Genomic DNA, 83023 nt, shown 5'->3' with positions numbered 1-83023 from the left:
CACCCACGTGTTACTCACCCGTTCGCCGCTCGTGTACCCCGAAAGGCCTTACCGCTCGACTTGCATGTGTTAAGCACGCCGCCAGCGTTCGTCCTGAGCCAGGATCAAACTCTCCGTAAAAGACTCTAGAAACAACAACCCTCCACAAAGAAGGATCGCGAATCAGTTCAAAAACCAAAGAGCCAAATCACTAGCAAAAAACTCAACTAGCAAAACAAAATGTCCCCTCACCCCAGACGGGAAGAATGAAGCAAGAAGACGTCACACCCACACCCCGCAAGGCATGAGCGCCAAAAACATTCGGCACTGACATTCATCGACACACTGTTGAGTTCTCAAAGAACACGCGCACACCATCCACCCACAGACTCACGCCTGCCAGCATCAAGGGCAACTGTTCCAGCCTATCCCAGCTTGGTCTCGGAAGCAAACTTCCGACTCTTGGGGGACACACCATGCCAGGCACTCCGTACAACCTCGTTGTCTCCGGCCTCTCGGCTCGGAGTCGGTGTCCGTGTCGCTCTGACTCGACAAAAGTTACGCGACGAGTCGCAGAACTCCAAATCGCCTGGTCAGAGGCTGTATGTCGCGAGGAGAAGCCGTCGGGCACGGTCGAGACGCCCCGAAACTACCGACCCCGCCCTACCGCGTCGACGACCTGAGCGCGTCGCGCGCGAACCTACGAGCCCACTGCGGCGCGTCCACGTCCGTTCGCCCCAAGTAGTACATCGGTCCGTGCGCGCCGATCAGGTCGAGGAACGCGACCGTTCTCTGTCCGGCGATACGTGCGTCCATCGCCCATCCCAGCGCAGCCATCGCATGGGTGGCCAGCTCGTCCCGATGCTGCGCCGACGCCGACGATGCGAGGGCTATCAGGAACAGCGTGCCTGCGTCCTTCTCCTGCGCCTCCCTGCCGATCGGCAACCGAGCTACGCAGTGCTGCCAGAGCCCGACATGGTCGTCGGCCAGGTGGGTGCCGGCTTTCGTTCTCACCAACGTGCCTTTCAGGACGCGTACCAGCCCCAGACTCCTCGCTGCGTCGCGAAGGTCCGTCACCTGGTGATGATCGACCTCTCGCAAGCTCGTTCCATGCCAGCCGATTCCCCAGTCCAGCTCGTCGCGAATGGCCTCGACCAGCGACGGAGGCAGATAGCCTGCCCCGGTGAGTTCGACGCCTCGCTCGCCGACGCGGTGGAGGAACCAGGCGAGTTTCGACATCGCGATCTCCGCGAGTGGGATGTCGACGGAACTCTCGATGGTCAACTCACAGCGAGGCAGCAACGCGGCCAGCTGCGGAACGTCGGTCGATCGCAACCTGCGCAGCAGTCTCGCAACCAGGGGCGACTCGGCCGCGCTCTCCGTGTCGACGGACCGCGACATGCTGAGCGCGCGCATGCGGAGGTCGACGGCACCGCGGTCGAAGGCAGCGACATCGACGCTGTCGTCGCGATCCTCGGGCAGGCACACGTTCCGACCGTCGAGACAACGGGATCGAGGGTCGTCGACGTGAAAGACGATGTCCTCGAGTTCGACGGTGTGGACCTGTCCGCCACGCGCGTCGTAGGTGTAGTCGAGCGACGCCCCGACCTCAGCCAGCAGCGCGTCGATACGCAGGTGCCCGTGTGCGGCGTCGTCGTCGACCATGGGGTGTCCGGAGAAGCAGTGTGTACGACGGCCGGACCACCCCATCGCCGTCTGCAGAACCGTGTGCAGTTCCGGCAGCAGCAGGTCCGACCGCACGCGAATTCGGCGCCACACGGCAGGCTCGCCGTCGCGCAGAGTCACCCGCAGGACGAACTGCGCGTCCCGCAGCGGCCGGCCGGTTCTGGCAGCGGGGCCTGCCAACTCGGCCACCGTCGAACGACTCGATGAGTCGTCGGGAAGGTCCGGCACCACCCACAGGTGCCGCGCTCGTCCGCTGCGATTCGGCATGCACCCGACACTAGCGGCGTCGGGCGACAAGCCACGGCGTCACGAGATGTCGGTGAAGAGCCCGCTGTTGATCGCGTCGATGTCGAATGCCAGCTTGTCGATCTGGTCGGCCAGAACCGTCACCGTCAACTGCACGAGAAACTGCTCCTCGACGCCGACGACGGCGTATCTCGTCGTCACGACCAGTTCCAGTTGCTCGGCAGCGAACGACCCGCGGATGAAGCGTGCAGGCCACGGTCCGAGGTTATCGGCCTGCGCCTCCAACTCGACCCACCCCGGCATCACGCGAGCGTCGGTGAAACTGCACTCCAACAGCGCCTGAGCATCGACCGGTTCGGAGAGCTTGCCGACGAGGAGGACGGCATTCGGCGCGAAACCGTTCTCGACCAAGCCTGGTTCGACGAGCACCTCGGTCGCTCCCGGGAACTGGCCCACCGGTGCTGCCTGCCACCCCGCGGGAGCCGACGCGGCTATTCCCAGCGTCGCCGCGAGCACGCTGTCCGACGGGGTGACGGCGATCCCGTTCACCGACAGATATTGCGCGACGGTCATGCCGCCGGATCCGTTGCCGTCTACCTCGGTCATGCGGTGGTCTCCTCGCCGTTCCACGAATTTGGTTGCAACACAGGGTTTCACGCGCGCAAACGCACGAGTTCCTCGAGATAGAGTGCGACGCCGTCGTCGTCGTTCGATTCCAGCACACGATGCGCCACGTTCTTGATCTCGGGCATGGCATTGGCCGTCGTGAGTGGAGTTCCCGCCCATTCGAGCATCGGGAGGTCGTTGAAGGCGTCGCCGACGGCGGCGACGGACTCACGGTCGATACCCAGTTCGGTGCACAATCGCGAGAGCGCACTCGCCTTGGACACACCCGCCGCCGACATCTCGATGTACGGCGCGCCCGAATGAGTCAGCTCGACGCCGCCTACCTCGGCACTCAGGACCGTGCGATACAGGTCGACGCTCGACAGTTCGGGGTGACGCGCGACGATCTTGACCGTCGGTTCCTCCTCCAGAACCGTTGCGGAGACCATCATTTCGTGCGGGTGCCGATGATGGTCGGCGAACACGCACAATGCTGCGTACCCGTGTTCGGCCACGAACGCCGTCGGCCCGACCGTCGCGAACACGACGCCGGGCACGAGCTCGCGAACTCGGGTCATCGCGGCTTCGACGGCCGAGGCGTCGATGGCCGTCGTACCGGAAATGACCGGGGTGCCGTCGGACAGATCGAGAACGACCGCACCGTTGGCGCCGATCGCTTTCCCGGTGAAGCCGCACGCCCCGGCGAGTTCGTGGATGGAGTGCCTCGCGCGGGCCGTCGCCCACACGATCTCGATTCCCGACGCCCTGGCCGCGGCCATCGCATCGGCGGTACGCGTCGACACCGTCCGTTCGGAGGTGAGAAGTGTGCCGTCGAGATCGGTGGCCACGAGTTGCACAGTCACACCGACGATGATGCCAAAGACGCTCTAGCCTGGGTGAGGTGAGCACTCCGAATCTGACACTGAACTCCGGAACCACGATCCCGCAGCTCGGCCTCGGCGTATGGCAGGCCGCCGACGCCGAAACCGAGCATGCCGTTCGGTACGCGCTGGACGAGGCCGGGTATCGCCACATCGACACCGCGGCCGCGTACGGCAACGAGGAAGCGGTCGGCCGCGGAATCAGCACCTCGTCCGTGCCGCGCGAGGACATCTTCGTCACCACCAAACTGTGGAATGCGGACCAGGGATACGAGCCTGCCTTGGCGGCGTTCGACGTCAGCCTCGGAAAGCTGGGCCTGGACTACGTCGACCTGTATCTCATCCACTGGCCCCTGCAGAACGACGACCGACTTCTCCGCACGTGGGATGCGCTGGAGAAGATCGCCGACTCCGGTCGAGCGAAGGCCATCGGCGTGTGCAACTTCGAGCCACGCCATCTGCAGATGCTCATCGATCGCGGCGGACAGCTCCCGGCCGTCGACCAAGTCGAGTTGCATCCGCACCTCACCCAGCAGGCCATCCGCGATCTGGCAGGGCAGCACGACATCGCCGTCGAATCCTGGAGCCCACTCGGCGGCACCAGCAACTCGGGGTGGGGAAACGCGTCGAAGCCCAACACGCTTCTGACCGACGACGTGATCACGCGCATCGGTGAGCGACACGGAAAATCGGCCGCGCAGGTGTTGATTCGCTGGCACCTGCAGAACGGCTTGATCGTGATCCCGAAATCCGTTCACGACGAACGTATTTCGCAGAACATCGACGTCTTCGACTTCGAACTGACCGACGAGGATCTGAGCGAGATCGCGACGCTCGACGACGGAGTACGCGTCGGCGCGCATCCTGACGAGTTGAATCTCGGCGCGCCGGACTAACGATCGACCACGACGACGCGGGCGCCGTTCGCCAGTAACGATGCCGCAGACAATCCGAACATCGTCCGGAACGAGTCGCTGAAATGCGACGGCGACGCGAATCCTGCTTCGGCAGAGGCCGTCGTCAGGTCATTGCCGTCGGCCACCGCCGCGCCGACGTGCAACATCCGAGCCCAGAGCCGGTACCGGCGAAAGCTGGTACCGGTCTCGGCCGAGAACAGATGCAGGAAACGCGACGTCGACAGATTGACGGCGGCAGCGAGGTCGGGCGCGGCGATCATCGCTCCCGGCTTGTCCCGGAGCCGGGCCATCGCGTCGACGATTCGTTCGTCTACACATCGTGATTCGGCCCCGCTCACGCACGACAGGATCTCGCGGGGATCGGGGTCTTCGATGTTCGCGAGCCGTAGGAGGTCCGATTCTGCGTCGTGCGTCAGTCCGATGCCGTCGTGCCGAACCGTCATTCGGCCGATGATTGTCGTGGCACGCGAGGCCCCAGGATCGAAGTACCCGAACAACATTCGCCTACCGTGTGACTCGATTTTGTGCGTCGTTCTAGGCCCGACGGTTGCGCTGCGCACCGTCCAGTCACCGGATCGCCCGTCGCGCAACGTGAACGGCGCGTCGACACCGACGGCGAAGCACAGCACCGAGCCCGCGTGGAAATCCAAAGTCAGCGACGGCCCGAGATACACGGCCTGCCCTGCCCACAGCCACAGCGTCGCTGCGGAATGAACCTCGGAACAGCACGTTTCCGGAAGCGCGTCGGCATGCATGCCCGCAATGCTTGCACCAAGCCCCTGACGGGGGAAGAGCATTGGGGAGGGAAATCATGGATGTCTCCGAACTAGGCACGCCGAGAACAGTAGAAGTCGACGGCGGGGCAGTGCGCGTGTACGAGCGGGGAAGCGGCAAGCCCATCGTCTTCGTGCACGGGCTGTTCACCAACGCCGGCGTATGGCGGAAAGTGGTGCCTGCGCTCGCCGACGACTATCGCTGCATCAGCGCCGACTGGCCGTTCGGCAGCCACGACGTCACGATGGGTGCGGATGCCGATCTGTCGGCAAAGGGTCTGGCAGCGATCGTCGCCGAGGTCATCGAGCGCCTCGATCTGCACGACGTCACGATCGTCGGCAACGACGGTGGCGGCATGCTGACGCAGTTGGTGATCACTCGCCACCCGGATCGCATCAGCCGAGTCGTCCTGACCCCGTGCGACGCGTACGAGAATTACCCGCCGCGCATGTTTGCCTACCTCTGCTGGCTGGCCCGGGTGCCTGCGACGTTCGAGGTACTCGCCGTCATGATGCGCGCTCCTGCCCTCCGGCGTCTCCTGGGTCGGTCGCCGATCGGGTACGGCTGGCTGACGCGTCGGCGAATGGCCGACGAGGTGGTCGATCATTACTTCACGCCGGTGCTGAGCCGCACCACTCGACGGGACGTGGTGAAGTTCCTGCGCACGGTGGACAAGCAGGACACACTCGACGCCGCCGAGAAATTCAGCGACGTCCTCCAGCCCGTCCTGGTGGCGTGGGCGTCGGACGACAAGTTCTTCCCGGTGCAGCACGCGGAACGATTCGCCGACGACTTCCCGGACAGCCGTCTCGAGATCATCGACAACTCGCGCACGCTACTGGGCGAGGACCAGCCGGAGAAGTTGGCGTCGGCGATCCGTCGGTTCGTTCAGGCGACGCCCAGTGACGCGAGTCACGTGCAACCCGCTGCAACTCTCGACGGCTCCTGATTCGAGGAGTGTGCTGGATCACAGCACACGGACACGAACGAGGGAGTCTTCCATGACCCAGACCATCGAACCGCCGGTTCTCGCCTTGACCCCACAGGAACGCGTCGACGCCTGGTTGGCGGATTTCGAAGCTGCGCTGGCTGCCCGCGACATCGAGCGGGCGGCCGGCAAGTTCGCTGTCGACAGCTTCTGGCGTGATCTGGTCGCGTTCACCTGGAACATCAAGACGGTCGAAGGCCGAGACGAAATCGCCGACATGCTCGGCGAGCGTCTGCACGACACGGACCCCACCGGCTTCCGGACGACGGAAACTCCGGAGGAAGCCGACGGCGTCACATCGGCGTGGATCGAGTTCGAGACCGCCACGAGCCGCGGAAAGGGTCACCTGCGCCTGAAGGGCGACGAAGGCTGGACTCTCCTGACGACCATGCAGGAGTTGAAAGGCCACGAGGAGCGTCAGGGCAGGACGCGCATCAAGGGCGCGGTGCACGGATCGAACGCCGACACCCAGAACTGGGCGGAGAAGAAGGAGATCGAGGAGAAGGAACTGGGCTACACCGTCCAGCCGTACGCGCTGATCGTCGGCGGCGGTCAGGGCGGCATCGCTCTCGGTGCGAGGTTCCGTCAGCTCGGGGTGCCCGCCATCGTCGTCGACCGCGGCAACCGGCCGGGAGATCAGTGGCGCGGACGCTACAAGTCGCTCTGCCTGCACGACCCGGTGTGGTACGACCACCTGCCCTACCTGCCGTTCCCGTCGAACTGGCCGGTGTTCGCGCCGAAGGACAAGATCGGCGACTGGCTCGAGATGTACACGAAGGTCATGGAGGTTCCGTACTGGAGCCGAACCACGGCCAAGTCCGCGACGTACGACGAGAAGGCGAAGGAGTGGACCGTCGTCGTCGATCGTGACGGCGAGGAAGTCGTCCTGAAGCCGAAGCAGCTCGTGATGGCGACGGGAATGTCCGGCAAGAAGAACGTCCCGAACTTCCCGGGTATGGACATCTTCGAAGGGGAACAACACCATTCGAGCGAACACCCGGGTCCCGACGCGTATGTCGGCAAGAAGGTCGTCGTGGTCGGCTCGAACAATTCCGCGCACGACATCTGCAAAGCCCTGTACGAGACGGGCGTCGACGTGACGATGCTGCAGCGGTCGTCGACGCACATCGTCAAGTCCGATTCGCTGTGCGAAATCGCCTTGGGCGACCTGTATTCCGAGCGCGCCGTCGAATCCGGAATGACGACCGGCAAAGCGGATCTGACGTTCGCGTCGCTGCCGTACCGGATCATGCACGAATTCCAGATCCCCGTGTACCAGAAGATCGCCGAGCAGGACAAGGACTTCTACGATCGGCTCGAGAAGGCAGGGTTCCAACACGACTTCGGCGACGACGGATCCGGACTGTTCATGAAGTATCTGCGTCGCGGATCGGGCTACTACATCGACGTCGGCGCATCGGAACTCGTCGCGGACGGGAAGATCAAACTGGTTGCCGGACAGGTCGATCACCTCACGAAGAACGCGGTCGTTCTCTCCGACGGCACCGAGCTCGAGGCGGACGTCGTCGTCTACGCGACCGGCTACGGCTCGATGAACGGATGGGTTGCGGATCTGATCGACCAGGAGACCGCGGACAAGGTCGGCAAGTGCTGGGGCCTCGGCTCCGACACCACCAAGGACCCGGGTCCGTGGGAGGGCGAGCAGCGCAACATGTGGAAGCCGACCCAGCAGGAGAACCTATGGTTCCACGGCGGCAATCTGCACCAGTCGCGGCACTACTCGCTGTACCTGGCGTTGCAGATCAAGGCGCGGTACGAGGGAATCGACACCCCGGTCTACGGGCTGCAGGAAGTACATCACCTTCGGTAGGCGGCTTCGCCGCTCGTGAGTGGGAATGCGCAGCGGGCTACGCATTCCCACTCACGACCCTTGTGCTTTCGCGATCAACGCATCCTCCGACCGCACCTGATCCAGATTGACGACACGCGTCGGCAGGATCGACGCATACAGCCAATCCGTCGCAACCCGTACGCGTGCAGCTGCCGTGGGCAAGGCGTAGAGGTGATAGCCACGCGCCACGAACTTCGCGACCGGCCCCTTCAGCTGCACCCCCAAAGGCTTTGCGACGCCGTCGAAACCACCGAGATCGGCGACGAGACCGAGATCCTTGTGGACGTACGGCTTCGCCTGTCCGACTCCGAGGCTCGCCGCGACATTGCGCGCCGCTCTGACGCCTTGGCGTTGCGCATGCTGGGCCGTCGGCGGCGTGGGTGCCGACGGGTCGGCGGCCAGGTTGGGCACCGCGGCCGCGTCGCCGAGCGCCCAGACACCCGGGTGGCCGGGCACGGACAGGTCGGGTTCGACGACGAGGCGACCCTTCTCGGTCGGCAACCCGAGCTTCGCGATCAGCGGACTCGGCGCGACACCGGCACCCCATACGAGCGTGCGCGACGGAACGACGGTCCCGTCGGTGAGCGTGACAGTGGTCTCCGTCGCCGACTCGACGGATACTTCCAACCGGACCTCGACGCCGCGCTCGGCCAGTACGTCCATCGCCTCCTTGCCGAGTTGCTCGCCCAGTTCGGGAAGGACGGCGGGCGCGACGTCGACAAGCAGCCAGCGCACGTCGTCGGGATCGATACTCGCCCACCGCGTTGCGATGCCTTTGATCCAATTCTGCATCTGCGCAACGAATTCCGTGCCGGTGTAGCCGGCTCCGACGGCGACGACGGTGAGTCGTTCCACGCGCTCGGCGCGACCGGCGGGCGTGTCCGGGAGTGTGTCGGCCGCGTCGAGCTGCGCCAGAACGTGGTTGCGGATGAACGTGGCTTCACTGAGAGTCTTGAGCCCGTGCGCGTTCTCGGCGACGCCGGGGATGTCGAACTGCCGCGTCACCGATCCTGGCGCGAGAATCAGCTTGTCCCACTCCAATTCAGTCTCGGACTCGCGGCCCTTCACGCTGAGCCGTCGGCCGTCGAAGTCCACGGAACCGACGTGCCCCAGCACGGTTTTCGTGCGGCGAAGCGTCTGTCTCAGGGAGACGGCGATGTCGCGGGGGTCGAGCACACCCGTCGCCACCTCGGGCAGGAGTGGGCTGTAGAGCAGATAGTCGTTGGGCGCGACGAGGGTCAGCGTCGCCCGTTCGGGTTCGAGGAGTTTCTGCAGAGTTCGGAGAGCATAGAAGCCTCCGAACCCGCCTCCCACCACGACGATCTTCGCCGGCGAGGCCGGAAGCGGTGCTGACGTGCGGTAACGCTGTCGCCATGTGCGCATGAGGGCCACAGTAACGCGCCTTCGGCGCACGTGCGCGCGAATGTATGGAGGCCGGGAGTGAAGCCTGCGGAACGACCCGAAGGCACAGTACATTCGCGCGCACGTGCGGCGTCATCCACCTACCGCCTCCAACTGCGGACGAATCCTGTCGAGCGAATACTCGATCGACGCCTTGGACGGCAGATTGAACCCGACGACCGTCGCGTAGTCCTGCACCGCTAGACCGCCACCGGCCACCGCAGGCAGAGTGTCGAACCCGGGGAGCGCTTCGAGATCCGCCGCGGTGCCGCCGTTGGGCAGCATGACGACGAGGTCGGCGGTCAGCTCGTTGATCCGTTCGGGACTGAAGACGATGCGACCACCCGTGACATCGGGCGATGCAGCGAGATCGGCGGGAACGCTCATCCCGATGCTGGAGAAGACCTTCGCAGCACCGTCGTCGGGGTTCACGACCGCGACGGCCTGCTGCGTGGCGACGATGTACTGAGCCAGGACGGCGGTCTTGCCGTCGAGCCCCGGGTACTGCTCGGCGATGCCGTTCGTGAAGTCCTGTCCCTCGGCGACGATTGCCGCCGCGTCGTCCTCGCGATCGAGAATCCTGCCCAAAGTTTCGATCTGCCACTGCCAGCTGTCGACCGTTGCAGCCTCGGGGAATACCGTCGGCGCGAGCTGATTCAAACCCTCGAACGGATCCGGGGACGCGATGCCGGACACCAGAATCAGGTCCGGTGCCAGTGCGGCGATCTCCTCGGTCGGTGGGGTGGCGTCGAGCGTGTCCACCGTCGACGAGTCGAGCATCGTCGCATCCTCGGCGAGGCCGGTCTGCCACGGAAACAGCTTGCGGTCGTCGCCCTGGGAACCTGCCGAGACGTAGCCGACGGGTGTGACGTCGAATTCGGCCAACGCGTCGACCCATTGCTGCCCGAGCGCCACGATGCGTTCGGGCGTGCCCTCGATGGTCGTCGACCCCGCGACGTGCTCGACGGTGACCGTCCTCGTGTCGGTCGACGCCTCGTCCTGACTCGCGCTACTGCAGGCCACCAGGCCCGCGACGACAACACCGGCAAGCACGATCCGCGAAAGGATGCGTTTCATGCCGAGGAAGTTAGCACAGCCTAGCCTTGCATGTACTTCTTCAGCTCCATCTTCGCGATCGCGCGCTTGTGCACCTCGTCCGGCCCGTCGGCAAGCCGGAGCGTACGCACGTGGGCGTACATCATGGCCAGCGGGAAATCGTTCGAGACGCCGCCGCCGCCGTGCACCTGGATGGCCCGATCGATGATGGTGAGCGCCATTTCCGGCGCTGCGACCTTTATGGCCGCGATCTCCGTGCGCGCTTCCTTGTTGCCGACGGTGTCCATGAGATGCGCGGCCTTCAGCGTCAGCAACCGCGTCTTCTCGATGTCGATGCGCGCCTCGGCGATCCAGTCCTGAATGTTGGCGCGCGCCGCGACGGGCTTGCCGAACGTGACGCGCGACGACGCCCTTCGGCACATCAGCTCCAGCGCACGCTCGGCGACACCGATGGTGCGCATCGCGTGGTGGATGCGGCCTGGTCCGAGCCGAGCCTGGCTGATCGCGAACCCCTCGCCCGGGCCTTTCAAGACGTCTTTCGACGGCACCCGCACGTCCTCGAACAGGATTTCGGCGTGACCCTCGCGGTCCACGTAGCCGAAGACGGGGAGATTGCGGACGACGGTCACGCCCGGCGCGTCGATGGGAACCACGAGCATCGACTGTTGCCGGTGCGTCGCGGCGTCGGGGTCGGTCTTGCCCATGACGATGAGGACGCGACAATTCTTGTGCATCGCGTTGGACGCGAACCACTTTCGACCGTTGAGAATGTAGTCGTCACCGTCGAGCACCATGCTCATCTCGATGTTGGTGGCGTCGGAACTGGCGACGTCGGGTTCCGTCATCGCGAACGCGGACCGAATAGTGCCGTCCAGCAACGGCTTCAGGTACTTCTCCTTGTGCTCGTCGCTGCCGAACAAGGTGAAGACTTCCATGTTGCCGGTGTCGGGAGCGTTGCAGTTGCACGCTTCGGGCGCCAACAGACTGCGTCCCATGATCTCGGCGAGCGGCGCGTATTCGAGGTTGGTCAGACCGGGCCCCCACTCGGGGTGTGGATGGAAGAGGTTCCACAGACCACGGCGTCGCGCTTCGACCTTCAGGTCCTCGAGAATCTGCGGCTGCGCGTGCGGGTCACCCGCCTCACGCATCTGTTCCTCGTAGACCGCCTCGGCCGGATAGATGTGCGAGTCCATGAACTCGAGCAGATCGGATTCGTATTTCTTTGCGCGATCGGTTCTTTCGAAGAACGACACGTGAGATCCCCTCAGTTGGTCCGGCCCATCAATGTCTTCTGGTATCGCCGCATACCGTGCAGCCACCTGTCGTAGTCGGCTCCCTTACGGCGGTACATCTCGAGCACGTCGGTGTGCGGCAGGATCAAGAACTGTTCGGCGCCCATCGCAGCGAGCACGATCTCGGCGACGTCGGACGGCTCGAGCACTTCGCCGGCGGACAACACAGCATTGGTCGCGGCGACGCCCAGAGCGTCGCCCGAATCCTTGCCCTCGTACAGCAGCTTCGTGTTGACGCCCATCGGGCACAGGCAGCTGACGCGAATACCCTGATCGCCGTACGTGACATTCAGCCATTCGGAGAATCCCACCGCGGCGTGTTTCGTCGTCGAGTATGTGGCAGAACCGATTTGAGTCAGAAGCCCGGCTGCCGACGCGGTGCTGACGAAGTAACCCTCACCACGTTCCAACCATTTCGGCACGAGCAACTGCGCGGCCCTGATATGAGCGCGCACGTTGACGTCGAAGGACAGATCCCACTCGGCTTCGCTCGCGTCGAGGCCGGGCGCGCCGCTGATCCCGGCGTTGGCGAAATAGAGGTCGACGGGCCCGTAGGTGTCCTCGGCCAGCGCGATGAGCGCGGTGATGTCCTCGGTCTTCGACGCGTCGCCACCCAGGGAGACCGCGACGCCGGGGGTCGTCTCGTCGATGCGCGCGACGACGTTCGACGCGGCAGTCGGATCGATATCGGACACGATGACACGGGCGCCTTCTGCGGCCAGCCGTTCGGCGAGGGCTCCCCCGATTCCACCGCCTCCACCCGTGACGACGGCAACCTTGCCTGTAACCTTCATCACCCAGGTATATCACCCCGATCTCCGCGGTGCCTTCGCCCCACGTGGGCGCGAGCCCGCGGAGTGACCCGAGCACTACGCATTCGCGCCCACGTGGCGCGTGAACGCCCGGACCGCGACACTCGGATTCGGCGACCAGACCAGTGCGAGAACAGCATCCACGACCGCGTCCGAGATGGGAACCGACACCAGCCGGTCCGTGAAATCCGTGCTCATCGACCGACTGAGAACCGCGACGCCCATACCCCGCGCGGCCAGATCCGCCACCGCCGCCGGGGCGCTGGCGGCGAACGCGACGTTCGGATTCGCGCTTGTGCGCGAACAGGATTCGTCGAACACCGACCGGATTCCCGTTCCCGGCGGCAGGCAGACGACGGGATATGCGCAGAGCTCCCGAACCGTGACGTCCGATCGTCCGGCCAGCGGGTGCTCCGGCGGCACGCACGCCGCAAGCCCCTCCCGGATCAGGACGAGCGATTCGAGCTCGTCGGGCGGATCGGCGGCGGTACCCACCAAGGCGACGTCCAGTGAACCGGCGAGCACACGCTCGATCAGCACATCCGAATTGTCCTCGGACAGAGACACTTCGACGCCTGGATGTTCTCGATGGAACGACGCCAACGCGTCGAACAGCGGGGTCACGGTGCACGCGGTGACCATGCCGACATCGATGCGTCCGCGCACCAACAGGTTCACCTCGTCGACGCTGCGCTGCAACGACTCCGCCGACGCCAGAGCTGCCTTCGCGTGATGCACTGCTGCTTTTCCTGCGACGGTGAGCGCGGCGACCCGGCTGCGGCGGTCGATCAACTCGGCGCCGACCTCGCGTTCGAGCGCTTTGATCTGAGCACTGATGCCCGACTGGCTGATGTTGACCCGCTCCGCTGCACGCGTGAAATTGGCTTCCTCCGCGACGGCGACGAAGTACTCGAGCTGACGGAGTTCCATAAGCTCTGATTCTAGTTTCCATCGGAACAATGCGTTGGACTTCTGAAAGACGCCCTTGCAGGCTGAAGAACATGACACAGAACAAAGCAATGACCCCGGAAGACATCACGCGACTGTTCGTCGAGCGCTCGAACGCAGGCGATGCGGACGGCGTCGCCGCCCTCTACGACGAGAACGCTGTCATGGCCTACCCCGCTGGTCGGACGACGGTAGGACGGGCAGCGATTCGCGACCTGTGGGCGTCCGTGTTGGCCCACGGCCCGCATTTCGAGTACGAGGAGGGACTCCCGACGCTCGTCCACGGCGACATCGCCCTGACATCGACAGCCCCGAAGGACGGGGCGGGCGCCCGAGCGCAGGTCGTCAAGCGTCAGGCAGACGGCTCCTGGGTGCGCATCATCGATCAGCCGGAGTTCACCCCGACCTCGTAGGGCCATTCCGTCGGCGCTCTGACAGTATTCCTCTCCGTGATACCGCAGCGGCTGACCCGGACCATCGATGCGGTCGCGCGACGGCTGGGCCGCAGCAGCGCCGCGCTGCACGATCAGGTCCAGGACTTCGGAAGCGACACGCACCCGTGGTTCCTCGGCGCCGAGGAACGCGGTAACCCCGACACCCGCATCGCGGCATGGACCGTCGGCAACCGCGTCACGACGCTCGTCCACGGCAAGCCGTACTTCGCGGCCCTCGCCGACGCGCTGGCCGTGGCCGGAGACGGCGATCTGGTGATGTTCACCGATTGGCGCGGCGACCCCGAGCAATTCCTCACCGACGACGGCGTCACCGTGGAGGACGCGTTGGCCGACGTGGCCGGGCGCGGCGGCGTCGTCAAGGGAATGGTGTGGCGGTCGCACATCGAGACGCTCGGTTTCACGGGCCCGAAGAACCGCAAGCTCGCCCTGAAGCTCGAAGAGGCGGGCGGCGAGGTGATTCTCGATCAGCGCGTGCTGGCGTTGGGCAGTCATCACCAGAAGTTCGTCGTGATCCGCTACCGGGACGCCGACCGCTCCGACCTCGCGTTCGTCGGGGGCATCGATCTAGCCCGTGCCCGACGCGACGACGCGGATCATTTCGGTGACCCCGTCAGTCGGCCGTTTCCGCCCGAGTACGGGGAGATCCCGGCGTGGCACGACATCCAGGTGCAGATCGAGGGCCCGGCGGTACGCGACGTCGAGGACGTCTTCCGCGAGCGATGGGAAGACCCGGCCGCGCTGTCGCGACTGCCCTGGCATGCGATTCCCGACGCCATCCGCGGTGCGACGCGTGAGCCGTCGGACCTTCCCGAGCAGCTGCCCGCGTCGGATCCGGCGGGTTCGTGCGCGATCCAGCTGTTGCGCACGTACCCGCGTCGACGCCCGGCGTATCCGTTCGCGACGAAGGGTGAGCGCAGCACGGCCCGCGCCTACGCGAAGGCGCTGCGCCGGGCGCGACGTCTGATCTACGTCGAGGACCAGTATCTGTGGTCGGTCGACGTCGCCGAGGTGTTCGCGGCCGCGTTGCGTCGGGCGCCCGAACTGCGGTTGATCATCGTCGTGCCGAAGCATCTCGACGACGACAGCGCGATCACCATTCCGTCTGCCCTGCTGGGGCATTCGGCCGCGCTTGACGTCATTCGCGACGCCGGCGCCGACCGCGTTCTCGTGCTCGATCTCGAAAACGACCGCGGCATACCGGTATACGTGCATTCGAAGGTGTGCATCGTCGACGACGTCTGGGCTGCGGTGGGTTCCGACAACTTCAATCGTCGATCGTGGACCCACGATTCGGAACTGACCGCGGCGATCGTCGACGACGAGAAGGATCCGCGCGAGCCCACCGACCCATCCGGTCTCGGTGACGGCGCCCGGGTGTTTGCACGGGACTTCCGCCTCGAACTACTGCGTGAGCATCTTGGCCGCGACGTCGGGGACGACGACGATCTCGTCGACCCCGCGTCGTGCTTCGACACCGTCGCGGCGCACGCGGATCGTCTGGACGCGTGGCACAAGAACCCGTCCGGCGGGCCGCGTCCTGCCGGGCGGCTGCGGCGTCACGACATCGACGTGCCGCCCGTGTGGCAGCAGCGTCTCGCGTCGGTGGCGTACCGGTTGTTCGTCGACCCCGACGGCCGCCCTATCGGCATGCGGTTTCGCAAGAAGTTCTAGGGCGCCTGCGGCACCCGTGCGCGCTTAGTTGGTCTGGACTCCAACTATTCACGCACGGGTGCGTAGCGCCTCCACCACCCTGTCGGCCAGCGGCTTGGTCGACGCAGGGTTCTGCCCGGTGTAGAGATTCCTGTCGACGACGATGTGCGGCTCCCACGCGTCACCGGACGAGAAGCGGGCACCCGACTCGCGGAGTCTGCTTTCCAGCAGCCAGGGAGCCTTGTCGGCCAGACCTGCCTGTGTTTCCTCTTCGTCGGTGAAGCTGGTGAGCTCGTAGCCGTCGAACACCCAGGTACCGTCCTGGCGCGTGGCCGGCAGGAACGCGGCAGGTGCGTGACATACCGCGGATACAAGCTTTCCTGCGTCGAGAAGGTCAGTGATGATGGCACCGACCTGCGGCGACACCGCGAGATCCTCCATCGGTCCGTGTCCGCCCGGGACGAAGATGGCGTCGTAGTCGCCCGCCTTCTGGTCTTCGAGCACCGCGGGGCTGCGCAGCACGGAATCGACGGACTCCAGGTACTTCTTCAGCTCGTCGACCTTGGCTTCGTCACCGCCGTTGGCGTCGACAGCGAGAGATCCCTCGTCGACGACGGTCGGCTTTCCACCCGGCGACGCGACCGTCACGTTCCAGCCTGCGTCGACGAACGTGCGGTGAGATGCGACGAGTTCTTCGGCCCAGAAGCCCGTCGGATGTTTCGTGCCGTCCTTCAGAGTCCACTGATCGGCGGACGTGACTGCAAAAAGTAGATTCGTCATACCCCGTCGCATGCCCGATGACGGCATCGCCCAATCGTGCCTGGGCGACCGCGGACGGAACGGACGTCAGCGCTCCCGCGGCACCGCGGTCGTCCGGCGTCGGACCAACGTGGGCGCCAGCACGACATCCTCGGCCTGTTCACCTGCCAACCGAGCGAGCCCGCTGTCGACGGCCGCGTCGGCCACGGCGGCGACATCGTGCGAGATCGACGTCAACTGAATGTGCGCGATCCGCGACAGACGCGAATCGTCGTATCCCACAACGGAAATATCGTCCGGCACGTCGATGCCCCGTCGTAGAAGGTGATCGAGAACGCCGGTCGCCGAGTTGTCGTTGAACGCCACGACCGCCGTCGGTACCTCACCCGACGCCAACAGCTGCCGCATTCCCTCCGCGCCTTCGGTTTCCGTCATTCCGCCTGCGACGACGCGAGCGTGCTCGTCGAGGCCGTGACGTCGAATGGCCGCGAGAAATCCCTGTCGTCTGTCCTCGGCTCCCGGCGCTCCAGCTCCGTCGATGTGCGCGATGCGCCTGTGCCCCAACTGAACGAGATGGTCGACGGCCGTGCCGATGCCGGCCACGTCGTCGCCGCGGACCGATCCGATGGCGTCGACGCCGCTCGACCGCAGCAGCGCGACGACGGGGATACGCGCGTCGATCTCGGTGAGTTCCCTTGTCCCCAAGCCGGATCCGAGTAGAAGCGCCACGTCGCATCGTTCGCGCACGAGTGCTTGCACCGCACTCTCTTCGTCACGGGTCGGGGCCACCGCACTGAGCATGACGTCGTAACCATGTCGTTCCGCGGCCGCATAGACGTGTTCGACGAGGTCGCCGTGGAACGGTTGCTGCAGATCGAAGGTCACCCCGAGTAGTCGCGACTGGGTCTGCCGCAGCTTCTGTGCCCGACGGTCCGGCACGTACCCGATTCGGTCGGCGATCGCCTTGACTCGGTGCCGAGTCTCATCGCTCGCCCCGGGGACACCACGCATGACGATGGACACCAACGCGGGAGAAACGCCGGCGATGCGTGCGACGTCGGCCATCGTGGGTCTGACGCCGTCGATCTCCTCGGCCACTCGTCGTTCCTTCCTGCTCGCTCCTGGGAAACGCTAGTGGACCGAGCCGTCCCGGACATCATCCGACGCATTCGAACATATGCACTAACAGGGTGTGGATAGATCTGTGGAAATCTCGAGGACCGTCGGCCGGAAGCTGTGGATGGGCTGGGGATGAAACCGGGGTCGTCGAGCATTCCCCCAGCACAGGGCATGTGTACAAGAATTACACCCCTGTGAGTAAAGCCGTCGGCAGGGATGTGGACAACCGTTCAACTACGAGGCGGGCCGCTGCTGCGGATTGCCGGAGAACAACTGACTGAGCGCGACACCCCGTCATCCCATCCCGGGTGGCGGGGTGTCGCCACGCCAGGTGACCGCCTCGACAGACAGCGATCGTTCACCACGCACGATCGCGATGGCGTCGTCGAGGTCGAGCACGATGTCCGCGTCGGCGGAATCGATTTCGTTGTCGTGATGCTCGATGTCACCGTCGGCAACCAGGACGTGGAACGTCGACTCGCTTCCGATCCGCACGTTGACCGTCGCCTTTCCGACGCGTTCCGCGATCGCACGACCGATCGGGAACGCCATCCAATGCGCGCGGACGGCATCCTTGTCGCCGCGCTCGCCCAGACGGCCCGCACCCCATTCCGAGAGTGCCCTCAGCGCCGGCCGTAGACCCTCCCCGTCCTCGGTCAGTTCGTACACCGAGGCGTTGGTGGGCGGCCCGATCAGACGCTTCGCGACCACGCCGTCCGCTTCGAGGTCACGCAGACGAGCCGCGAGAACGTCCGTGCTGATTCCTGGCAGGTCGGCGAACAGGTCGCTGTAGCGACGGGGACCGCCGCAGAGCTCGCGCACGACGAGCAAACTCCACCGATCACCGACGATGTCGAGGGTTCGGCCTATGGCGCAGTACTGCTGATAGCTCCGACGTGGCATGCTTGCCATCGTAGACGGTCACTTGGAAAATCCAAGCGCAAACTTGGGCGAACCAAGTAGGTTGGGTGACTCCACCACGGAAAGGAACCTTCATGCAGGTCAGGCAGTCGAGCAAGCTCTCCGGTGTCTCGTACGAGATTCGCGGACCCGTTGCCGAACACGCGGCTCGCCTCGAGGCCGAGGGACACCACGTGGTGAAGCTGAACACGGGCAATCCCCTCGAGTTCGGGCTGGACGCACCGCAGGAGATTCTGTCCGACATCGTGCGTATGCTCCCGACGTCGTCGGGATACTCGACGTCCAAGGGGCTGCTGCACGCGCGCCGCGCCGTCGCGCAGTACTACGAGACCCGCGGAGTCCAGGACGTCGACGTCGAGAACGTCTTCCTCGGCAACGGCGTCTCCGAGCTGGTGATGATGTCGATGACGGCGCTGCTCGAAACGGGCGACGAGGTGCTCATACCTGCGCCCGACTTTCCGCTCTGGACCGCGGCCACGACCCTCAACGGCGGGCGCGCCGTGCACTACGTGTGCGACGAGGCGTCCGACTGGTTCCCCGACGTCGACGACATCGCGTCGAAGATCACCGACCGCACGCGCGCGATCGTGCTGATCAACCCCAACAACCCGACCGGCGCCGTCTACCCCGACGAGGTCCTGCTGCAGATACTCGAACTGGCGCGCCGGCATCAGCTCGTCGTGTTCTCCGACGAGATCTACGACAAGATTCTGTACGACGGCGCCACCCACACCAGTACTGCAGCATTGGCGTCGGCCGTTCTGTGCGTGACGTTCTCGGGTCTGTCCAAGGTGTATCGCAGCGCGGGTCTGCGGGCCGGATGGATGGTGCTCACCGGTGCATCCGTCGACGCGTCGAGCTACATCGAGGGACTCACGATGCTGGCCGGCCTACGTCTGTGCCCCAATGTGCCGGGACAGCAAGCCATTTCGGTCGCCATCGGCGGACGTCAGAGCATCTACGAGTTGACTGCACCCGGCGGCCGCCTCTACGAGCAGAGCACCCAGGCGTGGAAGTCGCTCAACGACATTCCCGGTATCTCCTGCGTCAAGCCCAAGGGCGCGCTGTACGTGTTCCCGCGCATCGACCTCGACTACTACCAGATCCACGACGACGAGAAGTTCGTCCTCGATCTGTTGCTGCAGGAGAAACTGCACATCGTGCAAGGAACGGGATTCAACTGGCCGCGGCCGGATCACTTCCGCATCGTGACGCTCCCGCACGCGGACGACCTCGAAGCCATCATCGGGCGCATCGGGAAGTTCTTGGCGAACTACAAACAGTGAGCTCGGCCCGGGGGCACACCAGAATGCAAGAACCCCGGCGCGCTGGTGCGCGTCGGGGTTCTTGTCGGAGCCGCCTAAGAGAATCGAACTCTTGACCTTTTCATTACGAGTGAAATGCTCTACCGACTGAGCTAAGGCGGCGTGCCTTTCGGCGTTCGTGAGTCTAACGGAGCAACCCGCGGAAAATGAAATCGGCACGTCAGCGGGGGTTCAGCGGCCTCCGTGGCGCATCGATGGACCGCGGCATCCGATAGACAGGTGCCACGGTCCATCGATGCCGGACTGGGCGAACGTCAGCGCAGCGCCGCACCCAACTGCGCGACCATCGCGTACACCGCGAACTTGGGCTTGGAGTTGAGTGCCAGCGCTTCGCGGCAGTCGAGGATCGCCTCGATGCTCTTCAGGAGAGCCTCGGGCGACGCTCCCCTGGCCATTCGCTCGATCTGATCGGCCATGTCGGGATGATTGAGCGTGGCCGTCGACCCGTACGACCGCGCCAACGCGTCGCGATACAGGCCGGCGAGGTCGATCAGCGCGCGGTCGAAGGAGTCACGCAGATTGCGGGTGCGCCTCGATTTCTGACGCGCCTCCAACTCCTTGATGACACCCGCCGACCCGCGTAGCGCTCCCGCCGCGCCCTTGCCGGTGCCGCCCGCACCGAGCGCCGTCCGCAGTTCTTCCATTTCGACGCCGTCGAGCGCGTCGCTGATCTCGGCGGCCTCGAGTTCGGCGGCTTTCACCATCTCCTCGGCCGCGAGGTACGCCTGATTGGGTCGCGCAGCCGCGGACGCCAAGCCCAACGCGCGCTTGCGTCGCGCACGTGCGTCTTCGTCATTCGCGAGCCTGCGGGCCCGTCCGACGTGACCACCGCTGATCGACGCCGCCCATCGGGCCGTCTCCTCGTCGAGCTGATCGCGCGTCTGCAGCACCTGCGCAATGGCCGACGACGTCGGCGTGACGAGATGAACGTGCCTGCACCGGGACCGCAACGTGACCGACATGTCCTCCGGATCGGTCGACGGCGCACACAGCAGAATGACCGTCCGCTCCGGCGGCTCCTCGACGACCTTCAGCAGCGCATTCGCGGCGGCCTCACTGAGACGATCGGCATCCTCGACGACGACGATTTGCCACCGCCCCGTGCTCGGGCGACGCGCGGCGATCTGCACGATGTCGCGCATCTCCTTGACGCTGATGCTCAAGCCCTGCGGGATGATGCGTCGGACATCGCCGTGGGTGCCTGCCATCGTCGTCGTACATGCGTGGCACTCGCCGCAGCCGGGCGTCCCCTCGCTGGTGCATTGCAGGGCTGCAGCGAAACACAGGGCGGCGATCGAGCGGCCGGACCCGGGAGGGCCGGTGAACAGCCAGGCGTGTGTCATCGCCGACCCGCCGTCGCCGAGGCGAGCGCCGACGGCTGCACCCGTCAATTCGGCTTCGACGTCCTCTTGGCCGATCAATCGATCGAATACTCCCGCCATGGAAGGCAGCCTAGTCGGCGAGTCCGACGTCTCTTCTCCACGTCCTCGAGGAGCAGCGCGGCGGGTGGCGCGGATGTTCTGCCGCAGTCACCTCGGCATCGATGGACCGCAGCAACCGTTGGACAGCTTGAATGGTCCATTCATGTTGACGGACAACATGAATGGACCATTCATGCGAATAGCCATCGCGGCGGCGAGCGACCGAAGGAGCTCGCTACTCCTCGGACGCCGGCGGTGCCTTCTTCGCTGCAGCCTTCTTGGCGGGTGCCTTCTTAGCAGGCGCTTTCTTGGCCGCCGTCTTCTTTGCTGCAGCCTTCTTCGCGGGCGTCTTCTTGGCAGCCGTCTTCGTGGCAGTCTTGGTCGCGGTTGCCTTCTTGGTGGCAGCCTTCTTCGTGGCCTTCTTCTTCACCGGGCCACGAGCACGCCTATCCGCCAACAGCTCCGACGCGCGATCGTCGGTGATGGACGCGACGTCGTCGTCCTTGCGCAGGCTGGCGTTGGTCTCGCCGTCGGTGACGTACGGACCGAAACGACCGTCCTTGATGACCATCGGCTTCTCGCTGACCGGATCGACGCCCATCTCACGCAGCGGCGGCTTGGCCTCACCCTGACGGCCGCGACGCTTCGGCTCGGCGTAGATCTTGAGCGCCTCGTCGAGGGTCACGGAGAACAGCTGGTCTTCGTCGGCCAGCGAACGAGAGTCCGTGCCCTTCTTCAGATACGGACCGTAGCGGCCGTTCTGCGCGGTGATCTCTTCCTTCGACTCGGGGTCGACGCCGACGACACGCGGCAACGACAGCAACTTGAGTGCGTCGTCGAGCGTGATGGTCGCGAGATCCATCGATTTGAACAGCGAACCGGTACGAGGCTTCGGTCCGGCGACCTTCTTGGCGGCCTTCTTCACAGGCGCCTTCTTGGCCGCAGCCTTCTTCACCGCGGTCTTCGTCGAACCGCCACTGTCGTCACCTGTGGGAATCGGAACGATGTCGGGTTCCGGGGCAGCAGGTTCCGGCTCCGGCTCGGGAAGGATCTCGGTGACGTACGGGCCGAATCGTCCTTCCTTGGCGACGATTTCGTGTCCGGTCAACGGATCGACACCGAGACGGCGGCCCTCCTGCGGCGTCGAGAACAGTTTCTCGGCGACGTCGATGGTCAGCTCGTCCGGCGGAAGGTCGTCGGGCAGGTTGGCGCGCTGCGAGATCGGATCCCCGTCGGGATCGTCGTCGTTTGCGATCATCCGCTCGAGGTACGGACCGTAACGGCCGACGCGAACGTGGATCTCGCGCCCCTCGGCGTCGTCGAACAGCCGGATCGAGTTGATCTCACGCGCGTCGATGTCTTCGAGGTTGGTGCCGACCATCTTCTTCAGACCACCGGATCGGGCGACCGACCCTTCGGCTCCGGTGTCGCCACCGAAATAGAAGCTCGTCAACCAGTTACCGCGACGTTCGCGGCCACCGGCGATGGCGTCGAGATCGTCCTCCATGCCTGCCGTGAAGTCGAAGTCCACGAGCCGGCCGAAGTGCGCTTCCAACAGACCGATCACCGAGAACGCGACCCACGACGGCACCAGCGCACTACCGCGCTTGTAGACGTAGCCGCGGTCGAGGATGGTCTTGATGATCGACGAATAGGTCGACGGACGGCCGATGCCCAGCTCTTCGAGCGTCTTGATGAGCGACGCCTCGGTGTACCGAGCGGGCGGGTTGGTCGTGTGGCCGTCGGGGTCGAGCTTGGTAGCCGTGACGGCGTGGCCCGCCTTCAACGCAGGCAGGCGCGACTCCGCGTCGTCGGACTGGCCACCGGCCTCGTCGTCGACGCTCTCGACGTACGCCTTGAGGAAGCCGGCGAACGTGATGGTGCGGCCCGACGCGGAGAAGGTGCACTCCTCGCCGGTTCCTGCGGTGCCGGTGATGCGCAGCGTCAGCGTCGTACCGCGGACATCGGCCATCTGCGACGCCACCGTGCGCTGCCAGATGAGCTCGTAGAGGCGGTACTCGTCGGTCTGCAGTGCCGAGTGCAGCTGGCCGGGAGTCTGGAAGACGTCACCGGCAGGCCTGATCGCCTCGTGAGCTTCCTGGGCGTTCTTTACCTTGCGCGTGTACTGCCTGGGCGACGGGTGGACGTATTCCGCGCCGTACAGCTCGGTTGCCTGCGCACGTGCCGCGGAGATGGCCGACTCGGACAACGTGGTCGAGTCGGTACGCATGTAGGTGATGTAGCCGTTCTCGTACAGACGCTGCGCGACGCGCATGGTCCGCTCCGAGCTGAACCGCAGCTTGCGGCCTGCCTCCTGCTGGAGGGTCGACGTCATGAACGGCGGGTACGGCTTGCGGGTGTACGGCTTGTCCTCGGCCGACGCCACCGTCAGATCGACGCCCTCCAGCGCTTCGGCCAGGCGACGTGCCCGCGACTCGTCGAGCACGGTGACGGCGTCCGACTTCAGCTTGCCGTCGGCACCGAAATCACGACCTGCGGCGACGCGTGCACCGTCGACGTTGACCAGACGCGCCCCGAAACTGCGCGGCGACTGATCGGCACCGGCATCGAGCGTTGCCGAGATGTCCCAGTACTCCGCGGTGCGGAACGCCATGCGATCACGCTCGCGCTGGACGATGATCCTGGTCGCGACGGACTGCACGCGGCCCGCCGACAGCTTCGGCATGACCTTCTTCCACAGCACCGGGCTGACCTCGTAGCCGTACAGGCGGTCGAGGATGCGACGGGTTTCCTGTGCGTCGACCAGGTCTTGGTCGAGCTCACGCGTGTCGGCAGCGGCCGCGAGGATCGCCGGCTTGGTGATCTCGTGGAAGACCATGCGTCGAACAGGGATCTTGGGGTTCAGGGTCTCGAGGAGATGCCACGCGATGGCCTCGCCCTCGCGGTCGGGGTCGGTGGCGAGAAAGAGCTCGTCGGCATCCTTGAGCAGGCCCTTGAGCTCGGCGACCTTCCCCTTCTTCTCCGGAGAGACGACATAGAGCGCCTCGAAGTCGTGGTCGACGTCGACGCCGAGCCGCGCCCAGGGCTCTCCCTTGTACTTGGCCGGCACGTCGGCCGCTCCGCGCGGCAGATCTCTGATGTGACCGACCGACGCCTCGACGACATAGTTCTTGCCCAGGTAAGGAGCGATCTTCTTCGCCTTGGTCGGGGACTCGACGATGACAAGGCGGCGCGGCTCCGCAGAGCCGGTGGTGGTGCCCCCCGAGCCGTTATTCCGTGCTGCCACCTTGCTGCCGAACCTTCCTTCGTCGCGTTCCCGACAGTCGATCTGCGGGAATTGTCTACCTCATCAATCCGACAATTTTGCCGGTGCGTCTGGTAACAGAGTGGCATACGCCGTCAAAACACTGTCAGATCAGCTGCGGAATCGCCTACTCGGCACGCGGCCAGCCGGCGCGTGCGGCGTCGTTCCGGGGCGGCATTCCGACGTTCTCCACCAGCCTCGACAGACGCCGACGCCCCGTGACGCGTAGCCCCGGCATGGAACCACGAGTACCGATCAGCGTCGGAGCGATACCGGCACGCATCAGAGCCTGAGCGAGAGGCGCATGCGTGTCCGGCGCGTGCGGATCGAGGCCGAGCACGTAACGCTCGCCGTCGGCCTCGGGACGGCCGGCAGCCAGAACCCATGCGCGGAGCTCGCGGGCGCCCGGCACCCAACCAGGAGGCATGGACTTCACCGCGCCTTTGGTCCACTGGGACGCCAGCGCGGACAACTCGGCCACGGACGCTGTCCGCACGAGGGGACGATCCTCCTCCGAGCGACCGATCTCGGCGACGAGTCCACACTCGGCGATCAGATCCGAGATGGCGTCCGCGCGCCATTCGTCGTCGACGACCACGGAGATCCGAGCACCCGCGCCCGACAGAACGACGTGGCCGGTCGACGCCAGCAACCCGCTCAAGTCCGTCACCGACGGCGGCAACGACTCGGCCGAGAAGAACGACAACTGGTTCACAGTGTGGACAGTAGGACATCGGGTCGAGTCACGACGCCCGATGCGCACGTGTCCGCACACCGAAACCGAAAGACCCTGAGGTACCCACGAAACGACTCATCCCCCTCACCGCTCGGCAGAGCCGACACGTGTGAGGGGGATGAGTTTCGTCGATTCGACTCGCCGTGCGGCGAGCGGATTCGAAATCAGACCGCGCGAACGCCGGTCGCCTGGGGCCCCTTGGTTCCCTGGCCGACCTCGAACTCGACGCGCTGGTTCTCCTCGAGGGTGCGGAAGCCGCTGCCCTGGATCTCGGAGTAGTGAACGAAAACGTCAGCGGAGCCGTCTTCTGGTGCGATGAATCCAAAGCCCTTTTCGGCGTTGAACCACTTCACAGTTCCCTGTGCCATGCTTTTCCTTCTCTTTCTAACACCGGATGCGATGGACAGCACTTACAGTCCACCGGGCCGGTTCCGACCGTTGTACTTCCTGATTTTCCCCCTCAGCAGAACCCCTGCAAGAACAGAGACCCCCTCAGGAAACGCTCCAAAAGCACAGCGCTCGCAACATCGATCCTGCGAGCGTGAAAACGAACACAGAAGCTGCGACCACGTCAAGTCAACCACGACTTGCGGTTTTCCAACAGTCGAAAATGGCAGTTTTCGCCAATTTTGTTGATCTTGAGGACCGTGACAACGCCCGTTGCATCGTTCACCACCTCCCACCTGGGCCGACGCTCGGCCGCCACACGCCTCGAATCGGGCTGGCGATAGCATGAAAACCGCAGGTCGCGGGCCTGGCCGACGCGGCACGCAAGTTTCGAGTGAGCATGGAGAGCATCAGTGACCCAACCGGATCCGTCGAACAGGGGTCATTCGAACGAATGCACCCCGAGCACGCCGGTCGATGACGGGCAGCCCACTCCCGCTGCCGGTTACGGCCGCGCGCTTCTCGATCGTGTTCTCGCCGGCACTCCTTCGGGCGAGCAGCCCCTGACGCACGTCGCCGAACTCCCCGGGCGAGAAGCCCAAACAGTCGACTGGCCAACATGGTTGAAGTCCGAAGTACAAGCGACGCTGCGTGATCGTGGGATCCCACGCCCCTGGAGTCATCAGGTCCGCGCCGCAACCCTTGCCAGCGAAGGTCATCACGTTGTCCTGTCAACAGGCACAGCGTCGGGAAAGTCTCTGGCATACCAGATGCCGATTCTGACGACCCTTCTCGACGACGCGCGGGCGACCGCGTTGTACCTGGCTCCGACGAAGGCTCTCGGCGCAGATCAACTTCGCAACACCATTTCGATCACGGACGAGTTACGCGCTGATGCACCGGAACTGGCCGATGTCTTCCCCAGCGCATACGACGGCGACACCCCGATCGAAATCCGGCAGTGGGCCCGAGCCAACGCGCGGTGGATTTTCACCAACCCCGACATGGTCCACATCGGAATCCTCGGCGCTCACGAACGCTGGTCCCGGTTCCTGCGGAACCTGCGCTACGTCGTCGTCGACGAATGCCACTACTACCGTGGCGTCTTCGGCTCCAACGTCGCTCTGATCCTGCGGCGTCTTCGACGCGTGTGTGCGCGTTACGGCGCGTCCCCCGTCTTCGTGCTCGCCAGCGCCACCACGTCCGATCCCGGCGCCGCGGCGTCGCGACTCGTCGGCGCCCCATGTGAGGAGGTGACCGAGGACGGGTCGCCGCACGGGCCACGGACGGTCGCACTGTGGGAACCGCCGCTACTGAAGGAGATCACCGGCGAGAACGGTGCCCCCGTACGAAGATCGGCGGGTGCGGAAGCATCGCGCATCATGGCGGATCTCGTCGTGGAGGGCGCTCGCACACTGACTTTCGTCCGATCACGGCGCGGAGCGGAGGTCACCGCGTTGGGCACGCAGCGGTTCCTGGCCGACGTCGATCGCGACCTGCCCGCCCGCGTCGCCGCGTACCGCGCCGGCTATCTCGCGGAGGACCGTCGCAAGCTGGAATCCGATCTGTCCGACGGCACTCTTCTCGGTGTCGCGACGACCAACGCACTCGAATTGGGTGTCGACATAGCGGGTCTCGACGCCGTGGTCGTCGCAGGCTTCCCCGGCACGGTTGCGTCGTTCTGGCAGCAGGCGGGCCGCTCGGGCCGACGCGGTGAAGGATCGCTCGTCGCGCTCGTCGCACGAGACGACCCACTCGACACGTATCTCGTGCACAATCCCGGCGCCTTGCTCGACAAACCGATCGAGGCAACGGTCACCGACCCGACGAACCCCTACCTCCTCGGACCTCAGATACTTTGCGCTGCAGCCGAACTGCCGATCACCGCCGCGGAAGCCGACGAGTTCCACGCCGAGGCAGTACTCGCCGAACTCGTCGCAGACGGGCTGCTGCGCAAACGACCGCACGGGTGGTTCATCACACCGGAAGGCGAGAAGTACGCACCGCACGCGTCGGTGAACATCCGGGGCGGGAGCGGCACCGAGGTCGCGATCGTCGACGGCGAAACCGGACGCATGCTCGGCACCGTCGATGCCGGAAGGGCCCCTGCCACAGTCCATCCCGGCGCTGTGCACATTCACCAGGGCGAATCCTTCGTCGTCGACGATCTGAATCTCGAAGACGGTCTCGCACTGGTACATCCGGAGCAGCCCGACTGGAACACCTCGGCGCGAGAGACGACGGACATCTCGGTGACGGCCGTGCATTCGCAAGCCATGCTGGGTGAGGTGACGCTCGCGCTGGTTCAGGTGAACGTCACGCATCAGGTGATCGGGTATCTGCGTCGACTGCACTCGGGTGAGGTGCTCGATTCCGTCGAACTCGACATGCCCGAGCAGACCTTGGACACGCGCGCGGTCATGTACACGATCACGCCGGAACTGCTGATCGAGCGTGGAGTGTCGCCCGAACGCTTCCCGGGGTCGTTGCACGCGGCCGAGCATGCCGCGATCGGTCTGTTACCGCTCGTCGCGACGTGTGACCGGTGGGACATCGGCGGTGTGTCGACGGCGCTGCACCCCGACACCGGATTGCCGACGGTGTTCGTCTACGACGGGTACGACGGCGGCGCCGGATTCGCCGAGCGAGGCCACCGCGCATTCCGCGACTGGCTGGAGGCGACGAGAGACGCGATCGAGTCCTGCGAATGCCGAACGGGATGCCCCTCGTGCGTGCAATCTCCGAAGTGCGGCAACGGCAACGACCCGCTCGACAAAGCAGGCGCCATCGTGGTTCTGCAGGCGGTACTCGACGCACTTCCCACCCGGTGACGAACCCGACCCTGTGATGACGAACCACACGAGAACTGGGCCTTCCGTTGGGACCCAGCAAAGACTTTCTCCACTGCCCCACCAAATTGGTTCGAGGCTGCTGGACTAGTAGAATCGCAGAGTCGAAAGGTTCAGCACATGTCGACGGTATCGATAAGCCCCTCAGCCACCGGCCACACCATTCGAGACAGGGTCGGAGCGCATCATGTCGTGAGCTTCACCTACGAGATCGGTAGGGAGAAAATCAAGGAATTCGCCCGTGCCGTGCAGGACGATCACCTGACGCATTTCGACGACGGCGCAGGTCGCGAACTCGGTCACGACGGCGTCATCGCACCCGTCACGTTCGTCAGCGTCATCGGCACTGCCGTACTTCCCGAGCTGTTCGAGAACCTGCTCATCGGGTACGGCATCGGCGACATCCTGCACACCGATCAGCAGATCAAGCTGCACCGTCCGCTCCGAGCAGGCGACGTACTGTCCAGCGACCTCAGTCTCGAATCGTTCCGGCAGTCGGGCGGCAGCGACATCATGGTCACCGCCAACGACATCACGGACGCGTCCGGTGAGCTCGTCGCCACGACGAAAACCACCTTCGTCGCGCGCACCGGCGGTAACCCGGAGAGCGAGAATTTCCAAGGTGTACTCGACGGGGTTCTGCGCCAGGGAGGGTAAGTCACGCCGGCCCCGCCCGCGCCGCGGCGGTGGCGTCGCGCACCCCGAAACGCCCGAGCGGCAACGTGATCGACACTTCCACCACGACATCCCACCCGTCGACGGTGCAGTCGACCAACGTGGCCTCCGCACGCTCGACGACGTCTCGTGCCGCGGCACACGCGTCGGCGATTCCGAGATCGAGAGCCGATGCCGCCGCGAGCGCGGACAGGTCCGCCGCCGACTGGGCCCGGTGTCGCCCGCTGATCGCGGATCCGACGTGGACGATCGCGATCACGACGATCAGTAACGCCGCCACCGCCAGAGCCGCGAGGACTGTCACGCCCCCGTCGTCACGATCCATCGTCATCCGCCGATTCGATCGCCGCGACAGCCTGCGCGCTGACCGTCAGCCCGGGTAGAGCCGTGTCCGCCTCGACACGCACCGTCACGAACCCGCCCGTCGAGGTGACGGTCACGCGCGCCTCGTCCGGCGCCAGATCCACCGTCGACACCGTGTCGCCACGAGCGACGAGCCGTGCCGTCTCGCGTGCCGCATCCACACATCGAACATGCAGCGAGACAGCAAGAATCGCGCCGATGCACATCACGACGACAGCGACGATGGACGCGACCGCGATCGCCGCCTCCACCGTCGCGCCGCCGTCATCGGCTACACGGACGTGTTGAGCGCCTTGTCGATGATTCCCGTCAGTGTGCCCACGATGGAATCGCCCGTCACGACGGTGTACAGAATTGCTCCGAACGCAGCGGCGGCGATGGTACCGATCGCGTATTCGGCCGTGGACATTCCGTCGTCTGCGACGGCTGCAACGACGATGCGTGCCCTCGCCTCTCGAATGATGTTCCCCAACATGGTGTTCCCCCTCCTCGTTCTCCGAGACGGCGGCCCCGTCCCGGAAGTCTGTTACCCCGGCCTTCACAGAAGACCCCCACCCAGCACGGTGCGCGCGAGTCCCAGGACGACCGGAACGATGCCCAGGCACACGAACGCGGGCAGAAAACACAGCCCGAGCGGGCCGCTGATCAGCACCCCGGCGCGTTCGGTCGCGGCTGCAGCCGCATCCTCGGCCTGCGCACGCCGCTCGTCGGCGAGTTCCGCGATGCCGTCGGCCAGCGACGCACCCGACCGCGCCGATCGTCGGGCCATCCGCGCCAACGACTCGATGTCCGGCTCGGCCTCCACCGGGGCCCAGGCCGCGTCGGCGTCGGCGCCCAGGACCAGGAGATCAGCAGTGGTGCGCAAGGCCGTCCCGAGAGGCTCCGGGGCGGTGTCGCCCACTGCCGCCGCAGCGGTTCCGACCGGCAGCCCGCCACGAAGACACGCCGCAAACAAGTCGAAAGTCGCTGCTACAGAGTGCGAATCGGCGACGACCACCGGTTCGGTATCGCCCGGTGCCGGGCCGTCCTTCCCGAGGCGCCCGATAGGTGAGGTGGACGCGGGCAGGACGAGCAGCGCCGACGCGGCGCACACCGCAGCCGTCCACATCACCGGACGACCCTGCCGGTGATGGCGTCGGACCACAGCAGTCCAGCGCAGACCAGAGCCGAGCCCACGACCAGCAGCACTCCCCCGAGCCCACCGCCCAGGAGCACGCCGAGCGGTTCGGCTCCCATCATCTGCCCGAGGAGAACCCCGACGACAGGCAGACAGGCGAGCACGGTGGCCGTGGCTCGCGCGCCGGCGAGCCCGGACGTCACTCGATCGCGAAAGCGTCGGCGCGCGGATATGTCCGACCGCGCGGCGGCGAGCAAACCGGCAAGTCCGAGGCCGTATTCGTCGGCGACCCTCCACACGATGGACAATCGTGAAAGCTCCTTCGTCAGAACCGAATCCGTGACCGCGAGCCCTGCATGTGCATGCCCGCCGAGTCTCGCACGCCCCGCGGCCCGGCCGAACGCGACCGCGGCGTCGCCACTACCCTCGTCGGCAGCGGCCGCGCAGGCGAGTGCCGGATGGGATCCGACGCTCAACTCGCCGATGACGACATCGAGACCTGCTGCGAGCGAATCGATCTCGGCGCGTCGAACGCGGTCTCGTAGGGCGCGTCGACGACGCACGACGAGAGTGCTCGCGACGACAGCGGTCGCGCAGACTGCGCTGACACCGCCGACGAGATAGGTCGACACCAGGAGCGCCACCGCCCCCGATCCCACCGCGACCGTGCGCGAGATGCCGCCCGCCTTCGCTACCTCAGCCGGTCTGCGCGGGAACAGCACTCGGCGTCGCGGTCCTGGCAGAACGACGACGGCCGCTGCGCAGACAGCGAACGCAAGGGCGCTCATGTCGTTCTCCGTTCGACCATGGCGTCGAACAGTTCTCGGCCTCGGTCGACGTGACCATGAGCGCTCCATGCGGGAACGATGGTCACCGCGCCGTCCGCATCCGGCACGACGACGGCGATCTCGCGCAATCGGCGTGCACCGTCGTGCGCGCGATGCACGTGCAGGACGACCTGAACGGCCGCCGCGAGTTGACTGTGCAGCGCGCCGCGGTCCATACCACCCAGTGCAGCAAGGGCTTCCAGCCGCGGTGGTACCTCGGCAGGCGAATTGGCGTGAATGGTTCCGGCACCACCGTCGTGACCGGTGTTGAGTGCCGTCAACAGGTCGACGACCTCGGCACCGCGGACCTCACCGACGACGAGTCGATCGGGCCGCATGCGCAGCGCCTGTCGGACGAGTTGGCGGACCGTCACCTCTCCGATGCCCTCGACGTTCGGTGCGCGCGCCACCAGACGCACCACGTGTGGATGTGCAGGCGCCAGTTCCGCGGCATCCTCGACGCAGACGATGCGCTCGGTGGGTGCCACCTCGCCGAGGAGGGCCGCGAGCATCGTCGTCTTTCCTGCACCTGTGCCCCCGACGACGAGGAACGCCAGACGCGCGACGATCATGCGTCGCAACAGCACCAGCGCATCGGGCGTGATCGCTCCGCGTGCCGCCAACGCGTCCAGACCCTGCGTCGTCGGACGTAAGACGCGCAGCGACAAGCATGTGCCTCCCCGGGCGATCGGCGCGAGAACGGCGTGCAGACGAACACCGAACGTCCCGTCGCCCACTCCGGGCAACTGGCCGTCGACCCATGGCTGGGCGTCGTCCAATCGGCGCCCCGCCGACAGGGCCAAACGCTGCGCGAGGCGCCGGACGGCAGCGTCGTCCGCGAATCGAACTGCACTGCGCTCCAGACCTTCTCCTCGATCCACCCACACCTCGTGCGGTGATGTGACCAGGACGTCCGCGACACGAGGATCGACCAGCAGCGTTTCGAGTGGACCCGCGCCGGTCAGTTCGGTCTGAAGCACCCGGAGAGCGTCGAGCAGATCGGTGTCTCCGATGACCCCGCCCGCTTCGATGCGCACCGCACTCGCGACGAGCGCAGGAGTGGGATCCTCCGCCGAGCTCGCCAATCGCTCACGGACGCGATCGAGCAGTTCGGCAGTGACGACGGTCGTCATGCTGCCCACCGGCCACGTCGAGGCCGCCGGCCGAATGTCGCAAGGATGTCCTCGGCAGCCACTCGCAACGCCGATCGCCGTCCGAGCACGAGGCCTCCGCGCTCGACACGCTGGGCCAGGCCTACGTCGGGCCGCATCGTCGCCAGCAACGGCAGCTCGAGATTGTCGGCCACATCCACGCCGCGGATGCCACCCGGCGACGGGCCGCGCACGACGAGGCCGACGTTCGTGTTGCGCGAGCTCACATACGCCGCGACAGTCTGGGCGCTCGCGACCGCCCCGATGTCGGCCGTCACCACGAGAACTACCAGGTCGGCCGCGTCGAGAAGCGCGTCGCTGTGCACTCCTGGATGTCGAGGAACGTCGCACACGACGAGATCGCCTGCCGTCCGACCCGCGTCGACGACGGCTTCGCACGCACGCGCGTCGATGTGGCCCGTCGCGTGACCGGCCGCCAACACCGACAGCCCGTTCGCCGACGGGAGCGCACCGTGCAAGGCATCCGCGGTGACGCGCCCGCCCTCGACGGCGAGCCCCGGCCACCGCAACCCCTGCACGTCCTCCCAGCCGAGCAGCAGATCGAGACCACCGCCGAAGGCGTCGCCGTCGACGAGCAGCGTTCGAGTGCCGTGCGCTGCGGAGATCGACGCGAGAGCCGCAGCGAGCGTCGACGCACCGGCTCCTCCGCGGCCACCGATGACGGCGATAGCGCCGCCGTCCCCGTCGCGGTCACGTGCGTGTGCGGTGAGGACACGAATCAGAGCGTGTTCGTCGTCCGGGAGGCCGAACACGCTGGTCGCACCGACCGACGTCGCGGCGCGCCAATGTTCGACGTCGGGCTCTCCCCGGGACAGGACGACGACGCCGTCACGCCGCGGGAGCCTGCTCGAGAGCACCTCGGCCGTGTGCGCCGGGTCGAGCAACACGACGTGCGCCCGGTCCCAGTCGAGGCGCGCAGGAGGGGTCGGCCCCTCCGTCGAATCGTGCTCGTGGACAGTGCACTCCGCGGCCGCGGCGACACGAAGCGCATCCGCCCGCAGGACTGCGTCCGCGGTCAGCAGCAGGACCATCCGCGGACGCACAGTCGGTTCTCGTTCCATGAGCCAAGAGACTGCGTGATCTGCGGGCCGTCGCCAAGACTGTTTCCGAAATTGTGGATGAACTCGGGGGCTGTGGATGAATTACTGGACGGTGGTACCACTATCGGCACGAGCGCACTACCGACTGGTAAGTCCGGTTATCGCACAACAGAACTCGCACACCAGGAGGAGATGACTGGGCGACACAGGGCCCGAAACAGAGGACGACCCTCGCCAGGGGGGGGAGGAGGCGAGGGTCGTCGTCTAGTTCAGCCCCGGGGGTCGGGCTGAACTAGACGACGAACCGAATCGGACTGTTTCAATACTACACCCGGCCAAGGCGCTGTTTGCAAGTTCAAGTTTCATGTTTTCCACCGGTAGTTTCGCTCGAGACATCGGCGAGACACGTCAGCCCTCTATTGTGAGGACCGTGACCACCAGCGCCGGCGCCGACGACGCCGAATCACCTCGCCCTGCCGGAAGAATTGCCGCATTCTTCGACTTGGACAAGACAATTATCGCCAAGTCGAGCACGCTTGCATTCAGCAAGCCGTTCTTCGACCAAGGTCTCATCAACCGACGTGCAGTACTCAAGAGTAGCTACGCGCAGTTTCTGTTCCTCCTCTCCGGAGCAGATCACGATCAGATGGAACGGATGCGCGCCCATATCGCCGCCATGAGCGCCGGCTGGGACGTCGAGCAGATCCGGTCGATCGTCGCGGAAACGTTGCACGACATAGTCGATCCGCTGGTGTTCGCCGAGGCGACGGAACTCATCGCCGATCACAAACTGCGGGGTCACGACGTGGTCGTGGTGTCCGCGTCCGGGGAGGAGATCGTCGCCCCGATCGCGGAGGTGCTGGGAGCGGACATCAGCACCGCGACCCGTATGGAAGTCGTCGACGGCCGATACAACGGGACGGTCGAGTTCTACTGCTACGGCGAAGGCAAGGTCGAAGCGATGAAGGAACTCGCCGTGGCCCGAAACTACGATTTGGCACAGTGTTTCGCGTACTCGGACTCGATGACGGATCTACCGATGCTGCACGCCGTCGGACATCCGACCGCGGTCAACCCGGACCGCGCTCTGCGCAAGGAAGCGGCGACGCAGGGCTGGCCCATCCTCACTTTCTCGAATCCCGTATCCTTGCGCGCCCGGATTCAGGCACCGTCGGGCACAGCCGTTGCGGCAAGTGCCGCAGTGGGTTTCGGCGCTGTGATAGCCGGTGCGGTCACCTACGGATTGCTCCGAAGAAAAGGCTGACAACCCCTTGATGTGAGCCGCACCACAGGGTAGAAAAGAAGCACGGAGAAACGGAAGGCCAAGATCGATCCGGAAGAGAAGGTTCGCTCTCCCGACCCGGACTCCCAGCACGGACATCAGGTACCCACGCGGAGCGCGCCGCTGACATGGCAGAAGCGCTGTGGGCCTGCGAGATTCGGTAGGCGGCAGCAAGAACCCTGCACCGGTTGCAGGGATGACCTCCCTCCTCACCGAACCGGCGCCGAGGCCTCGCGATCGAAAGATCGCCACAGCCCACCTATGCACGCTTGGTAACCGGATAGTCCGTGCTGACGGGCGGCGACGCCGACTTTCACAGTCGGCATCGCCGCCTTTCACGTGAGCGGGTGGCCCGCGGCGCGCGACGAGATCAGCTCGCCGACGCGTCGGCGATCGACGTCGCTTCCGCAGCTCCGGCTTCGAGTGCGCCGCAGCACAACATGATCCAACTTCCGACGCCCGTCGCGGTGCCTGCCGAGAAACCGACTGCCCCGTCGCGGTACGCCTGGGATCGACGCATCCAGCTGACCTCGGGCACACCGAGATTGTGGGGATCGAGTCCAGACGCCGTCGCGACCAACCGCGACGCTGCACGGGCCACGATGCCGTCGGCTGTGCCGAAAGGCTTCAGCGTCAACAACTCCCCGTGCACGATCGCCGCGATGACGGGTGCGGGTGCGGACGTTCCGCCGGTGACCAGCTGGGCGAGGAGGTCGAGTCGTTCACCGATGCCGTCGCCCTCACGCGGTCGACCCAGCAGGGAGTCGTCGGTGACGAGATCAGCGGCCGCGAGTAGATGAAGTCGGGCGAGTGCTTGCAGCGGTGCTCGCTTCCACACCGAAAGCAAGTTCTGCAACGCGTCGCCGTCGAGTGCCGACGCCACACGCAGCGAGCCGGCGAGGACGGGGTCGCCTTCCTCCCCTTCACGTGGGAAGTCCATGGAACCGCCCTCGAGCGCGGACGACGACCGCGCGGCGCGGACCGCGGCTTCCGCGGCGGTCGCAGGCCATCCGCGTCGATTCGTCTTGTGCCGATGCACGGCGCCCAGCGCGTCGCGGGCACGCTCGGCCGCGTCGGCGATGCCGGGGAGTTCCAGAAGCGGGGCCAGGGGGTCCGTCACGACACACGACGCTACCTGGGCAGGAGCGGGGCCTGCGGAGTGACCCGGTTGGGCAGGAGCGGAGCCTGCGGAGTGACCCGCAGGCTCCGTCCGTCACGCCCCGAGGGGAATGGATCCGCCTGGGATGGCAGCGAGTAGACGCTGCGTGTATTCCTGCTTCGGGTTGTCGAAGACCTCGTCGGTCTTGGCCGCCTCGACGATCTCACCCGACCGCATGACGAGGACGTCGTCGGCGATCTGGCGTACGACGGCCAGGTCGTGGGTGATGAAGAGGTACGTCAGCCCCAACTCGGACTGCAGGTCGTTGAGCAGTTCCAGGATCTGGGCCTGCACCAGCACGTCGAGTGCGGATACCGCCTCGTCGCACACGACCATCTCCGGCTGGAGAGCCAACGCACGCGCGATTGCGACACGTTGACGCTGACCACCGGACAGCTCGTTCGGGAACCGCCGCATCACGGATGCGGGCAGCGAGACCTTGTCGAGCAGATCCCGTACGCGCGCTTCGCGTTCCTTCTTGGTTCCGACCCGGTGGGTACGAAGCGGTTCCTCGATGGTCCGGTAGATCGAGTACATCGGATCGAGCGACCCGTACGGGTTCTGGAAGATCGGCTGCACGCGGCGACGGAAGGCGAAGGCCTCCTTGTTGCCGAGGCCTGCGACGTCGCGGCCGTCGAACTTCACGGAGCCCTCGGTCGGTTCGAGCAGGCCCAGAACCATCTGTGCGACAGTCGATTTGCCCGATCCGGACTCGCCGACGATGGCCGTCGTCGTGCCGCGCTGGACCGTGAACGACACATCCTTGACGGCTGTGAACAGCGACGACTTGAACGGACTGCCACCACGTAGCTTGAACTGCTTGGTCAGCTTGTCGACGACGAGGACCGTGCTCTTCTCCGGCTCGAACGCAGTTCCCGCTGCCGTCTCCTCGGCGGCGACCTCCTCGGCCACCTCCTTGGCGTGCTCGACGATGTCCTTGCGGGCGACCGACGACGTCAGCCGCTGCGACGCCAGGGACGGTGCCGCGGAGACCAGCTTCTTCGTGTACGGGTGCTGCGGATTCTGCAGAATCTCCAGTGCCGGACCGGATTCCACGATCCGCCCCTTGCTCATCACGACGAGGTGCTCGGCGCGCTCGGCCGCGAGGCCGAGATCGTGCGTGATGAGCAGCACGGCGGTGCCGAGGTCCTTGGTCAAGCCCTCGAGGTGATCGAGGATCTGCCGTTGGACCGTCACGTCGAGTGCGGACGTCGGCTCGTCGGCGATCAGCAGTTTCGGACGCGCCGACAAGCCGATCGCGATGAGCGCACGCTGACGCATACCTCCGGAGAACTCGTGCGGGTATTGGTTGACGCGCTTCTCCGACTCGGAGAGGCCCGCCTCGTCCAGCAGTTCGATCGCCCGCGCCTTCGCGGCCTTGCCCTTCGCGATGTTGTTGGCGGCCAACGCCTCCTCGATCTGGAAACCGATCTTCCACACCGGGTTGAGGTTGGACATCGGATCCTGCGGGACGAGACCGATCTGGCTTCCACGGACCTCGACGAAGTCTTTCTCCTTCGCCTGAGCGAGGTCCTTCCCGTCGAACCAGATCTCGCCTGCCGTCACCTTTCCGGTACCGGGCAGCAAGTTGATGATGGAGTGCGCCGTCGTCGACTTGCCCGACCCGGACTCGCCGACGATCGCGACCGTCTGCCCCGGGTACACCGTCAGGCTGACGCCCCGAACTGCCGGCACCGGGCCGGAATTCGACTGGAACGACACCTCGAGATTCTTGATGTCCAGCAGCGGCTGCTCGATGTTCTCGGTTTCGATGCTCATCGCTTACGTGCCTTCGGGTCGAGAGCGTCGCGCAAGGCGTCGCCCATCATGATGAATCCCAGCACCGTGATCGCCAGTGCGGCAGCGGGATAGAACAGAATGGTCGATCCCTGACGGAGGGTCACCTGCGCGGCACTGATGTCACCGCCCCAGGACACCTCAGTCGGAGGGAGGCCGATACCGAGGAACGACAGCGTCGCCTCGGCGACGATGAACGTACCGAGCGAGATCGTCGTGATGACGATGATCGGCGCCATCGAATTCGGCAGCACGTGCCGAATCAGGGTGCGCACCTTCGATACTCCGAGAGCGCGCGACGCCATCACGTAGTCGTTGTTCTTCGCTGCGAGGACGGCACCGCGGGTGATACGGGCCATCTGCGGCCAACCGAACAGCGCGAGGACCAGAATCACCGTCCAGATGGTGCGGTCGGTGAACAGCTGCATCAGCACGATGGCCGCGAGGATCAGCGGCACACCGAAGAAGATGTCCGTCAGACGCGACAGCAGCGAATCGGCCCAGCCGCCGTAGAACCCTGCGAACGAACCGAACAGGACGCCGATGACGAGCACGAGGAACGTCACGCCGACGCCGGTGAGCACCGACGCGCGGGCGCCGAAGATGGTGCGGGCGTAGATGTCACAGCCCTGACGGTCGAATCCGAAGATGTGACCGGACTGCGGTCCCTGCATGCTGAAGTCGAGATTGCAGTAACGCGGGTCCGTGCTGGTGAACAGACTCGGGAACGCGGCGACGACGATCACCGCGAGAATGATGACCGCCGACACGATGAAGATCGGGCGCTTGCGCAGACTGCGCCACGCGTCGCGCCAGATGCTCGACGGCGTCTCGTCGATGCTGACGGCATCGGTCTGGCTGACGTCGACGACGTCGTCCTTCTCGACGAAACGTGCTTGGCGGACTGCGCGTCCCGCCTGCGGTGTAGTTGACTCAGGCATAGCGGATCCTTGGGTCGAGCGCTGCATAGAGGAGATCGACGACGAGGTTCGCGAGGAGATACACGACGATCAGAACGGTCACGAACGAGACCACCGTCGGCGCTTCGCCCCGGATGACGGCCTGATAGATCGTGCCGCCGACACCGTTGATGTTGAAGATTCCCTCGGTGATGATCGCGCCACCCATCAATGCGGCGAGGTCGGCGCCGAGGAACGTGACGACCGGGATGAGCGAGTTGCGGAGCACGTGCACGTTGACGACGCGGCTGCGCGACAAGCCTTTTGCCGTCGACGTGCGGACGAAGTCGGCGTTCAGGTTCTCAGCCACCGACGTGCGCGTCAGACGCACCACGTAGGCGAACGACACCGCACCGAGCACGAAGGCGGGTAGCAACAGGTTCTTGAAACTCGTGTTGCCACCGACGGTGGGCGGGACGATGCCCCATTTGATGCCGATGAAGAACTGCGCGAGGAAGCCGATGACGAAGATCGGCACGGCGATGATGACGAGGCTGACGACGAGGACCGTCGAGTCGAACAACTTGCCCTTGCGCAGGCCTGCGATCAGACCGAAGCCGATGCCGAACACACCCTCGATGACGAGAGCCATCGCCGCGAGCTTGGCGGTGATCGGAAATGCTTGTACGAGAACTTCACTGACCGGGCGGCCCGAGAACGACATTCCGAAGTCGAACGTGAAAATGCCCTTCAGATACAGCAGATACTGCACGATGAACGGCTGGTCGAGGTTGTAGCGGGCACGAAGCTGGTCGGCGACGGCCGGGCTGATGGCTTTGTCTCCCGCGAGCGCTGCAATGGGGTCGCCGGGAAGCAGAAAGACCATGGCATAGATCAGAAATGTTGCCCCGATGAAGACGGGGATCATCTGAAGTAATCGGCGTCCGATGTACCAAAGCATCGGATCACCTCCTTCGAGAAAAGGCGGACGTCACCGAGACGACGTGAATTCGGGGGAAGCACACGAGCAGGGCGGTAGGTGAAGACCTACCGCCCTGCTCGGTCTCATGAGGATGGAGCTACTTCGATCAGTTCTTCTCGATCGCGTAGTAGATCGGGATACCGTCCCAACCGATCTGAACGTTGCTCACGTTCTCGGACCAACCGCTGGCCGCGTTGCGGTACCAGTTGGGGACCGCGGGCAGGTCGTTCAGAAGAATCGACTGAGCCTGGTTGATCAGGTCCTGCGCCTTGTCCTTGTCGGTCTCGCTGGCCGACTCGCGGAGCAGACGGTCGAACTCGGGGTTCGAGTAGTCACCGTCGTTGGAGCTGCCGCCGGTCTGGTAGTTCTGCGCCAGGAAGCCGTACTGCTGCGGGTAGTCACCCTGCCAGCCCGAACGGAATGCCGTCGGGATGGTGCGGTTGGTGGCTTCGGTACGCAGCTGCGCGAACGTCGGGTACGGGGCGCCCTGCGCCTCGATGCCGAGGGTGTTGCGGATGCTGTTGGTGACAGCGTCGACCCATTCCTGGTGTCCACCATCGGAGTTGTACGCAATAGCGAACGTGCCGGACCACGGTGCGATCGCGTCGGCCCGTGCCCAGAGTTCCTTGGCGCCTTCGGGGTCGTACTCGACGTTTCCTTCGTTCTCGAGCGAGTCCGTGTATCCCTCGATGGCCGGGCTGGTGAAGTCCTTGGCCGGGGTACGGGTGTTGTTGAAGATCTGCTCGGTGATCTGGTCGCGGTTGATCGCCTTGGAGATCGCCTGACGACGCAGAACACCCTCTTCACCGCCGAAGTGCGCGAGGCGGCCCGGGATGGTGAACGTCTCGATGCTGGCCGACGGCTGGTTCACCGTGCGGTCCGGCAGGTCGGTCTCGAACGTCGTCACAGCAGAGGACGGGACGTTGTCGAGAACGTCGACGTTGTTCGACAGCAGATCCGTGTACGCGGTGTCGAGGTTGCTGTACAGGATGAAGTTGATGCCGCCGTTCACGGGCTTGCGGTTGCCGTCGTAGTCCGGGTTGGTGACCAGGTCGATGCGGACGTTGTGCTGCCACGCACCTTCCTGCGCGAACTTGTACGGGCCGTTGCCGATCGGGTTCTCGCCGAACGCAGCCATATCGGCGTAGGCGACCTCGGGCAGCGGGTAGTACGCGGCGAAACCGAGACGATCCGGGAACGCAGCTTCGGGCTGCTTCAGCTGAATCGTGAACGTCTTGTCGTCGACGACCTGGAGACCGGACATCGTCTGAACCGTCGGGTTCTCGGCCGCGACCTCGTCGTAGCCCTGGATGGGATCGAAGAACGAACCCTGAAGCTGCGCGTTGGTGGACAGCGCGCCGTAGTTCCACGCGTCGACGAAGGACTTCGCCGTGACCGGGGAGCCGTCGGTGAACGTCCAGCCGTCCTTCAGCGTGACGGTGTAGTTCTGGCCGTCGGTCGTGTCGATGGACTCGGCGACTTCGTTCTCGACGCCGCCTTCCGGCGTGTACGAGACGAGACCGGCGAAGATGGAGTCGACGACGCGTCCGCCGGTGTTCTCGCTGGTGTTGGTGGGAACGAGCGGGTTCTGCGGCTCGCCGCTCCATGCGTTGACGATCGCGGAACCATCACCGGATCCACCGCCGCTGGACGAGTCACTCGACGAGCACGCTGTCACCAGCGCGGCTCCTACGACGACCGCAACCGCGGCAGTCGCGATGCGCGTTCTACGCAAAGCAAATCCTCTCTTCGGTTCGATCGCGGGTTCGCCGCGATCGACCCCATGGGCGTCACGCCCACGGAGTATGTGGGGGCGACCGCCTACCCCGCGTCGTACGCGGGGGCAACGATCTGAATACACAGGACTCTAGACACATCCTGAGATGACGATGTGAGCTCCCCCGCAAATTGCTGACTCACGAGTAACCACGCAACATGATCGAAACGTTTCGGCAACTCGTTTTCGACGCCGCACGGGCCCCTACGTTCGGACCTGCCCGACGGGACGGCCCTGAATACCGCCTACCGCGCCAAACCGACCGATCGCCGCAGATCACAGGGTTGCACGGCGCTGCAACGATGCGACCGCGCTCACATGTGACTACGCTCACTAGCGCCTGCAAGCCCGTGTTCGGTGATGTGCTGAGCGGCGAAATCGACGGACGAAAGAGAGCTATTCGAGATGACGACCAGTACCTCCGGAGCCCATGAGACCGCGTCGGATTCGTATCCGCCCTCCGCGGATTTCGCGGCCCAGGCGAACGCGACCGCGGACCTGTATGCCGAGGCCGAGAAGGACCGTCTGGCGTTCTGGGCCGAGCAGGCACGCAGGCTGCACTGGCACACCCCGTTCACCGAGGTGCTCGACTGGTCCGACGCGCCCGTCGCGAAGTGGTTCGGCGACGGCGAACTCAACGTCGCCTACAACTGCGTCGACCGCCACGTCATCGACGGGCACGGCGACCAGGTCGCGATCCACTGGGAAGGCGAGCCGGGCGATTCTCGCGACGTCACCTACTCCGACCTGCTCGTTGAGGTGTCCCAGGCCGCGAACACGCTGACCGACCTCGGACTCGTCGCCGGCGACCGCGTCGCGATCTACATGCCGATGATCCCCGAAGCGATCGTCTCCATCCTCGCGTGCGCCCGCCTCGGACTGACCCACTCGGTCGTCTTCGCCGGCTTCTCCGCCACCGCCCTGCGCTCCCGCGTCGACGACGCCGAAGCCAAACTCGTCATCACCACCGACGGCCAGTGGCGACGCGGCAAGCCCGCCCCGATCAAAGCCACCGTCGACGAAGCAGTCGACGGCGCCGCCTCCATCGAGCATGTTCTCGTCGTCAAGCGCACCGACTCCGAGGTTTCCTGGACCGACGGGCGCGACCTGTGGTGGCACGACACCGTCGCCAAGGCGTCCACCGAGCACGAGGCGCAGCCGTTCCCGGCCGAGCACCCACTGTTCATCCTCTACACCTCGGGGACGACGGGTAAGCCCAAGGGCATCATCCACACCTCAGGCGGCTACCTGACGCAGACCTCGTACACCCACCACAACGTCTTCGACCACAAGGCCGGCAAGGACGTCTACTGGTGCACCGCCGACATCGGTTGGGTCACAGGGCATTCCTACATCGTGTACGGCCCGCTCTCGAACCGTGCAACTCAGGTGGTCTACGAAGGAACCCCCAATTCGCCTGACGAGCACCGGCATTGGAACGTCATCGAGAAGTACAAGGTGTCGATCTACTACACCTCCCCCACCCTCGTGCGCACATTCATGAAGTGGGGCAAGGAGATTCCCGAAGCACACGACCTGTCGACGGTCCGCTTGCTGGGTTCGGTCGGTGAACCCATCAACCCCGAAGCGTGGCGCTGGTTCCGCGACGTCGTCGGCGGCGGCACCGCACCCATCGTCGACACCTGGTGGCAGACCGAGACCGGATCGATCATGGTTTCCCCGCTCCCCGGCGTCACCTCGACCAAACCCGGCTCCGCACAGACACCGCTACCGGGCATCTCGGCGAAGATCGTCGACGACGACGCCCAGCCTCTCGGCCCCGGCGGCAACGGCTACCTCGTTCTCGACCAGCCCTGGCCGTCGATGCTCCGCGGCATCTGGGGCGACATGGATCGCTACAAGGAAACCTACTGGTCCCGCTACCCCGAGCAGGGCTGGTACTTCGCCGGTGACGGCGCCCGCTTCGACGACGACGGCGACCTGTGGGTCCTCGGCCGCGTCGACGACGTCATGAACGTCTCCGGCCACCGCATCTCCACCAGCGAGGTCGAATCCGCCCTCGTCGGGCATCACGGTGTTGCCGAAGCAGCCGTCGTCGGCGCCGCGGACGAGACCACCGGTCAGGGCATCGTGGCGTTCGTGATCCTGCGCTCCGGAGTGGAGAACACCGGCGACGACCTCATCGCCGAGCTGAAAGCCGAAGTGGCCAAGGAGATCTCACCGATCGCAAAGCCACGGGAGATTTCGATCGTCCCCGAACTGCCGAAGACCCGCTCCGGCAAGATCATGCGACGCCTCCTGCGCGACGTCGCCGAAGGCCGCGACCTCGGCGACACCTCCACGCTCGTCGACCCCGCTGTCTTCGAGGCGATCAAGAAAGGCCGCTGACGCGGCTCGTGCGTGCGAATGTATAGCCCGCTATACATTCGCACGCACGTGTGTTTACACGTTCTCGAGCTGCTGATCCCTGGTCTCCCGCATGACGATCAGCGAGATCAACGTCAGTGCGGCGACGATGGCCAGGTAGACACCGACCCAGCCGACGCCGTAGGACGACACCAGCCACGTCGCGATGAACGGCGCCACCGCGGCACCGAGGATCGACGACGTGTTGTACGCGATTCCGGATCCGGTGTAGCGCACGTTCGTCGAGAAGAGCTCGGGCAGAACAGCACTCATCGGGCCGAACGTCAGACCCATCAGCGCGAGTCCGATGCACATGAACACCAGCATCCGACCCGCGGTCGCCTCCGACGGAGCGGCGAGCCAGTTGAACGACAGACCGAACACGATGATCGCCGCCGTGATGACGATCAGCGTGGGGCGACGACCGAAGCGGTCCGCGAGCCAGCCCGCGACCGGGATGAGTGCGGCGAAGAACAGCACGGCGATCAGCTGCAGTTCGAGGAAGTCGGTGTACGGAATGGTGATCTTCGGCCCGTTGACGTCGGACACCTTGCCGGTGCCGTAGCTGACCACCCACGTCGTCATGATGTAGAAGAGCGTGTACGTCGCGAGCATGACGAACGTGCCGATGATGAGCTGACGCCAGCTGGTCTTGAAGACCTCTGCGAGCGGCGTTTTGACCTTCTGTCCACGCTGGACGGCGAGCTTGAACACCGGTGTCTCCTCGAGCTTCAGACGCACGTAGAGACCGATGATCACCATGACGGCGCTGAGCAGGAACGGGATTCGCCAGCCCCACGTGAGGAACGCGTGGTCGGTCCCGGAATTGGCCGCGTCGTAACCCGTCATCATGACGATGAGCAGGAAGATGCCGTTGGCGAAGAAGAAGCCGATCGGCGCACCGAGCTGCGGGTACATCGCAGCCCAGGCGCGCTTGCCCGGCTTCGCGGTTTCCGTCGCGAGCAGTGCTGCGCCACTCCACTCGCCGCCGAGGCCGACGCCCTGCGCGAAGCGCATCAACGCCAGCAATGCGGGCGCGAGAATGCCTGCGGCTGCGTACGTCGGTAACAGTCCGATCGCGAACGTGGCGATACCCATCGTCAGCAGCGAGCCGACGAGAGTGGCCTTGCGTCCGATTCGGTCACCGAAGTGGCCGAACAGGATCGAGCCGACGGGACGAGCGACGAAAGCGAGGCCGAACGTGGCGAACGACGCCAGCAGAGCCGTCGTGTCGTTGCCTGCCGGGAAGAACAGCTTGGGGAAGACCAGAACGGCCGCGGTGGCGTAGATGTAGAAGTCGAAGAACTCGATCGACGTCCCGACCATGGAAGCAACGACGATACGAGACCGTGGTACCTCCGGTGCCGGTGCCGTGGTGCCGTCGCCGGGAACGGCGGAGGTAGTGCTCACGGTTGTGCTCCTGAAGAGAGGGTATGTACGAGTGTGCAAATTACCTGATCACAACCTGAGAAAATCAGCGGATCCCGAATATCGGGGACATGGACGGCAGCCGCCTGAGCGCTTCCGACCTGTTCGGCACTAGTGTTACGGCAGACCGGCCGAGACCAGAATCATCAGCACCAGCAAGTGGAGGGGTCGAGAAGTTGAGCGAGACCAATCGCGGCAATGGCACTGCATACCCGGAGGGCGTACCGAACACGATCTCGTCGATCCCTCTGTCGGACCCCGACTACCGCGCCCCGGGAACCGGCAGCATCGGCAGCCTGGTCAAGGACGCGACGACGCAGGTCTCCACTCTGGTTCGTGCCGAGGTCGAGCTCGCCAAGGCGGAGGTGACCGGTGAGATCAAGAAGGGCCTGCAGGGAAGCCTGTTCTTCATCCTCGCTCTCGCGGTCCTCATCTTCAGCGCCTTCTTCTTCTTTTTCTTCGCCGCCGAGACTCTCGACATCTGGTTGCCCCGGTGGGCTGCGTTCCTGATCGTCTTCGCCTTCATGGTTCTCGTGGCCGCGGTCCTCGCCTTCCTCGGATACCGGCGTGTGAAGAAACTGCGCAAGCCCGAGAGGACCATCGACTCGCTGAAGCAGGCGTCGACGGTTCTGCCGAACCAGCACGAGACCACGCCCGGCATCCCCGGCTACAAGAAGTAGCGACGCACGTCGCCGGGCTCGCCGATGATCCAGCCTGATCCGTCCACCGTTCGCTTCGGTGGACCGTGGATCCACCGCGACGTTCATGCCAACGGCATCCGATTTCACGTCGTCGAGACCGCCGATGCGCCGTCGGACGCCCCGCTCGTCGTTCTTCTGCACGGCTTCGCCGATTTCTGGTGGTCGTGGCGGCATCAACTGACGGCGCTGTCGAGCGCCGGTTTTCGGGCGGTGGCCGTCGACCTACGCGGTTACGGTGACACCGACAAACCGCCTCGCGGCTACGACGGTTGGACCCTGGCCGGTGACGTCGTCGGGCTCATTCGCGCTCTCGGCTACACCAACGCGACGCTCGTGGGACACGCCGACGGCGGTCTCGTCTGTTGGGCGACTGCCGCGCTGCATCCGCGCATGACACGCGCGATCGGCCTGGTCGGGTCGCCCCACCCCAACGCGCTGCGGCACGGTGTCCTGCGTGACAAGGGTCAGCGACGCGCACTGCTGCCGTTCTTCCTGCGCTATCAGGTCCCGATCGCGCCCGAGCGCGCCCTGACCAAAGACGACGGGGCTGCCGTCGAGCGTATTCTGCGAGCGCGGACCTCCCCTTCGTGGCAGAACAGCGACGAGTTCGACGACGTCGCGACGCAGATGCGATCCGCAATTCGCATCGCCGGTGCCGCGCACTGCGCGTTGGAATATCAGCGGTGGGCGTTCCGCAGCCAGTTCCGGTCCGACGGGCGACGATTCATGCAGGCGATGGACACGACACTCGACATTCCCGTCCTGCAGATCCACGGTGAACACGATCCGTACGTGCTGCGGAAGACCGTCGCGGCCGACGCGAAGTGGGCACCCCAACGGCGTCTGCACACCGTCGTCGGCGCAGGTCACTACACGCATCAGGAAGCGCCCGACGAGGTGACGGCGGAGCTTCTGGCGCTGTGCCGCGATCAGCCCTGACGCCCGCGGGAGCTGGGCGCGTGCGAAAACACTAGGACATACAAGTATTGTGCGTCTCACCGACGACCACGGGAGACGCACATGACACAGACCGTACTGATTGCGGGCGCACGCACGCCGATCGGAAAGCTTGCCGGCGCACTGGCATCGCTCAGCGCAGCGGATCTCGGCGCGCACGCGATCCGCGGCGCACTCGAGAAGGCCGGGGTCGACGCCGGATCCGTCGACGCGGTCATCATGGGCAATGTCGTACAGGCAGGTGTCGGGCCGAACCCGGCCCGCCAGGCCGCAGCAGCCGCGTCGATCCCGCTGACGACGCCTGCGATCACGATCAACAACCTGTGCCTGTCCGGACTGCAGGCCATCATCGACGGCGACCGGCTGATCAAGTCCGGTGACGCCGACATCGTCGTCGCAGGCGGCATGGAATCGATGACCAACGCGCCCTATCTCGCGCGCGGTGCACGAACCGGATTCCGTTACGGCTCGGCGTCACTCGACGATTCCCTCGACCGCGATGCCCTCATCTGCGCGTTCGACGACGTGTCCATGGGCGAAGCCACCGACCGCTACGTGAAGGGCACCGACATCGATCGCGCCGGCCAGGACGCGTTCGCCGCTCGCTCACACGAACTCGCTGCTGCGGCGACCGAGGACGGCCGGTTCGGCGACGAGATCGTGCCCGTCGAGATCAAGAGCCGCCGCGGATCGACGACGGTCTCCGACGACGAGGGCATCCGGGCCGGCACGACCGCCGAAAGTCTCGGCAAGCTGCGTCCCGCGTTCCTCGAAGACGGCACGATCACGGCCGGGTCCGCGTCGCAGCTGTCCGACGGCGCCGCCGCCGTGGTGTTGATGAGCAAGACGAAGGCCGAGGAGCTCGGCCTGGAATGGATCGCCGAGCTGGGCACGTCGGCGTTCGTCGCCGGCCCGGACACCTCGCTGCTGCACCAGCCCGCCAACGCGATCGCGAAGGCGCTCGAAAAGGATGGCGAACTGAAGGTCGGCGACCTCGACGTCGTCGAGATCAACGAGGCGTTCGCCGGTGTCGCACTCGCGTCGGTCGGTCAGCTCGGCCTGGACGCCGACAAGGTGAACATTCACGGCGGCGCGATCGCTCTCGGCCATCCCGTCGGCATGTCGGGTGCGCGCCTCGCGCTCTCGCTGGCGCATTCGCTGAAGCGCCGCGGCGGTGGCGTCGGCGCTGCGGCCCTGTGCGGCGGTGGCGGTCAGGGCAATGCGCTGATTCTCCGGGCCTGACGCCGTCGTGCGTGCGAATGTACAGCGGGCTGTACATTCGCGCGCACGTGCGGCGTAGCCGCTACACGATGCAGGCGCCCGTGCCGACAACGCTCGAGCTGTTGACACCACTGGCCAGCTCGTCGCCGATCTCGTCGGCCGTCAGCACGAATCCGGTGTCGGGGTCGTCGACGGCCGCACCGAACACGAGTCCGAGCACCTGGCCGTCCTCGGCGACGAGCGGTCCGCCGGAGTTGCCCTGACGCACCGATCCGCGGACCGTGTACACCTGACGTTCGACGGTCCCGGTTCGATAGATGTCCGGCCCTTCAAGGTTCAGGGTTTCGCGAATACGTGCCGGACTCGCCGTGTACGGGCCACCTCCTGGGTAGCCGAGCACGATCGCGCTCTCCCCCGACACCGCAGGCTCCGGCGAGAAGTTCATGACGGGCACGTCCAGCCCGGGGACTCGCAGGATCGCGACGTCTTCTTCGGGATCGAACAGCACGACCTCGGCGTCGTAGACCGTGCCGAGCGAATCGACGGTGACGCCTTCGGTTCCGGCCACGACGTGCGCGTTGGTCATGACGACCTGCGGCGCGACGACGAATCCGGATCCTTCGAGCGCCTTCTGGCAACTCGGTGCGACGCCGGAAACCTTCAGCACGCTCTGCTGCAGCTGCGCGACGAGCGGGCTCGCGGCCAGCGCGGGATCCGGCTGTTCGACGTTCGCGACCGGCGTACGCCCGAACGGCCCGATGACGTCGGGTAGCCCGGACGTGTCGAGCAGCGCCGAGAATTCCTTGGGGATCCCGCGGAGCCACTGGGGTGCGACCTCGTCGACCTTGCCGAGCACCTGCGAACTGCGCACGGCAGTGGCGACCTCGGGTTGCGACGACGACGTCAGCGGTATCGCCAGTAGCCACGCCGCGGCGAGCACGGCCGCAGCCTGCAGGACCGCGCCGACGCCGCTGTCCACGGACCTGGCACCGCGCGAATGCATTCCGCTCCGGAGCGCCCGCCCGAGAACCATCCCGGACACCTCGCCGATGATGACGAGAACCACGATGAGCGCGATGCCGACGAACACGCGCAGCCTCGTCCCGTCGACGTGCTCGAGAACGTGCGGTGCGATCAGGATGCCCGCGACAGCTCCGAGAATGACGCCCAGAAAAGCCATCGCCGACGCCACCGCGCCCTGCCGCCATCCCGAACCCGCTGCGAGCAACGCGATACCGACGACGACGATGTCGACCCAGGTCCCGCCCGTCATCGTTCCAACCCTGCGCCAACGGCAGCCAAGCTCGCCTCCAGATCGCGAATGTCGGATGTGTCCCACTCGGTTTCCCAGCCCGAGACGGCCAGAAGACCCGCAAGAATACCGCCGGTGAAGCCCCAGACGAGCATCCCGTCCACGGCGAAAGCAGGGCCCTGATACCCGGCGGGGTGCCGGACCTGAAACCGATTGTCCGGGTCGAGCAGTTCGCGCAACGGCACACGGACGACGCGTTCTGCCTCGTTGGTGTCGACGACTCCGACGCGGCTCGGCGTTCTCCAGTACGCGAGCACGGGAACGACGTCGAATCGTGACGGCGGCACGTAGATTCCGGGCATCGTCGCGAGCGGTTGCACGCCGGACGGATCGAGTCCCGTCTCTTCCTGTGCTTCGCGTAATGCGGTGGCTATCGGAGACTCGTCGCCGGGATCGGTTGCACCACCGGGGAAGGCGACCTGGCCGCTGTGTTGCCGAAGCGTCGCAGCTCGTTGAGTCAACAGGACGTCGGCGTCGGCAGGCAGTCCCCCACGAGCGGTTGGATCGGCGTCGAACGCTCCACCGAAGAGCACGAGGACAGAGGCGGGACGCGTCGGCTCGGGGCCGACGGCTTTACGTTGCAGCACGGGATTGATGCCGTCGGTGTCGGTGAGGCCGCGTTCTCCCCCGGCTGCGTCGACGACGGCTTTCAACCACTGCGGCGCGGTCACCGGGCGATTCCGAGATCGGTGCGAACGGCCTCGTCGATCTCGTCGACGCTTCGGAAAGGTTGTGGCAACACTCTGGCGACATTGCCATCCGCGTCGACGAGAATCGACACCGGTAGCACGCTCGGCGCGCCGACCGCGGCTGCTATACGGCCTGCACCGTCCTGTACACCCGGAAGGCGAACGCCGTAGTCGGCGAGCTTCGTCAACCCGTTGGCCTCGTTGCGATCCTGGTGCACGGTCAGCACGGTCAGCTCGTCCGCAACCGAGTCGGCGTACTCCTGCAGGTGCGGAAGTTCTTCCTTGCACGGTCCACACCAGTACGCCCACAGGTTGATAAGAGCCGGCTTGCCCGCGAGCGCTGCACCCAGGTCGACGCGGCTGCCGTCGCCGATGCATTCGAGTTCGACACCGGCAAGCGGGCCGGACGAGACGGCCCCGGCAGGAGGCGTCGGACATGCATCCAGGGCGGCTCGTTCCCGCAGCGGCGCAAGTGCCTGCGCAGTATCGGCGTCGCGTCGTTCCTCGGAGATCGGGGCGCCCTGCCCCGGACCGGTCGTCGTGGTCGGTTCGTCGTTTCCCCGAGGCCAGATCGCGAACACGAGCGCGGCGACGACGACCAACGCCGCGAGGGACCACCGGCCGGCAGACGCGTTCATGACCCGCTTCCGGAAGCGGGCGTCACGCCTGACCCCGAGGGTCGTTCCGCAGGCTCCACTCCTGCCAACTCGAGAAGGTGGTCCGTCTCGGGACCCTTCACCAACGCCGCCGCAGCCACCTTGTCGACGGGTCCCAGCCCGTAGGACGGGCAGTCCTTGGCCAGAACACAGACTCCGCACGCGGGCTTGCGGGCGTGGCAGACGCGTCGGCCGTGGAAGATCACGCGGTGCGACAGATCCGTCCATTCCTTGCGCTCGATGAGCGCGCCGACTGCATGCTCGACCTTGACCGGGTCTTCTTCCTCGGTCCACTGCCACCGTCGGACGAGCCTGCCGAAATGCGTGTCGACGGTGATGCCGGGGACGTCGAAGGCATTACCGAGCACGACGTTGGCCGTCTTGCGACCGATACCGGGAAGCGTCACGAGGTCCTGCAGGTTCCCGGGCACTTCGCCGTCGAACTTCTCCAGCAGCGCCGCGCCGAGACCGATCAACGAGTTCGCTTTGTTGCGGTAGAAGCCCGTCGTGCGGATGTACTCCTCCAGCTCGGTTCGGTCTGCTTCCGCGTAATCGCGGGCAGTGCGATATCTCACGAACAGAGCAGGTGTCACCATGTTGACGCGTTTGTCGGTGCACTGTGCCGAGAGGATGGTCGCCACGGCGAGTTCGAGCGGAGTGGTGAAGTCGAGTTCGCAGTAGACGTGCGGAAAAGCCCGGGCCAGCTCACGATTCATGCGGCGAGCGCGTCGCACGAGCCCCAGTCGGGTCTCCTCGCGTTTGCGCACGTCGGGGCCCGAGGCGGCAGTCGATTTCACTCCACAACTGTACGGACAAGAATCGGCAACGAATCTGCCCTGTGTTCTTATCGAGACCTTTCGGGTGTTTACTGCTCGGTATGCAAGGACTCGCCGTGGTGCTCTTTCCAGTGCTCCTGATGATGTTCGCGCTCGCCATGGAGCGTGTGGAGTTCAGGTTGAGCAAGCTGGGGGTTCACGAGCAGGAAGTCCAGGAGTTCCTCGACCAGGCCAGTTCGTCCGAGGTCGCGACGCTCGCGAACGAGGGCATGCCGCACGCGCTCGACCGTTTCAACAACCGCAAGCGCCGCGCACCCGTCGTCGACGACTCCGAGGACCTGGCCGACCAACGCGCAAGCTGACCCCCGAAAACGCGTCGAACACCCTCGTTCGACGGTGAATTCTCGGTGAATGGTCCATTACGTGCGATTTCTTCACGACGTTTCGGTGGCGCCTGCCACTCACTTCCGATCTCGGCGACGTAGACTTCACCGAGATAAATGTCATGTTTGATTACGGACATGAGTCCGAGCGTCGTGAGAGGCGCGGACTCGTGTCGCGAGAAACGCCATCGTCGGCGCGGGTGACTGGGTCGGCGACATCCCAAAAGGAGCGCAAGTGGACGACGTCCTGGCACGGGCCGGCATCTTCCAAGGAGTCGAACCCTCCGCAGTAGCGGCGCTGACCAAGCAGCTGCAGCCGGTCGACTTCCCCCGAGGACATGTGGTCTTCAACGAGGGCGAGCCCGGTGACCGGCTGTACATCATCGTCTCCGGCAAGATCAAGCTCGGACGCCGCTCCCCGGACGGACGCGAAAACCTGCTGACGATCATGGGCCCGTCGGACATGTTCGGTGAGCTGTCGATCTTCGACCCCGGCCCCCGCACGTCGACCGCGACGACGGTCACCGAGGTGCGCGCGGTCAGCATGGATCGTGACGCACTCAAGGCGTGGATCGATCAGCGTCCCGAGATCGCCGAGCAGCTGCTGCGCGTGTTGGCCCGTCGCCTGCGTCGTACCAACAACAACCTCGCCGACCTGATCTTCACGGACGTTCCCGGACGCGTCGCCAAGGCTCTGCTGCAGCTCGCTCAGCGCTTCGGCACGCAGGAAGCCGGCTCGCTGCGCGTCACGCACGACCTGACGCAGGAAGAGATCGCCCAGCTCGTCGGCGCATCGCGCGAGACCGTCAACAAGGCTCTCGCCGACTTCGCGCACCGCGGATGGCTGCGCCTCGAAGGCAAGAGCGTGCTGATCTCGGATTCCGAGCGTCTCGCTCGTCGCGCTCGCTAGTTCTCCCGTAAGTAGGTCAGCTGCGCCTTCACCGACATGCGCGCAGCTGGCCACAGCTTCTTGTCGACGTCCGCGTAGACGTGCTTGACCACCTGCATCGGCTTGGCATCGTGACCGAGCTCGTCGAGCGCCGCCTTGATCTGATCGAGCCGTTCCAGCCGGTGCTTGCGGTAGAACCGGGCCACCTCGGAAGTGTTCGCAACCTCGGCGCCGTGCCCGGGTAGCGCGATCTTGCCGTCACCCGCGGCTTCGAGACGGTCCAGCGACGACAGGTAATCGGCGAGCGTGCCGTCCTTCGGGTCGAGCACCGTCGTGCCGCGACCGAGGATCGTGTCGCCGGTCAGGACCGCGTCGTCGAGGACGAAGCTGAGCGAATCCGCGGTGTGCCCGGGTGTCGCCAACACGGTGATGCGAACGCCCGCAGCGTCGATCACTTCCCCGTCGGTCAGCGTCGTGCTGCCGTGTACGTACTTCTCCGACAACGCGCGAATCGGCGCACCCGTCATCTTGTGGAACTTCTTCAGTCCGCCCGTGTGGTCCTTGTGGCGGTGGGTCACCAACACGAGCACGACGTTGCCCGTCGACGCCACCGCGTCGAGATGGTCGGTGTCCTTCGGTCCCGGATCGACGACGACGCAGTCGCCGCTCCCCGGTGCACGAAGAATCCACGTGTTGGTGCCGTCGAGCGTCATCTTGCCTGGATTGTCGGCGAGCAGAACCGCCGCGGTGTCGGTCACCTGCCGGAGCTGACCGTAGGCCGGGTGCGCGAGAGTCATAGCCGTACTTTAAGAGTATGAGAATCGGACTGGTAGGTGCAGGCCCCTGGGCGCGGTCGACGCATGGTCCCGCGCTCGCCGCACATCCGGGCGTCGAGTTCGCCGGAGTGTGGGCGCGACGTCCCGACGCGGCGGCGGCCGTCGGAGCGCCCGTGTACGACAGTTACGACGCGTTGCTCGCCGATGTCGACGCCGTCTCGTTCGCGGTGCCGCCGGAGGTGCAGGCACCGATGGCCGTCGCGGCAGCCGAGGCGGGCAAGCACATGCTGTTGGACAAGCCGATCGCCGCGACGCTCGACGAGGCGCGCCGGCTGGCCGACGCCGTCGGACACGCGTCGGTGCGGTCGATCGTGGCGCTGACGCGTCGGTTCGCGCCGGAGACGCGGGCGTTTCTCGCGGAGACCGACGGACGGACGTTCAGTGCCGGGTCGGGGACGTGGCTCTCGGGGGCCGTGCTGGGCGGCGAGTACTCGCTGTCCGAATGGCGCCATCGCGACGGAGCTCTGTTCGATGTGGGACCACACGTCTTCGATCTGCTGGATGTCGCGCTCGGTCCCATCGCCGGGGTCGCTCTGGCGCGACTCGATGCGGCGTCGGATACGTGGACCGTCGTGCTCGAGCACGACGGCGGCGCGATCAGCACCTCGTCGCTGTCGCTGCGGACGCCGGTGCAGCCGTCGCTGTTTCGCGTGGAACTGAGCGGCGGCGACGGTGTCGTGTCGTTGGCGGACAGGTCGACACCCGCGACGGATTGCTTCGCGGTGCTGCTCGGCGAGTTCCTGGAGTCGATCGAGTCCGGAATCGACCATCCCTGCTCGGTGCAGCGGGGTCTGCATTTACAGAAGGTGCTCGCACACGTGAGCGCGAATACATAGAGGGCTATACATTCGCGCTCACGTGGGCCGAAGGCCCCTACACCTCGACGATCAGCTCGACCTCGACGGGTGCGTTCAGCGGCAGTTCCGCGACGCCCACCGCAGACCGGGCGTGCTTGCCCGCGTCGCCGAAGATCTCGCCGATGACGTTCGACGACCCGTTGACGACACCGGGCTGCCCGGTGAATCCAGGTGCCGACGCGACGAAGCCGACGACCTTGACGACCCGCTTGATGGCGTCGACCCCGACGAGGGCATCGATGGCAGCCAGCGCGTTGAGGGCACAGACGCGGGCTGCCTCGGCGGCATCCTCGGCGGACACGTCGGCGCCGACCTTGCCCGTCGCGGTCAGTTCGCCTGCGACCATCGGTAGCTGTCCGGACGTGTAGACCAGCGAACCCGTCTGCACGGCCGGAATGTACGCAGCCAGAGGGGGTACGACGGACGGCAGCTCGATGCCGAGCTCGTCCAGGCGCGTCGACCAGTCAGCCATGCGTCAGACCTTCGGACGCTTGAAGTAGGCCACCAACGTGTCGCCCCCGTTGGGTCCGGACATGATGGTGACGAGTTCCCAGCCCTCGGCTCCGTAGTTGTCGAGGATCTGTTTGGTCGCGTGGATCAGAACCGGCGCGGTGAAGTATTCCCAGGTGATTCGTTCGCTCATGCGGGTGAGCCTAGTCGCATTGGCGCGGACCGCTGAGTGCACCTTACAGTCCACTCACCATGGCAAAACTGGACATCAAGGACGCGGCGTTCCACTTCCTGCGCGCGGTGAGCGGACCGACGGACATGTACGGCATCTACGTGTTCGACGCCGAGGACGCCCTCCCTCCCACGTTCGAGGCGATCGAAGCGCACGTCGTAGCGCGGCGGCCGGTGGTGCCGGCCCTGAACATCGTGCTGCGTGAAGCGCCACTCGGCCTCGACTTCCCGTCGTGGGTTCCCAGTGCCGGCGACACCGCCGGTCACCTGTCCGACCACGACCTCACGGGCGCGTCGTGGCCCGAGTGCCAGACGCGCATCTCGTCCATTCTCGAGGTCGGTCTCGACGCGCGGGTCCGGGCCTGGCATCTGCACGTTCTCCGAGGCGTCCGCGACGTGCCGACGGTCGACGGCGCGGCGACGGTCGTCGTCCTGCAGGTCAGTCATGCGATGACCGACGGTCTCGGTCTCACCCGCATCGCGAGTGCACTGTTCGCACCTCCCGGGACACCCCACGACGTCGTCGGCGCAGCGTTACCCGGACACGCCCCTGTCCGACGGCCACGAGCACCGATACTGGCCGCGACCGCGTCGATACTCGCGACGCCGATACGACTGGCCCGTTACGGGATTCGCATTCGTTCCGCGCGAAAACGCTACGCGGCCAGTCGTTCTCAGCTCGCGCCGCCGGTACGGCCCGGACCGTCGACGCGGCTCACGGTCGATCCCACCGGCAGCCGTGCCGTCCACATCGTCCCGTTGCCCGCGTCGGCGCTGCGGGGACGCGGGGTTCCCGTCACGGCCGTGGCCCTGGCCGCCGTCGCGTCGGCGACCGAGAAGTACCTGCGCGCACACGGCGACGACATCCCCGACGTCCTCAACGCGAGTGTCCCGGTCTCCCTGGGTCCCGACATCGAATGGTCGTCGGCCAACCGGGCTCTGTCGTGCATGGTCGATCTACACCTCGGTGAATCGGATCCGAGCAAGCGGGCTCGACTGATCGCGGAATTGGTTGTCGCCGAACGCCGACGCGTCACGTCACCCGAACTGCTCGACATCGCTCGCGCGGAGGAACTCCTGCCTGCACCCGTCGTACTTGCCGCGCAGCGCCTTCGGCAACGCCGAAAGACCGTGCGTCCGACGAAATTCTGGACTCACACGAACGTCGTCAGCGTGGACCGCGGCCGCACTCGACCGATGCTCGAATTGTGCGGCAGCCGTGTGACGTTCACGTCGGGTACGCCGATGCTGGCCGAGAACCGCCCACTGGTGCACGGCTTCTTCGGTGGCGGCGACATCATTACCGTCGTCGTGCTCGCCTGCCCCGATGTCGTTCCCGACCACGAGAAGTACGTCGAATCGTTGATCGATTCGATCCGCGAACTGTGAGAGGCTGCCACACGTGAGCCGCCTCGACATCATCGACGCCGCATTCCACTACTCCGGTGATGCGTCGCGCGACCAATACGTCCTGCTCGCGTTCGCTCCGGCCGGGCCGACGCCCACGTTTCGGCAGATCTGCGAGTTCGTCGAAGACCGAGCGCAGCGCATTCCCGAACTGGCGCAACGCATCGTCGAAGTGCCGGGCAATCTCGATTTCCCGCGCTGGGTGTTCGACGACGCACCGGCGCAGTCGCACGTTCACGAAATCTCGGACGCGCCGACGTGGCCAGAGTTCCGACGAGTCGTCGACCGCCTTCTCACCGACCCGGTCGACGCGACACGCGCGGCATGGCATATCCACGTCGCCCGCGAGGTGTCCGGGGTTCCGCAGACCCCCGGCAATGCCGTGGTCGTCGTGTTCCAGGTCAGTCACGCGTTGACGGACGGCCGGGGTGCATCACGGCTCGCGCGACTGTTGTTCGCACCGAAGCCGACCGAGACATCCGCAGGACACGAGCCCGCTCGGACGTCGCCGTCGCTTCTTCCCATCGCGATCGCCTCGGCGCTTGCTCTCCCGTTTCGGACGGCGACTGCCCGCGTCGCGGCATGGCGGGCACGTCGCGACTACGAGCGCGTGCACGGTTCGACACCAGCGCAACGCGATTCACCGCGCCCCGCGATAGCGAGCAATGCAGACCCGACTCCCGCACGCGTATCGCACGTACACGTATGTCCGCCACACCTTTTCGCGAATAAGTCCGTGTCGGTGACGACGCTCGGGCTGGCCGCGGTGAGCCTGGCCACGGAACGGTACCTTGCCGAAATAGGCGACGAGGCGCCCGAGAGCCTGAATTCTCTTGTGCCGATGGCCGTTCCCGAGGATGCGCGGTGGACCGCCGTCAACCGCATCGTCAACGGAACCGTCGATCTGCACGTCAGCATCCCCGATCTGCGGCAGCGGGCCCGCGCGATTCGCGAGTCGTTGTCGCGCGCCCGCGCCGAGATCGCAGACCCCGCTCTGCTGCGATGGATCACCGCAGAGAACCGGATCCCCGCGCCGGTTTTCCTGGCCATGAAGAAGCTGAACGCCCGTCGCACACCGCCGAACCATCGCGTTCCCGAATCGGTGCTGACGAACGTCACCGTGGTCAGCGTCGACCGAGGCGATGCAAATCTCGAGCTGTGCGGTCGACCGGCCACCTTCACGGCCGGGTTTCCGATGCTCGGGCCTGCTCGGTCGCTCACCCACGGTTTCTACGGCCTCGGCGACGCTGTTTCGGTATGCGTCGTCGCGTGCCCCGACACGTTCCCGGACCACGAGCGCTACGCCGAAATTCTGTCGGCGGCAGTGGCGGACGTTGCACAAGCGACAGCCGATCGTTCCTGAGGGGAACGCGCATGACACTGTTGTTCCTGTGAGTCGTCTCGATCTGCTCGATGCCGCTTTTCATTTCGCCGCCGCTCGGAACGGGTCGCGTGACCACTACACGATGTACGTGTTCGATTCGCCGCCTGACGGGGCACCCGAGACCGGCGCCATCGTCGACTACGTTCGCGTTCGGGCCCGCGACATTCCCGAGCTGAACAGACGAATAGCTCACGTTCCTCTGAATCTGGACCTCCCACACTGGGTTCACGACGATCGCCCCGTCGAGTCGCGGGTCGTCCTGCACGACTTGACAGGCGGCACCTGGACCGACTTCGAGAATCTGCTGGGCCGACTGAAGGAGACTCCTCTCGACGCTGCGACGCAGGCGTGGCGCCTACACATCGTGCACGGACTCACGGAAGCGCCGAGAACCGTGGGTTCACCGACTGTCGTCGTCCTCCAGATCACGCACGCGTTGACCGCCGGAGTGGGCGCAGGGCAGCTGGGTCGCGCCCTCTTCGGACCCACCGGGCAGGCACTCTCCCTGCCAGGCCACGGTAGGCCGACCGACATCGGCACGCTCGCCCTTCGTGCCGTCGGGGCCGCGTTCGCACTGCCGGCGCGAACAGCGTCCTACCTTGTGCGAGCGAGCAAGACGCGCCGGGCATACCGCGACAGCAACCCTGACACCAGCGCAGATCGCGCGCGACCGGTCGTGCGGGGCAACGACGATCCCACGCACCGCCGCGCCGTTCACGTCCTCACGTTCGACGCCGACTCCTTCCGGCGGCGCGGTCTGTCGCTCACGACGCTGGGTCTGACGGCCCTCGGTCTCGCTTCGGAGCGATTCCTCGCCGAATTCGGCGAGACGATTCCGTCGACATTCAATGCACGGGTTCCGATTGCGATGCCCGACGACGTGGACTGGTCGGCCGCGAACCGTGTCGTGACGGCCGGAGTCGAGCTGTTCGTCGACGAACCGGATCTACGCCGCCGGGCCGAGGCCATCCGTGGGTCACTCGCCCTCGCCCGAGAGCGGGCGAACGACGCGGCTCTGCTGCGCTGGGCCCGCGCCGAGAATTGCGTCCCCGCACCGCTGTTCCTTGCCGCGCAACGACGCCGGCAAGCCCGCCTACGCCCGACGGGCACGACCGTCCGCGCCAACACCATCATGGTCAGCGTCAACCACGGACCGCGTGATCTCGAACTGTGTGGCGCACGCGCGGTGTTCTCCGGCGATTTCCCGATGCTCAGCGACGGGCACTCCGTCACCCACGGTTTCTACGGGCTCGGCGACGCGGTTTCGGTATGCGTCGTCGCGTGCCCCGACACGTTCCCGGACCACGAGCGCTACGCCGAGATCCTGGCCGACGCCGTCGCCGATGTTGCCGACGCAACGAGCTGAAGTGCGTTTCTGACGAGGCAGTTCACGATTCGTCTATATGGTCGTGGTGTGGCTACATCGAGTTTCGACGGCTGGCCGGACAAGGCTGCCGCCGCGCGACTTCATTTCGTCTCGGGCAAGGGCGGCACCGGGAAGTCGACGGTCGCTGCCGCGCTGGCGTTGGCGCTCGCCGCCGACGGGCGCCGCGTCCTGCTGGTCGAGGTCGAAGGACGGCAGGGCATAGCCCAGCTGTTCGACGTTCCGCCGTTGCCGCCGACGGAGACGCGCGTGGCGTCGGCCGAGGGCGGAGGCGAGGTCTACGCGCTCGCTATCGACATCGAGACGGCGTTCCTCGAATACCTCGACATGTTCTACAACCTCGGCTTCGCCGGGCGCGCGATGCGGAAGATCGGCGCCATCGAGTTCGCGACGACCATCGCCCCCGGCCTGCGCGACGTGCTGTTGACCGGCAAGGTCAAGGAGTGCGTCATCCGCACGGACAAGGCGGGCCAGCGGGTCTACGACGAGGTCGTCGTCGACTCCCCGCCCACGGGTCGGATCGGGAACTTCCTCGACGTCACCAAGGCGATGGCAGACCTCGCGAAGGGCGGTCCGGTGCGCTCGCAGAGCGAAGGCGTCGTGCGGCTGCTGCACTCGGCCGACACCGTCGTACACCTCGTCACGCTGCTCGAGGCGCTGCCGGTGCAGGAAACCGCCGACGCAGTGCGCGAGCTCGAAGCAGCGGACCTGCGCCTGGGCACGGTCGTCGTCAATCGCACCGAGCCTGCCTATCTTCCGGCGGACGCGCTGTCCGACGCGGCACACGGAACCGTCGACGCGGCAGCCATTCGGACCGGGCTGGAGAAGACCGGGATTTCGCTGTCCGACGACGACTTCGCGGGCCTGCTGACCGAAACCATCGAACATGCGTCGACGCTGTCCGCGCAGGTCGAGAGTGCCGCCCAGCTCGACGAGTTGGACACGGCACGCCTGCACCTTCCCATGCTCGCCGACGGCGTCGACCTCGGTGGGTTGTACGAACTGGCGGCGGAACTCAGAGAGCAGGGTGTGAAGTGACCCTTCCAGGCAAAACGACAGTTCTCGACATCGACAGGATTCTGCGCGACGCGTCGTCGCGCATCGTCGTGGTGTGCGGGGCAGGCGGCGTCGGCAAGACGACGACGGCCGCCTCGATGGCGTTGCGGGCCGCCGAGGAGGGACGCAAGGTCGTCGTGCTGACGATCGATCCGGCGCGGCGTCTCGCGCAGGCACTCGGGGTCGGTGAGCTCGACAACTCACCCCAGCCGGTGAAGCTGCCCGCCGGGGCGAAGGGCGAGCTGCACGCGATGATGCTGAACATGCGTCGCACGTTCGACGAGATGGTCATCGAGCATTCGACGCCCGAGAAGGCCGAGCAGGTGCTGGCCAACCCGTTCTATCAGACGGTCGCGTCGTCGTTCTCCGGCACGCAGGAGTACATGGCGATGGAGAAGTTGGGCCAGCTCGCCGCGGATCGGACGTGGGATCTGATCGTCGTGGACACGCCGCCGTCGCGTAACGCGCTCGACTTCCTCGACGCCCCGCAACGTCTCGGATCCTTCCTCGACGGCCGGTTCATCCGGTTGCTGATGGCCCCCGGCCGCGGCCTGACACGCATGGTGACGGGCGCGATGAGCCTGGCACTACGCGGAGTGTCGACGGTGATCGGCAGCCAGATGCTGACGGATGCGTCGGCGTTCGTGCAGTCGCTGGATTCGATGTTCGGCGGCTTCCGGGAACGTGCGACGCGCACCTACCAGCTCCTGCGGGCACCGGGCACCAGTTTCATCGTGGTCGCGGCGGCGGAGCCCGACGCGTTGCGTGAGGCGGCGTTCTTCGTGGACAGGCTCAGCGGTGAGGGGATGCCGCTGGCCGGCCTCGTGCTCAATCGGACCCACCCGACGCTGTCGGCGTTGCCGGCCGATCACGCGGTCACGGCCGCGGACCAGTTGACGGACGTCGACGACGACGCAGCCGCGTTGACCGCGGCGGTTCTGCGAATCCACGCTGCCCGTTCGGTGACCGCGACTCGCGAACTGCGTCTGCTTCGACGGTTCACGTCGGCGCACCCGCGAGTTCCGATCGTCGGCGTGCCGTCGTTACCGTTCGAGGTGTCGGATCTGCACGCCCTGCGTGCGGTGGCCGATCAGCTGACGCAGTCGGCCTGACCGCCGTCAGATCGCAGCTTGCTGCTGGCGCTGCGACTCGAAGAAGTCCGCCCATGATTCGACTTCGGGGTGCTGCTTGAGAAGTGCACGCCGTTGCCGTTCGGTCATCCCACCCCAGACGCCGAATTCCACCCTGTTGTCCAGTGCGTCGGCTCCGCACTGCATCAGTACAGGACAGTGCCTGCAGATCGTTGCGGCCTTACGCTGTGCCGCCCCCCTGACGAAAAGCTGGTCAGGATCCGTGCCCGAGCATCTGGCCTGGGACACCCAGGCAATTCGAGCTTCTGCTTCTTCGACATCGAGCCGCGCCGGTGCTGCTGTCGTGTGCATTTGCGGATACCCCTTTGCAATTCGAACGCCCTCGTTGGACATTCCACAAGCCCCGTACCGACGACTGCTTCACCGCTCGAAGCACACCGACTTAGGAGCTGCCCCACATTCATATGCAAGTGTTATGTGAATCACACCGTGCTCACAATTTAGGTAAAGACAGCGTCGAACGCAAGATGACAACGGCACTTTTCTGGTACGCGCGTCCCGACCAGGGCTTACTCGCATAACCCTCCGACGGCACCTGGGACAGGGGGCGCGACACACGTACTCTGTCAGTCGTGTCAGTTGGAAAAACCGTGGCGAAGCTCGCCGGATGTTCCGCACTTGCAGGTGCTCTGTTGGCCGGCGTCATGTTCCCGTTGGCGGGAGGGTTCGGCTACGCGTCCAATCGTGCGGCCGACACCGTCGACAACGTGTCCGCCGAACTGGTCGAGGGTGCTGTTCCCGCGGTGTCGACGATGGTCGACGCCGCAGGCAACCCCATCGCCTGGTTGTACGAGCAGCGGCGATTCGAGGTGCCGAGCGACAAGATCTCCAACGAGATGAAGCTCGCCATCGTCTCCATCGAGGACAAACGCTTCGCCGAGCACCAGGGCGTGGACTGGCAGGGCACGCTGCGCGCGTTCTTGACCAACACGACGAGCGGCCAGGTCGAGCAGGGCGCGTCGACGCTCGATCAGCAGTACGTGAAGAACTACCAGCTGCTGGTCGTCGCCAAGACCGACGCCGAGCGCCGCGCGGCGATCGAGACGACGCCTGCCCGCAAGATCCGTGAGATCCGGATGGCACTGACACTCGACAAGGAACTGACCAAGGACGAGATCCTGACGCGGTACCTGAATCTCGTGCCGTTCGGCAACGCGTCGTTCGGCATCCAGGACGCCGCACAGACGTACTTCGGTGTCGACGCGAGCCAGCTCGACGCCAAGCAGTCCGCGATGCTCGCAGGCATGGTGCAGTCCAGCTCCGCGCTGAATCCGTACACCAACGAGCAGGGCGTCACCGAACGACGAAACATCGTTCTGGACACGATGATCCAGAACATCCCGGACCGGGCCGACGAGTTCCGCGCCGCCAAGTCCGAGCCTCTCGGCGTCCTCCCGACGCCCAACTCGCTACCTCGGGGCTGCATCGCCGCGGGTGACCGCGGATTCTTCTGCGATTACGCACTGCAGTACCTGGCCAACGCAGGTATCAGTCGCGAGCAGATCGACAAGGGCGGATACCTCATCCGTACGACGCTCGATCCGGAGGTCCAGAACTCGACCAAAGCCGCGTTGGTGTCCAACACGAGCCCGACGGTCGACGACGTCGCGACGGTCATGAACGTCGTCGCACCGGGTCAGGATTCTCATCGCATCCTCGCGATGGGCAGTAGCCGCACGTACGGCCTCGACGCCGACGCGGACGAGACCGTGCAGGCCCAGCCGTACTCTCTCGTCGGTCACGGCGCGGGATCGATCTTCAAGGTGTTCACGACGGCAGCGGCGATGGAACGCGGCCTGGGAACGAGCGCTGTGTTGCAGGTGCCGAGACGTGCCGAGGTCAAGGGAATGGGTGACGGAGGTGCCCGCGGCTGCCCGGCTGCCACGTACTGCGTCGAGAACGCGGGTAACTATCCGGCTCAGCTGTCCGTGACCGACGCGTTGGCGCAGTCGCCGAACACCGCGTTCGTGAAGCTGATCGAGTCCGTCGGCGTCACACCGACGGTCGACATGGCGGTGCGTCTCGGGCTGCGGTCGTACGCCGACCCCAACACGTCCGGGTTCGGCGAGCAGAGCATGGCCGACATGCAGAAGTCCCAGAACCTCGGTTCGTTCACCCTCGGACCGACGTGGGTCAATCCGCTCGAGCTCTCGAACGTGGCCGCGACGCTCGCGTCCGGGGGCAAGTGGTGCCCGCCCACGCCGATCGACTCCGTGTTCGACCGTGAGGGCAAGCAGGTTCCGGTCACGCAGCAGGCCTGCGAGCAGGTCGTCGAGCCGGGTCTGGCCAACACGCTCGCGAACGCGATGAGCAAGGACGATCAGCCGGGTGGAACGTCGGCGTCGGCTGCAGGTTCGGTCGGCTGGACGCTTCCGATGGCAGGCAAGACCGGTACCACCGAGTCGCACATGTCGTCCGGATTCCTCGGGTTCACCAACCGCTACGCCGCTGCTGTGCTCACCTACGGTGACTCGCCGACGCCCGGTGAGATCTGCTCGTTCCCGCTGCGCCCGTGCGGCGACGGCAACTTGTTCGGCGGTAACGAGCCGGCCCGCACCTGGTACAACGCGATGAGTCCGGTGGCGACGAAGTTCGGTCCGGTGGAACTGCCGCCGGTGGATCAGAAGTACGTGCGAGGCTCGGCCAACGGACAGGTTCCCGACGTCACGGGTCAGTCGCAGAGTTCGGCGACGTCGACGCTGCAGGGCGCAGGCTTCCAGGTGTCGGTCGCGACCAGCGAGAGCTCCGCCTCCCGCGGGACGGTGACGTCGCAGTCACCGTCGGGTTCGGCCATTCCCGGATCGACCATCACGATCTACGTCAGTGACGGGTCGGTGCGTCAGGCTCCTGCCGCGCCTACGGTCCCGTCCTTGCCGAACATCGAGATCCCGACCATTCCGCCGAACATTCAGATTCCGGCGATACCGGGGCTCACCGCTCCGCGCTGACCGTGCGTGGGAATGTGTAGCGGGCTATACATTCCCACGCACGTGCGCGGCTCGCTAGAGCCGATCCTTGACCGCTTTCGAGATGCGCGAGCCGTCGGCCTTGCCTGCGGCGAGCGCTGTGGCCGCCTTCATGACCTGACCCATCTGCTTCATCGCCGGACGCTCACCGATCTCCTCGGCGATCTGGGCGATCGCGGTGTCCGCGACGTCGGCGAGCTCGGCGTCGGTCAGCGGTGTCGGTAGGTATTCGTCGATGATCTGCGCCTCGGCGCGCTCGTTGGCCGCGAGCTCTCCGCGGCCGTTCTCGGTGTAGATCTCGGCGGATTCGCCGCGCTTCTTCGACTCCTTCGCGAGCACCTTGAGCACCTGCTCGTCGGTCAGCTCGGTGGCTTCCTTGCCCGAGACTTCCTCGGTCTGAATCGCGGAGAGAAGCATCCGGATCGTTGCGGTGCGGAGTTTGTCCTTCGCCTTCATGGAGGCGGTGAGATCGGATCGGAGCTGGGACTTGAGTTCGGACATGTCACAGAACGCTACGCGGGCTCTCCCCGACACCGCACGTCGATTCCCAGGCCTGACGTATCGTTGGCTGTGTGTTCGTGAACAACAGTGCTACCAACTCCAGCATTCTCGATGCCGCAGCACGTGCTCGTCGGAGCGCGGCCGAGGCACCCGTCCGGAGCGCAGCCCTCGCGACCGCGGGAGCCGCAGCACTCGGGATCGGGTATGCAACGCTCATCGAACGCAACGCATTCACGCTGCGCGAGACGTCGATGGCCGTCCTCGAACCAGGCGCTTCTCCGCTGCGCGTGCTGCACATCAGCGACCTGCACATGATGCCGGGCCAGCGCATGAAACAGAACTGGCTGCGCGAATTGGACCGACTCGAACCGGATCTCGTCGTCAACACCGGTGACAATCTGTCGCACATGCGGTCGGTGCCTGCCGTCGTTCAGGCCCTCGGCCCGCTTCTCGCGCGTCCCGGCCTGTTCGTGTTCGGTAGCAACGACTACTTCGCGCCGAAGCCGAAGAACCCGCTGCTGTACTTCAAGAAGGAACACAAGCGCGTCCTGGGCGAGTCGCTGCCGTGGCGCGACCTGCGTGCCGCGTTCACCGAGCGCGGATGGCACGACGTGACGCACGTCCGTCGGGAGCTCGAGGTGGCCGGTGTCCGGATCGCGTCGGCGGGCGTCGACGATCCGCATCTGAAGCGCGATCGCTACGACACCATCGCCGGTCAGCCCAACCCGCTGGCCGATCTTCGCCTGGGCATCACGCACTCCCCCGAGCCGCGTGTCCTCGACCGTTTCGCCGAGGACGGCTACGACCTGGTTCTCGCGGGCCACACGCACGGCGGTCAGCTGTGCCTGCCGTTCTACGGCGCGCTCGTCACCAACTGCCAGCTCGACCGCTCACGGGTCAAGGGTCCGTCGAAGTGGGGCGCACACACCCAGCTTCACGTCTCGGCCGGCATCGGCACGTCCCCGTGGGCTCCCGCGCGGTTCTGCTGCAGGCCCGAAGCGACGCTGTTGACGCTCACTCCGGCCCCGAGAAAGGGCGGAAAAACCGGGTCCGACGAGGGCGTTTCGCGTTCCGAGGCAGTCGTACGCTAGACTTCTGCACGCGGTACACGGGGTGTGGCGCAGCTTGGTAGCGCGCTTCGTTCGGGACGAAGAGGTCGTGGGTTCGAATCCCGCCACCCCGACAGCGAAACCCCCGGCTCTCATCGAGAGCCGGGGGTTTTCTGCTTCTCGGGAACGCCGTCAGAGCCCCCTGTCGATGAGGTCGAGAATTTCGTCGCTCGTCGCGGCGTGGATTCGGTCGACGGTCGCGTCCGGAGTCGGACCGAGATCGGCGAGCAGAGCCGAAAGCCGTTCCGCGATCTGCGCCCGAGAGTCGTCGCTCACCTCGGAGACCGCGGCGCGCAGGCGTTCGACGTCGGCGAGCGCGGCCGTCACGGGATCGGGCATCAGTTCGCTTCGGAGGAATTCGGCGACAGCGCGTGAGCTGGGATGGTCGAACACCACTGTGGGAGGCAGCCTGAGGCCTGTCGTAGCGCCGAGTTGGTTGCGCAGCGCGACCGCGGCGAGCGAATCGAATCCGAGTTCCTTGAACGCCTGATCCGGATCCACCGAATCCGCTGTCTCGTACCCGAGGACGGCCGCGGCGGCGGCGCGGACGAGATCGAGCATCAGATGCCGTTGTTCCGGGACGGTCCGCTCGGCCAGCGTCTCCGCCCACGCGTCGGGCCCGCTGCCGTGGACGTCCGACGCCACCTGCGGTGCGCGCGCCTGGCGCACGAGGCCGCGGAACAGCGGTGGAACCTCGAGCACGGACCGGTCGAGACGCACCGCAGCCACAACCGGTTCTTCCGACGCCACCGCACTGTCGAACAGCGCGAGCCCCTCGGATTCTCGCAGCGCGATCATCCCGGTTCGCGACGCCCTGGCGCGGTCGATCGGACCGAGCTCGGCCGTCATCGCACTCGGTGGCTCCCACATGCCCCATTGGATCGACGTCGCAGGCAGGCCGTCCCGGTGCCGACGCTGGGCGAGCGCGTCCAGAAACATGTTGGCGGCGGCATAGTTTCCCTGACCGGGAGCGCCGAGAACGCCTGCGAGCGAGGAGAACAGCACGAAGGCCTGCATGTTCATGCCCTCGGTCAGCCGGTGCAGATTCCACGCCGCGTCAGCTTTCGGCCGCAGCACGGCGTCGAGCTTCTCCGCGGTCAGGGAGGACAGGGTCGCGTCGTCGACGACGCCTGCTGCGTGGACGACGGCCGTCAGCGGATGGTCGGCACGGACTGCATCGAGCAGTGCCGCTGCGGCCCCGTAGTCCGCGACGTCGCACGCGAGGATGTCGACATCGGCACCCGCGGACGTCAGTTCGCGGCGCAGGTCCTCGGCGTTGTCGGCTTTCGGCCCGCGTCTGCTGGTCAGGATCAGATGACGGACGCCGTATTGCTCCACGAGGTGGCGGGCGACGAGCGTTCCCAAAGTACCTGTCCCACCGGTGATCAGAACCGTCCCGTCCCGGTCCAACACGGTGTCCGATGACTGTTCTTCGGCGTCCAGTCGCCGCACCCGAGGTGCGAACAACGCGCCTTCTCGCACAGCCATCTGGGGCTCGCCGGTCGCGACGGCGACGTCGACCACCGCATCCAGGTCGGAGACGTCGTCGACGTCGAGCAGCACAGTGCGGCCGGGGTTTTCGTTCTGCGCTGACCCGACGAGACCCCATACCGCGGCCGCGGCGGGATCCACCCGATCGTCGGGTCCCACGGCCATGGCGCCACGAGTGACGACGACCAGTGGTCCATCCGTATTCGTCATGTCGTCCTGGAGTTCCGTCAGCACGTGCGCGCACTGTGTGTGCGCAGATTCGACGTCGGCCGTGCTCGCGATCATCAGACGCCGCGAACAGCGTTCGTGCACAACTGCAGTCGACTCCACCGGGATCCACACCGTGTGATGCAGTCGCCGCGCAGCGCCGACGCGACCACTCTCGGGTGCGATGCGGACAGCGTCGACGGTGAGGACCGGCTCTCCGTCGTCGGCGTGCAGACGAACTCCTTCGGCGGTGCGCGAGACGGTCACGGTACCGACGCCTGCCTTACCGAGAGCAATTTCGGTCAGCTCCGTCGGCGACTCACCGACCGCATCGAGCGCGCCCTGCAGAAGCAACGGATGAACGCCGTAGCCGTATGCGTCGATCCCGTCGTCGAGCGTCACGGCGAACGCATCCGCCGAGTCGGTGTCGTGCTGAAGCACGTTCACGACATCCACGAGAGTGCTTGTGGCGTGCAAGGTCTCGGCCGTCGACAGCGTGACCGTGCGGGAGCCGTCGTCGTCCGCGGGCACGACGACGACGCGGATGCTCACGGTTCCGGACGCCGGGAACTCGACTGGCTCGTGAAGGGCGAGTGTGCGAATGCTGTCGAATCCGACGGTTTCGGCTGCATGCAGCATCAGTTCGACGATCACCGCGGGCAGAAGGGTCCCGTCGTCGACGAGCCACGGATCTCGTTGCAGCGACAGCTGTCCGGTGAACACCATCGTGCCGTCGTCCAGTTCGAGCTGAGTTCCGAGCAGCGGGTGGCCTGCGTCGTTCAGACCCAGATCGGCGGGTTCACCGGCGAACCCGCGCGCCGGGGTCGGCCAGAACGATCGCCGCTGAAACGCGTACGTGGGCAGTTCGACTCGGGTACACCCCGGGAGCACGGCATCCCAGTCGATCGACGCACCCCACACGAACGACGACGCCAACGCCCGCATCACGTCGTGTGGTTCGTCGTCCGTCGGGAGGGTTGCGATCGCGTTCGGCACGACCTCCGCCGCGAGGGCTGTCAGCACCGATCCGGGCCCGACCTCGATCACCGTCGTGACGCCGAGTTCGTCGAGAGCACGCATGCCGTCGTGGAAGCGAACGGGTTCTCGGACGTGCCGCGCCCAGTAGTTCGGCCCCGCGACATCCCCGACTCGGCCGGTCACGTTGGACACCAACGGAATCGACGGCACGCGCCAGGAAAGTCCGGCCGCCGTCCGGGCGAAGTCGTCCAGGATCGGATCCATCAGCGAAGAATGAAACGCGCGTTCGACGCGTAAGCGCGTGACAGTGACGTCCTTCTCTTTCAATTCCTCCGCCACCGAATCGATCTCGTGTACCGGTCCTGCCAGCACGATCGACTGGACCCCGTTGATCCCCGCGACGTCGATGCGGCCGTCCACGATCGCGTCGACGTCCTCAGCCCGCGCCCGCACGGCGATCATCGCACCCGGCTCGGTCGACTGCATCGCCTTGCCTCGGGCGGTGACCAGCGCGGCCGCGTCGGACAGGTCGAGCATGCCGCTCGCATAGGCCGCCGTGATCTCACCGATCGAATGACCGATCAGACAGTCCGGCGCGAGTCCCCACGATCGCAGCAGCGCGTACAACGCGGATTCGACCGCGAACAAAGCAGGTTGGGTGAATTCGGTCCGGTCCAACAGGTCCGCGTCCGATCCCCACATGACCTCCCGCACCGGCATGTCGAGATGCTCGTCGAGCGCGTCGCAGACGTCGTCCATCGCGGCTGCGAACACCGGGAACATCTCGTACGACCGCGCGCCCATACCGAGTCGTTGCGCGCCCTGGCCGGTGAACATCATCGCCGACTTGCCGCGTATCCGACTGCCCTCCAGCACATTCGGCGCGGCGGTGCCCGCGGCGACGCTCGCGAGACCCGAGCGCAGGTCCGCGAGGTCGTCACCGACGATCGCCGCCCGATGGGCGAACGCAGGTCGCCCGGTGGCGAGCGTGTACGCGATGTCTGCAGGCGACGGAGAATCCTCGGTCTCGAGGAACTGCATCAGATTCGCCGCCTGGGCTCGCATCGCGTCGACCGTCTTCCCGGACAGAACCCACACGAGCGGGGCCGCCGTCGACGTCTCGGCAGGCGAGAAGTTCGGTGGCTGTTCGAGAATCATGTGCGCGTTCGTGCCGCTGATACCGAACGACGACACTCCCGCGCGCCTCGGCCTACCGTTCGACGGCCAGGGCACCTCTTCACCGAGCAACCGCACGTCTCCGGCGGTCCAGTCGACGACGCGAGTCGGTGTGTCACCGTACAGACTCCGCGGTAGCGTGCCGTGACGCATCGCCATCACCATCTTGATCACTCCGGCGATGCCGGCGGCCGCCTGGGTGTGTCCGATGTTCGACTTGATCGAACCGAGCCACAACGGGTCGTCGTGTCGGTCCTGGCCGTACGTGGCGATCAACGCCTGCGCCTCGATCGGGTCGCCGAGCGTCGTTCCGGTTCCGTGCGCTTCGACCGCGTCGATATCAGCGGGTGTCAGCCGCGCGTCGGCCAGTGCCTGTCGGATGACGCGTTCCTGCGACGGCCCGTTCGGTGCCGTCAGCCCGTTCGATGCCCCGTCCTGGTTGACGGCCGATCCCCGGACGACGGCAAGCACCGGATGGCCGTTGCGACGGGCGTCGTCGAGACGCTCGAGCACCACCATTGCCGAGCCCTCGCTCAGCCCGGTCCCATCTGCTCTGTCGGAGAACGGTTTACAGTGACCGTCCGCAGCGAGACCACGTTGTCTGCTGAACTCGACCAGCACACCCGGCGTCGCCATCACGGTCGCACCGCCCGCGAGCGCGAGGGAGCATTCGCCGTCGCGCAGCGCCCGTGACGCCAGGTGCATCGCGACGAGCGACGACGAACAGGCGGTGTCGACGGTGACCGCCGGTCCGGTGAAACCGAGTGTGTACGAAATTCGACCGGACGCGACGCTGTTACTGGTGCCGGTCATCAGATAACCCTCGGCATCGACGTTGCGCTGGCTCATCAGGTGAAAGCCGTAGTCGCTGCCCATCATTCCGACGAACACGCCGGTGTCCTCGAGACCGGGCGCATCCGGCGGGATGCCTGCACTCTCCAACGCTTCCCACGCTCGTTCGAGCAGTTGACGGTGCTGCGGGTCCATCGCGACGGCCTCGCGCGGACTGATCCCGAAGAAGGCGGCATCGAATTCGTCTGCGTCGTACAGGAACCCGCCTTCCTTCATGTACGTCGTGCCTGGTTTCGCCGGGTCGGGGTCGTAGACGTCGCCCAGAATCCACCCTCGGTTGTTCGGGTACGGGCCGGCGACGTTCCGGCCGTCGCGGACGAGCCTCCACAGGTCCTCCGGTTCGGTCACTCCTCCCGGGTAGCGACATGCCATACCGACGATCGCGATCGGGATGTCGTCGCGTCGCGAACGTGTTTCCTGCGGAACGGCTGTGGAGATGCCGAGCACCTGCGCCTCGAGCTCGCGGGCGAGCGCGTCGGCGGTCGGGTGGTCGAACACCACTGTCGCCGCAAGCGTGACGCCGGTGGCCGACGCCAGGTCGTTGCGCAGCTGCACGGCCGTCAGCGAGTCGAACCCGAGGTTCTTGAACGCACGTTCGGGATCGATGTCCCCTTTGCCCTCGTGCCCCAGCACTGCGGCGACGTGCGTCGTGACGAGGTCGAGCACCCGTAGATGGCGGGCGTCGGCATCGAGCGAGGCGAGCTCCTCGGCCAATCCGGTCGGAGACTCCGACGCCGCGGTGCGACGGCGCAGTCCGAGCACCCGGCGCAGGATCGGCGGCGCAGCTCCCGACGCGGCGGTGCGCTTGGACAGGCGTAGCGGGGCGATCAGCGGGCGGTCCACCGCGAGTGCGGCGTCGAACAGCGCGAGCCCGGACGCCCGGTCGATGGTGTCCATACCCACGCGGTGCAGACGGCTCAGATCCGTCTCGCTCAGATGCGACGTCATCGCGCTCGGTGTGTCCCACAGTCCCCACGCCATCGCGACGGCGGGCAGACCCCGGGCTCGGCGGTGCTGGGCCAGACCGTCGAGGAACACATTGGCTGCCGCATAATTGGCCTGTCCTGCTGCGCCGAGAACGCCTGCGGCAGAGGAGAACAACACGAATGCCTGCAGATCCCTGCCCTTCGTCAGATCGTGCAGATTCCACGCGCCGTCGACCTTGGGACGCATCACGCGATCGAGCTGCTCGCCGGTCAGGGCCTGGGCGGTGGCGTCGTCGAGCACGCCCGCCGCATGGATCACCCCGACCAGGTCGTCGATGCCGTCGAGCATCGCGGCGACGGCATCTCGATCGGCGACATCACAGGCGACGACGCGCACCTCGGCGTCGGGAATGTCCGGTGCGAGACGGTGCTCGTGCCGGCCGACCAGCACCAGCTTCCTGATTCCGTATTTCTCGACGAGATGCCGGGCGACGAGGGTGCCGATCGTTCCCGTTCCGCCGGTGATCAACACCGTTCCGTCCGGCCCGAAAGCAGTGGGTACGGCGTCGTCGACGACGGACTGCGATGCCAGCATCGGAGCCAGCAGGACGCCGCCGCGCACTGCCAGCTGAGTTTCGTTGCAGGACAACGCTGCCGACAGAACCGATTCGTCCGGATCGTTGTCCAGGTCCACCATCGTGATCCGATCGGGATGCTCGTGCTGCACGGCACTGATCAGCCCCCAGACAGGCGCCACCGCCAGGTCGTCGATCGAGTCGGTGTCCCGGGCGCACACCGCCTGCAGTGTCGTGATCAGAAGTTCGGTCCCGGCCAGTCCGTCGTCGCGGAGCCACTCCTGTATCGCCGACAGTGCGGCGTGGACGCTGTCGTGCGCTCTGGTGGGGGTGTCGTCACCGTCGACCGCGCGCAGGTCCAGTCGCAGAACGCGGCCGCTTGGATCTTCCCCGGCCAACGCGTCGAACAGGTCGATGGACTGTCGCACAGTCGCATTCGTCATCCCGACCGGTAGCCACTCCACGCGGTAAAGGCTGCCCGTCGTGCCGAGTGTCGGTGCGGTGTCGGTGATGGGTCGTAGCGTCAGGCTGCCGACGGTCAGAACCGGTTGCCCGGTGACGTCGTACACCGCCACCCGGTACCGTTCCGGCCCGATCGGCATGACGTGAACCCTGGCCGCGGTGGCACCCTCGGCGTGCAACCGTACGTCGTTCCACGCGAACGGCAATCGGACGCCGGGGGCCGGAGTGGTGCCTGTCGTCGCCTCGGCAAGCGCGATGACGTGCAACGTCGCGTCGAGCAGTGCAGGGTGGATTCCGTACCCGGCGACCGCGTCGGCGGCGTCGTCCGCGTTCAGCACCACCTCCCCGAACAACTCGTCGCCGCGTCGCCACGCACGACGCAGCCCTCGGAACAGCGGGCCGTACTCGTAGCCTGTCGTGTCGAGGGCGTCGTACATGCCGTCGATGTCGACCGGGTCGGCGTCGGGTGGCCAGGGCTGTTCGTTCCCGTCGTCGAACGTCGTTCCAGCGCTCATCGTTCCGGTCGCATGCATCGTCCACGGATGGTCCGACGACGCGGTGACGGGCCGCGAATGCACCGCAACGGTCGACGACCCGCTACCCGGGTCACCCTGCACGGATACCTGCACCGCGACCTCGCCGTCGGCCGGTACGACGAGGGGCACCGCAACGACCAGGTCGTCGATCCGGTCGCACCCGACGCGTTGGCCCACATGCAGCGCCAGTTCGACGAACGCCGTGCCGGGAAGCAGAAGTGTGCCGTTCACACCATGGTCGGCGAGCCACGGAAGTCGGTGCGACGACAGCACTCCGGTCGCGACGACGCCACTCCCGTCACCGAGAACCATCGAGGCAGCCAGCATCGGATGTCCACCCGGATCCACACCGGCCGACGTCACGTCCCCGTCGGGCACGACGGCATCGAGCCAGAAGCGGCGGTGCTGAAAGGCGTAGGTGGGGAGATCGATCCATTCGTGCGACCCGAGACGCGCCCAGTCGATCTTGTCGAAGTCGATGTCGATGCCGTTCACATGCGCTTCGGCGAGTGCGGATGTGAACCGACGCAGACCTGCGCGGTCGCGTCGCAGTGTGCCGGTCGCTTTACCGGAGACACCTGCCGAGTCCAGGGTCTCCTGCAGCGCCGCGGTCAGGATCGGGTGCGGCGCGACTTCGACGAACTGGCGGTATCCCTGTGCTGCAAGGGTTCTCACCGCATCCTCGAATCGGACGGTGTGACGGAGGTTGCGATACCAGTACTGCCCGCCCAACTCGGCGCCGTCGACGACCCCGCCTGTCACGGACGAGACGAACGGGATGGCGCTCCGCACGGGCATCACCGATGCCAACGCGGCCTGGATCGGCTCGCGCAGAATCGACACGTCCGCGTGGTGCGACGCGTAGTCGACCGCGAGTCTTTTGGCCTGGATGCCTCGGCTCTGCCACTCCGCGACAAGTGTGTCGAGGTCGTCGCCGTGCCCGGACACCACCGTGGCCGTCGGTCCGTTGACGGCAGCGACTTCCAGACTGGACGAACGTCTTTCGAGATCGGCCCGCACGTCGGCGGCCGACAGCGCCACCGAGGCCATTCCTCCACGCCGGTCTGCGGACGAGAAGATCACCGCGCTGCGTGCGGCGACCACCAGGGCCGCGTCGGGAAGGGTGAGGGCGCCCGCCACGTGGGCCGCAGCGATCTCTCCTTGCGAATGCCCCACCACCGCAGCAGGTTCGACGCCGTAGGACTGCCACATCCGAGCCAACGACACCATGACGGCGAAGAGAGCTGGCTGGACGACGTCGACGCGATCGAGCAATTCTGCGTCGTTCAACGCGTCGAGAACCGAGACGGTCATGTAGGGCTGTAGCGCTTCTGCACAGTCGTGCATCGCGGCGGCGAACACCGCGGACGATTCGATCAATTCGGTTGCCATTCCCACCCATTGGGCGCCTTGACCGGGGAAGACGAACACGGGCCGGTCACCTGCGTCGTGCGCAGCGCCGAGGACGAGGCTCGGGTGCGGGTCACCGCGCGCCAACGCGTCGAGGCCACCGAGTAGCTCGTCGGTCGTGGTGCCCACCAGCGCAGCTCGCCGATCGAAGCGGGCGCGGCCGTGTATCAGCGATGCCGCCACAGCCGCTGGGTCGTGATCGGACCCGACTGCTGCGCGCAACCGGGCAGCTTGATCGCGCAGTGCCGGGTCGGTGTGTCCGGACAGTACCCAGGCGACAGGGTCGTCGGACGTCTCGCCGGACGCGGCATCGACAGCGGGAGGTTCTTCGAGGACCACGTGCGCATTGGTGCCGCTGATGCCGAACGACGACACCGCTGCCCGACGCGGCCTGCCGGTCTCGGGCCAAGGCATTGATTCTTCGAGAAGCCTCACTCCACCGGACGACCAGTCGACGTGCGGCGTGGGCGCATCGACGTGCAGCGTCCGGGGCAGCACACCGTGCCGCATCGCCATGATCATCTTGATGACGCCCGCGGCGCCCGCTGCGGCCTGTGTGTGTCCGAGGTTCGATTTGACCGACCCGAGCCACAACGGGCTCTCGCGGCGGGTGCGGCCGTAGGTGGCGAGGAGGGCCTGCGCTTCGATCGGATCGCCCAGCGTCGTTCCGGTGCCGTGTGCTTCGACGACGTCGACGTCCTCCGGTCGAAGCTCGGCGCCCGCGAGCGCCTGCGCGATGACGCGTTGTTGCGCTTGCCCGTTCGGTGCGGTCAGTCCGTTGCTCGCGCCGTCCTGGTTCACCGAACTACCGCGCACGACGGCGAGTATCCGACGACCGTGGCGCTTCGCGTCGGACAGCCGCTCGAGAGCGATCATCGCCGCACCCTCGCCCCACGCGGTGCCGTCGGCAGCTGCGGAGAACGCCTTGCATCTGCCGTCACGCGCGAGGCCGCGCTGGCGGCTGAACTCGACGAACACGGCAGGCGTCGCCATGATCGTCGCGCCGCCCGCGAGCGCGAGTGCGCAGTCACCGCTGCGTAACGCCTGTGCCGCCAGATGCAGGGACACGAGCGACGACGAGCACGCCGTGTCGACGGTGACGGCGGGCCCGGTGAGTCCGAGGCTGTACGCGATGCGGCCCGACGCGACGCTCATCGCGTTGCCGGTGATGAAATAGCCCTGTAGTTCCTCGGGTGGCATTCCGCCGACGCGCGCGGCGTAGTCGATGCCGGACAATCCGGTGAACACGCCGACCTGTCGCCCGTGCACCGATCTGGGGTCGATGCCCGCATGTTCGAGGGTCTCCCAGCTGGTCTCGAGCAGCGCGCGTTGTTGCGGATCCATCGCGAGGGCTTCGCGTGGCGAGATGCCGAACACCTCGGGGTCGAAGCCGGCGGGATCGTCGAGGAAGCTGCCGCGCACGGTGTACGTCGTGCCACCGTGCTCGCCTGTCGGGTCGTACAGCGCCGACGACGGCCATCCGCGGTCGTCGGGGAAGTCGGAGACGGTGTCGCGACCCGATTCGACAAGGCGCCACAGGTCGTCGGGTGATCGAACTCCGCCGGGGAATCGGCATCCGAGGCCGATGACGGCGATCGGTTCGCGGGTCGCGTCCTCGGCGTCGCGCAGCTTTTCCCGGGCTTGGTACAGCTCGGCGGTGACCTTCTTCAGATAGTCCAGCAGCGTCGTTCGATCGGCCACGTCGCCCTCCCACACCGACAGCCGTGGACCTCCCCCGATAGTCCCCGAATTCTCGAAGAATCGAGTCTATCCGCGGGAGTCGGCGACGACGGCCGGAACGGGAAAAGCCGCGAGCGACCCGTGCGTGCGAATGTATAGAGGGCTATACATTCGCACGCACGGGGGCTACTCCGCTGCACGCACGTGCAGCTATGCCGACGCGTTACGCAGCTTCTCGAGCAGCGGCCCTGCCGCCTCGGCCAGGAACCGCTCCTGCGTCTCCCCGCCGACCTGTACGAGCGCGATGTCGGTGAACCCCGCCTCCCAGTACGGCTTGACCGCGTCGACGATGGCGTCCAGATCCGGACCACACGGGATGGTCTCGGCCACGTCTTCCTTGCGGACGAACTGCGTCGCCCCTGCAAATCCTGCGGTCGTTGGCAGGTCGGCGTTGACGGCCCATCCACCGGCGAACCAGCGGAACTTGTCGTGCGCCCGTTCGATGGCCGCGTCCTTGTCCGGGTCCCACGAGATCGGAATCTGACCGATCGTGCGCGACGGCCCGTCGTGGTGATCGGCCCAACCCTTGACCAGATCGGGGTTCGGCTCGACGGCGATGAGGTGGTCGGCGTAGGCCGCGAACCGCTCGATCGACTTCTCACCGGACACCGCGATGCCGATGGGAACGCCGTTCTCCGGCAGGTCCCAGATCCGGGCGGAGTCGACGCGGAAGTGCTTTCCCTCGTAGGTGACGAGGCCGCCGGCGTGAAGCTTTTCGATGATCTCCAGCGCCTCGACGAACATGTCCTGACGCTTGTCGATGGACGGCCATCCCTCACCGACGACGTGCTCGTTGAGGTTCTCACCCGTGCCGAGGCCGAGCGTGAAGCGGCCGTCGGCGAGGATCTGCAGTGTCGCAGCCTTCTGGGCGACGACGGCTGGGTGATAGCGGATGATCGGGCACGTCACGTACGTCATCAGTTCGACGCGTTCGGTGGCCTGCGCGACGGCTCCCAGCGTGGTCCAGACATAGGGCGCGTGCCCCATCGAGGACAGCCACGGCGAGTAGTGGTCGCTGGCGACCTCGAAGTCGAAACCGACGTTCTCGGCTTCGACGGCGTACTTCACCAGATCTTTGGGCCCGGCCTGCTCGGTCATCAGTGTGTAGCCGAAATTGGTCATGACACGTCTCTCCTAAATCGTTGCTACGGAACCGGAGTCGACCCGGTAGTTCGAACCGTTGACGAAACTCGCGCGATCGGAACACAGGAACACGACGACGGATGCCACTTCGTCGGGCTCGCCGCGTCGGCCCAATTCCATGAACGGGCGTTCTTCGGCGAGGAAGCCCTCGATGGCGCCCTTCCGGTCGGTGCCTTCTTCCTCGGCCCGCTTGTCCATCATCGCGTCGGTCATCGGCGTGTGAATGAACGCCGGTGACACGGCGTTGACGAGCAATCCTTCCGACGCGTAACTGCGCGAGAGTCCCTTCGACAGCGCAAGTACGCCGGCTTTGGCTGCGCAGTAGGGCAATTCGTCGTCGTACGGCTGCACGGCGTCCTCGGACGTGAGCAGCACGATGCGGCCCCAGCCGCCGCGTCGCAACGCGGGAAGGAACGCGCGCAGCAACCTCACCGGCCCCATGAGGTCGATGTCGATGGTGCTGGCCCACCCCTCTTCGTCGATTTCGTGGAACAGTCCTTGTGCGCCGGTGACTCCCGACGATTGCACCAGAATGTCGATGTCGCCGACGGCTTTCTGCACGTTCGCCGCCAGGTCCTCGACCTCGGCGGTCTTGGTCACGTCTGCCGGGAAGGCGAACAAGCGACCTTCGGGCGCGTCGAGTTCGTTCTTCGCTTCCTCCAGTTTGTTCGGATCACGATCGCTCATGACGACGGTGGCGCCTTCTTCGAGAAGTAATTTCGCAGTGTGCCAACCGATTCCGGAATCGGCGCCGGTGACGAGCGCGGTCCGTCCTTCGATACCCAGGTCCATCAGATTCTCTGCTCCGATCGAAAAGTAGCTAGTTCGAACTTGCGTCGTGCTCGTGCGCGATGGTCAGCGCTGCGTTCACGAGTGCGAGGTGGCTGAGCCCTTGCGGGAAGTTACCCAGGAACGACCCATCCGAAGCATCGATCATCTCGCTGTACAGACCGACGTCGTTGGACAGCTCGACCAGCTGATCCATCAATGCCTTCGCCTCGTCGTCGCGGCCGACGCACGACAACGCGGACACTCGCCAGAACGCGCACGCGACGAAGGTGGCCTCTTCCTTGTCGACGCCGCTGTAGCGATAGAGCAGCGGGCCGACCCCGAGTTCGTCGCCGAGCGCGTCGATGGTCGACGACAGGCGTTCGCCGCGGTCGTAATTCATCTCTGCCGCAAGGAGGACGGATGCGTCGAGACTGTTCGAGCCCGGGTAGGCCATGTACGCCTGCCGCTCGTCCGACCAACACTCGTTCTCGATGAAATCTCGGATGCGTTCCTTCTCCGCCCGCCACCGGTCCGGCACGCCGGGGATCTGACCCAGCTCGGCGAGGTGCACAGCGCAGTCGAGCGCCTGCCAGCATCCGAGCTTGGAGTTGGTGTAGTGGTGTTCCTCCTCGAGCTCCCAGATTCCCGCGTCTCGACGCTGCCACGAGTCGCACGCCTCGTCGGCGATGGTCGCCAACAGGCGTCCGGTGTCGGCGTCGAGAATGTTGCCGCCGTCGACGTAGAGGCGAACGATGGAGAACAGATCACCGAAAATGCCCAGCTGCAACTGGCCGGCAGCTCGGTTGCCGTTCACGACGGGTCCGATTCCGCGCCATCCGGGGATGTCCGGCATCTCCGTTCCGCCAGGGGCGTCTCCGCCGAGGGTGTAGAACACGCCGACGAGGGGGTCGTTGGCACGTATCACCTTGAGCAGCCACGCGACCGCACCGTGCACTTCTTCGCGCATCCCGAATCTCAACATCGCGCGGATCGTGTACGCGGTGTCGCGCACCCAGGCATAGCGGTAGTCCCAGTTCTTGCCTCCGGTCCTGTTCTCCGGGAGCGACGTCGTCGCCGCAGCTGCGATAGCCCCGGACGGCGCGTGCAGCAACAGTTTCAGGGCGAGAGCACTTCGTTCGACGTGTTCGGTCCACGGCCCGTCGTAAGAGAATTCCTCGGACCAGACGCGCCAGTTGCCGATGGTCCGATCCACGCGCTCGGCGACCTTGACCGGTTCGGGCAGGTGCAGCGGCTCGTTCTCGGTTGCGACGAGCCCGACGAGATGCCGTGAGTCCGGCGAGGTGGTGAAAGTGCCTCCGACGCTCTGCGATTCGATGGTCACGTCGTCGGCGTTCAGTGTTCGCATCGCCATCGTCACGCCGTCCGCGCGGAGTACCGTCCCGTAGGCGGTGTCGTACGCCCACGGCGACGTCATTCCCATCATCGTGCCCGGAGCCGCGCGCCACCGCATCTCGACCGCTCCGTCGATCCCGTCGATCCGACGAGCCAGCTCGACCCACGGAAGACGTCCTGCCACACCGGTATTGAGCGAATCGAGGACGCGCACCGATCCGCTGCGAGTCGTGTAGATTGTCGACAACACGTTGGTGCCGTCGACGAAATCACGTTCGACGGTGAAGTCCTCCGCCGGCGCCAACGCGAAACAGCCGCCGTGCTCGGCATCGAGCAGGGCCGCGAACGGGGGAGGCGAATCGAGGTTGGGAAGTGGAAGCCAGTCGATTCGGCCGTCGTCGGCGATCATCGCGACGGTGCGCCCGTCCCCGATTGCCGCGTAGTTCTCGATGCCTGTGTAGCCCTGCTGACGACTCATGCGTCGATCAGTCTCCCGATGGGGCTGTCGCTCAACTTCTCGATCAGATCGGCGGGGTCGTCGTACACGTCTTCTGCTCCGGCAGCGCGCAATTCGGCGTCGGGGACACCACCGCACCGGACCGCGAGACATGTGACACCCGCCGCGCGAGACGCTTTCATGTCCCACACGCTGTCGCCGACCAGGATTGCGTTCTCGGCCGAAACCCCCGCGCGCTGCAACGCAACGTCGACGAGTTCCGGGCTCGGCTTCGCGTCCTCGGCATCCTCGGACGACGTCACCACGGACACGATGTCCTCGACATCGAGAAGGTCACGCAGTGTCGCGAGCTCCGATTCGGGTGCCGACGTCGCGAGCACGACGGTCAGTCCCTCGTCCTCGATCCGCTGCAGCAGTTCGCGCGCACCGGGAAGAATCTGCAGACGGCCGCTGGCCTCGCTGTAGTAGTCGCTGTGCAGGTCCTTCGCCTCGAGCGCCACGGCGCTGTCGGACGCCCCGACCAACGCTTCGAGCAGCTTGTCTCCGTCCATACCGATGCATCGGTGGATCCTCCAGGACGGTACGGCCATACCCGCGTCCGCGAACGCCCTCGACCACGTGTCGACGTGCACGTAGTTGGAGTCCACGAGTGTGCCGTCGATGTCGAACAGAACTGCGCCGGGACGTGAAGTCATGGCACCGAACTACCCACCGGTTTGTTCCACGAAACAAATCAGCGAAGGGGACCCCTCGAACGAGGAGTCCCCTTCTACCGTGAAACGACAGGTCAGACCTGCGCCTGCCACATCCAGTGCAGCTGCTCGAGGCGAGCGGTGATGGCGATGAGCAGGTCCTGCGTCACCGGATCCGCGGCCTCGGTGTCGGCGATGCGTCCACGCAGCCGATCGACGACGGCAGCGAGGTTGTCGACGACGGCGGCGGTTACCTCGTCGTCCTTCGTCCATCCGGTGCCGAAGCCCTTGGTGCCTGCGGTTGCCGACACCGTCTCGGAGCGGCCGTCCGGACTGACACCGATCGCGGTGGCGCGCTCGGCTGCCTCGTCGGTGAAATCACGTGCCGCAGTGACCAACTCGTCGAGCGCGAGGTGCACGGATCGGAAGTTCTTTCCGATCACGTTCCAGTGCGCCTGCTTGGCGATGAGCGAGAGATCGATCAGGTCGACGACGGTGCCCTGCAAGGCATCTCCGGCAATTTTCTGCTGTCCGGCGTCGAGGGTGCTGGTGATGGGGTTGGTCATCTCTTACCTCCTGTTGGTGAGAGGATCATACTTTTTCGGCTTCGTCACCGGGGGTGGTAGGCGACTGGCTCGTGGTGGGGGCCGCGTCGGACTGCCCTGCGCGGACACCCTCCTCGACCTTCTTGCCGAGATCGGCGTCGACGTTCCGCCAGTATTCGAAGACCCGCTGCAGAACCGGCTCGGTCACTCCGTTGAGTGCGTGTCCGATGATGTTCGACGCCAGGCGTTCTCGTTGCGCGTCGTCCATGACCTCGCGAACGAGGATGCCCGCCTGGACGAAATCGCCGTCCTCGGGGTGTTCGACGTACCCGGTGCGCACGAACCGCGGTTCGAAGTCCCAGGATCCGTCGTTGCCGTACTTCGCGCTGTCGGCGTGAGGCCCGCCGTACGAGTTCGGCGCGTAGACCGGCGTCTCGGGAGAGTTGAACGCGTATCGCATCGACCCCTCCTTCGAGTAGGTGTTCACCGGCGACTTCGGCGCGTTGACCGGCAGCTGCGCGTAGTTGGTTCCGATGCGGTATCGGTGCGCGTCGGCGTAGGAGAAGATCCGGCCGAGCAGCATCTTGTCGGGGCTGGCAGCGATGCCTGGCACGAGGTTCGACGGCTCGAACGAGCTCTGCTCGATCTGCGCGTGGAAGTTCTCCGGGTTGCGGTTCAGCGTCAGCTTGCCGACCTTGATCTTCGGGTAGTCCTTCTGCGACCAGACCTTCGTCAGATCGAAGGGGTTGTACCGGTAGTTCTCCGCGTCGTCGTACGGCATGACCTGGATGTAGAAGTCCCAGCTCGGGAAGTTGCCTTCCTTGATGGCGCCGAACAGATCCTGACGGTGGTTGTCGGGCGACGTACCCGCCAGCTCGTCGGCCTTCTCCTGCGTCAGGTAGTCGATGCCCTGGTTGGTCTTGAAGTGGAACTTGACCCAGAAACGCTCGTCGGATGCGTTGATGAACTGGTATGTGTGCGAACCGAATCCGTCCATGTGACGGTAGCTGCGCGGGATACCGCGATCACCCATCAGCCACGTCACCTGGTGCGCCGATTCGGGAGAGAGCGTCCAGAAGTCCCACTGCATGTTGTGGTCGCGCAGACCGGAGTCGGGCATGCGCTTCTGGCTCCGGATGAAGTCCTGGAACTTGATGGGGTCCTTGACGAAGAACACCGGCGTGTTGTTGCCGACGAGGTCCCAGTTGCCCTCGGTGGTGTAGAACTTGAGCGCGAAACCCCTTGGGTCACGCCAGGTGTCGGGGCTACCCTGCTCGCCTGCCACCGTCGAGAACCGTGCCAGCGCCTCGGTCGTCACACCCTTCTGCAGGGCCGCGGCCTTCGTGTACTGCGAGATGTCCTCGGTGATCTCGAGAACGCCGAACGCGCCCGAACCCTTGGCGTGCACCACTCGCTCGGGCACACGCTCACGGTTGAACTGCGCCATCTTCTCGATCAGGTAGTGATCGTGGAGCAGAATCGGCCCCTGCGTGCCTGCGGTCAGCGACTGGTCGTCGCTGGGAACCGGAATGCCGGAGTTGGTGGTCGTGGGGTTGGTCATGTCTGCATGCCTCCTGGTCGGT

The 83023-nt window shown here is 65.8% G+C and carries 68 protein-coding genes, 2 tRNA genes and 1 rRNA gene; 24 read left to right on the top strand and 47 right to left on the bottom strand.

Annotated elements, in window-relative coordinates; genetic code table 11:
• The 4 genes from DK926_RS11460 to DK926_RS11445 all read right to left on the bottom strand — a co-directional run.
• A 16S ribosomal RNA gene (locus tag DK926_RS11460) occupies positions 1–120 on the bottom strand; the annotation flags it as partial.
• Positions 121–642: 522 nt separating this feature from the next.
• Positions 643–1932, bottom strand: a complete 1290-nt coding sequence (locus tag DK926_RS11455) for a plasmid pRiA4b ORF-3 family protein (RefSeq protein WP_114330492.1) — start codon at positions 1930–1932, stop codon at positions 643–645.
• Between the two features lie 39 nt (positions 1933–1971).
• Positions 1972–2517, bottom strand: coding sequence for an LpqN/LpqT family lipoprotein (locus tag DK926_RS11450; RefSeq protein ID WP_114330491.1), 546 nt, complete (start codon positions 2515–2517; stop codon positions 1972–1974).
• Between the two features lie 47 nt (positions 2518–2564).
• Positions 2565–3380: an HAD family hydrolase gene (locus DK926_RS11445; protein WP_243636752.1), complete on the bottom strand. Its 816-nt coding sequence runs from the start codon at positions 3378–3380 to the stop codon at positions 2565–2567.
• A 38-nt stretch (positions 3381–3418) separates the two neighbouring features.
• Between DK926_RS11445 and DK926_RS11440 the strand changes: the two genes are divergently transcribed.
• Positions 3419–4294 carry an aldo/keto reductase gene (locus tag DK926_RS11440; protein ID WP_114330489.1) on the top strand — a complete coding sequence of 292 codons (876 nt, stop codon included), beginning with the start codon at positions 3419–3421 and terminating at the stop codon, positions 4292–4294.
• Here the strand turns inward: DK926_RS11440 and DK926_RS11435 are convergent.
• Positions 4291–5070 (bottom strand): AraC family transcriptional regulator, encoded by a 780-nt coding sequence (locus tag DK926_RS11435; RefSeq protein WP_243636751.1) that lies wholly within the window; start codon positions 5068–5070, stop codon positions 4291–4293. The genes DK926_RS11440 and DK926_RS11435 overlap by 4 nt on opposite strands.
• A gap of 56 nt (positions 5071–5126) precedes the next feature.
• On the opposite strand from DK926_RS11435, the gene DK926_RS11430 reads away from it, so the two are divergent.
• Positions 5127–6038, top strand: coding sequence for an alpha/beta hydrolase (locus DK926_RS11430; RefSeq protein ID WP_114330487.1), 912 nt, complete (start codon positions 5127–5129; stop codon positions 6036–6038).
• A gap of 52 nt (positions 6039–6090) precedes the next feature.
• A complete protein-coding gene (locus tag DK926_RS11425) occupies positions 6091–7908 on the top strand; it encodes an NAD(P)/FAD-dependent oxidoreductase (protein ID WP_114330486.1) in 1818 nt (605 codons plus the stop codon).
• Positions 7909–7959: 51 nt separating this feature from the next.
• On the opposite strand, the gene DK926_RS11420 is transcribed toward DK926_RS11425, so the two are convergent.
• The 5 genes from DK926_RS11420 to DK926_RS11400 form a co-directional block, all read right to left on the bottom strand.
• Positions 7960–9312, bottom strand: coding sequence for an NAD(P)/FAD-dependent oxidoreductase (locus tag DK926_RS11420; protein ID WP_114330485.1), 1353 nt, complete (start codon positions 9310–9312; stop codon positions 7960–7962).
• Between the two features lie 111 nt (positions 9313–9423).
• The gene (locus DK926_RS11415) at positions 9424–10407 is read right to left on the bottom strand and encodes an ABC transporter substrate-binding protein (protein WP_114330484.1); all 984 of its coding nucleotides are present in this window, start codon (positions 10405–10407) and stop codon (positions 9424–9426) included.
• Between the two features lie 20 nt (positions 10408–10427).
• Positions 10428–11639, bottom strand: coding sequence for an acyl-CoA dehydrogenase family protein (locus DK926_RS11410; protein WP_068426528.1), 1212 nt, complete (start codon positions 11637–11639; stop codon positions 10428–10430).
• An 11-nt stretch (positions 11640–11650) separates the two neighbouring features.
• Entirely contained in the window at positions 11651–12472 is an 822-nt protein-coding gene (locus DK926_RS11405; protein ID WP_114330483.1) for an SDR family NAD(P)-dependent oxidoreductase, read from the bottom strand.
• A gap of 75 nt (positions 12473–12547) precedes the next feature.
• Positions 12548–13420: a LysR family transcriptional regulator gene (locus tag DK926_RS11400; protein ID WP_114330482.1), complete on the bottom strand. Its 873-nt coding sequence runs from the start codon at positions 13418–13420 to the stop codon at positions 12548–12550.
• Between the two features lie 71 nt (positions 13421–13491).
• Between DK926_RS11400 and DK926_RS11395 the strand changes: the two genes are divergently transcribed.
• A complete protein-coding gene (locus DK926_RS11395) occupies positions 13492–13851 on the top strand; it encodes a nuclear transport factor 2 family protein (protein WP_068426537.1) in 360 nt (119 codons plus the stop codon).
• Between the two features lie 36 nt (positions 13852–13887).
• Entirely contained in the window at positions 13888–15564 is a 1677-nt protein-coding gene (locus DK926_RS11390; RefSeq protein ID WP_114330481.1) for a phospholipase D-like domain-containing protein, read from the top strand.
• Between the two features lie 48 nt (positions 15565–15612).
• Here DK926_RS11390 and DK926_RS11385 read toward each other — a convergent pair whose 3' ends face one another.
• The 3 genes from DK926_RS11385 to DK926_RS11375 all read right to left on the bottom strand — a co-directional run bounded on the left by DK926_RS11385 (position 15613) and on the right by DK926_RS11375 (position 18324).
• A complete protein-coding gene (locus DK926_RS11385; RefSeq protein WP_114330480.1) occupies positions 15613–16323 on the bottom strand; it encodes a type 1 glutamine amidotransferase domain-containing protein in 711 nt (236 codons plus the stop codon).
• Between the two features lie 66 nt (positions 16324–16389).
• Positions 16390–17367 (bottom strand): LacI family DNA-binding transcriptional regulator, encoded by a 978-nt coding sequence (locus DK926_RS11380; protein WP_114330515.1) that lies wholly within the window; start codon positions 17365–17367, stop codon positions 16390–16392.
• A gap of 348 nt (positions 17368–17715) precedes the next feature.
• Complete coding sequence (locus DK926_RS11375) at positions 17716–18324, bottom strand: helix-turn-helix domain-containing protein (protein ID WP_114330479.1); 609 nt, start codon at positions 18322–18324, stop codon at positions 17716–17718.
• 92 nt (positions 18325–18416) lie between these two features.
• Between DK926_RS11375 and DK926_RS11370 the strand changes: the two genes are divergently transcribed.
• Positions 18417–19628, top strand: coding sequence for a pyridoxal phosphate-dependent aminotransferase (locus tag DK926_RS11370; RefSeq protein ID WP_114330478.1), 1212 nt, complete (start codon positions 18417–18419; stop codon positions 19626–19628).
• A 68-nt stretch (positions 19629–19696) separates the two neighbouring features.
• On the opposite strand, the gene DK926_RS11365 is transcribed toward DK926_RS11370, so the two are convergent.
• From DK926_RS11365 to DK926_RS11345, 5 genes are all read right to left on the bottom strand, one after another.
• Positions 19697–19769 (bottom strand) — tRNA-Thr (locus DK926_RS11365).
• A 152-nt stretch (positions 19770–19921) separates the two neighbouring features.
• Complete coding sequence (locus DK926_RS11360; RefSeq protein WP_114330477.1) at positions 19922–21109, bottom strand: DNA polymerase III subunit delta'; 1188 nt, start codon at positions 21107–21109, stop codon at positions 19922–19924.
• A gap of 214 nt (positions 21110–21323) precedes the next feature.
• A complete protein-coding gene (gene topA, locus DK926_RS11355; RefSeq protein ID WP_114330476.1) occupies positions 21324–24335 on the bottom strand; it encodes a type I DNA topoisomerase in 3012 nt (1003 codons plus the stop codon).
• A gap of 145 nt (positions 24336–24480) precedes the next feature.
• Positions 24481–25068, bottom strand: coding sequence for a hypothetical protein (locus tag DK926_RS11350; protein ID WP_114330475.1), 588 nt, complete (start codon positions 25066–25068; stop codon positions 24481–24483).
• Positions 25069–25253: 185 nt separating this feature from the next.
• Positions 25254–25457, bottom strand: a complete 204-nt coding sequence (locus DK926_RS11345) for a cold-shock protein (RefSeq protein WP_005248460.1) — start codon at positions 25455–25457, stop codon at positions 25254–25256.
• A gap of 582 nt (positions 25458–26039) precedes the next feature.
• Between DK926_RS11345 and DK926_RS11340 the strand changes: the two genes are divergently transcribed.
• Together DK926_RS11340 and DK926_RS11335 are read left to right on the top strand one after the other, a co-directional pair.
• Positions 26040–28307, top strand: coding sequence for a DEAD/DEAH box helicase (locus DK926_RS11340; RefSeq protein ID WP_243636757.1), 2268 nt, complete (start codon positions 26040–26042; stop codon positions 28305–28307).
• A 210-nt stretch (positions 28308–28517) separates the two neighbouring features.
• Positions 28518–28982 carry a MaoC family dehydratase N-terminal domain-containing protein gene (locus DK926_RS11335; RefSeq protein ID WP_347812640.1) on the top strand — a complete coding sequence of 155 codons (465 nt, stop codon included), beginning with the start codon at positions 28518–28520 and terminating at the stop codon, positions 28980–28982.
• Position 28983: 1 nt separating this feature from the next.
• On the opposite strand, the gene DK926_RS11330 is transcribed toward DK926_RS11335, so the two are convergent.
• The 7 genes from DK926_RS11330 to ssd form a co-directional block, all read right to left on the bottom strand.
• A complete protein-coding gene (locus tag DK926_RS11330; protein WP_114330472.1) occupies positions 28984–29331 on the bottom strand; it encodes an Rv3654c family TadE-like protein in 348 nt (115 codons plus the stop codon).
• On the bottom strand, positions 29315–29614 hold the full coding sequence (locus DK926_RS11325) for a TadE family type IV pilus minor pilin (protein WP_068426559.1): 300 nt from the start codon (positions 29612–29614) through the stop codon (positions 29315–29317). Before DK926_RS11325 ends, DK926_RS11330 begins: the two co-directional genes overlap by 17 nt.
• Positions 29615–29634: 20 nt before the next feature.
• On the bottom strand, positions 29635–29838 hold the full coding sequence (locus tag DK926_RS11320) for a DUF4244 domain-containing protein (RefSeq protein WP_068426563.1): 204 nt from the start codon (positions 29836–29838) through the stop codon (positions 29635–29637).
• Between the two features lie 63 nt (positions 29839–29901).
• A complete protein-coding gene (locus DK926_RS11315) occupies positions 29902–30471 on the bottom strand; it encodes a type II secretion system F family protein (protein WP_114330471.1) in 570 nt (189 codons plus the stop codon).
• Complete coding sequence (locus DK926_RS11310; RefSeq protein WP_114330470.1) at positions 30471–31268, bottom strand: type II secretion system F family protein; 798 nt, start codon at positions 31266–31268, stop codon at positions 30471–30473. Before DK926_RS11310 ends, DK926_RS11315 begins: the two co-directional genes overlap by 1 nt.
• The gene (locus tag DK926_RS11305; protein WP_114330469.1) at positions 31265–32440 is read right to left on the bottom strand and encodes a TadA family conjugal transfer-associated ATPase; all 1176 of its coding nucleotides are present in this window, start codon (positions 32438–32440) and stop codon (positions 31265–31267) included. The genes DK926_RS11310 and DK926_RS11305 overlap by 4 nt, the downstream gene beginning before the upstream one ends.
• Positions 32437–33540 carry a septum site-determining protein Ssd gene (gene ssd / locus DK926_RS11300; protein WP_114330468.1) on the bottom strand — a complete coding sequence of 368 codons (1104 nt, stop codon included), beginning with the start codon at positions 33538–33540 and terminating at the stop codon, positions 32437–32439. The genes DK926_RS11305 and ssd overlap by 4 nt, the downstream gene beginning before the upstream one ends.
• Positions 33541–33949: 409 nt before the next feature.
• Between ssd and DK926_RS11295 the strand changes: the two genes are divergently transcribed.
• Positions 33950–34783, top strand: coding sequence for an HAD-IB family hydrolase (locus DK926_RS11295; RefSeq protein ID WP_114330467.1), 834 nt, complete (start codon positions 33950–33952; stop codon positions 34781–34783).
• Between the two features lie 388 nt (positions 34784–35171).
• On the opposite strand, the gene DK926_RS11290 is transcribed toward DK926_RS11295, so the two are convergent.
• The 5 genes from DK926_RS11290 to DK926_RS11270 all read right to left on the bottom strand — a co-directional run bounded on the left by DK926_RS11290 (position 35172) and on the right by DK926_RS11270 (position 41373).
• A complete protein-coding gene (locus tag DK926_RS11290; RefSeq protein ID WP_114330466.1) occupies positions 35172–35921 on the bottom strand; it encodes an oxidoreductase in 750 nt (249 codons plus the stop codon).
• A 93-nt stretch (positions 35922–36014) separates the two neighbouring features.
• Entirely contained in the window at positions 36015–37739 is a 1725-nt protein-coding gene (locus DK926_RS11285) for an ABC transporter ATP-binding protein (protein ID WP_068426576.1), read from the bottom strand.
• Positions 37736–38698, bottom strand: a complete 963-nt coding sequence (locus DK926_RS11280; RefSeq protein ID WP_068426578.1) for an ABC transporter permease — start codon at positions 38696–38698, stop codon at positions 37736–37738. The genes DK926_RS11285 and DK926_RS11280 overlap by 4 nt, the downstream gene beginning before the upstream one ends.
• The gene (locus tag DK926_RS11275; RefSeq protein ID WP_114330465.1) at positions 38691–39617 is read right to left on the bottom strand and encodes an ABC transporter permease; all 927 of its coding nucleotides are present in this window, start codon (positions 39615–39617) and stop codon (positions 38691–38693) included. The genes DK926_RS11280 and DK926_RS11275 overlap by 8 nt, the downstream gene beginning before the upstream one ends.
• A 127-nt stretch (positions 39618–39744) precedes the next feature.
• Positions 39745–41373: an ABC transporter substrate-binding protein gene (locus DK926_RS11270; protein WP_114330464.1), complete on the bottom strand. Its 1629-nt coding sequence runs from the start codon at positions 41371–41373 to the stop codon at positions 39745–39747.
• A gap of 447 nt (positions 41374–41820) precedes the next feature.
• Here DK926_RS11270 and acs point away from each other — a divergent pair, with 447 nt between their 5' ends.
• Positions 41821–43764, top strand: coding sequence for an acetate--CoA ligase (acs, locus tag DK926_RS11265; protein WP_114330463.1), 1944 nt, complete (start codon positions 41821–41823; stop codon positions 43762–43764).
• 54 nt (positions 43765–43818) lie between these two features.
• Here the strand turns inward: acs and DK926_RS11260 are convergent, their stop codons facing one another.
• Positions 43819–45192 carry an MFS transporter gene (locus DK926_RS11260; protein WP_243636750.1) on the bottom strand — a complete coding sequence of 458 codons (1374 nt, stop codon included), beginning with the start codon at positions 45190–45192 and terminating at the stop codon, positions 43819–43821.
• A gap of 194 nt (positions 45193–45386) precedes the next feature.
• Here DK926_RS11260 and DK926_RS11255 point away from each other — a divergent pair, with 194 nt between their 5' ends.
• The 3 genes from DK926_RS11255 (at position 45387) to DK926_RS11245 (ending at position 48110) form a co-directional block, all read left to right on the top strand.
• Entirely contained in the window at positions 45387–45890 is a 504-nt protein-coding gene (locus DK926_RS11255; RefSeq protein WP_114330461.1) for a phage holin family protein, read from the top strand.
• 24 nt (positions 45891–45914) lie between these two features.
• Positions 45915–46850 (top strand): alpha/beta hydrolase, encoded by a 936-nt coding sequence (locus tag DK926_RS11250; protein WP_114330460.1) that lies wholly within the window; start codon positions 45915–45917, stop codon positions 46848–46850.
• An 81-nt stretch (positions 46851–46931) separates the two neighbouring features.
• Entirely contained in the window at positions 46932–48110 is a 1179-nt protein-coding gene (locus DK926_RS11245) for an acetyl-CoA C-acyltransferase (RefSeq protein WP_114330459.1), read from the top strand.
• Positions 48111–48171: 61 nt separating this feature from the next.
• Here the strand turns inward: DK926_RS11245 and DK926_RS11240 are convergent, their stop codons facing one another.
• Genes DK926_RS11240 through nth form a run of 4 tightly spaced genes read right to left on the bottom strand, consistent with a single transcriptional unit; the run spans position 48172 to position 51462 of the window.
• Complete coding sequence (locus DK926_RS11240) at positions 48172–49362, bottom strand: MarP family serine protease (protein WP_068426599.1); 1191 nt, start codon at positions 49360–49362, stop codon at positions 48172–48174.
• Entirely contained in the window at positions 49359–50054 is a 696-nt protein-coding gene (locus DK926_RS11235) for a CoA pyrophosphatase (protein WP_068426694.1), read from the bottom strand. The genes DK926_RS11240 and DK926_RS11235 overlap by 4 nt, the downstream gene beginning before the upstream one ends.
• 14 nt (positions 50055–50068) lie before the next feature.
• A complete protein-coding gene (locus DK926_RS11230; RefSeq protein WP_114330458.1) occupies positions 50069–50728 on the bottom strand; it encodes a TlpA disulfide reductase family protein in 660 nt (219 codons plus the stop codon).
• Positions 50725–51462, bottom strand: coding sequence for an endonuclease III (gene nth / locus DK926_RS11225; protein WP_243636756.1), 738 nt, complete (start codon positions 51460–51462; stop codon positions 50725–50727). Before nth ends, DK926_RS11230 begins: the two co-directional genes overlap by 4 nt.
• A 161-nt stretch (positions 51463–51623) precedes the next feature.
• Here nth and DK926_RS11220 point away from each other — a divergent pair, with 161 nt between their 5' ends.
• Entirely contained in the window at positions 51624–51884 is a 261-nt protein-coding gene (locus DK926_RS11220) for a hypothetical protein (protein ID WP_068426612.1), read from the top strand.
• Between the two features lie 256 nt (positions 51885–52140).
• Positions 52141–52815 (top strand): Crp/Fnr family transcriptional regulator, encoded by a 675-nt coding sequence (locus DK926_RS11215; RefSeq protein WP_019662947.1) that lies wholly within the window; start codon positions 52141–52143, stop codon positions 52813–52815.
• Here the strand turns inward: DK926_RS11215 and DK926_RS11210 are convergent.
• The gene (locus DK926_RS11210; protein ID WP_114330456.1) at positions 52812–53591 is read right to left on the bottom strand and encodes an MBL fold metallo-hydrolase; all 780 of its coding nucleotides are present in this window, start codon (positions 53589–53591) and stop codon (positions 52812–52814) included. The two genes, DK926_RS11215 and DK926_RS11210, sit on opposite strands and share 4 nt — an antisense overlap.
• 17 nt (positions 53592–53608) lie before the next feature.
• On the opposite strand from DK926_RS11210, the gene DK926_RS11205 reads away from it, so the two are divergent.
• Positions 53609–54466, top strand: coding sequence for a Gfo/Idh/MocA family oxidoreductase (locus DK926_RS11205; protein ID WP_114330455.1), 858 nt, complete (start codon positions 53609–53611; stop codon positions 54464–54466).
• 37 nt (positions 54467–54503) lie between these two features.
• Here DK926_RS11205 and DK926_RS11200 read toward each other — a convergent pair whose 3' ends face one another.
• Both DK926_RS11200 and DK926_RS11195 read right to left on the bottom strand, forming a co-directional pair.
• Positions 54504–54959, bottom strand: a complete 456-nt coding sequence (locus DK926_RS11200) for a RidA family protein (RefSeq protein WP_114330454.1) — start codon at positions 54957–54959, stop codon at positions 54504–54506.
• Between the two features lie 3 nt (positions 54960–54962).
• Positions 54963–55130: a DUF4177 domain-containing protein gene (locus tag DK926_RS11195; protein WP_114330453.1), complete on the bottom strand. Its 168-nt coding sequence runs from the start codon at positions 55128–55130 to the stop codon at positions 54963–54965.
• 59 nt (positions 55131–55189) lie between these two features.
• Between DK926_RS11195 and DK926_RS11190 the strand changes: the two genes are divergently transcribed.
• The 5 genes from DK926_RS11190 to DK926_RS11170 are packed head-to-tail and all read left to right on the top strand — an operon-like array spanning position 55190 to position 61511.
• Positions 55190–56557 (top strand): wax ester/triacylglycerol synthase domain-containing protein, encoded by a 1368-nt coding sequence (locus tag DK926_RS11190; RefSeq protein WP_114330452.1) that lies wholly within the window; start codon positions 55190–55192, stop codon positions 56555–56557.
• A gap of 13 nt (positions 56558–56570) precedes the next feature.
• Complete coding sequence (locus tag DK926_RS11185) at positions 56571–57938, top strand: wax ester/triacylglycerol synthase domain-containing protein (protein ID WP_114330451.1); 1368 nt, start codon at positions 56571–56573, stop codon at positions 57936–57938.
• Positions 57939–57966: 28 nt separating this feature from the next.
• Entirely contained in the window at positions 57967–59325 is a 1359-nt protein-coding gene (locus DK926_RS11180; RefSeq protein ID WP_165839557.1) for a wax ester/triacylglycerol synthase domain-containing protein, read from the top strand.
• Between the two features lie 48 nt (positions 59326–59373).
• Positions 59374–60381, top strand: a complete 1008-nt coding sequence (locus DK926_RS11175; protein WP_114330449.1) for an ArsA-related P-loop ATPase — start codon at positions 59374–59376, stop codon at positions 60379–60381.
• Positions 60378–61511, top strand: coding sequence for an ArsA family ATPase (locus DK926_RS11170; protein ID WP_114330448.1), 1134 nt, complete (start codon positions 60378–60380; stop codon positions 61509–61511). The genes DK926_RS11175 and DK926_RS11170 overlap by 4 nt, the downstream gene beginning before the upstream one ends.
• A gap of 6 nt (positions 61512–61517) precedes the next feature.
• Here DK926_RS11170 and DK926_RS11165 read toward each other — a convergent pair whose 3' ends face one another.
• On the bottom strand, positions 61518–61841 hold the full coding sequence (locus DK926_RS11165) for a WhiB family transcriptional regulator (protein WP_068426636.1): 324 nt from the start codon (positions 61839–61841) through the stop codon (positions 61518–61520).
• Between the two features lie 299 nt (positions 61842–62140).
• Here DK926_RS11165 and DK926_RS11160 point away from each other — a divergent pair, with 299 nt between their 5' ends.
• Entirely contained in the window at positions 62141–64498 is a 2358-nt protein-coding gene (locus tag DK926_RS11160; protein WP_114330447.1) for a penicillin-binding protein, read from the top strand.
• Between the two features lie 54 nt (positions 64499–64552).
• Here DK926_RS11160 and DK926_RS11155 read toward each other — a convergent pair whose 3' ends face one another.
• Positions 64553–65017 (bottom strand): GatB/YqeY domain-containing protein, encoded by a 465-nt coding sequence (locus tag DK926_RS11155; RefSeq protein WP_068426643.1) that lies wholly within the window; start codon positions 65015–65017, stop codon positions 64553–64555.
• Positions 65018–65121: 104 nt separating this feature from the next.
• On the opposite strand from DK926_RS11155, the gene DK926_RS11150 reads away from it, so the two are divergent.
• Positions 65122–66108: a metallophosphoesterase gene (locus DK926_RS11150; RefSeq protein WP_114330514.1), complete on the top strand. Its 987-nt coding sequence runs from the start codon at positions 65122–65124 to the stop codon at positions 66106–66108.
• An 18-nt stretch (positions 66109–66126) separates the two neighbouring features.
• A tRNA-Pro gene (locus DK926_RS11145) sits at positions 66127–66200 on the top strand.
• 58 nt (positions 66201–66258) lie between these two features.
• Here the strand turns inward: DK926_RS11145 and DK926_RS11140 are convergent.
• The 7 genes from DK926_RS11140 to DK926_RS11110 form a co-directional block, all read right to left on the bottom strand.
• Positions 66259–76440 carry a type I polyketide synthase gene (locus tag DK926_RS11140; protein ID WP_114330513.1) on the bottom strand — a complete coding sequence of 3394 codons (10182 nt, stop codon included), beginning with the start codon at positions 76438–76440 and terminating at the stop codon, positions 66259–66261.
• 189 nt (positions 76441–76629) lie between these two features.
• Positions 76630–77601, bottom strand: coding sequence for an LLM class F420-dependent oxidoreductase (locus DK926_RS11135; RefSeq protein ID WP_114330446.1), 972 nt, complete (start codon positions 77599–77601; stop codon positions 76630–76632).
• A gap of 12 nt (positions 77602–77613) precedes the next feature.
• Positions 77614–78414 carry an SDR family oxidoreductase gene (locus DK926_RS11130; protein WP_114330445.1) on the bottom strand — a complete coding sequence of 267 codons (801 nt, stop codon included), beginning with the start codon at positions 78412–78414 and terminating at the stop codon, positions 77614–77616.
• 28 nt (positions 78415–78442) lie between these two features.
• Positions 78443–80224: a glycoside hydrolase family 15 protein gene (locus tag DK926_RS11125; protein ID WP_114330444.1), complete on the bottom strand. Its 1782-nt coding sequence runs from the start codon at positions 80222–80224 to the stop codon at positions 78443–78445.
• Entirely contained in the window at positions 80221–80898 is a 678-nt protein-coding gene (locus tag DK926_RS11120; RefSeq protein WP_068426652.1) for an HAD family hydrolase, read from the bottom strand. The genes DK926_RS11125 and DK926_RS11120 overlap by 4 nt, the downstream gene beginning before the upstream one ends.
• A gap of 92 nt (positions 80899–80990) precedes the next feature.
• Complete coding sequence (locus DK926_RS11115) at positions 80991–81461, bottom strand: DNA starvation/stationary phase protection protein (protein ID WP_068426653.1); 471 nt, start codon at positions 81459–81461, stop codon at positions 80991–80993.
• Between the two features lie 25 nt (positions 81462–81486).
• Complete coding sequence (locus tag DK926_RS11110; RefSeq protein ID WP_114330443.1) at positions 81487–83001, bottom strand: catalase; 1515 nt, start codon at positions 82999–83001, stop codon at positions 81487–81489.
• Between the last annotated feature and the right edge of the window lie 22 nt (positions 83002–83023).

The sequence above is a fragment of the Rhodococcus sp. Eu-32 genome, from assembly GCF_003336925.1.
GTDB lineage: Bacteria > Actinomycetota > Actinomycetes > Mycobacteriales > Mycobacteriaceae > Rhodococcoides > Rhodococcoides kyotonensis_B.
The sequence above is the reverse complement of the archived record's forward strand: the minus strand, read 5'-3'. Positions and strand labels throughout refer to the sequence as shown.

Coding starts and splice junctions, on each gene's coding strand:
- DK926_RS11455 (WP_114330492.1), bottom strand. CDS start 1,932: ATGCCGAATCGCAGCGGACGAGCGCGGCACCTGTGGGTGGTGCCGGAC.
- DK926_RS11450 (WP_114330491.1), bottom strand. CDS start 2,517: ATGACCGAGGTAGACGGCAACGGATCCGGCGGCATGACCGTCGCGCAA.
- DK926_RS11435 (WP_243636751.1), bottom strand. CDS start 5,070: ATGCATGCCGACGCGCTTCCGGAAACGTGCTGTTCCGAGGTTCATTCC.
- DK926_RS11430 (WP_114330487.1), top strand. CDS start 5,127: ATGGATGTCTCCGAACTAGGCACGCCGAGAACAGTAGAAGTCGACGGC.
- DK926_RS11425 (WP_114330486.1), top strand. CDS start 6,091: ATGACCCAGACCATCGAACCGCCGGTTCTCGCCTTGACCCCACAGGAA.
- DK926_RS11420 (WP_114330485.1), bottom strand. CDS start 9,312: ATGCGCACATGGCGACAGCGTTACCGCACGTCAGCACCGCTTCCGGCC.
- DK926_RS11415 (WP_114330484.1), bottom strand. CDS start 10,407: ATGAAACGCATCCTTTCGCGGATCGTGCTTGCCGGTGTTGTCGTCGCG.
- DK926_RS11405 (WP_114330483.1), bottom strand. CDS start 12,472: ATGAAGGTTACAGGCAAGGTTGCCGTCGTCACGGGTGGAGGCGGTGGA.
- DK926_RS11400 (WP_114330482.1), bottom strand. CDS start 13,420: ATGGAACTCCGTCAGCTCGAGTACTTCGTCGCCGTCGCGGAGGAAGCC.
- DK926_RS11395 (WP_068426537.1), top strand. CDS start 13,492: ATGACACAGAACAAAGCAATGACCCCGGAAGACATCACGCGACTGTTC.
- DK926_RS11385 (WP_114330480.1), bottom strand. CDS start 16,323: ATGACGAATCTACTTTTTGCAGTCACGTCCGCCGATCAGTGGACTCTG.
- DK926_RS11380 (WP_114330515.1), bottom strand. CDS start 17,367: ATGGCCGACGTCGCACGCATCGCCGGCGTTTCTCCCGCGTTGGTGTCC.
- DK926_RS11375 (WP_114330479.1), bottom strand. CDS start 18,324: ATGCCACGTCGGAGCTATCAGCAGTACTGCGCCATAGGCCGAACCCTC.
- DK926_RS11370 (WP_114330478.1), top strand. CDS start 18,417: ATGCAGGTCAGGCAGTCGAGCAAGCTCTCCGGTGTCTCGTACGAGATT.
- DK926_RS11360 (WP_114330477.1), bottom strand. CDS start 21,109: ATGGCGGGAGTATTCGATCGATTGATCGGCCAAGAGGACGTCGAAGCC.
- DK926_RS11345 (WP_005248460.1), bottom strand. CDS start 25,457: ATGGCACAGGGAACTGTGAAGTGGTTCAACGCCGAAAAGGGCTTTGGA.
- DK926_RS11330 (WP_114330472.1), bottom strand. CDS start 29,331: ATGACGATGGATCGTGACGACGGGGGCGTGACAGTCCTCGCGGCTCTG.
- DK926_RS11320 (WP_068426563.1), bottom strand. CDS start 29,838: ATGTTGGGGAACATCATTCGAGAGGCGAGGGCACGCATCGTCGTTGCA.
- DK926_RS11315 (WP_114330471.1), bottom strand. CDS start 30,471: ATGTGGACGGCTGCGGTGTGCGCCGCGTCGGCGCTGCTCGTCCTGCCC.
- DK926_RS11310 (WP_114330470.1), bottom strand. CDS start 31,268: ATGAGCGCCCTTGCGTTCGCTGTCTGCGCAGCGGCCGTCGTCGTTCTG.
- DK926_RS11305 (WP_114330469.1), bottom strand. CDS start 32,440: ATGACGACCGTCGTCACTGCCGAACTGCTCGATCGCGTCCGTGAGCGA.
- ssd (WP_114330468.1), bottom strand. CDS start 33,540: ATGGAACGAGAACCGACTGTGCGTCCGCGGATGGTCCTGCTGCTGACC.
- DK926_RS11285 (WP_068426576.1), bottom strand. CDS start 37,739: ATGAGCATCGAAACCGAGAACATCGAGCAGCCGCTGCTGGACATCAAG.
- DK926_RS11280 (WP_068426578.1), bottom strand. CDS start 38,698: ATGCCTGAGTCAACTACACCGCAGGCGGGACGCGCAGTCCGCCAAGCA.
- DK926_RS11275 (WP_114330465.1), bottom strand. CDS start 39,617: ATGCTTTGGTACATCGGACGCCGATTACTTCAGATGATCCCCGTCTTC.
- acs (WP_114330463.1), top strand. CDS start 41,821: ATGACGACCAGTACCTCCGGAGCCCATGAGACCGCGTCGGATTCGTAT.
- DK926_RS11250 (WP_114330460.1), top strand. CDS start 45,915: ATGATCCAGCCTGATCCGTCCACCGTTCGCTTCGGTGGACCGTGGATC.
- DK926_RS11245 (WP_114330459.1), top strand. CDS start 46,932: ATGACACAGACCGTACTGATTGCGGGCGCACGCACGCCGATCGGAAAG.
- DK926_RS11240 (WP_068426599.1), bottom strand. CDS start 49,362: ATGACGGGCGGGACCTGGGTCGACATCGTCGTCGTCGGTATCGCGTTG.
- DK926_RS11230 (WP_114330458.1), bottom strand. CDS start 50,728: ATGAACGCGTCTGCCGGCCGGTGGTCCCTCGCGGCGTTGGTCGTCGTC.
- nth (WP_243636756.1), bottom strand. CDS start 51,462: ATGAATCGTGAGCTGGCCCGGGCTTTTCCGCACGTCTACTGCGAACTC.
- DK926_RS11220 (WP_068426612.1), top strand. CDS start 51,624: ATGCAAGGACTCGCCGTGGTGCTCTTTCCAGTGCTCCTGATGATGTTC.
- DK926_RS11210 (WP_114330456.1), bottom strand. CDS start 53,591: ATGACTCTCGCGCACCCGGCCTACGGTCAGCTCCGGCAGGTGACCGAC.
- DK926_RS11205 (WP_114330455.1), top strand. CDS start 53,609: ATGAGAATCGGACTGGTAGGTGCAGGCCCCTGGGCGCGGTCGACGCAT.
- DK926_RS11200 (WP_114330454.1), bottom strand. CDS start 54,959: ATGGCTGACTGGTCGACGCGCCTGGACGAGCTCGGCATCGAGCTGCCG.
- DK926_RS11195 (WP_114330453.1), bottom strand. CDS start 55,130: ATGAGCGAACGAATCACCTGGGAATACTTCACCGCGCCGGTTCTGATC.
- DK926_RS11190 (WP_114330452.1), top strand. CDS start 55,190: ATGGCAAAACTGGACATCAAGGACGCGGCGTTCCACTTCCTGCGCGCG.
- DK926_RS11165 (WP_068426636.1), bottom strand. CDS start 61,841: ATGCACACGACAGCAGCACCGGCGCGGCTCGATGTCGAAGAAGCAGAA.
- DK926_RS11155 (WP_068426643.1), bottom strand. CDS start 65,017: ATGTCCGAACTCAAGTCCCAGCTCCGATCCGATCTCACCGCCTCCATG.
- DK926_RS11135 (WP_114330446.1), bottom strand. CDS start 77,601: ATGACCAATTTCGGCTACACACTGATGACCGAGCAGGCCGGGCCCAAA.
- DK926_RS11130 (WP_114330445.1), bottom strand. CDS start 78,414: ATGGACCTGGGTATCGAAGGACGGACCGCGCTCGTCACCGGCGCCGAT.
- DK926_RS11125 (WP_114330444.1), bottom strand. CDS start 80,224: ATGAGTCGTCAGCAGGGCTACACAGGCATCGAGAACTACGCGGCAATC.
- DK926_RS11120 (WP_068426652.1), bottom strand. CDS start 80,898: ATGACTTCACGTCCCGGCGCAGTTCTGTTCGACATCGACGGCACACTC.
- DK926_RS11115 (WP_068426653.1), bottom strand. CDS start 81,461: ATGACCAACCCCATCACCAGCACCCTCGACGCCGGACAGCAGAAAATT.
- DK926_RS11110 (WP_114330443.1), bottom strand. CDS start 83,001: ATGACCAACCCCACGACCACCAACTCCGGCATTCCGGTTCCCAGCGAC.